The organism is Vibrio minamisatsumaniensis, assembly GCF_050337445.1.
GTDB classification, from domain to species: Bacteria; Pseudomonadota; Gammaproteobacteria; order Enterobacterales; family Vibrionaceae; genus Vibrio; species Vibrio artabrorum.
In genome coordinates, this window is sequence record NZ_JAKJSY010000012.1 from 1 (window position 1) to 115343 (window position 115343).

The following is a 115343-nucleotide window of genomic DNA, read 5'->3' on the forward strand; positions in this document are numbered from 1 at the left end:
AAAGACTACCGAGATTTAATCGCAGCTCATAATCTAAAACAAAGCATGAGTAGGAAGGGGAATTGTTGGGATAACGCCTGTGTTGAAAGCTTTTTCCACTCAATGAAAGTAGAAGCCGTCCAATACGAGCCGATAATGACCCGAGAAGAGATGCGCCAAGCGCTTTTTGAATACATTGAAGTTGATTATAATCGAACAAGAAGGCACAGTGCTCTTGGGTATCTAAGCCCAGTTAACTTTGAAAAACAATATGTAGCTTAATGCGGTGTCCAGTTTAACTGGAGCAGATCATGTTACGTTACGTTCGCAAATTGCACATCTCAACAATCCTTCTTTGAAGAATAATGAGATCATTCTTCAAACAGATAACCACCAGCCTTTATCGAGAATACCCACTTTGGTTGGAACACAACAGACAACTCCTTTGATGCGTCAATACCAATTAGGGAGTCATCAGTTAAGTTTTCCAGTGGTGTTAGATGGGGTTAAAACACCAGGAACGGCGATTCAAGCGTCAGATTTTACGATTGCGTATGGTAGCGATATAGGAATAGGAACGATTGCGCATGTTTCAGGTGGTAACGGTTCGTTTACTTACGCTTTGAAATCAGGGGGATCCCCGGTGGTTTCAATTCACTCTAACCATATCCATGCTGATAGTGTGGGTACGGAAGTTATTACTATTACTAGCCCTGCGACAGCTACGCATTCAGCTGTAACGAAAGACATAACAGTGACAATCAAACCAGGCGGTGCGAGTACACCAGGCTTTACGGCGTTGACGATTGGTCATGACGTATCGAAGCCTTATGGTTCGGCTGCATTTACACAAGCAGCGTCCGCCGGTAATGGTGGCACCGTGACTTACCAATCAGGTAATCTGAAAGTGGCGACGGTTAATTCCACAACGGGTCTCGTGACGATAGTCGGYGTMGGCACAACCGTGATTACGGCGAATGAAGCSGCCCAYGGGAACTATGCGGGGCAATCGGCTCATTACCAATTAACCGTAACAGCGGGTGGTTCGAGTTCACCAGGCTTTACGGCGTTGACGATTGGTCATGACGTATCGAAGCCTTATGGTTCGGCTGCATTTACACAAGCAGCGTCCGCCGGTAATGGTGGCACCGTGACTTACCAATCAGGTAATCTGAAAGTGGCGACGGTTAATTCCACAACGGGTCTCGTGACGATAGTCGGCGTAGGCACAACCGTGATTACGGCGAATGAAGCGGCCCAYGGGAACTATGCGGGGCAATCGGCTGATTACCAATTAACCGTGACAGCTCTCCCTACACCAGCCACGATTGGAGGTGTGCACAATGGTGTAGTCATTGAAGATCATAGTCTTACTTCAAATAATCATCTTGAAGCTTCTGGCGTGTTAACTATCGTCGATCCAAATCCAGGGGAAGCAGCATTTAAAACGTCGGTTATTTCGTCTGCTAGTAATTTAGGTACGCTAACTATTACAAGTAACGGATCTTGGTTATATAGTGTTGATAACAGTATTCCTGGGGTTCAAAATTTAGCAACAGGTGCAGCTCACAACGATACATTTACTGTTGAATCGATTGATGGAACAACACAGGTTATTGATATTGAGATTCAAGGGGATAATGATAAACCTGAGTTTTGGCGTGCATTAGGATATGGTCAATTACACGTATATAACACTGCGGTCGCAGGTACTAAAGGCCCAGAAGATAGTTTCTATCTACAACGTGATGTTCATGATAAAGATGGTGATCAACTCACTTGGAGTGTTACTAATCGACAAAATATCGCACATGGTACTCTTACTGTAACTCAAGGCAAAATCTCTTTTAAATTGGATGATCAAGACCCTGTAGTCATCGCTTTAACACAAAGTGGTGGGACTATATCTGCTGGACAATTTACTATTGAAGTTAGTGATGGTCATGGCGGAACAGCAACAAAAGTCATTCCAATTTATATTCATGGCGCTTAATCAGTAAATGTCTTAATAAAAACCGGCTAATTTAGTCGGTTTTTTGGTTCTGGAATGAATAGTTTGAAGATGGGCTCGGTTGCAAATAAGGTATGGTTGATAAATCTAATGACATTTCTATATACGGCTATCCATCAGGAACGTCTTTAAGCATCATCAGTTCAAGTGCGACATCATCATTTTTTGGGGGCGCACATATAGTGAAAGACGCGGTAGACCCCGCCATAATTATCAATGGATCAATAACCGTAGAACCATTCCCCTTTAACTTCGATGTTGGTCTCATCCACCCGCCACGAGCTTGATACTATCATCCTCTTACCTAGAAGGTTATGCTCTAAAATGGAGGAAAATTTAACAACCCAACGATTAATGGTTGCATGATCAACGTCTACTCCACACTCGTGTTGTATCGCTTCAAGCTAGCGATAACTGAGTTTGCAAACGAAATACTAACGAACGGTTTCGAGAATAACTTCAGAGAGAAAGTGGCAGCCTTTAAACATTAAAATTCATCGTTTTTAGCAGGGATTGTGTGAATCTTTACCTATGCTGTCAAACTTTGTGACAATGCCAAATTTTGGGACTTCTTTGATAGATACAATAACGCAAAGCAAGATAAATCTTAGATCAGAGATTCGAAAAATGACTTAGAGTGAAGCATCGCTTGTGAATAACGATAAGCGCGTAACGAAGTAATGTGTATAACGAGAGTGAGAATGTATCAGGAATATTCTAAAGGGAAATGAAAAATTGAAGCAAGAGATCGAGGTTAAAGTAGAAGGTGAAGCAAGAAAGTGACGCAAGTTGCTGTTGCAACTTGCGCCGACTTAAAATCTTATAGAGCTACAACATTTGCAGCTTGAAGACCTTTTTGGCCTTGCTCTACTTCGAAAGACACTTGTTGGCCTTCTTTAAGAGTCTTGAAACCTTCAGAAGCGATAGCACGGAAGTGAACGAATACGTCAGCGCCGCCGTTGTCTTGAGTTAGGAAACCGAAACCTTTCTCTTCGTTAAACCATTTTACTACGCCGTTTGTTTTGTTAGACATGATGTGTCCCTTATATAAAAATAAAAAATTAATCGCCAAAAGTGCGATGCGCTGAAAGCTTGAATTATTTAATGTATCTATGAAGCCAAGGGAAACACTGAGAATAACAATGAAGCAATACTGAGGGTTTTACTTTACAACTGGATGTTTCATTTAATAACTCTGAAAACAGAGCGAGGTCATTGTTGGTGATCTAAGTAGCATTGTAAAGCGTTATTTGAAGAATGATGAATATTTATCGTGCCAGTGGTTACGAAAGAAACCTAGCATTCAAACTAGGTTTCTTTTTATACAGGCTTGACTAATCCGCGTTACTCATCAGGCTGATTCGTCCTATTATCGACATATGGCCAATAATAGTGCCCCACTCGAATCAGCAGTGTGGCAGCCGCTAAGATGAATGCAGCCGCAGACAGCCAAACGATCAGTACCGCATCCAACTCTTTCATACCCAAGGTGATATAACGAGCAATCGCCATCATCGCGATATAAATAGGGTATCGCACTGGGATCTTGCCGTTCATCACGAACTGCTGAACCATCGCCAGCACTTCCAAGTAAATGAACATCAAAAGAATATCGGTGAGTTGGACTCGACGTTCAGAAAACACGTGCATGAACTCTTCCGTCATGGCAAACAGCGTCGCCAGTGTTATGGCCACGAGCAATACCGCTTCCATAATGTGGAATACTTTTAAAAACGGCTTACTAAAAGATTTAGGTAAGTGAGAAGGCATAGTCACTCTTCAAGAAATAATTAATCCAGTCTCTACAATAGCATGCATCGATATCAGTCGCGTACTGCCAAAACATCGACGTTAAAGTTTCGCTATCCATCGCGATGAGCGAAACCTTCGAGACATGTCCCCCAAGCAACTTACCTAAAAAGTACGTATCAACGCTCATGACTTCGGTGCCAAGAATAGCAACAAAACCATTTACTCATAAATAACGATCAAGCCAGTTGTTCTCAATCATCTAAATATGCTACTCTTCGCCTCCATTTTTCTGACCTAATTTCCACCCGTTGCCTCTTTGTTAGACGTAACCATCGGAACAAAAATTGGAGTCAGTGCTATCTTTTATAGTGTCGGTTTTATCGCCGTCACTCAATCCAACCAACAGTGGAAATATACAGATGGGCAAAGGTACTCTTTACATCGTATCTGCACCTAGTGGCGCAGGTAAGTCGAGCTTGATCTCAGCAATGCTAGAAACCAATCCAACCTACGCAATGAAGGTATCTGTTTCGCACACCACTCGCGGTATGCGCCCTGGTGAAGAAAATGGTGTTCACTACCACTTCGTAGAGAAGCATCATTTTGAAGACCTTATTAATAAAGGTGAGTTCCTAGAGTACGCTGAAGTGTTCGGCAACTACTACGGTACTTCACGCGTTTGGATTGAAGAAAACCTAAACCGCGGTATCGATGTATTCCTAGATATCGACTGGCAAGGTGCTCGTCAGATCCGTGAACAAATGCCTCAAGCGAAGAGTGTCTTCATTCTTCCACCATCAAATGGTGAACTAGAGCGCCGTTTGAATGTTCGCGGTCAAGATAGCGACGAAGTTATTGCGAAACGCATGAGCGAAGCAAAGTCAGAGATTTCTCACTATGCAGAATATGATTATGTGATCGTGAATGATGACTTTGATGCAGCCCTAATGGACTTCAGAGCTATTATTCGTGCGGAGCGCTTAAAAGAAGATAAGCAAGCAGCGAAATACAGCGGCATGCTTACGGCTTTATTAGCGGAATAATCTAGATCCCCTAGATTTTCCATTGAGATAAGTATACGGTGATCTAGAAAGTCTCTAGTTAAACTTGTATACTTTCTCGTCATCAAAAATTTATTAGTTAATTACTATTTGGAGTCCTCATGGCACGCGTAACTGTTCAAGACGCTGTTGAAAAAGTTGGCAACCGTTTCGACCTAGTTCTTATTGCGGCTCGCCGCGCACGTCAAATGCAAACTGGCGGTAAAGATTCACTAGTGCCTGAAGAAAACGATAAGCCAACGGTTATCGCTCTTCGCGAAATCGAAGACGGTCTTATCACTAAAGACGTACTAGATGCTCGTGAGCGTCAAGAGCAACAAGAGCAAGAAGCGGCTGAACTAGCAGCAGTAAGCAGCATCGCTCGCAATCGTTAGATCACAGCCGCTAATAGCGTCGTTCGAACTAATTAACCTTCCGGGCCTTTAATTTGTATCTATTCGATAGCCTCAAAGACGTTGCCCAAGAATACCTAACAGAGCCTCAAATTGAGGCTCTGCGTCAATCTTATGTGGTAGCGAGAAACGCCCATGAAGGGCAAACCCGTTCAACGGGTGAACCATACATTATCCACCCTGTTGCTGTTTCAAGAATCCTGGCAGAAATGCGCTTGGATATCGAAACCCTGCAAGCAGCTCTACTTCATGATGTCATCGAAGACTGTGATGTCACGAAAGAAGATCTAGAGGAAAAGTTTGGCATTACCGTTGCTGAATTGGTTGATGGTGTATCTAAGCTGGATAAGCTTAAATTTCGTGATCGCAAAGAAGCGCAAGCAGAGAACTTTCGTAAGATGGTTCTCGCCATGGTGCAAGACATCCGCGTTATCTTGATCAAATTAGCTGACCGTACTCACAACATGCGCACGCTTGGGGCACTTCGTCCAGACAAAAAGCGTCGTATTGCTCGTGAAACCCTCGAAATTTATTCTCCGCTCGCTCACCGTCTTGGTATTCATAACATCAAGACCGAACTCGAAGAGCTGGGGTTCGAAGCCCTTTATCCTAACCGTTATCGCGTACTGAAAAACGTAGTGAAAGCTGCACGTGGTAACCGTAAAGAGATGATCCAACGCATCCATAGCGAAATCGAAGGCCGCCTTGAAGAAGTCGGGTTACCTGCTCGCGTACTTGGCCGTGAAAAGAACCTGTTCTCCATCTACAACAAGATGAAAACCAAAGAGCAGCGCTTCCACACCATTATGGACATCTACGCTTTCCGCGTCGTAGTGGATACCCCTGATACTTGCTATCGCGTACTTGGCCAGGCTCACAGTCTGTACAAGCCTCGTCCTGGCCGCATGAAAGATTATATTGCGGTGCCAAAGGCCAATGGCTACCAATCTCTGCACACGTCTATGATCGGCCCGCACGGAGTGCCTGTTGAGGTCCAGATCCGTACCGAAGACATGGAGCAAATGGCCGATAAAGGTGTCGCGGCGCACTGGTCTTATAAAGGTAATGGCTCGCGCAGTAGTAATGGGACAACCGCACAGGTCAAAGCGCAACGTTGGATGCAAAGCTTACTTGAGCTGCAACAAAGCGCAGGTAACTCATTCGAATTCATTGAAAATGTAAAGTCTGATCTGTTCCCAGATGAGATCTTCGTGTTCACGCCGAAGGGGCGCATTGTCGAACTTCCCGCTGGCGCAACAGCGGTCGATTTTGCTTACGCGGTCCATACCGACGTCGGTAACATGTGTGTCGGCGCTCGTGTAGACATGAATCCTTACCCACTCAGCAAATCGCTGAAGAATGGCCAAACCATTGAGATCATCAGTGCGCCGGGCGCACGTCCAAATGCGGCATGGCTCAATTACGTGGTGACATCACGTGCACGTACTAAGATTCGTCAAGTTCTGAAAACGATGCGTCGTGAGGAGTCGATCACGCTCGGTCGTCGCCTACTGAACCACGCACTTGGCGAGCACTCTATTGCCGATATCGGTCAAGAGAATATCGATCACGTACTGTCTGATCTTCGCCTAGCCAACCTCGAAGACTTGCTCGCATCAATTGGGCTTGGTGAGTTGATGAGTATCGTTATAGCTCGTCGTCTACTGGGTGATGCTGACGAACTGACTGAAGTTGAAAATAACAGCGGCATACCAAAGAAAAAGCTTCCTATTCGAGGGGCTGAAGGTTTATTGCTGACGTTCGCTAAGTGTTGTCACCCAATTCCAGGTGATCACATTATTGCCCATGTATCCCCAGGTCGTGGCCTTGTGGTTCACCGCGAAACGTGTCCAAACGTTCGTGGCTACCAAAAAGAGCCAGACAAATACATGGCGGTGGAATGGTCTGACGATTACAGCCAAGAATTTACCGCAGAACTTCAAGTTGATCTTCAGAACCATCACGGGGCCTTAGCTGAGTTAACGAACGTCATCTCAAAAACAGGTTCTAACATTCACAGCATCTCAACCGAAGAACGTGATGGACGCTTGTATACTGTGACTATCTTGCTGACCACCAAAGATCGTGTTCACCTTGCCAGCATTATGAAGAAGCTACGTGTAATGCCACACGCACTGAAAGTTAGACGTCGTAAGAATTAACGTTCGAACTTGTTAGCAACTTTGATCGCTATTTAAATCCCCTTAATGCTTCACCACTTAAGGGGATTTTTTATGGCAGTCATCCTAGAATTTCCCTCGCTTCATTCCATTCCTGTACAAAAATCCAGTAAAATGCTTGAATAGATTATCTCTCTTACGTTTATGAGCCCGGTTATGTCACAGCTTTTATCTGCTATCCCTCTCAACTCTTTATCTGGAGTCGGCGCAAAAGTCGCAGAGAAATTGGAAAAGGTTGGGCTTAACAATGTACAAGATCTGCTGTTTCATCTGCCGTTACGCTATGAAGATCGAACGCGTATTTATCCAATCGTAAAACTGCACGCTGGCCTTTGGGCTGCTGTACAAGGCAAAGTCATGCACGTCGAAACCATTTTTGGTAAACGTAAGATGCTCGCAGTAAAGATCAGCGATGGAAACGGCACTATCACGCTGCGCTTTTTTAACTTTACCGCAGGAATGAAAAATAACTTTGCCGAAGGCAAACAAGTGCATGCCTACGGTGAGATCAAGCGCGGTAATATGGGACTGGAAATCGTCCACCCTGACTACAAGTTCTTTGCCCCAAGGCAGCAACCGGATGTGGAAGCGAACCTAACTCCGGTGTACCCAACCACCGAAGGGCTAAGACAAGTCACACTGCGCAACCTCACAGACCAAGCGCTCGAGCTGATAGATAAGGCGGCGGTTAACGAGCTGCTTCCATCCGGTTTATACAACCAACAAATGCCTCTCGCACAAGCGCTGCATACCATTCACAGACCACCTCCAGGTATTGACCTAGAGCAGTTTGATGAAGGAAAACACCCTGCTCAATTGCGCCTGATTATGGAAGAGCTACTGGCTCAAAACCTATCGATGTTGTCCGTTCGTAGTAAAGGGCAACAAGATAAAGCAATGTCATTTCCTCCAGTAAATACGCTGAAAGATAAGTTGTTGGCTCAACTGCCATTTTCGCCGACCCATGCTCAAGCACGAGTGACTAAAGAGATCGAAGCGGACTTGGAAAAGCCGCACCCTATGATGCGTTTAGTGCAGGGAGATGTGGGCTCAGGTAAAACCTTAGTCGCTGCGCTGGCGGCTGTTCGCGCACTCGAACATGGTCAGCAAGTCGCACTGATGGCACCAACGGAACTACTCGCAGAGCAACACGCGATTAATTTTGCTAACTGGTTTGAAACAATGGGTATTCAAGTTGGCTGGCTGGCTGGCAAACTCAAAGGCAAAGCTCGTGAAACGGAATTGGCGCGTATTGCCAGTGGTGAAGCGCAAATGGTGGTCGGTACTCATGCTCTGTTCCAAGAGCATGTCGAGTTCAAAAACCTTGGCTTCGTCATCATTGATGAGCAGCACCGATTTGGCGTCCACCAGCGACTAGAGCTGCGTGAAAAAGGCGCTAAGCAGGGCTACTACCCCCATCAGTTGGTGATGACCGCAACCCCAATTCCACGAACACTCGCCATGACCGCCTATGCCGATCTCGAAACCTCAATCATTGATGAGCTACCACCGGGTCGAACGCCGATTCAAACCGTAGCAATTCCTGATACTAAACGTGACGACATTGTCGAGCGCGTGCGTAATGCCTGTCTCAATGAGGGAAAACAAGCGTACTGGGTGTGCACACTGATTGATGAATCTGAAGTATTGGAAGCGCAAGCTGCAGCTGACACCGCAGAAGAGCTGCAACGAAAACTGCCAGACGTAAAAATTGGCTTAGTGCATGGTCGAATGAAACCTGCCGAGAAACAATCGGTAATGCAAGAGTTCAAAGAGAACAAACTGCACCTATTGGTTGCCACAACCGTTATCGAGGTGGGTGTAGATGTACCGAATTCGAGCTTAATGATCATCGAGAACCCAGAGCGCCTCGGCCTCGCACAACTGCACCAACTGCGTGGCCGTGTTGGCCGTGGTTCAGTCGCAAGCCATTGTGTACTGCTGTATCACTCACCGCTGTCTAAGACCGCTCAGAAGCGCTTAGGCGTACTACGTGAAAGTAACGATGGTTTTGTCATTGCACAGCGTGACTTAGAGATCCGTGGCCCCGGAGAGCTGCTTGGGACTAAGCAGACGGGCTTAGCGGATTTCAAGATCGCCGACCTCGTTCGTGACCAACGTTTGATCCCAGAAGTGCAGCGTATCGCGCGTCATATTCATGATAGCTACCCAGACAATGCCAAAGCGATCATCAACCGTTGGTTGGGCGAGCGCGATGTTTATTCGAAGGCGTAATTAGCCCTCATATTCCGGCTTAAAACGCAAAAAGGCTTCCATCAGGAAGCCTTTTTCATACGCGTTACTTTCATCAATCAAGAACGAGATTCCCTACTCGTTCGCTCCTTACGATAGGGAATAACGATCAAAGTAAACTTCCATCATCAAGGTCCATGGTTAGCAATTCGTCATCCCCGAGAGGGAAGCATGACTGAGTCGGGGAACTCTTAACCGCTTCCCGAACCACACTCATCGTCGTCACACGGACCGATAACAACTAGGGCTTAACCGGGAAACTGATCTGCGCCTTCAAACCACCCTCACTTCGGTTATTAACCACCACGGCTCCTTGGTGCTGACTAACAATGCGTTTAACGATCGCCAAGCCTAAGCCGGTCCCTTCACTGCCACGAGCCGTGTCACCACGCGTAAAGGGTTCAAACAACTTACCGATCTGGTCTTGTGGGATACCCGGGCCATTATCTTCCACAGTCACCCAAGCGAGCTTATTATCGGCCGTCATACCGGTCGACACCTTAACCCAACCATTGCCGTAACGCAGCGCATTCACCACCAAGTTACTCACCGCACGTTTCATCGCGATTGGGTTACCTAGCGCAGGCTTCATTGACTGTGGAATATCGGTTTCAATCTGCACCTCGTAACCCCCTTCAGAACTGGACACCTCACGAGCAATATCATCGACAAACACGGCTTGGAATGATGATCGATCGACAGGTTTAAGGTAATCCATAAACTGACTGATGATTTCATTACACTCTTCAGTGTCACTGATGATCCCATCCGCTAAATAGCTGTCTTCTGGTGACATCATCTCCGTCGCCAAACGAATACGAGTCAATGGTGTACGTAGATCGTGACTGATCCCCGCCATCAATAACGCTCGGTCTTCTTCCAGTTCTTGGATGCCTTTCGACATCTGATTAAAAGCTCGAGTGACTGAACGAATTTCTTGTGCACCTTGCACTGGCAGCGGCGGGGGTATTTCACCGCGCCCAACACCTTGCGCCGCTTTTTCCAATGTAATTAACGGGCGATTTTGCAGTCGAATAAACAACCACCCCCCCACTACAATCAACAGCGCCATGACTAAACTATTACGAAAGAGAGGAGCGAAATCTTCTTCTTGTAACTCTGACAGCGGAATACGAATCAAGGAATTCGGTAACTTTGCAATATCCATCCATAGCACATAGCTGTCTTTGCCCGAAATCAGACGCACTTCCGTTTCTGAGCCCAGCTCTTTGGTCATCTCCTCGCTCATCAGGTCAATCGAGACAGCATGATAATACTCATCCGCCGCTTGGCTATCTTTAGCATGAACGGTGACACCTAACTGCTCAAGCACGCGCTGACGCAATGGCACATCAATATCTAAATCGATTTCATCTCCTTGGTTCAATACGATATTTAGCTCATGGGCTAAGATCTTATTAAACTGCTGTAAACTCGGCATCAGTGCATAATTGAACACCGCATAATAAGAAAAAATTTGGCTGGCAACCAATAGGGTTAAGAAGAGCACTATCGACTGAGTAAAGGAGCTACGTATGCGCATAGGAGACCTAAATTGGAAGTTAGAGAAACAAAGATATAATCGAAACTATAACTCTAACTCATTGTGTTAAATACAAAAAGGGCCATCACATATCAATGAGATGACCCGTAAATAAACCATTCTGCTCACAAAACCGATGAAACCGGTAGATAACCGATTAACCGGTCTTAAACCGCTTTGCCATCAGGAACAAATACATACCCCAAACCCCATACCGTTTGGATATAACGAGGTTTACTTGGATCTTCTTCAACAAGACGACGCAGGCGTGAAATCTGAACATCGATAGAACGCTCCATTGCTGAATACTCACGGCCACGAGCCATGTTCATCAATTTATCACGAGACATAGGCTCACGAGCATTCATCACGAGCGACTTGAGCACCGCAAACTCACCAGAAGTCAGCGGCATAGGTTCTTCACCACGAAACATCTCTCGAGTGCCTAGGTTTAAGCGAAACTCACCAAACTCAACCACAGACTCTTCCGAGCTTGGCGCCCCCGGCGCTTCAATCACTTGGCGACGCATCACCGCTTTAATACGCGCTAATAGCTCACGCGGGTTAAATGGTTTGGGTAGGTAATCATCTGCTCCGACTTCCAAACCCACGATACGATCCACTTCATCGCCCTTTGCCGTCAACATTAAGATAGGAAGAGAGTTATTGGCATTTCGTAGACGGCGACAGATCGATAGACCATCTTCACCCGGCAACATTAAATCCAATACCATCAAGTGAAAGTTTTCACGAGTTAACAGGCGGTCCATCTGCTCACTGTTTGCCACGCTACGCACTTGAAAGCCCTGCTCTGACAAATAGCGCTCTAACAATGCACGTAATCGAGCGTCGTCATCGACCACTAAAATTTTATAGTTTTCTTGCATGTAATGGTTCCACCTATTAAAACTCAAACCTAAGGCTAAGCATCCTTGGTAAATTGTGTATGGGTATAAGACATTAAAAATGTAACATTTTTTGAGAAAAAGTCGCCTAAAGAATTGTTAACGTGTGTTGCCTTTCTATATATTCTATTTTAGAACATCATTTCATTAAGCCAGATTTATGAAAACAAACCTAATTACTCGCGAAGGTTATGAAAGACTTACCGCTGAGCTCAATTTTTTGTGGCGAGAAGACCGTCCCGAGGTCACCAAAAAAGTAACTTGGGCTGCTAGCCTTGGTGATCGCAGTGAAAACGCAGACTATCAATACAACAAAAAACGCCTTCGAGAGATCGATCGACGGGTTCGTTATCTAAGAAAACGGCTTGATCAGGTTAAAGTCGTGGATTACTCACCACAGCAAGAAGGCAAAGTGTTTTTCGGAGCTTGGGTCGAGATTGAGAATGATGCTGGTGATATCAAAACATTCCGTATTGTTGGCCCCGATGAGATCTATGGCGGCGTGAAAAATTACGTGTCTATCGATTCACCGATGGCGCGCGCTCTGCTCAAAAAAGAAGTGGATGATGAGTTTACGGTAAACACACCGGAAGGCGACAAAGAGTGGTTCATCAATGCCATTCACTACACAGAGAATTAACCGCTGCTCAACCACACGATCTAAAATCACAAACGCCAGACAAAAGAAAACCCCGCTAGGCTTGCGCCTGCGGGGTTAAGTCTCTATCGCAGCAATCCGGCTACTGTTTATCTCTTCGAGATAAGGTGCTCCCTGCATCTTTCCTTGATCGAGGCTAAATCCTTTAACCGATTTCCTTTTTGTTCATCGCCATCCTAGCGGTGTCCATACTAGCCTGTCATCCTGACGGGCGAATCTCATCCAGAGATCATCACTTCCTTGCTGATCACTCATCCTAAGTCATCAAATCTTCATCCTGAAGATACCTAGTCCATTAGGCTTTTTCCTGTTCCTGCCAACTCCCTGTCGACAAGATAACTATACGGTAATTGAACGAGTTTCCTAGATAGGCCGAAAAAATTTTTATTGTGGTTAATAGGGCTAAAACCCAACAAGGTATTACAAATCAATGTATTACATAAAAATTAAGACAATTACATAGGTTTAAAGTGACTTAGTCGCACATCACTTGTAAGAGATCTCGCACACAGTCAGCGTCACAAAAGGAAATTCGGTTTCTGACAGGATAATTACACAACCAAAGCTAGAAAAAGCGTACGCTCACCCCCATGTATTGGTCACGATATTAAATAAGAGATTCATCGGATGAGCCAAGCTATCTGTCGACTGATTGCTGAAGAACTGAATGTTCGTTCAGAACAAGTCACCGCCGCAGTAAACCTAATTGATGACGGTAACACTGTTCCCTTTATTGCCCGCTACCGTAAAGAAGTCACAGGTGGCTTAGACGATACCCAACTGCGTAACCTCGATAGTCGTCTATCTTACCTTCGCGAACTCGACGATCGTCGTCAAACGATTCTAAAATCAATTCAAGACCAAGATAAACTCACGCCAGAATTAGAGCGAGAGATCACGCAAGCCGACAGCAAGACTCGCCTAGAAGACTTATACCTACCATACAAGCCAAAGCGTCGTACCAAAGGTCAGATCGCGATTGAAGCGGGCCTAGAACCCCTGGCCGATATGCTATGGAACGAGCCACAGCACGATCCTGAAACCGAAGCGGCTCACTTCATCAGCAGCGACAAAGGCATTGCTGACACCAAAGCAGCACTCGATGGCGCACGCGCGATCATCATGGAACGCATTGCAGAAAACGCGAATCTGCTTGAGAAGATTCGCCAACACCTAAACCGCAATGCTGAGCTAGTCGCTCGTGTCGTCGCAGGCAAAGAGCATGAAGGCGAGAAGTTTAAAGACTACTTCGAACACAACGAAACGCTAAACAAAGTGCCTTCGCACCGAGCGCTTGCCATGCTACGAGGCCGTAATGAAGGCTTTCTAACGTTAGCAATGAACGCCGATCCAGAGCAAGAAGAAGGTGTACGTGGTTCCTACTGTGAGAGCATCATCTCAGATCACTACAGCATTACCTTAAGCAGCGCGCCTGCCGATGCATGGCGTAAGCAAGTGATTAGTTGGGCATGGCGTATCAAGGTGTCTATGCACATGGAAACCGAATTGATGGGCGCGATGAAAGAACGTGCTGAAATCGAAGCGATTGAAGTGTTTGCCACCAACTTAAAAGATCTTTTAATGGCAGCGCCGGCAGGTCCTCGCGCCACGTTGGGCTTGGATCCCGGTTTACGTACCGGTTCAAAAATCGCGGTCGTGGATTCAACCGGTAAGGTTCTGGCGACAGAAACCATTTACCCTCACCCACCACAAAAGCAATACGACAAATCAGCACACGTGGTTGAGCAACTGGTTCGTCAATTTAATGTTGATCTGATTGCCATTGGTAACGGTACCGCTTCACGCGAAACCGACAGCTTTGTGGCTGACGTAATTAAACGCGGCAATCTAAAAGCGCAAAAGATCATTGTCAGCGAAGCCGGCGCATCGGTGTATTCTGCGTCTGAGTTAGCAGCAAAAGAGTTCCCGAACATGGACGTGTCGATCCGTGGTGCGGTATCTATCGCTCGCCGCCTACAAGATCCACTGGCAGAATTGGTCAAGATTGACCCTAAATCGATCGGTGTGGGCCAATACCAACACGACGTTAGCCAGACCATGCTGGCTAAGCGCCTAGATGCGATTGTCGAAGACTGTGTAAACGCGGTTGGCGTGGACGTGAATACCGCTTCTGCTGCACTGCTGACTCGTGTCGCTGGCCTTTCGAGCACCATCGCTCAGAACATCGTGGACTTCCGTGATGAAAACGGTCGCTTTGAAGCACGTACTACCTTGAAAAAGGTTGCACGTTTGGGGCCAAAAGCCTTTGAACAGTGTGCTGGTTTCCTCCGTATTATGGATGGTAAGAACCCACTGGATGCATCCTCGGTTCACCCAGAAGCTTACCCTGTCGTCAAAACCATTGCCGAGAAAAACCAAAAAGACATCAAGTCTCTGGTGGGTAACACCGCGTTCTTACGTGGTTTACACGCCGTAGATTACACCAACGACAATTTTGGTGTACCGACCGTAACTGATATCATCAAAGAGCTCGATAAGCCGGGTCGTGACCCTCGCCCAGAATTCAAGACGGCCACCTTCGCCGATGGCGTCAACAGCATGTCTGATCTAGAACCGGGCATGATCTTAGAAGGTGTGGTTTCGAACGTAGCGAACTTTGGTGCCTTCGTTGATATTGGGGTTCACCAAGACGGCTTAGTGCATATTTCAGCGTTAACTGACCGCTTTGTCTCTGATCCACGTGAAGTGGTGAAAGCGGGAGATATCGTCAAAGTGAAAGTCATGGAAGTGGATGTTCAGCGTAAACGTATTGCGCTCAGCATGCGCATGAAAGATGAACCAGGACAAGACAACCGTGCACAACGCTCAACTGCACCTCGCGCACAAAACCGCCCGAACCAAAACTCACAAGGTGGACAACGTCGCCGTGAGGAGCCGCAACAAAACGCGGCGATGGGGGGCGCTTTTGCCGCTGCCTTTGCTAAAGCGAAGAAATAACCCTTGTGATAGCGAAACAATGATTAAAGCGTCGGTTTAACTTTCATCAAAACTGAATCGCCTAAAACAGAAAACCTGCATCCCTTAGGGTATGCAGGTTTTTATTATGTGTTCAAAAAAGACACGAATGGCCGGCTGTGTCGTTTTGTGATCCGTTCACAACACAACTGGTTGATAAAACAACTCGTTTATAAAACAACCAGCATTCCTGATGAAGCATGAGGCGCAACAGCATGACCATAATGATATTTTATGACCTTACGTCGTTTCTCCATCTGTCCCTCTTGAATCGCCGCATCTAAAACATGCTTTGGCAGGCGGAAACGCATGGTATAGCCCTTTCCTTGGTCAGCACTGTATGTTCTCAATGCCAATAAGTTGAACAACCGCTCAAAAGGATCTTGTGGCTCTTCTAGGCTAATCGAATTGGCCTCTGACTCGTTCTCCATTTCATAACCAGGATGGTCTGAAGGATCCCAAGCCGACTGCTGCCTTCGCTTATCGTCCGATTTCACCTTTCGCTCTGCATTGGTTTTCGCCAATGCTACGGCGGGAGCAACGGGTTCTCGAACTTTATTATCACGCGCAACTTGCTCTGTTTGCACATTAACAGATGGGGCGATTAATGGCACACTCACTGCTGTTGCAGGTGACACAATCATCGCGAACTCTCCTCAAAAATCGCCCATCGCTATTGCCATAACGCTATTGCACTGAGTCAGTACAACAGGCATAGCCCAACTTGTCACAATCAACTCAGGAGAGAGTGAGGTCTGAGTATCATGTAACGCCTTGGTTGATCATATATCGACCACACCGACGATAAATTTAGCGATTATTTTTGCGCGAAGCTGACCAGTTCACTGCAAAAGGCATCGGCTTCAGTCATGAATGGCGCATGAGAAGACTGAGTAAAAATATATTGCTCGGTATGAGGCAGTGCATTACCTAGATCTTTGGCAACCTTGATGGGTACCAGCCCGTCTAATCGACCATACAAACGCAGCATTGGTACTGAAATCTCAGGCAGTTGTTCGCGCAGGTCGACATCCGACAGCATCTTTAGTCCTGCCAACAATGAGTCAGGGTTTGGCAACGGGCGCGACAGTATCGCTTGCTTGAGCTGTTTTACATCTTGCCTTGCTGAAGGACTGCCCATCGCTTGCAGTGCCATAAAGCGTTCAATAGTCGTCTGAAAGTCTTCCACTAACTGCTCAGTGAAAGCCGTTAATACATTGGGTTGAATGCCTCGCCATAACACTGGCTCTTTTGCAGCGGCGAATTTGGGAGAACTGGCTACCGTCACCAGTTTACTCACATAATCGGAATGATGAAGTGCCATGTGTGTCGCAACCAAACCACCCAGTGACCAACCCACCCAAATAGCGTGTTTAGGTGCTTCAGCCAACAGTTGTTGAGCAATCTCTTCAAGATCTTTAGCGTGACAGTGCGCGCTGTGTCCATAGCCCGGAAGGTCGACAACATGCACTCGAAAGTTAGCGTGCAATGCCTCAACGGTTTGTTGCCATACCGCACCGTTCATTCCCCAGCCATGAACCAGCACTAAATCAGGCCCTTGCCCAGAAACATGCCAATATAACCCATCACTCATTCTCAATATTCCCTACTTTTTCCATCAGCGATAATCCGCGCTTTTTAGTATGGTTAGTCCAAAGAACACCATCACCCAAAAGCATTGCGAGCTATGTTATCCGATTGGCTACAAAAACACACACCACGTCTGGTCACGCCTCAGTGCCATCTGTGCAAGCTCGATAAACTCCCTAGCGATACACATCCTCGATGGTGTGATTGCTGCCTTAACCTATTTGAACCTACCCCACGCTGTGAGCGATGTGGCTTAACAACGCTAGTCACTGTCGCTCAATGTGGTGAATGCTTATCAAAACCTCCACCTTGGCATCGTCTCTATTGCGTCGGTGACTACACCTTCCCAACGGCACGTTATATCCAACAAATGAAGTACGCCGATAAGTTTTGGTTGGCACGCGATCTGGCAAAATTATTAGCATCACGTGTCGAACATCCTGCTCCGCTGATCACCAGTGTACCGTTGTATTGGCGTCGATACATTCATCGTGGCTTTAATCAGAGTCAGCTGCTAGCGAATTACACCGCTCAAGAGCTTGGCGTTAAAGATGAGGTGCTATTTCGTCGAATTCGTTCAACCGCTACTCAACAAGGGCTGTCCAAATCTGCACGATTACACAATCTAAACAACGCCTTTGCACTGCGAAAACAAGATGTTGAAGAAACAATCCCCTCTCACGTCGCGATAATTGATGATGTTGTAACCACCGGCAGTACTGTGTATCAATTATGCCAATTACTGCTTGAAGTGGGCGTTAAAAGGATTGATATTTACTGTATCTGCCGTACTCCTGAGCCCTCGGGATAAAAGCTGTCAATCACAACTTGTACAGCAATCCAACAAAAAAAGGGCTGAATTACAAATCTGACAGGGGTAGAATGGCGCTAATAACCTACAAATCTACTCAGGTATTCGTCGTGTCAAATATTACTATTACAGAAACAGCTCAAACTCACTTTGCCAATCTGCTGTCACAGCAGCCTGAAGGGACAAACATTCGTGTGTTCGTGGTAAACCCAGGCACACAAAACGCTGAGTGTGGTGTTTCTTACTGTCCAACAGATGCTATCGAAGCGTCTGATACCAAGCTTTCTTTCGAAGCATTCTCTGCATACGTAGATGAGCTAAGCCTACCATTCTTAGATGAAGCTGAGATTGACTTCGTGACGGATAAAATGGGCTCTCAACTCACACTGAAAGCACCAAATGCTAAAATGCGTAAAGTCTCTGATGATGCGCCACTTGTAGAACGCGTTGAATACGCCATTCAAACACAAGTTAACCCACAGCTTGCTGGTCACGGTGGTCACGTAAGCTTGGTGGAAATCACTGAAGACGGTGCGGCTATCGTTGCATTTGGTGGCGGCTGTAACGGTTGTTCTATGGTTGATGTAACGCTAAAAGAAGGCATCGAAAAAGAGCTTCTTCAACAGTTCGAAGGTGAACTAACGGCTGTTCGTGATGCCACTGAGCACGATCGTGGTGAGCACTCTTACTACTAAACACTTATGCTGTCTTAGCGATACCAAGTAAGGTATTCAATCAAAAGGTTGATGCGTAAGCATCAACCTTTTTTGTATTTGAAACAGCAGAAACACTTCCGAGCCGTGATGTCTCGTTCAACACCGCTCGTTACCATTTGCAGTAAGGTATTCAAGTGATCGCAATCGGTTCTTGCTCTAATAATTCTAGGATATAAAAACTCGGATCTAGGAACTCAACGTCATTTCCCCTATATTAGAATGACTTTATAAGAAAGAACCTCAATGAGTTAAGGAGCGAGCGCAATGACAAAAAGGACCAAGCCCGAAATTTTGGCTCAGCAAACTGTCGCTCAATCAAAACTGTTCTCTATCGAATCTCTTGATTTGCGCTTTTCAAACGGCGAACAGCGAACTTACGAACGCATGAAACCGAGTGGGCGCCATGCTGTGATGATGGTTCCGATTACTGAACAAGGCGATATTTTATTAGTCCGTGAATACGCCGCGGGCACAGAACGCTATGAACTGGGCTTTCCAAAAGGCCTCATTGACTCAGGTGAACAACCGAATGAAGCCGCCGTTCGTGAGCTAAAAGAAGAGATTGGTTTTGGTGCCAACAAGCTCACCCCACTAAAGGAAGTGATCCTTGCGCCCTCTTACTTCTCTAGCAAAATGACACTGTTTATCGCACAAGAACTCTACCCAGAGGAACTAGAAGGTGATGAACCCGAACCACTGGATATTGTACGTTGGCCCCTTGCTCAAGCCGAAGAGTTATTAACGCATCTCGACTTCTGTGAGGCTCGTAGTATTACCGCACTACTATTAACCCTTCGAACCTTAAACAACAATTAGAACGAACAGGCTCACTCGAAGCGTAAGAGAACATTTATGCCTATAAAAAAAGATTTATCTCATCTCCTCCCTTCAGTCATTGAGATTGCTCGTTCTGCTGGGCAGCTCATCTTAGAGATCTACGAGAAAAAAGATTACGAAGCGTTCACTAAAAGTGATGACACGCCGGTCACCACGGCTGACTTTGCAGCGCATAAGTTGATCTCGAAAAGGCTCAGTGAACTGACCCCTGATATTCCCGTGTTGTCTGAAGAAGCGGCTGACATCGGCCTAGAGCAACGAGCTCAATGGGATCGATACTGGTTGGTTGACCCACTAGATGGCACCCAGGAGTTCATCGCACGAAGTGGTGACTTCGCAACAATTATCGCTCTAATTGAACATAACAAGCCAGTTATGGGGGTCGTCTACGCACCGACTTCCGGAGTGAGCTATTACGCCTACCGTGGTAAAGGCGCTTGGAAAATCCCGGACCTCAATGACAGCGTGAAAATCAAAACGCATCGCCATGAGCAGCCAAACCAATCGATCGCGATGGCGATCAGCCGCCGCCAAGACATCAATCACATCACTAGCCGTATGAGCTCAGCCTGGAACTATGATTTGGTCCCTTTAGGCTCAGCAGCACTTAAGGCCTGTTTAGTGGCAGAAGGTGCTGTGGATTGTTACCTAAGACTTGGTCCAACGGGTGAGTGGGATACCGCCGCAACCCAGTGCATTGTTGAAGAGGCGGGCGGCCGCATCTTGAGCACCCAGCTAGAACCACTCTCATACAATGAAAGAGAGACGCTTGAGAACCCCAATTTCATTGTTCTTGGTGATGCGGACCTACCATGGGCAGAGATCTTACAAGGTAAAGACTAGCCGAGTTTGCTCGCTGTCATTCTAACGATTCAAACAAAACGGGCACCTCAATGAGGCGCCCGTTTTTTATATTTCATAATTGAGTGACCCTTAGCTGTTTAGCTAAAAGCGACCTTGATAAGTAAACTGGTACTTACCTTGGCTATCAGGATTCCCCAACCATTTAAGTTGATTCTGCATCGTTGGTGGAAATTCAGCGCTCGGCTTAAACCACGCTGCCGACGTATAGCGTTGATTTGGCGTTACGCTCGCCGAAAACTCACTGTTTACCTGTTGGCTCTTCTGAGTACCTTTCGCCATAATGGTGCTGTCTTTACAAGTGATGTCCGCAATCACAGGCCCCAAATCTAACGACCCCACTGGGGAAGCCACCGCCGCACTAGACCAAGCCAGCGAACCTTCGCCTGATTGGCACCAAGGCTGCGCATAAACAGCAGATTTGATCATCAGTTCAACTTGTCCACTAATCGAAACCGGTACTGGAATAGCAGGAGCATACTTCATCACATTCTTAGCTGGCATTGATGCCACCAAGTTTTCCACATAAGCCCCACTCATGCTGTACCCGACATACCCTTTACCTGATAAATTCATATCGCTGCTACGCCCAAAGCGAACGGCGAGTTCCGCTTTAGCTTGGAATAGCTTAGAAAACTGGAAGTCCCACTGCACAGAGCCATAATTAACACGCTGCCACACGATGTTGTTTGCGCTGCCTTGCCAAACCGTACCCTCCACGCCTTCGATACTGAAACCGCGCACCACCGGGGCGAGCTTAAGAGCAAAAGAAGCCGGTAAGTGCAGCAGTAGACTGACGGAGAAAAAGACGACAAAGATGCCACTAAAGAGCAAGCCATATTTAAAAGATAAACCGCGTTTCACATTAACCTCGTTTAAACTGTAGTCGGTTGACCTCAATAACCCCAGGGGTATCAGAGCGATCAATATCCATAAACTCAACCTCTACACCCTGCTTCTCTTTCAGGTATGTCAGCCAATCGACGAACTGATTAAATGGCACAGGTTTCACCCACACTTGTAGCATCTCATCACGTGGTTGCACTCGAATCAATTCAATCTTGAAACGACGCATTGAAGCAGGCACCGATTGATTCAGAGGTTGACTCGCACTGATGCCACCGCTGCCTCGTAGCTCAACCACTTCATTGGCTTTATGGGTTACCCAAGCCAGCAGTTGCTTCTCACTTTGAATGCGGCTCTGGGCAAGTTCAGCTCGCTGACTGAGTGGCTGAATTAATCCCCAATAAACAATACCGACCACCAATAAAACGGAGCAACCAATGACTAATCGTTGCTCTCTTTGACTGATTGAAGTCCACCACGCTTGGAGTGGCTCAATTATATTTCTCATCACAGATCGCCTTACGCTGGTTATTGATGGGGTTTAAGAGTAAAGCTGCCAAATACGGCATCACCATTTCGGTTTAGTGGCCCTTGTTCTACGGTGAACTTCTCTTCGAGCTTCACCCTCACAGTCTCAAAATGTTGAAAATCAGAACTTTTAGCCTGCAGCCGAATCTCAGAACGATTCCCATCATAACGAATGTTTTCGACTTCTATCGCCCCGACCTTTCCTAAGGTTTCAGGCAGCAGTGCTAACCAGGCCAATAAAGAGTCGCCATCGCCTGAGCCGCCATATTTCTTGGCTTCATCGTTCATCTGACGTTTCAGATAACTGACTGTCGGAATGCGTTGTTTATCAGGAAGAACGGCTCTAAAGATACGCTCACTCTCCATGCGGTAAACTTGTGCTTGCGCTTCGTATTGCTGAACTTTCAACACTTGTTGAGTGACAATCACAGCCACCAGCAAACAAGCAGCAATCACCACCTTCTGCCAAACGCGCCAATATTTACTGAATGAAGATTTGGTTTTAAAGGTGCCCGTCAGTAAATTGACACTGCTTGAGATCGCTTGTTGACTCAATAAAGCCATCACTAATTCAGCAGGCTTGGCTTGCCACTCCAAACCACTTTGTCGCTGAACGTCGTCGTTTGGCATTGAGGTATAGCAGAAAATCGTCGTCGCTTGATCTTCCTCACCAGAGACAACCCAATCACTTTGCAAGAACATCGGCAACCATGCTTCGCTAACCGATACCGCTTGATAATGACTTTGACACAGCAACCAATGCTGCTCGATTTGCAGAGCACTGATTCCTTGCTCTTGCAAAGGAATCGCTAACGTATCTGGCAACACCTTACGGAAGGTGATATTGGCTTCGCGAAACAGGTCTAAAGCTTGCTTTAACCATTTGCGATCGACACCACACACTGTGGCGTGCGTTGCGTCTTTATCTAAAATCGTCAGGTGTAACTCTTCGATATCTTGTGCGACTTCGTCTTCTAATAAAAACGGCAACATAGAATCGAACTGACGAGCAGCACCTTTCGGGATCTCCACACGCTTAATTAAGCACTCATTTCCCGGCAATAAAGCGATACAACTGCGCTTTTCCGCGTAAGGTGTTAACTCGTTAAGCTGTTCCCAGCTAGACAGTTCACCACTGGCTATCACTTCCTGTTGGCTTGTCGACCAAACTAACCACTGCACTGGGTGGTGTGGTTCGCTACTCAGTCGAACGGTCAGAAACTCGCTCACGGATTCCTCCAAAACGACGGCGTACTACCGTCACAGTTTCTCGATTGCTACTATAGAAAAGCGTCCGTATACGTACACGTGACTGCTCAACCAATACCTCTGCATCTAGCTCAAAATAGGCGCTATCTACAGTTAAATATGCTTTCGCTTTTTTCTTGATTTCGGCACTCACACCAACCATGGCGGGCTCGGCCATAAATGCATCGACCGTATCCCAACCATCAAATGGGCGTTTATCTATCAGTTGTTTGGCATCTGACTCACTTAAACCTGGCGCAAACATCGCTTCTAACAGAGGGGCTTGTTTTTCCGAAACTGTGTTCACGTTCAATCGAAAGTCATCGGTAGGCAGTGCACAAACCAATGGGCGAACCTTATTCATCACCTCACCCGTCACCTGATACACTGCGCGCAGCTCCGATTCGTCAGCCATTAAGCCATTTGCCGCAAGATAAGATGGCTTCATCGCCTCATAGGTGCTGTCTTCAACACCAACGGAAGAGGTGCTACGAGTATCACTGTCAACAAACTCCCATGTTGAATTCGCAATCACCTCCGCCTGATAAGGCTCAACATCTTGATTTTCCAATAAGGTTTGCCAAACCGTCAGTAAATAGGGGGACTGATTATTGGACGTGACCGTAACCCCAGCCAAGGCATTGAGATTAAAACACGCTTGCGCATCCACGATTCGCCCTTTCACTTGCCCATAATCCAACGGGTATACCTGCTCCTCAAGCGCCCAAGGTTGGCTTAAGTTTACGGTATCACTGTCTTTGTAGCTTTGCCTAATACCATCTTGAACGAGCGCTTCAACACCGATGCTGTACCAGTAAGCCTGTTGGTAATTCAACTGATTACCCACACGTTTAAATTGCGTAAACAAACGTTCTGACATACTCCCAGCAATGGTTATCATGATCGCCAGCAGCATCAAAATAATGATCAGTGCAACACCACGCTGTTTCCGCCCCAACGTTGGCCGGGTCACGACAAGAGAGTTAGTTCGATGAATCATTATTCCCCTCATTAGTGACTGAAGCGCCACTGTTTGAAGTGTCATCGACCTGATCTAGGGTGCCACTTGCGATGAGATAGACACGCTCTATCTCACCATAATCTTTCAAAGTCAGTTTTAGTCTTATTGCTTTAGGCAGAGACTTATCCGTTTGCCACTCTTTCTCCCAACGGCTCCCGTCATAAAACTCAAAGGCCAAATTTTCGACATCATCAAGCAGAGGCGTAATCACACCTTGTTGTCCTGCTGGTGTATCGGGGTAGCGCCACCACACACGCTCAAGCGTCTCTTCTTTTATGCGATAACCGACTTTCGTCACCTCACCTCGTGGAAACTGCTGTTGTGGGTTGTGCCACCCAAGGCGAGTAAATAGGATACCAACACCGTCGGAATCCAATAAATACTCCTTCATTAAGATCAGCTTAGATGATGCTTCTTCACCATTGGTGCGAAATTGTCGAACCGCCATCTGACGAAAGTCATTATCTAAAATGACTAAACTACGTTGCAGTTGATTCAAGCGCGCACTGCGTTCAATTGAGATATCATTGCTCCGCTGCACCTGATTTACAACTTGATAGGCCGCCATACTTAAAGCGGCAAAGATAGCAATCGAGACCAAAACCTCAATTAAGGTAAAGCCTCTCCCTTTTGCAAGTAGGCGCGGTTTGCGTGACAAACACTTAGATGAAGCCTGCGTAGACGACCTACTTTTACTGAGCGAACGATTTTTAATTCGCGACATAACTGCGCACCGTGACCACTGGAGAAGCTTGTTTACTGGTTGCTGCACTCACATCAAACGCCTTTAATAGATTATCACTGGTATCGATGGGGGTGACCTGCCAGAACCATTCTCTTCCTGCTAATTCTTGTGTGCCCTGCGCTTTTTTTAGCTTCTCAGGATGGAGCATCACTAAGGCCATTTGGTTATCTACGACCATCGCTGCAAAGGTTTTATCTTCTAGATAACTGAGTGTATTGATATGTTGAGTTACGGCACGAATCACACTGATCGCCGCGGTTGCAAAAATCGCGAGCGCGACCAAGACCTCAAGTAGCGTCATACCACGAGCACGATGAGAATAGAGGTTATTTCTCTTCATCTTCTTCTCCCGGCTCTAACAATCGAATGACACCATTATCCAACACTTGAATACGCCAACCGTCTTGCACCGTATCCCCTGTATTTGGGTAAAAAGAAAGAACGAACGGTGTCATTTCCGCACTCGATAAGATGTATATCTGCGGTGGCTTAGGCTTTTTTTCCTCTTCAAGATCGGCAAACATATCTTCATCAAACAAGCTTCCTGGATTGAATAACCGATCATCGTCTTCCCATGCGCCACCCCCTAATGTCAGTGACAACGCCAGTTCTTTCGGTAATTCCGTTAAAGAGGGGATTTTCTCGAATTCAACGTCCTGCCAACCTTCTGATTTCAGCGCCATCAATACATAGGTCGATCTCTTTTCATCAACACGAATACCAAAGTCCAAACCACTCAAAATCGCTTCTTCGTTGAGCAACTGAACTCGTTGATAAAAGCTTTGAGCATATTTTTTAGCAACGTCTTTACTATTGATCGGGATGGTCGCGATCACTGCGACCGCTGTTAATGACAGCAGAACCAACACTAAAAGAATCTCAATCAAAGTGAAACCTGGCTGTGTTTGCGTCGTCTTCACCGTCTAGACTCCATGGGTTTACGTCCTGCTCTCAAAATGTGTCACGCGCAATAACTTATCAAGAAGCAATCCACCGCCGCTTATTGAAAGTCTTGCATGTTCCAGTTGCCGATATCCGCAGCAATGCCTTCACCGCCTTCTTGGCCATCTGCACCAAGAGTGAAAATATCGATAGTGCCATTATCACCTGGGCTTAGGAATTGGTACTCGTTACCCCATGGGTCATTAGGTAGACGCTTGATGTAGCCACCATCGCGGTAGTTACGAGGCTCTGGACTGCTTGGCTTAGAAACCAATGCATCAAGACCTTGATCCGTTGTTGGGTAAACGCTGTTATCCAGTTTGTACATATCGAGCGCGTTCTCTAGCGCCACAATATCAGTAATGGCTTTTTGTTGGTCAGCCTTCTCTTTATTACCTAAGAGGTTAGGCACAACAAAGCTGGCTAAAATGCCAAGAATAACCACAACAACCATCACTTCTAATAGGGTAAAGCCTGACTGTTTTTTCATTTTGTGTTTCATTATTTTCTCCAAATTACAGATGACGAGTTGAGACAGCAATGCCTTCATCTCGACAATCCAAAAACTCATGTTCTATAAGCTACTGTTAAATCAGCCACTCATTAGATTGTTCATTTCAAGCATTGGCATCAAGGTCGCCATCACAATAAACAGCACTAAACCTGCCATCAAAGCGATAAGCGCTGGGGTGAAAATACCTAACGCAATATTCACCGTCGATTCAAAGCTTTGGTCTTGGTTATCCGCGGCTCTTGTTAACATTTGTTCCAACTGACCACTCTGCTCACCACTGGCGATCATATGCAGCATCATCGGTGGAAAAAGTTTGGTTTGGGCGAGCGCTTTACGCAGGCTTGCACCTTCTCTAACACTGTCTGAAGCCTGCAATACTTGTTGCTTCACATAATGATTCGACATCACATCCACGGCAACTTTCATCCCTTCAAGGATGGGAATCGTACTTGAGGTACAGATCGACAATGTTCGAGCGAACCGAGATGTATTGATGCCCTTCGCTATCTTGCCAATCAGCGGGAGACTTAATAATTTGCGATCCCAACTCATGCGGACACTCGGCTTTTTCAACGCGGTCTTGACAACAAAAATCACACCCATGACCAATAGCAGTAATTGGATACCCCAATTCTGAATAAATTCACTCGATGCTAATAAAAACTGTGTCGACTGAGGCAGCTCTTGTCCCATTTGAATAATTGGCTCAACAATCTTAGGGACTACCGTGGCGAGTAGGAAAGAGACGATCGCGACCGCAAAGACCACCAACACGATAGGGTAGATCATCGCTTGCAGTAATGTTGAACGCATCTTTTGACGATTTTCGGCGTAATCAGCCAAGCGTTCAAGCACCGCATCCAAATGTCCTGACTTCTCACCAGCGGCAACCATCGATCTGAACAGCTCATCGAAGATATGTGGGAAATCAGACAAACTGTCCGCCAGCGAATAACCTTCGGTAACTTTAGATCGCACCGCAAGTAACATGGTACGAATGCGAGGTTTTTCCGACTGTTCGGCCACCGCTTTCAAACACTCTTCTAAAGGCATGCCAGATTGAACCAGTGTTGAGATTTGACGGGTAATCAACGCCAGATCTGGCGTACTGATACCACGTTTAAAGCTGGTCGATGGTTGAACACCTTTCGAGGGCTTGGCTTTGGCCTCGGCCATCTCAACCGGAATTAAACCAAGCTCTTTGATTCTTTGACGAGCCTGACGGGCATTATCGGCCTCGATTGACCCTTTTTTACTCTTGCCAGTGTTATCCAACGCTTTGTATTCAAATGCTGCCATTCTAGACTTCCTTGGTCACACGCATCACTTCTTCTAGGGACGTTACGCCTTTTCGAACTTTGCTTAAACCATCGTCACGAATACTGGGCGTTGTGCCACGAATGACCTTCTCAATGGCCTGCTCTCCAGACTCACTATGGATTAGCTCTTGTACCGAGTCATCAATCATCAATAGTTCATGAATGCCCGTACGGCCTTTGTATCCTTTATGACCACACAACTCACAACCTTTCGCTCGGTATAGCGTCAGGCTTTCATTTTTCATCAATCCGAACAGTTTTTTCTGCTCGCTATCGGCTTGATAAGGCTCTTTGCAGCCATGGCATAGGGTACGCACTAAACGCTGCGCTAGAACTCCCAGTAATGAAGACGAAATCAAGAAAGGTTCAATACCCATATCCCGCAAACGCGTGATCGCACCGATGGCAGTATTGGTGTGCAGAGTCGACATCACTAAATGGCCGGTCAAAGAGGCTTGTACTGCAATCTCTGCGGTTTCTAAATCTCGGATTTCACCGATCATCACCACATCAGGATCTTGACGAAGAATGGCACGCAAACCTCGTGCAAAGGTCATATCAACCTTAGGGTTCACTTGTGTTTGACCTATGCCGTCAATATCGAATTCGATTGGGTCTTCAACAGTTAAAATATTTCGCTCGTTACTGTTGAGCTCTTGCAGACCGGCGTACAAGGTTGTTGATTTACCTGAGCCCGTCGGGCCCGTAACCAAAATAATACCGTGTGGACGCTGAATCAGCTTACGGAAATTTTCGTGGTTCTCGGCCGTCATGCCTAAACTGTGTAAATCTAGACGAGTGGCGTTCTTATCCAACAGACGCATGACCACACGCTCACCATGTGAGGAAGGCATAGTGGAGACGCGCACATCCACCGCTCGGCCACCGATGCGCAAAGAAATACGGCCATCTTGTGGCACGCGTTTTTCGGCAATATCCAACTTCGCCATGACCTTTACACGAGAGACGAGCAAAGGGGCAAGCTTACGGCTCGGGGCTAACACGTCACGCAGTACACCATCAACTCGGAAACGAATAGAGAGTGATTTCTCAAACGTCTCAATATGAATATCCGAAGCGCCTTCTTTAATCGCCTCACCTAACATGGCATTGATTAACTTGATGATAGGGGCATCGTCTTCCGATTCAAGCAGGTCTTCATCTTGTGGTAACTCTTCGGCTAATGAGAAAAAATCGTCGCTGTCTGCCCCAATATCTTCCATCAACTGGCGCGCTTCCGATGAATCTCGCTGATAAGCATCAGTCAGTTTTTTATCAAACTCATCCACGGTAATTGCTTGAGGTATAAAGCCACGCTTCACCACTCGGCTCACTTCAATGATCGCCGCTGATTTCAATGGTTCAACGTAATAAAGTACTGGCTCACGCTCAGGATGCTGATACTCAAGCACCATTTTGTAGCGATTCGCAAAGCTAAACGGCAAGCGCTGGTAAGTACGCGCCGAACCGATCAATTCAGTCATTATTCTTTTTCCATTTGATCAAGGAAAGCTTGGATTTCTGCTGGGTGATCCATATTGTCACCAAACTTAGGTAAAACCGGAATGTTATCGTCAGCCATCAATTTCAACCCTTGCTCAGCTTTATATAGTTGCTCAGCTCGAATGAAGTTGTATTTACGCTGAGTGATACCATCAGCCGTCATCCCATCACGAATAATGGTTGGCTTGATGAAAACCATTAAGTTCTTTTTCTCGACCTGAGTACTGGTTGATTTAAACAAGTATCCCAAAATAGGAATATCACCTAAAAATGGGACTTTAGATTCACTCTCCAATGCACGCTCATCAATCAGACCGCCTAGCACGAGCATTTGACCATCTTGAACTATCACCGAGGTATTGAGCTGGCGCTTAGCAAAACGAACATCAACAGCCCCGTTTGCACCTAATACATTCGAGACTTCTTGTTCTATTTTCAGCTGAACAGAGTCACCTTCATTAATTTGTGGCACCACTTTAAGTTTGATGCCGACTTCTTTACGTTCAACCGTCTGGAATGGATTGTCGTTGCTTGAACCTGCCCTCGAGCCCGTAAGAACCGGCACTTCTTCACCAACAATGAACGAAGCTTCACCATTATCCATAACCGTAATACTTGGTGAAGAGAGAATATTTGAGTTTGAATCGGTCGCCACAGCACTGATCAGCGCTGTCCAATCGCCCATGGCCAAGCTCACAGCCGCACCATTAACACCAGAGAGAGCGGAAGCTAACGTTGAATAGTCACCCTTTTCAGTCGTCGTTTCATTGCGCTGGAATTTACCATTTTCATCGTAAACCGCGGTGGTCTTTTCCGTATCTTTCGCTTCTTCTAAACCGACCATGACATTGCCAATAGACGCTCCGGTGTTGCCGTACTGGACCACAGCCCCGGTTTCAAGGTTGCCCCACTGGACACCAAGGTTAACGCCATCACCTTCTGACATCTCAACAATCAAGGCTTCAATCAATACTTGAGCACGACGAATATCGAGTTGTGCAATGACATCTTTCAGTGCACTCATGATCTCTGGCTGGGCAGAAATAACCAGAGAATTGGTATCACTGTGCGCCGAAATCATCACTTGGTTTCGTTGCGATGGACTGCCTTTGGTTGACGTTTGCTTCTCTGACTGCAAGTTATCAGACACACCTTTCAACACATCGACAAGATCTTCTGCTTTCGCGTATTTAAGGTAGACAACTTGGTTATTGCCTCTCGTTGCCATTTCAACATCAAGCTGTTTAATCAGCTTTTTTAAACGACTGCGTACCTTAGGATCACCAGAAATAAGAATCGAATTGGTGCGCTCGTCTGCCACCAGTTTAGGTTGCAAAAATTCGGGGGTGTTTTTTGCGTCTGTGGTTTTACTCAGAGCATCAACAATACGTACCATCTCGGCTGCTGAAGCATTTTTCAGCTCAACGATTTCAATCTCTTTATCACCCGCTTGGTCAACACGCTTAATGATTTCAGCTAAACGATTGACCACCGCTGCTCGGCCAGTAATCAAGATGATATTGGCAGGGTCATAGTGCACCACGTTACCCGCGCCCGCATTGTCATTCAATTGACGAAGCAGAGGAGACAATTCACGCACCGAGACATTGCGAACCCTTACGACACGAGTAACAACGCTGTCGCCTTTAACTGAATCACCCTCTCCCACAACCGGGATCGCAGAGGTTTTTGCGTCTTTGGCTTTGATGATTTTAAGAACACCCGAATCCATTTCAACAACCGCATAACCATAGACTTCTAATACATTGAGAAAGAAACGGTAATATTGTTCTTCATTGAGTACGTCATAACTGCGCACATCAATTTTTCCACGTACGGATGGGTCAACGATGATCGTCTTCTCTAGGTTACGGCCAACAATATTAATAAACTCTTGAATGTCCGTGCCCTTAAAGCTGGCACTAAAATCACTAGCGATGGCGGCAGGCGTGCAGATTAAGCTTCCAGCCAACAACCATGCACTTTTCTTAAACCAATGCTTCACGTATTTCTCCTACACTTTCGTCGCTCTTTGGACGCAAAGTTTTAAAATTCAATAAACACTTCATGTTGTTGTCCATTCCTCTCGACGGTAAGGTTGAGCTCTGTCAGTTCTGAAATGGTACGGAATATATTGCCCATAGCGGCTGGGTCTGTCAGGTCTTGCCCGTTTAACTGAGTCGCAATATCTCCGCTTTGGAGGCCAACTGAGTTAAAAAGTTCTGAATCTTTGCCAGGGCTCACACGATAACCCATCACTTTATCGTCACGCTTCACCTGAGACAGTCGAACATATTGAAAGATTTGTTGCGGATCTTGTAATATTTTTGCTTTGATTTGATCCAGCTTCTGTTCGGCAGAAGCCGGGTTGTTACCACGAACAGAAGAAGAAGCTCTCGGGGGCGCCGGTGCGGATACCGCTAAACGCTTATACTCAATACCTTCGAGCATCAGTGTTTCGTCTCGCCCTGAATTATTGATGATCACGCGATCAACGAATACCGCTTTTAATTTAGCTCGTGTACCGTCAATTTCTTCATTAATCCCGTAAGTCGCTTGCGTACCGCGATTGGCTATCACAGCTAAGCTTAATTTAGGATTCGAGCTGGCAACGGCACCAACCAAAATCAAATTCAATCGTGTCTTAGGGGCATCTTGGATAACTTGCTGTTCAACCACCGTCGGTGTCGTTGGATTATAGGCACCAAAAAGATTGCTCTGCTGTAAAGAAGAGATATCGAGCATTGCCTGAGGAGAGGAAGACGAGGAAGCCGCAGCCTGCCAAGGCACTAAAGTTTGCTCGACCGGTTCAATAAACCATGCAAGCTGCCCTAAAATCCAGGCTGAAGCGGCAATTAACACGCAACAAGTGGCTAAGCTTAGTTTCTTCTGAATTTCCCATCCGTTAGCAAATAAGTGGCTCAATATAGGTGAATTTCCCATGCGATTTTTGAGCTCTAAAACGTTCACTTCCTTTGTCCCTTTTCATGACAACAAATGCTGCAAATCATTAAGCTTTCAGCTTTTTTATTCATTCGTTTGATACCAAGCTTATTTAAAGCATAAGGTCTTAAACTATATCATAGCCAATCTATAAATCGTCATTAGATGGCTATTTTGTAATATGACTTGAAAAAAATGCTAACCGCCTCCACTTTAAGCTTCAACTCAGAGTGATAAACATCATCAAAAATAGCTGGCGCGCTGTTTATTACCGTTAAACCGCACTCATTTCTCACTGAAAAGGCACAGCCCTATGAAAACACCAAATGAAGCTGTCAGACTCGATAAATGGTTGTGGGCCGCTCGTTTTTACAAAACCCGGTCTATTGCACGCAACATGGTCGATGGTGGCAAAGTCCACTATAATGGTCAGCGCAGCAAACCAAGTAAAATTGTTGAACTTGGCGCTATCATTACATTGCGCCAAGGTAATGAAGAAAAAACGGTGACTATCGAGAAAATCTCGGCCCATCGTGGTGGAGCACCTATCGCTCAAACGCTCTATGAAGAAACGACCGAGAGCGTGGCAAAACGAGAAGCATTTGCCAGCCAACGTAAACTGAATGTTCACAGCCCAGCACCCGAACGTCGCCCAGATAAAAAGCAACGTCGTGACATCATCAAGTTCAAGAATCAATAAGCTAGAAGGAATAGCCAAATGGCAAACAATGTTTTAAATCGCTACCTATTTGAAGACCTATCAGTACGTGGTGAATTGGTCCAAATAGACGAAGCGTACCAACAGATTATTTCTAGCAAGGAATACCCAGCACCCGTTCAAAAATTACTGGGTGAACTATTGGTTTCAACGACGCTATTAACGGCGACCTTAAAGTTTGAAGGCTCTATCACGATGCAACTGCAAGGTGATGGCCCAGTCTCCCTTGTTGTTATCAATGGTGACCACGATCAGAAAATCCGTGGCGTAGCGCGTTTTGACGGAGATATTGCTGATGATGCCGGCCTACACGATCTAATGGGTAAAGGCCACCTAGTGATCACGATCGATCCTAAAAAAGGTGAGCGTTACCAAGGTATCGTTGGTCTTGAAGGTGACACATTGGCCGATGTTCTTGAAGGCTACTTCGCTAACTCTGAACAGCTTAAAACGCGTCTATGGCTGCGCACAGGTGAGCATGAAGGCAAAGCACATGCTGCTGGTATGTTGCTACAAGTGATGCCTGATGGCACAGGGACGCCAAACGACTTCGAACATCTAGAACAGCTTACTGACACTGTGAAAAACGAAGAGCTGTTCACTCTAGAAGCGAATGAACTGCTTTACCGTTTATACAACCAAGAGAAAGTACAGCTATTTACACCACAACCGGTTGAATTCTTCTGCGGCTGTTCACGCGATCGAAGCGCAGCAGCAATCATTACCGTTGCTCAAGAAGAGATCTACGACATCCTAAGTACGGAAGGAAGCGTTGGTCTACACTGCGATTACTGTGGCACAAACTACTCGTTCGACAAGAGCGATGTTGATGCACTGTACGCCGAAGCAGCTGATAAAGGCGACAACACGGTTCATTAATTTACGACAGCTCAAAAACACGTAATTTACCCCAAAAAGGTCAGCACTTAGCTGGCCTTTTTTGTGATCAAAATAGCGCAAAAACCGCAACATCTCGTAATAAAATCACCACTTAATTTTAATCAATTAATAATATTGCCGCCCCTAGCGCAAAGGTTTGCGTACAGGATAGACTAGTTGGGCCAATATGTGACGATACGCTTAAAAGCACTAGTATTATATGGGTACTTTTTGAGCTACATCCCTGTTTCCCTAGAACCTCGTTGCTAGCATGGTCAGCAGATAACAATAAAAAATTAATACAAAATCCCTACAAAATATCCTATAAGGAGCACCTATGACCGTTATGGAACATACTAAGGTTGCACAACTTGATCTAACTAAGCACGGACTGACTGGCGTTACCGACGTTATTCGTAATCCTAGCTACGAACAGCTATTCGTTGAAGAAACACGGCTAGGCCTAAAAGGCTACGAAAAAGGCGTCGTCACGGAACTCGGCGCTGTTGCGGTTGATACTGGTATCTTTACTGGTCGCTCACCAAAAGATAAGTACATTGTTAAAGATGACACAACACGCGATACCCTGTGGTGGTCAGATCAAGGCAAAAATGATAACAAACCGATTACAACGGAAGTATGGCACGAGCTGAAAGCGCTGGTGACAACCCAGTTATCAGGCAAGCGGTTGTTTGTCATTGACGGTTATTGTGGTGCTAACCCAGATACACGTTTAAGTGTCCGTATTATCACTGAAGTCGCATGGCAGGCGCACTTCGTTAAGAACATGTTCATTCGTCCAACCGACGAAGAGCTCGCAACATTCGAGCCTGATTTTGTGGTTATGAACGGGGCGAAAACAACCAATCCTAACTGGGAAAAACAAGGGCTAAACTCTGAGAATTTCATTGCTTTCAACCTAACTGAACGTGTTCAAATCATTGGCGGTACTTGGTACGGCGGCGAAATGAAAAAAGGCATGTTCGCCATGATGAACTACCTACTGCCTTTACAAGGTATCGCTTCAATGCACTGTAGTGCTAATGTGGGCGAAAACGAGGATGTCGCTATTTTCTTCGGTCTATCCGGTACAGGTAAAACAACGCTGTCAACCGATCCTAAGCGCAAGCTAATTGGTGATGATGAGCATGGTTGGGATGACGATGGCATCTTCAACTTTGAAGGCGGCTGTTATGCGAAGACCATTCGCTTATCTAAAGAAGCAGAACCTGAAATCTACAACGCCATCCGACGTGATGCACTGCTAGAAAATGTCACGGTTCGTGGTGATGGTTCTATTGATTTTGATGACGGTTCAAAAACAGAAAACACTCGTGTTTCTTACCCGATTGACCACATCGATAACATCGTTAAGCCAGTATCAAAAGCCGGCCATGCTAAAAAAGTCATCTTCCTGACAGCTGATGCATTTGGTGTGCTCCCTCCTGTAGCTAAACTGACTCCAGAGCAAACGAAGTACCACTTCTTATCAGGTTTTACCGCGAAGCTAGCAGGCACAGAGCGTGGGATTACGGAACCTACACCTACGTTCTCAGCGGCATTTGGAGCTGCTTTCCTAACCCTTCACCCAACTCAGTACGCTGAAGTACTGGTGAAGCGTATGGAAGCCGCTGGCGCTGAAGCTTACCTCGTGAACACAGGCTGGAACGGCACTGGCAAACGCATCTCTATTCAAGATACTCGCGGCATCATCGACGCTATTCTAGATGGCTCAATTGACAATGCAGAGACTAAGGTTATCCCGATGTTTAACCTAGAAGTTCCGCTAACGCTGCCCGATGTAGACCCTACGATTCTTGACCCACGAGATACGTACACCGACCCTCTACAATGGGAAAGCAAAGCAAAAGATCTTGCAGAACGCTTCATCAATAACTTTGATAAATACACTGACAATGCTGAAGGGAAATCATTGGTTGCGGCAGGTCCTCAACTGGACTAACCCAATCCTCTGCTCGGGCCTAGCCAAAAGCGAACGCCCAATTTAAAGTGATATTTTTGTAGCAAGCCCCTCTTTTGAGGGGCTTTTTTATTGCTGCTTGCCCCTTTTTGCTCCACTCTGTTTTAAGACTAGTGAAATTTAAGGTTTTCAGGGAATGAAAAAGGTATTCATGGTATTCGGCATAATGTTGGCTATCGCCGTTGCAGCTCTTGCAGCGTTGCTATTAAGCCTGCAGACCCAATACCGTGCGGATGTGGCTAATTTTTTTATCAAACATGCGATGGAACAACCTCTGCTCATTGAAGACGTTGAGTATCAGGCGCCTTATCATGTCACCTTAATGGGCATGACCCTGCCTCAAGTCCAACCGGAAAAGCAGCGCCCCCTGTACATCGACAAGGTCGATATCTGGCTCAATCCTCACTCTATCATTGAAGCCAAATGGGTGTTCGATTCTGTGCTTATCAATGGCCTACAACTGGATGCCAGTGGATTAAAGGCACTTGCCTCCTTACTTATAAAGCAAGACATCCAACTCCAGCAACTCGCGATAAACAACCTCGATTTTTCAACACCCAACTTTCATGCACGAGGTATCGACCTGCAAGTCTCCGACCCTATCTGGAACAACAACGCATTGTTGCCCTATGGTAAAATCCAACTCTCAACCACGCAGTTGTATTGGCAAGGCGAAGCCTTCGATAACCTATTGATCGACCTAGACCTAAAGCCGAGTGACAGCACCCTTTATGGCGCTTCATTCGACTGGCGTGGTGCTAAGGTTTCAGGGCAAGCCGAGCAATATTTACGCAGTTGGTCATTGATTAACGTGACCATTGATGGCTTGCGACTCAATCAAAAACAGACCCAAAGCCTATTGAACAAAGAGTGGGAGGTAGCAGGTATTCAGATAAACCACATCAACAGCTTAGATATTATCCATAGCGACATAGAGTGGAAAAATGGGCACTTATCGGCCTTTGATGCCTCACTAGAAAACATCTCACTGCCTTTTGAACACTGGAAACAACAGAAAGCGATTTTCTCTCTGCAAGCTGAAGGTATCGCCTTAGACGATACTCAACTCATTGAACCAAGCGTTAAACTGAATCTAGAGTCCAACCAGATTCTAATTGAAGATTTCTATACTCAATACCTACAGGGCACGGTTCAGTTTAACGGCAAGATCACCCCGAGTACCATTGATTTAGCACAACTTGATATTCAAGGCATCAAGTGGATACATGAAAGCCAAGACAACCATCGTTCAACCTCTCGTCTACAGCCCTGGTTGACACAACTCCAGGACGTCAAAATTGACCGATTAAACATTGAACGCAGTCAACTTATCCAGCTCGCCAAGAAGCCTTATTGGCAGGTATCAGGGTTACATGTCGAAGGGTATCAGGTTCAACTGCTGCAAGAGAGAAAGTTAGGACTGTGGCAAGGTAAACTGATGATGAGCGCCAATGATGCAAGCTATCAAAATGTTCTCAGCGTTCAACCTGTCATTGAAATGAACAGTGACCAAGGACAATGGACGTTAACACGCCTGTTTATGCCATTAAAGCACGGTTATATAGAAGCAGAGGCCACACTCGACTTCAATCACATCAGTAAACCATGGCGTATAGACATGTCGGTTGATGGATTACCGATAGCCCCCTTATTGCAACCGCTTAAATTACCACTCGATGCAACCGGTTATGGCGAATTCGAGCTTCAAGCTACCGGTTTATATGGCGATTCGTTGATGCTCGGTTACTCGACCACAGGTCAACTCACAGGCAGCGTTCGCCAAGGTGTCATGACCTTCAACGATACGCTTTCTGATACCTCAACCAATAACGCGTTTGAAGTCCCGAAGCTGAATGCGAGCTTTGACCGTGGGCGCTTCACGCTTGAACCGATGCACATTATTGGTGCGTCGGCAAAAGAGAAAGGTTCACAAAGAGTTCAAATACTCAAAGGTGAGGTTTCTGGAACCCTCGATTTACTCAACACCGAGCAACACAGCCTCTCTATTACTCTATCCGACCCATGCCATAAAATCTCAGGAAAACTCACTCAAGCGGAATATTCAGAGAGACATGACTGCCAACCAAAAAACGCTACGCCTCAGGAGTAGCGCTTTCCGTCAATATCGGCAGCATTAGCAATATGACCTATTTACTCACATTAGTATCTGTCGAGATGACCTTTTTGTAGTCTGGGATCAGCATATAGGTACCGGTAAATTCTACCGCTTCAACATCACCACTATGAATGGTCACGTGAATGATAATACGTGCCTTTCTGCCTGACGCGAGGCGATCCAAATCGCCACTGATCCCATCCAATGAAGTAGAGGCAACCGGGTTTTGCTCTACCGGGTGACGATAACGAATATTACTGTCCGCCAGCACGATATCACCGGTCAACCCACGCTCTTTCATCAATAACCAAGTCATCCCCCAACCGGTTAAGGTTGCCAAGGTAAAAGCGGAGCCTGCAAACATCGTATTGTGAGGATTAAGGTTAGGGTTGAGCTGCGCGCTACACTCAAATTGGTAACCTGTGTATTGGTTAATCTTAATGCCCATTTTGTCACTGATCGGGATCTGATGTTCCCAGCGTTGCTGAAGCTCATGACACCACTCAGGCTTGCGCAATACGTCAGCCATGGGGTCGAGATGTTTAACCATCTGCTGATGACGAACAGGGCCCCGTTGGTCGTTGATCTCACCGCGACGTTCAAATGCATTCTTCTCATAGAATGAAATCGCATCTTCCCGAGCATTACATACCAAACGTTTCGCCCCCTCCTGGCGCGCCAATGACTCTAACGCCACTAAAATCAAAGAACCCATGCCTTTGCTGCGGCGAGAGTTCTTCACTGCCATATAGCGGATCTGACCTTCTAAGTCTGGCGTGATATAGAGACGACCAATCGCCATCGGACGACCTCGACCATCCACAATCATGCGATGATGACTCATGGCATCATATTCATCACGCTCTGAACCTACCGGCATACGCCATGGCTCACGCAGCATCTGCCAACGAAAATGGTAATACTTATTCAGTTGATTTTCGGTGGTCGGTGTTATGAGTTTAAACATGCTTATTCCTTTAAGCCTAAACCTGCAGCCAGAATGTCACTGGGCCATCATTAACCAAAGACACTTTCATGTCGGCTGCAAATCGGCCACGTCCCGTTGGTAACACAGATTCGCATTGGTCAGAAAAATAGTTGTAAAGACGCTCAGCATCTTCTGGATGAGCACCACGAGAAAACCCAGCTCGGGTGCCTTTTTTGGTATCGGCTGGCAGAGTAAACTGAGACACCACCAATACCTTCCCTTCTACCTGTTTCACGTTGAGATTCATTTTATCGTCCTCATCGCTAAAGACTCGATAAGTGGTCACTCGTTCCATCAAACGCTTGGCTTTGGCTTCATCGTCACCTTTTTCTACGCCTAACAGAACTAATAAGCCTTGTTCAATCTCACCCACTACTTGGCCATCAACACGTACGGCGGCTTCACTTACTCTTTGAATCAGGGCTATCACTGTTGTTTCCTTGTTCTGTTATTTTATCGTTATCGGTTGAGTGTATCATTTCTTGTGAACCACTCCACTGTTCGTGCTCTCCAAGCGCGGCTGTCACTTCAGCACCCACTAACACGATTAACCAACATAAATACACCCAAACAAAAAGAATCGGAATCGCTGCCAACGCACCGTAAATCAATTGGTAAGATGGAAATTGAGTAATGTAGGCCGCAAAACCTTTCTTACTCAATTCAAACAGCAGAGCTGCAACCAAAGAACCGGCAACGGCATGAGAAAAGTGTACCTTCTTGTTGGGAACCAACAAATACAAACCAAAAAACGCAAAGAAAGAGAGAATCAGAGGCAGTTTGCGAATAACGGTATTGAATGCACTCGATACCACTTCACTCTGTAGTAAGTTCAACGACGTCACGTAAGAGGTCGCCGCAATACTGGCACCGACTAAAATCGGCCCGAGAGTAAGCACCATCCAGTACATTGAGAAAGACAACACAGGACGCCGTTTTTTCTTTACTCGCCAAATGTAGTTTAGATTCTTATCAATATTAGAGATCAACATCAGTGCTGCTACAAACAGAAATACACTACCGACCGCTGTCACTTTCCCGGTATTAGCAACAAACTCTAACAACGCACCATGTACGGCATCCCCTGATGCAGGAACAAAGTTGGTTATGATAAAGTTTTGAATCACCAGACCAACATCTGCAAAGATTGAGAACGACGATAAGATCGAGAGCAAAACCGTCAACATCGGTACAATAGAGAGCAGAGTAATGTACGCCAAGTAACCCGCATTCACGTTGACCCTATCATGAGCCATCCGTGTGAGAAGATAGCGGGCAAACAGGATACTGCCCGTGACGGCTTTTTTTATCTTCAACTTGTAACTCCCTAGTAACTCGTTCATAGTCCTAATTCATTGATCGCTACTTAACTATAGCAAGCTAGAATGCCTTATTTAGCGATTATAGTCCCCTCTATTTTTAATCTTACTGGATGCTCGTCAGCTTAATTATTTAGCCATGGTCATATAGGGAGCCATAAGCATAAGATGATGTGTCGATCAAGTAAGCGGTAGTAGAGGGTCGAATGAATATCGAGCCGAACCAAGACAACTTAAGTACCCACTCATTATGAAACCTATCATTATTACTGGTGGCCCCGGAGCCGGAAAGACAACACTCATTGACGCCTTGGGTGATATCGGTTTTCCAATCTTCGCAGAATCTTCTCGCCAATTAATCGAACAGCAGAGCCAACTTGAGAACGGTATCTTACCTTGGTTAGACCTTCCAGGCTTTGCTCGCCTATGTTTAACCGTCATGAGCGAACAAAAAGACCAAGCCAATCAGCATCCAATTGCCTTTCTCGATCGCGCCATTCCCGATATCTGTGGTTATTTGTCTCAGGCTCGCCATGAGATTGACGAAGCCTACCGGGAAGCGAGCCAAGGCTATCACCGACAAGTCTTGTTCTGTCGTCCTGAAGCTTCAATCTATGTGCAAGATGATGTGAGACCTTATCCGTTTGAGGAGGCGCTAGAGATTCACCACGCGTTAGTAACCGTCTACCAAGAGCTGGGGTATCAGACAGTCGAAGTACCTTTTATGTCGGTGAAAGAGCGAGTTCAATTCGTTGAGCAGTACTTAGGTATCAAAAGCTAGATCCCCAACTCGGTCGTTCCTCCCTCTTGAGGATGACGAATACTTGAATGCTCTTCACATCTCTTTTCCCCCTATCTACTCCAATAGCACATAAAACAAAAGCCCCGAGCAGCTAGGCTACTCGGGGCTTTCTTACTTATTCTAAAACGTATTGCTTATGGCTAGAAGCGAGTCAGCGGGCAATTAAGCCTTAGCTGGACGTGCTGCACGTTTACGTTCGTTTTCAGTAAGCAGTTTCTTACGGATACGTACGTTTAGTGGCGTTACTTCTACTAGTTCATCTTCGTCGATAAACTCAAGAGCTTGCTCTAGAGTGTGGCGGATAGGTGGCGAAAGAACTTGTGCTTCATCAGTACCCGATGCACGAACGTTCGTTAGTTGCTTACCTTTCAGACAGTTAACTGTCAGGTCGTTTGAACGGTTATGAATACCGATTACTTGACCTTCATAAACTTCATCCGCGTGTTCTGTGAATAGACGACCACGAGCTTGAAGGAAGAACAATGCGTAAGTCAGAGCTTTACCTGTTGCGTTCGAGATTAGAACACCGTTGTTACGCTGACCAATGATACCGCCTTTGTGTGGACCGTAGTGATCGAACGAGTGGTAAATAAGACCAGAACCAGACGTCATTGTAAGGAATTCAGTTTGGAAACCGATAAGACCACGAGAAGGCATCATGAAGTCCATGCGAACACGGCCTTTACCATCTGGTGCCATATCTGTTAGCTCACCCTTACGTAGACCGATGCTTTCCATGATCGCACCTTGGTGCTCTTCAACGACATCGATAGTAACCGTTTCGAACGGTTCCATTTTCTGACCATCTTCTTCTTTGATGATTACTTCTGGACGAGATACTGCTAGCTCAAAACCTTCACGACGCATGTTTTCGATCAGGATAGAAAGATGAAGCTCACCACGGCCTGATACGCGGAAACGGTCTGGACTGTCAGTTTCTTCAACACGCAGTGCAACGTTATGAACCAATTCTTTTTCAAGACGCTCAAGGATGTTACGTGAAGTAACAAACTTACCTTCTTTACCCGCGAACGGAGAAGTGTTTACTTGGAACGTCATTGTTACTGTTGGTTCATCAACAGACAGTGGTTCCATTGCTTCAACATTGTTTACGTCACAGATAGTGTCTGAAATTTTCAGTTCACCAAGACCGGTAATTGCAATGATGTCGCCAGCGTTAGCTTGTTCTACTTCGTGACGCTCAAGGCCTAGGTAACCAAGTACAGTACCGACTTTACCGTTACGTTTTTTGCCTTCAGCATTGACGATAGTGACTTGTTGGTTTGGCTTAACCGAACCACGAGTAACACGAGCAACACCGATAACACCGACGTAAGAGCTGTAATCAAGTTGCGAAATTTGCATTTGTAGTGGACCGTCAAGGTCAACAGCAGGTGCTTCTACGGTATCAACAACAGCTTGGAACAATGGTTCCATGTTCTCGCCAGTTTCGCCTTCAGTCATTGTTGCCCAACCGTTTAGAGCTGAAGCGTAAACAACGGTGAAGTCTAGTTGCTCATCAGTCGCACCAAGGTTATCGAAAAGGTCGAATACTTGGTCCATAACCCAATCAGGACGAGCACCTGGGCGGTCAATCTTGTTGATTACAACGATTGGCTTAAGACCGTGTGCGAATGCTTTTTGCGTTACGAAACGAGTTTGAGGCATTGGGCCATCAACTGCGTCAACGATAAGCAGAACAGAGTCAACCATAGACATGATACGCTCAACTTCACCACCGAAGTCCGCGTGTCCCGGAGTATCTACGATGTTGATGCGGTAATCATTCCAGTTGATTGCTGTGTTCTTAGCAAGAATGGTAATGCCACGCTCTTTTTCGATGTCATTCGAATCCATGACACGCTCTTCAGCTTCACCACGAGACTCAAGAGTGCCTGACTGTTGTAGTAGTTTATCAACCAAAGTCGTTTTACCGTGGTCAACGTGCGCGATGATCGCGATATTTCTTAACTTATCAATCTGTGGAGTAGACATGGATTCTCGATTCACTCATAAAAGTAGCCGTCACTTATCTCAAAAGTTTGGATAATAACCGCTAGCTTGATTTAAAAAACGGTCAATAATATACCAGATTCTAGACAAAAACCCAGAAATATGTGATCTGAACCAAAGCTTTTTTCTTTGACTAGCAATGCCTATCCGCTTAACTTTGATTAGGCACCGTGTTGAGCAGACAAATTCGTCGGACTCTAAAAACCGCATCCCCCGCGAGTAACGAAGCAAAACTCCCGCAAAATGACAAAAGTGGATTGACAACTTAGGCAATTCATTGCTGAATGGTGTTCGCTTATGTCTCACATTGGTGCACAGACAAGCGCCTGCACCAACAAGGTGCAACTAGAGATCATTTTGGTGCAAAAACCAGATTAGGTCCAATCAAAAAATAAGTAAATCATTGAAGTTAATGGAATAATTTTTTTGGCACGTTTTTGGCTATAGGTAAATCAGCATCGATTAATGCACTTATAGACATTAATCAATGCTAGTTTCAACCGAATCGAGCTAATACAAAATTAATAACACTGGAGGTTATCCAAGATGTCAGTAGAAAATGTACTATCCCTGATCCAAGAGAACGAAGTTAAATTTATCGACTTACGTTTTACTGATACAAAAGGTAAAGAGCAGCATATCTCTATTCCTTCTCACCAAGTTGATGCAGACTTCTTCGAAGAAGGCAAAATGTTTGACGGCTCTTCAGTAGCTGGTTGGAAAGGTATTAACGAATCTGACATGGTAATGATGCCAGACGCAGCATCTGCTGTACTGGACCCATTCACAGAAGACGCAACGCTAAACATCCGTTGTGACATCCTAGAGCCTGCAACAATGCAAGGCTACGACCGTGACCCACGTTCTATCGCTAAACGTTCTGAAGAGTACCTACGTTCTACAGGTATCGCAGACACAGTTCTAGTTGGTCCAGAGCCAGAATTCTTCCTATTTGATGATGTTAAATTCTCAAATGACATGTCTGGTGCTTTCTTCAAGATTGATGACGTTGAAGCCGCTTGGAACACAGGTTCTGACATCGAAGGCGGTAACAAAGGTCACCGTCCTGGCGTTAAAGGCGGTTACTTCCCAGTCGCTCCTGTCGATTCATCTCAAGACATCCGCAGCGCAATGTGTCTAGTAATGGAAGAAATGGGCCTAGTTGTTGAAGCTCACCACCATGAAGTAGCAACTGCGGGTCAAAACGAAATCGCAACTCGCTTCAACACGCTAACAGCAAAAGCGGATGAGACTCAAATCTACAAGTACGTTGTACACAACGTTGCTCACGCATTTGGTAAGACAGCGACATTCATGCCTAAGCCACTCGTTGGTGATAACGGTTCTGGTATGCACGTTCACCAATCTCTAGCAAAAGACGGCGTTAACCTGTTTGCTGGTGACAAGTACGGCGGCCTATCTGAACTGGCACTTTACTACATCGGTGGTGTAATCAAGCACGCTCGTGCAATCAACGCGTTTGCTAACCCATCAACGAACTCGTACAAGCGTCTTGTACCTGGTTTCGAAGCACCGGTAATGCTGGCTTACTCAGCACGTAACCGTTCTGCTTCTATCCGTATCCCAGTAGTACCAAGCCCGAAAGCGCGTCGTATCGAACTACGTTTTGGCGACCCAGCAGCTAACCCATACCTATGCTACTCAGCAATGCTGATGGCTGGCCTTGACGGTATCAAGAACAAGATTCACCCAGGCGAAGCGATGGATAAAGATCTATACGACCTTCCTGCAGAAGAAGCAGCTGAAATCCCAACCGTTGCAGAATCTCTACAAGAAGCGCTAGCAGCGCTTAACGAAGACCGTGAGTTCCTAACAGCTGGCGGCGTATTCTCTGACGATTTCATCGATTCTTACATCACTCTGAAATCTGACGACGTACAACGTGTGAACATGGCGACACACCCACTTGAGTTTGAACTGTACTACTCAGTTTAATCTTCAGGAGAGATAAGCTAGTTCTTACTGCAACCTTGTAAGAATCGCTGACTAAATATTAGGCTCGCCTCGCAGGCGGGCCTTTTTTATATTCTTCCAACCTTCACTTCCTCGTAACATACCTTAAACAAAAGCCCTCAAAGGCTATCGCGCTACACACAATAAAATCAATAAAAAAATCAACGCCAAACGTGGAATCACCTAACGGTGAAAAGAGGCTAAAGATATGAAAAATATACTGTTCCTTATTGGGTTAACAGTCGCCCTTTCATGCTCTGCTCAAACGGTGTATACCTGGGTAGATCAAGATGGCGTGCTCCACTTCAGTGATAACCCTAGCGCTCAAGATGCCGAGGCTCTTCGCCTGCCAGATGTGCAAGCTTCAGCACCTGCTCCTAAATTTGAGGCCTCGACTCCGGTTGACGCCGCAGGTTCCTCTACAACTAAACTGCCAGCTAAAACCCAGCCAGAAACAGAAGCCACAGAGCGTGAGGTTCCCACTCAATTAGCCCTCACCATGTTGACTCCCGTTCATGAACAAACCATTCGTAGCAACCGCGGCTTAATCCCGATTCAGGTAGAGCTCAACCGAAAACTTGGTATAGGTGAACAATTACAATTGATGTTTGATGGCCGTCGCTATGGCGCCCCACAGACCCTACCGTATTGGGAATTAAAAGGCATCGATCGAGGCACTCACACCATTGCAATTCAAGCTCATCGAAGCGGCAAGCTTATTGCATCTACTAGTCCAGTCACCGTGTATTTACATCGGGCGACGCTCAAGTAGGCCAATGTGTCAAAAGAGACTGAATGACTTCTACTTTTCATCTAACCGAAGCCGCTTTCAGTGACTCTAATGAATTATCTTTAGCTTCGAATGGATATGCGCCATACTTGAACTTAGCTTCGCACCAGTTTGGTGCAGTGAGAAAACCCCCGTTCAAGGACGAAATTGTGAATCGATCAGCCAAAAGTGACAGCATAGAGACAGAGCATCTTTCCAGCGCCATTCTCGATAATATGGTGACTTCGACGTTGATGCTCGATGAACAACTGTATGTCCGATACGCCAATCCGGCAGCTGAACAGCTCTTTTCACAGAGCGCACGACGCATCGTTGATCATCCACTAAGCCAACTTATCCAACACGCCTCATTGGATTTGGCGCTTCTAACGCAGCCTCTCCAAAGTGGCCAGAGCATTACCGACAGTGACGTGACCTTCGTTGTTGATCACCGCCCACTGATGCTTGAAGTTACGGTTAGCCCAATATCTTGGCAGCGAGAGACACTGCTATTGGTTGAGATGCGCAAGATAGATCAGCAAAGACGCCTCAGCCAAGAGCTCAACCAACACGCTCAGCAACAAGCGGCTAAGCTGTTGGTGCGCGGGTTAGCACATGAGATAAAAAATCCGCTCGGGGGCCTAAGAGGTGCAGCGCAGTTGCTTGGAAAAATGCTGCCCGATCAGTCTCTCAATGAGTATACCCAGATAATCATTGAACAAGCCGATCGTTTAAGAGCCTTAGTCGACCGCTTGCTTGGCCCACAAAAACCAGGAACCAAGTCAGAAGAGAACCTTCACCAAATACTTGAAAAAGTCAGGCAGCTTGTCGAGCTCGAATCGGAGTCTACACTCGTTATTGAACGAGATTACGATCCTAGCCTCCCCGTAATTTTGATGGATTCTGCACAGGTAGAGCAAGCCATGCTCAATATTGTGAGTAATGCCGCGCAGATTCTGAAAGCTCAAGATTCAGGAAAAATCACCATTCGCACCAGAACGGTGCATCAAGCTAACATTCATGGGCAGCGACATAAGCTCGCCGCGCGAATTGAGATCAGCGATAACGGCCCGGGCATCCCCGATGAATTAAAAGATACGCTGTTTTATCCAATGGTCAGCGGACGAGAAGGTGGCACTGGATTAGGGTTATCGATATCTCAAAACCTGATCGATCAACACAATGGAAAAATTGACGTTGAGAGTTGGCCCGGTAACACCACATTCACGATTTATTTACCAATATAACTGAAGCTACATTTCCTAATTGAAAAGCGAGCCTGATAAGCCAAAACGACGACCGAAAAATAAAAACAACAATGATGATCACCATAGATTTAGCTGCAAAGGAATAAAATTATGAGTAAGGGATACGTTTGGGTCGTCGATGACGACAGCTCTATTCGCTGGGTAGTAGAAAAAACACTTTCATCTGCGGATATCAAGTGCGAAACATTTGCGGACGCAGAGAGCGTGTTACTTGCTCTTGAGCGTGAAACCCCTGATGTACTGGTTTCTGACATTAGAATGCCCGGTATTGACGGAATTGAACTGCTTCACCAGGTTCATCAACGATCCCCCGAGCTACCCGTGATCATTATGACCGCGCACTCTGATCTCGATGCGGCAGTGAATGCTTATCAAAAAGGCGCCTTTGAATACCTACCAAAGCCATTCGATATCGATGAAACATTGACCTTAGTCGAGCGAGCGATTGCGCATAGTCATGAGCAGAAACGCGAACAAGCCAGCGAAGTCGCCGAAGACAGCAACGCCCCAGAAATTATTGGTGAAGCTCCAGCGATGCAGGAAGTGTTCCGAGCCATTGGCCGTTTGTCTCGCTCATCCATTTCCGTTCTCATTAACGGTGAATCAGGTACCGGTAAAGAGTTAGTGGCGCACGCTCTGCACCGTCATAGCCCAAGAGCGAAAAAGCCCTTCATTGCCCTTAATATGGCCGCGATTCCCAAAGACCTTATCGAATCTGAACTGTTTGGTCATGAAAAAGGCGCCTTTACTGGCGCTAACAGCGTTCGCCAAGGGCGCTTTGAGCAGGCCAATGGCGGCACGCTCTTTCTTGATGAAATAGGCGATATGCCACTCGATATTCAGACACGCCTTCTGCGTGTGCTTTCCGACGGTCAGTTTTATCGTGTCGGTGGTCATTCTGCGGTTAAGGTCGATGTTCGCATTGTCGCAGCAACCCACCAAGATCTCGAACGATTAGTCCAGGAAGGTAGCTTCCGTGAAGACCTTTTCCACCGACTCAATGTCATTCGAATTCATATTCCGGCACTGCGTGAACGTAAACAAGATATCGAAAAGCTGACTCATCACTTTCTCGCCTCTGCCGCTGAAGAACTCGGTGTGGAAATGAAAACACTGCATCCCGATACCATTCTAAAACTGAATCAACTAAATTGGCCAGGCAACGTGCGTCAGCTCGAGAATATCTGCCGCTGGCTGACCGTTATGGCCAGTGGCAGTGAAATACTGCCTTCGGATCTACCACCAGAGCTATTAGAAGAGAAAGTCGTGCCCGCTTCAGGTTCGGGAGAGACCTGGCAACAACAGCTTGCAAATTGGGCAAAGTGTGAGCTTGATTCTGGAGAGAAAGAGCTGCTGACTTATGCTCTACCTGAGTTTGAACGCATACTGCTCGAGGCTGCGCTCGACTATACCAATGGACACAAACAAGATGCCGCTAAAGTCTTAGGATGGGGAAGAAATACCCTAACTCGCAAGCTTAAAGAACTGTACTAGACCTTATATGATTCTCAATGCATCTGATTTTTAAGAAAAAAAGGTTCGCTTGGCTAGCATAGTGTCGGTACAATTGCAGTACAGTATCTGGCCAAATTGTAACTAAAGATGTCCTTGAGAACACAAATCACACTGAGAACCGCCGTGGTTCTGCCCTTCGTGATGATTTTTCTAATCACTATGGGTGTAATGGTTTTCACTCAAAAACAAAGTTACAAAGAAATGGTGAGTGATATTAGCGCACGCCGGTTAATATCACTCACAAACAACGTAAATCAAAGCCTCTCTGAGTTTTTAGAAAAACCGTTTGAAGCCAATCTCTCGCTCAGCCAAAACATAGGCTACCATCACCTTTATCAAGCGGGAAACCTCAGCAAAGTCCAAGACTATATTCTTTATAAGTTCTCCAAGCACTTTCAGACTACTTCTCAAGTGGATGTGATTGGCTTTGGTTCAGAAGATGGTAACTACGTCGGTTTCCGTAAAGAAGCCAACAAAGGCTACACCTTGATGGTGCAAGACGAACGCACCAATGATCAGTTGGTCATTTACCGTGGCAGCAAAATTAGTGAAGACATTCGGTCGGTGATTTCAGATTACGATCCAAGAGTTCGTCCGTGGTACACCCCTGTTGTCGCAGAAAAAAAAGCATCATGGTCACCGATTTACGCCAATGCAGATGAACGTCAAGAGATCACCCTATCAGCGCTCGCTCCTGTCTATGACAACAACGAGTTTAAAGCCGTGATTGTCTGTGACATCAAGATCAATACCTTTAATGCATTCTTAAGAAACCTAAAAAGTAAAACTGATGCCTCTGTCTATATTATTGACCAACAACAACGTTTAATCGCACATTCTAGAGGCGGCAGTGTTGTCTCTTGGGGGACAGGTAGAACCAATAAAGGGCAACGTTTATTAGCGATAGAGAGTGCTAATCCAATAATACAAAAGAGCGCCAGCTACGTAGATAGAAACTCTTTACTTGAAAACATGGAAATACAACATTTCAACTTTACTCTGGATGGTGAACACTATTTCAATCAGATCACCCCTTATAAAGATAAATACGGTCTCACTTGGTTTATTGGGATGTCGATCCCTGAAAGCAACCTACTCGGTGAATTACCAGATAAGCAAAGAAATAGCTGGTTACTTGGATTATTACTGAGTTGTATTGGGATCGTCGCAGGGTTAATTGCCTTTAATCGTATTATCCAGCCCATCACTTCCACAGCCGACGCAGCGAAACGCCTCGCTAAGGGAGATTGGGACGGCAACATGCCAAAGCCAAGCAATATCTACGAAACCAGTATGTTAGTCGAAGCTTTCAATGAGATGGCCAAAAACTTAAAAGCATCGTTCCAACAGTTACAATCTCAACTTACCTATGACTCGTTAACCAAGCTATACAGTCGTGAAGGCTTTATTGATGCCGCAAAGAAAAAAGCCAAAATCGAAAAAGGTACCCTGTATTTAGTGGGTATTAATCGTTTTCGCGATATTAATGACAGCCTAGGCCACCAAAATGGCGACCAACTGCTGATCATCGCTGCGGCACGCTTGAGAGGAACACTACCTTCAGAGTACCTCTTGGCCCGCACTGGCGGTGATGAGTTCGCCATCTACGCACCGAACATCATCCAAGAGGCTGACGTGCAGATACTCGCCAACCGATTAGTTCAGACGTTTTCCTCTCCATTTGCTATGGAGTCTGAGAGTGTTGTCATCAAGATTTCTATTGGAGTGGTTAACGTCTCTAGCGACCAAGAGATCACATTATGTCTGCGAAATAGCAGCATTGCGTTAAGCAACGCAAAACAAGATAAAGCTAGCATCTGCATCTATGACCCAGAAATGAGAAAAGCCTCTAAGCACCGAACCAAAATGCTTGCTCGTATAAATAACGCTATCGAGCTGCAACAATTCGAACCCTTTTATCAGCCGATTATTGACCTTGAATCAGGCTCAACCATAGGGGCTGAAGCATTAGCTCGCTGGATAACAGACAAAGGGGTGATCTCACCGATCGAATTTATTTCTCTCGCGGAAGAGAGCGGGCTCATCTACGATATTGGTCAGCAGATTCTGCATAAGTCTTGTCGCGATACCGCAATCGCGATTGAGTCAGGAAAATGGAGTGAAGACTTCTCGATTCACGTTAATCTTTCCGTCGACCAACTCACAGAGAGCGGCTTCGTTGAGCTTGTCAAAAGCACATTGAATGAGACCAAGTTACCCGCTAAAAATCTCACATTGGAAATCACCGAGTCACGCATCATCGATAATGATCCAATGATCATCGACAACATGCTGGCTCTAAAATCGCTGGGGATCTCGATTGCAATTGATGATTTTGGCACCGGATATTCCTCGTTGGCTTATTTGCAGAAACTGCCATTTGATTGTCTTAAAATTGATCGCAGCTTTGTCAGCAAGCTGGATAAAGAGGGGATAGACCGCTCTATCGTTGCGGCAATCGCCAACATAACTAAGGGCTTTAAGGTCAATCTAGTTGCAGAAGGGGTTGAAACTCAACAGCAGGCTGAATTGCTAAAGCAGCTACAATGTCCACAAGCACAAGGCTTCTTATACAGTCGACCAGTTCCATTTGAACAATGGCCAGCCAATCTAACAAATATCCAAAAAAACACCTAAAAAGCACAGTCGAACTCAAGAAAATAATGGGATTCACTAAGCCCAGAAACAAAAATGCCAGCGGAATGCTGGCATTTTTATGTCTCGATTTTCGCTCAAACCATTAGATCACACGAGAGAATTGTTGCTGGCGCGCTTTGGCTCGTAGGTATTTATCAAAACACATACAGATATTACGAATCAACAAACGGCCACGCAAAGTCACGCGAATGGCTTTGTCATCGACTTCAACCAACTCATCGTTAATGAAGGTTTGCAGTAGTGCCAAATCCTCTTTGAAGTAATCATTAAAGCTCACCGAAAATTCAGACTCAATCATGGTTTTATCAAGCTTAAAGTTACAGATAAGCTGTTTAATCACTTCTCTACGTAATAGATCATCACCATCAAGAGAAACCCCTCTCCAAAGTGCATGTCGTAGGTCATTCACCTGAGCATAATACTTCTTCAACTCTTTTTGGTTTTGCGCGTAAGCATCCCCCACCATAGAGATAGCCGAAACACCGAAACCAATGAGGTCCGCTTCCCCTTGGGTGGTATAGCCTTGGAAGTTCCGATGCAGAATGCCTTCACGCTGTGCAACCGCTAGCTCATCTTCAGGTAGTGCGAAATGATCCATGCCGATGAACTGGTAGCCCGCACCGGTTAACGTCTCAATAGTATCTTGTAAGATCGCCATCTTCTCTTTCGCTTCTGGCAGATCTTCATCTTTGATTTTGCGTTGAGCTGCAAACAACTGTGGCATATGTGCGTAGTTAAAGACCGATAAGCGACCCGGTTTCATTTCAAGTACTTGCTTCAATGTTTCAGCAAACAGTGCTTGAGTTTGTTTGGGCAATCCGTAGATCAAATCTAGGTTCGTCGAACGGAACCCTAGCTCTTTCGCACGTTGAACCATGGCAATAATAAACGCTTCATCTTGCTCACGGTTAACCAGCTTTTGTACTTCTTTATTGAAATCTTGAACACCAATGCTGAGACGGTTAAAGCCTTCGCTGCGCAAGTGGTCCAATACGTCTAACTCTATCTCGCGAGGGTCCACTTCAATACTGATTTCAGCATCAGCTGTAAAATTAAATTCATCACGCAGAATCATCATCAAGCGAGTAATTTGCGCTTTGGTTAAAAATGTCGGAGTACCACCACCAAAATGCAGCTGCGTCACCTCACGACCATTCAACAAAAAAGCTCGCTGACGAATTTCGTGCTCAATCACATCTAAGTATTCGTCCGCTTTATGCGAGTGACGAGTAATCACTTTGTTACAGCCACAGTAGTAACAAAGTTTATGACAGAACGGAATATGCACATAAAGAGAGAGTGGACGCTCAGGGTATTGCGCACACGCCATGTCGTAATCCGCGACGGTAAACGCTTCATGAAACTCCAACGCCGTTGGGTATGAGGTGTAGCGAGGTCCCGAATAGTTGTACTTATTTAAGATCTCTTGATCCCAAACGATTTGCTGATTCGTTGTTAATGGCTTGCTCGACATAGCGGTACTTCCAATTAAGATCCGCGAGAACCTAAGGTCTCTCAAATCATTTTACATACATTAAAATATAGACGGGTTATTTTGCCACACGACCGATTAGGCCGTTTCAAGACAAAATCTTTTTTTCAGATAAAAGCTCAGAACTGCTAGCTTGATCACTAACAATGCACCGAAATAAAAAGGCGCAAAAGGTAAGAAGGCTCATTTAACCCTATCCACAAGGGTAAGGTGTATTAAACAAGCCTCTAAATTTAAAAGTCTCAGCGACTAGATCATCTGAATGTTGATTTGGTTGTTGAGAGGTTTAACCTTCTCCTGCAACCTTTTCAAATCCTCGATAACCGCATCATTCAAGCGAGTCTCTGCCTTATGGCGAGTGAGATTCTGCTGCATGCGTGCTTTCTTCGTCAGTGCCTGTCTTGCCTCTCCGCGAGCCATATCTTTTACGATATGGTACAGCTCAGAAAGAGCAGGATACTCAGAATCAAAGTCAACACGCTCATCACCCTGAACATTATCCATAATGATACACACTCGGATACTGATCTCAGGTAAGTCACATTGCCCTTGAATGCCCGCTAAGCACAAAGTATTTACGTTTTCGTAAATCTTCGCGTTACGTTTTTCAATAGCAAGTGCTTGATGCTGCTTTTGCAACTCCGTCTGCTTCTTCACTTGAAGTAGAAGGTAACCTGCGTAAGAGCCCAAGCCGAGAATGATAATTCCACCAGCAATTGCTAATAAGGTTACGTTCATTGGCTATTAACCTTTAAAGCTGTCTAAGTCGAAATCTTCAAATTGAGATAGCAAGTCTTCGTCAGAGCTTGCTTTCTTCTTCGAGGCAACCGGTGCTTCTTCGAACATCTCTTCTTCATCGTCTTCTGGCTCTAGCAGACCTAAACGGCCCATTAGATGTTCGATGCGATCAAGTTTCTCATCAACAAACTTCTGCAGACCGGCACCTAGGTTTTCACCATTTTCGATACGATCGAGTAGTATGTTCAGTTGAGCATCATTCTCAAGCATCTCTAACTCTTGTTCGTTAGATAGCTTGCGCTCTTGTTTCGTCGGCTTCTTCGCCGGTTCAACGATAAGCGGGATTTTTTTCTTGCTGCCTAAACGAGGGTCACGAGCTTGTGCAGCTTTACGCTGTTTTGCTTCGCTACCATCTGAGTGACGGCTGCCAGACTTCAAGCCTTTACGCTTTTTAACCCGCTTACGTTCACGACCTTCAACATCAGATTCACTACGGTTACGAGTAACCATAGGTTCCGGAGCGCCAAGTGCTCCCGGCTTTCTTGATTTCTTACTACGACCCATTACTGCACTTTCCTCAGTAAAATTACATCATTTCCAAAAAATTCTAGTTCGAGCTTATCCCGCTCTGCCAAAAACTGGAATGTTTGACGACTAAAGAAGACGACATGTGTCGGGTCATTCTTGTAGTGCCAACCAGCAAACGCGTCTACGTCTATTACTAGCTTAGTCATAAGACCAATCCAGCCCTTGGGTTTAACTAAATTCAACCATTGCTGCCACACTTTGTCTGGGTGATAAAGATGCTCTATCACCTCCGTGGCAGTCATAAAGTCATACGTTTTTTCCAACACAGAGGGTTCTGGCTGGTAATAGATATCGTACAACTCCATGGTGTGTCCGGCTTCTTCTAACATAATAGATAGCGTAGGGCCTGGGCCACAACCAAAATCCAACCCGTGTGAGTTAGATGAAATTTTGTTTGTTAGTGGATCCGCGATGCGAGATAGAAAACGGCGATAACCTGCATCACTAGGATCGTTCTCATGGAGATCATAGTGTGCTTTTTCTTCTTTTGCTTCTAACCTTTGTTCAGGTTTAACAAATACCAGTTCACATTGCTGACACTGCAGATAGGCTCTGCGTTTGTCTTCAAAATAGTGATTCACGCCTTGGTGGTGGCATAAGGGACAAGTATACATAGCACATCCTTAAACAGGGATGCGAAACATACCAGAAACTGAGTTTATAGTGGAGAGGTATTGAGTGTTTTTTCATCAAATCAATAAAAAAAGCGATGGGAAAACCTATCGCTCTCTAAATCTGCCTATATCGGCCAAAATTTGCATACTCAACTTGGTACACAAATCTCCATTTGTTATTGGTGCTTTCCATGCCAAATTTGTTTGTTGTTCATCGTCCTGATGAGTTTTGGCTATCCTTTTCTAACACCTTGTTGCTGGGCTATCCTAGCCTGATCCGTTTCTGTCTATACCGTTAGACTAGATGACCATCCGTATCTAAGTCAGCTCCTAGCTGATGGCCGTTACTTTACCCGGTTACAAAAAGACGACAAGAGCGCAACTTCACACTTTCGACAACAATCGCTGGTACATTGGTGGATGAAGTACAAAAACAGAATGCATGCGTAATAATACAAATGAAAACGCCCCGACCATGACTGATCGGGGCGTCTCTTCAATCTTGCTCCAACGTACATGCCTTAACTCAGGCTAAGAGCAAGAGGCCGACAAATTAGTGTAAACCACCAACATACTTCGATAAGGTGTCAATATCTGCATCCGTTAACTTTTTAGCAACATCACGCATCATCGCATTCATGTCGTTATTACGGTTACCATCGCGGAATTTCTCAAGTTGAGCCTTGATGTAATCAGCGTGTTGGCCTGAAATTTTAGGAAAACCAGAAAGTTCGGTACCATTACCACGTGGGCCGTGACAAGCAATACACGCCGTTAAGCCGCGTTCTGCGTCACCTGCTGTGTAAAGAACCTTGCCTTCATTGACAACATTTTCAGGTGTAGAGTTACTCGAAATCGGTAGAGAAGCATAGTATGCCGCTAGGTCTGCCATATCTTCTTCAGACAAAGGCATCGCCATTGCACTCATGACGGGATCATAACGACCTTGCTTACCACCACTCGTCATACCGAGCTTAAGCTCTTTTAATTGCTTATCTAGATACCTCTCATGTTGACCTGCCAGCTTAGGATACTGAGTGATCAGACTGTTGCCGTCAGCAGCGTGGCAGGCAACACAGGTTTGTGATTTGGCTTTACCAGCTTCAATACTACCTTGAGCCCATACAGAGCAGCTGGCTAAAATACTCAAAATTAGCGCTAATTTCTTCATGACATTCCATTATAATTATCAAGCTTCCAATACCACTCTATGTTGCCACTCATGGTACAATAGGCGGCCTTATGCCGAGCACAGTTATTTTACACAAATTCACAAAAAAGTAATCAATCGACTACACAAAGTCGAGATGGAGTTAACAGTGAGCGTAAAAATTCATTATCAAAACACGCATTTCATTACCAGTGCACCTGATATTCGTCATTTACCAGAAGACGAAGGGATCGAAATTGCGTTTGCAGGACGCTCCAATGCTGGTAAATCAAGCGCGCTAAACCGCGTGACAAACCAAAAAAGTTTGGCGAAAACCAGTAAAACCCCAGGTCGAACTCAGCTAATTAACCTATTTAAGGTTACCGATGGCTGTCATATCGTCGATTTACCTGGGTATGGTTTCGCTCAAGTACCGCTTGAGATGAAGAAAAAATGGCAGAAGTCTCTAGGCGAATACCTACAAAGACGTGAAAGCCTAAAAGGTTTAGTGGTGTTGATGGATATCCGTCATCCTATGAAGGACCTTGACCAACAAATGATCTACTGGGCTATCGATAGCCGCATTCCAGTACAGGTGTTGTTAACAAAAGCGGATAAACTGAAGAGTGGCGCCCGTAAAGCACAGCTCCTAAAGGTCCGTAACGATGCAAAATCTTTCGGTGGTGATGTTGCGGTGGATGTCTTCTCTTCAATGAAGGGCATCGGCGTAGACCAACTGCGTGCCAAGATGGATGAGTGGTTTGCCCCAGCACTTGCTGATCAAATCATTGATGAGTTAGCGGACGAAGAGCACAACGACTCAGAGTAATTCCTCTACTTATCGCTATAGGTTAGAGCACTGACAACACGTGATTTAGCCTTATCAATGCCCCTCCTTATATAGGTGGGGTATTTTTTTGCCCAAAAATTAGTGAGTTAAGCCTAAGTTTTTAGTGTTAAAGATCGGATTTAGCCACTAAAACCAATAGAAGTGAACCATACTAAAAGACACATCTAAATAATCAGAACAATGAGAAAGGAATACTCATGTGGAAAACACCATTGGCCATCATTGCACTTATGCTGGTCTCACTGACAGGATTTGCCTCTGAAGCAGAACAAGAACAAGCCCCACTGATCAATGTCGATATGACCTTAGACTTAGATGGCATGGAAAAGTACGCCCAAGATGCGAGTGAGTCTCTTGAGGTGATATCGCAATCTTTACAAGCGATAGTCAACAACCCCAACCTAAGTGGCGACCAACAACAAGCCCTCAATCAAACCATTGAAAGCATCAACAAGTTTGCGACCTCTACCAAGACATCACTCCATCAACTACCACAAGCCATAGACCAATCTCGACGCGCCTTCAAACAAACCAGTCAAGTTCTGTTGGATGATATCCAGACCAAAATCATCATTGCATTGGCCGCCGTCATCGCTGTCATTATTATCGCTTTAACCGCCATCTATCTACTTATCCTGAAACCCATGCAGCAAACCTTAGTGAAAGCGACCAACAATATCTCTTCGATGGCACAATCCATCCAGATCACCGCCGAAGCTCTGAAATACAGCACCGAGAAGCAACAACAAATAATGGATCACATTGAGCATTCACCGACTCAATATACAAATAAAGAAAACGCTGTTGATCAATGATTGATGATGCACTTGTAACATAAAAGTTATTTCACAATTCAAAGCAACCAGTCTGAATGTGGATTTAAATTACTAATTCCTGATCGAATTCCAGAATTAGGATAAATTGAGTGTGAATTGAGGTGTTGAAAAAGAACAAGCAAAGGCATTAAAAAGGCAGAATAATGGGGAGGAAACGAATAGCTTGGACATTTTTCTTTCGCACAAGAAAAAACGCCCCAGCCAAATGCTGGCTGGGGCGGCTGAATCAGCCTAATCCAATAACGTGAAACAAAAGGTCTGAAAGATAGAACATCTTACCTCTGTACCCTACGAGATTTAATGTACAACAACTGCTCAGAAATGAAAACAATTTTTGTAGTTTTTTTTCATGAATGTTTTATTAAAACACCTAAATTCTTATTTTGGCCCAACTTTATTTTAGACAAAAAAAGCCAGTGTTTGTGCACTGGCTCATACTAATTTAGGTAATAAGGTCAAAAATTGATTAGTGGGCTTGATCCCAATTGTCACCGTGACCCGCTTCCGCAACTAACGGTACGGCTAGATCCGCGGCTGACTCCATCAATTCTTGTACTTTACTTTCAATTTCGGCTAAAGAAGATTCTTGAACTTCAAAGACCAATTCATCGTGTACTTGCATCAGTAGTTTCACACGACCATCACCTTCCGCTTGAATCCACTCATCCACCAACAACATTGCTTTCTTGATGATGTCTGCCGCTGTACCTTGCATTGGCGCGTTGATTGCCGCACGTTCAGCCGCCTTACGACGCATGCCATTACGAGATTGAATTTCAGGAAGATGCAGGCGACGACCATAAATGGTTTCTACAAAGCCTTGTTCTGACGCTGCACTGCGTGTGTCTTCCATATACTGCATTACACCAGGGTAACGCTCGAAGTAAGTATCCATGTAGTGCTGTGCTTCGCCACGAGGAATACCCAGTTGCTTAGCCAAGCCAAAGGCACTCATGCCATAGATAAGACCGAAGTTAACGGCTTTAGCACGACGACGCTGCTCCGTCGTGACCTGCTCAATATCAACACCAATGATCTCAGCCGCCGTCGCTGCGTGGATATCTTTACCTTGTTGGAATGCCTCCAGAAGCGCTTTATCACCCGAAAGGTGCGCCATGATACGCAATTCAATTTGAGAGTAATCGACCGCTAGAATCTTCCAACCATGTTGTGCAACGAATGCTTGGCGGATACGACGACCTTCTTCATTACGAATTGGGATGTTCTGTAGGTTTGGATCGGTCGAAGACAAACGACCCGTTGCTGTCACCGCTTGGTGATAAGACGTATGAACACGACCCGTTTCAGCGTTGATCATCTTCGGTAGTTTATCTGTGTAGGTAGACTTGAGTTTCGCAAGACCACGATACTCAATGATCAGCTTAGGTAGCGGGTAATCAAGAGCCAGCTCTTGCAGCACTTCTTCGTTGGTTGAAGGGGCACCTGATGGCGTTTTCTTGATAACAGGCAGACCCATTTTCTCAAATAGGATCGCTTGCAGCTGTTTTGGCGAGTTCATGTTGAACTCTTGCTCTGCAATCTCGTAGGCTTTCTGTTCTAGCTCATCCAGACGAACCGCAATCTCTTGCGATTGAGCACCTAGCAACATGTCATCAATGAATACGCCAGTACGTTCAATGCGAGACATAACAGGGATCAGCGGCACTTCAATGTCTTCATAGATGGCTTTTAGCTTTTCATCTTGTTCAATGTTTTCCATCAAACGGTTATGAAGACGTAGTGTCACGTCCGCATCTTCTGCCGCGTATGGCGACGCTTCACCCAGCTCAATCTGGTTGAAAGTCAGCTGTTTCTTACCTTTACCTGCGATTTGCTCAAATGAAATGCAGCTGTGCTGTAGGAAACGCAGCGCTAGGCTGTCCATATCATGCTTACCACCTACGCTATTGAAAACGTAAGACGCTAACATGGTATCGTGTTTGATGCCTTTCATCTCGATACCGTAGCGTGCTAGCACGCTCATATCGTACTTCAGGTTCTGACCGACTTTCGCTTGTGCATCATCTTCAAGAATCGGCTTAAGCTGTTCTAGTACCCAATCGCGATCCAGCTGCTGTGGTGCATCTAGGTAATCATGGGCAACCGGTACGTAAGCGGCAACGCCTTCTTCGGTCGCGAATGACAGACCAACGAGGTTCGCCACCATGTAATCTAGGCTGTCTGTCTCAGTATCAAAAGCAAACACTTCAGCCACTTTCAGTTTCTCTAGCCAAACATTGAATGACGCTTCATCGAGAATCGTTTCGTAGTTACTGCGATCAATGGTCACAGCAGACGTATTCATCTCTGCTGTAGACGTTGTTGCAGAAGCATTGCTGCGCACCGCACCAGTCCTTTCATCCGCTTCAACCACACCGCTGCCGCCTTCAAGCAGCTCGTTTAGCCAAGATTTGAAGACCAGTTGACCGTATAGCTTAATTAGCTCATCGGTGTTTGGTTGAGTTTTTACGAGTGACTCAGGCGTCTCTTCAAGCTCAACATCCAGTTTGATTGTTGCAAGCTCATAAGACATCTCAGCGTTGGCTTTATTATCAATCAGCTTCTTAGCCATGGTTTTCGAACCACGGAAGCCAAGAGCGGCAATATCATCAAGATTTTGATACAACTTTTCGATACTACCAATGCCTTGCAGCAGAGCCGTCGCAGTCTTGTCACCGACACCCGGAACACCTGGGATGTTATCGACTTTATCGCCCATCAGCGCAAGGTAGTCGATAATCAGCTCTGGCGGGATGCCAAACTTCTCAATCACGCCTTCACGATCCATTACTACGTTGGTCATGGTGTTGATCAGAGTAACGTTGTCATCGACAAGCTGCGCCATATCTTTATCGCCGGTACTAATCAGCACAGGCATACCCATCGCAGAAGCTTGAGAAGCCAGCGTACCGATCACATCATCCGCTTCAACGCCGGGAATAGAGATAAGTGGCAAACCCATTGCGCGAATCACATTGTGCAAAGGCTCAATCTGACAACGAAGATCATCTGGCATCGGTGGACGATTTGCCTTGTACTCTGGGTACATGTCATCACGGAACGTCTTTCCTTTCGCATCAAAAATCACCGCAATACGATCAGAAGCAAATTGACGCATCATGCTGCGCAGCATGTTAACGACACCGTAGACAGCGTTGGTTGGGATCTCACCATTGCTCATGGTACCAGGGTAAGCATGGAACGCGCGATATAGGTAAGAAGAGCCATCGATCAGAATCAATGGATTATCAGGAATACGAGCCATAATGTTTGTGTATCCAGTCAGTACAGAAATTATCTGTTAAGAATGCCACGTCTGTTGGTTGGATTCTACGTTGTCGATCCGCATCCGTTGACTCGGTTGTGTTGGATATCATCGATTTATTGTTATTTTTTGTTCTTAGACATAAGCGTTCTGTGGATAACTCTGTTTATATTATTTACCCACCTTGTTGAAAACTAGGCATAACAAACAACAAAACGCCACTAAACCACTGAAAATAAATAATAAATTTATAGATCGAACAGGTGATCAACGATCTTTTTACGATCTTGGATTGTGGAAAAGAAAACTGATGACGTTTTATTCATAAAAATATGTGCTACTAAATATGCATCTTGTTGAAATTGAGACATAAAAAAGCGACACCCGGAGATGTCGCCTAGCAAAAAATGGTAAAGCCCTTCAAATTGAATACCGCAGCTTGACCTAAAAGCTATAAATTACACTGGAAGCAATGTGAGCAATGTCGTGTCAAAAAGAACTGAGTACAAGTTCGCGAGAATTCTGTTAAGTCACCAAGTCGAGACCTAACTACTTAACATCCTTGTGAACATCCCTTCACTCCCTAAGACAAGGTTAATAATAATGATTCTCACTTAATAATCAACAGTTAAATAATAATGAATATCATTTAACTCATGTGCCGTTAACGACAGCGCTCAAATTTGCTTCAAAAAATGGATTCTATGGTCATTAATATCTTCTTTTTCTTCAAGTTTTTCGATTCGGTAACCGTTTCTCAATAACAGACGCAACATCGCGGGGAACTGGTTATGAGATTTAACTTTTAACTGCTGGTAACCCTGTTGTTGTGCCCACTGTTCCTGAGCATCTAATTGTGCCTGTCAACGCCTTTTTTCCTCGCGAGCGGTGACACGCCACCCAACCAGCTGTAAAAAGCATCTTGATCCAATTCATAGCCGATCTTAAAACCAAGCAGCACGCCAGCTTCTTCAGCAACGAGGATCAAACTTTTTTTACCCGCTAAGCGCTCAGATAAAGACGTTACACTCTCTTTTTTGGCAAACTCGGGGATCTTTTCAACAACAGAAACAACCTCTTCTAATGAGCCTTCACGTACGACAACTGACATCTTATCCATCCTCATAAACGAAAGGGCTGGCACAATGGCCAACCCTTTTACTGATCACTTAAGTGAGATCTACACGGTTACTTTTCTTTTAAGTGCTCTGCGGCTTGTGCATGGTCTTCTGCAAGCCACTCAGCCACATCTTTAGCAAAGTAAGTGAGAATGCCATCCGCACCAGCGCGCTTAAAGCACAGCAGTGACTCCATGACGGTTTCACGCTCTTTAAGCCAACCGTTTTGAATCGCCGCTTTGTGCATCGCGTACTCACCAGACACTTGGTATGCAAATGTCGGCGCTTGCAGTTCATGCTTCACACGGCGCACGATATCTAGGTAAGGCATGCCAGGCTTAACCATCACCATGTCCGCACCCTCATTAAGATCCATCGCAACTTCGTGAATCGCTTCATCGCTGTTCGCAGGATCCATTTGGTAGTTCTTCTTGTTACCCCCTTTCAGGTTCGAACTACTGCCGACTGCGTCGCGGAATGGGCCGTAGTAGCACGATGCGTATTTCGCAGAGTACGCCATAATCTGAGTATGAATATGACCCGCTTCTTCTAACGCTTCACGGATCTTACCAATACGACCGTCCATCATATCTGACGGAGCAACCACATCCGCACCGGCTTCAGCGTGTGATAATGCTTGCTTGATCAAGACTTCCGTCGTCTCATCATTCATCACGTAGCCATTTTCATCAATGATGCCGTCTTGGCCATGTGTCGTAAACGGGTCTAGCGCGACGTCTGTAATCACACCCATGTTTGGCACATGCTCTTTTAATGACCGTACGGCACGTTGTACCAAACCTTCAGAGTTATGGGCTTCAGCCGCACACAAGCTTTTAGCATCTTGATTCACAACGGGAAATAGAGCGATCGCAGGAACACCCAGCTTAGAAAGGTAATCTGCCTCCTCAAGCATAAGGTCGATCGACAGGCGTTCAACCCCCGGCATGGACTCTACAGACTCGCGACGGTCTTTACCCATTAGGATAAACATTGGGTAGATCAGATCATCCACAGACAATTGATTTTCTGCCATTAGGCGACGGCTAAAGTCGTGCTTACGCATGCGGCGCATACGGCGACCTGGAAATTGACCTTGAATTGAAACAGACACTAGATTCTCCTTGCCTAGTCTAAGTACCGAAATACTTAGATATGAAAAGTGCTAAATACAGGCAAAAGCATATCACTGATGGCTCAGGACGCTAGCAGTAAAATATGAAACCCACTCAAAAACAGCGATAAATAGCAAAAAATGACCTTATACTCACACTGCCGTATACTCATGGCAACTCAGTAAAGACCGCTTTCAGGATAAAACAATGATCGACACCCATGCTCATATTTACGCGAGTGAATTTGATGAAGACCGCGAACAAGTGGTGCAGCGCGCACTGGCTCAAGGGATTGATACCATTTTATTGCCGAACATCGATTTAGAATCTATCGAACCCATGTTAGCGACGGAAGCTCAGTTTCCTGACGTGTGCCGTTCAATGGTGGGCTTACACCCTTGTTATGTGGATGCGAATATCGAGCAAACTCTGAAAACCATTCGCGCTTGGTTCGATAAACATGACTTTATCGCGGTGGGTGAGATTGGTATCGACTTGTACTGGGATAAAACCTACAAGGCTGAACAAGAGATGGCGTTTGTGACTCAACTGCAGTGGGCAAAAGAGCTCGATCTACCCGTGGTGATCCACACTCGTGATTCCATTGAAGAGACACTGGCCCTACTTCGTAAACAACAAGATGGCAGTTTACGCGGCGTGTTCCATTGTTTTGGCAGCCGCTTAGAGGACGCTCAAGCGATCAACGAGCTAGGCTTTCATTTAGGTTTAGGCGGCGTATCGACTTTTAAGAACTCGGGGATGGATAAGGTAATCCCACACCTAGATATGAATTACGTCATCCTAGAGACAGATTGCCCTTACTTAGCACCAACACCCAATCGCGGCAAACGCAATGAGCCAGCCTACACAGAATTGGTGGCAAAACGCATCGCCGAATTACGTGGAATGTCTCTTGAAGAAGTCGAAAACATAACTACCGCAAACGCTAAGCGATTATTTAAATTGTGAACATTCACTAATCAGTAAGTGTTTTGAATTCATTTGAGAAAGCTAAGTGATGTGGATGTGTCACCATTCACAACACTGACAACGTCGATAATGAAGAAAAGTAAAAAAGCGACCCGAATCCTAGGTCGCTTTTTTATTGGGTGATTGTTGCTAAAGAGCACTAACGACGATGCTCTCACTGTAGAATTACGATTCCGCTTCTTCTTCATCAGCATCTGATTTGCGTACATAAAAACGCGCGAAGAACAGACCAATCTCGAACAGAATACACATTGGAACAGCCAACAGTGTTTGCGAGATCATGTCAGGTGGCGTGAGCATCATACCAACAATAAACGCCCCGACCACAATGTATGGACGCTTCTCAGCCAATGCTTTTGGTGTCGTCGCCCCAGTCCAACACAACAAGATAATCGCGACAGGCACTTCAAAAGCGATACCAAAGGCAAAGAATAACGCGAGTACAAAATCAAGATAACTTGATATATCTGTTGCGAACTCGACGCCACCCAATGATATAGCAGTAAAAAAGCTAAATATTAACGGGAATACAATGAAGTAAGCGAACGCGACACCACAGTAAAACAGCAATGAACTTGAAGCCAATAATGGCATGATCAAGCGCTTTTCATGTTTGTATAAACCCGGCGCAACAAAGGCCCACACCTGATACAAAATAAACGGAACCGTGAGAAAAATAGCCGCGATTAAGGTCAATTTTAAAGGTGTAAAAAATGGTGACGCAACATCGGTTGCGATCATCGTCGCACCTTCAGGTAATCGATCGACCAAAGGGGCTGAGACGAACTCATAAATATCATTAGCAAAATAAATTAGCCCAACAAAGACAACCAGAACCGCGACAATCGATCGCAATAAGCGATTACGCAGTTCCAAAAGATGGCTAATTAAAGGCTGTGTCTGCTCAGTCGAAGACATGTCAAACCTCTTAAACAGGAAGATCGAAAAGGAGCCACCGGTATACTCATCAACACAAGTATCTGGTGACTCTTGATAGCGAAACTATTCGGCTTTCTTATCTGACGGTGCTGAGGCTTCGCTGTTGACCTGAATAACTTCAGGCTCCGCAGTTTCGGTGATACTAGATTCAGTTTCACTTAGCTTATCAGACTCGGGCTTAGCATACGGACGTTGAACCTCAGCAGCTGCCTGCTTGAGTTCATCCACCGATGCCTTTAGGTCTGGAGATAAATCTTCCATTCCCATTTTTTCCGCCTTACGTAGGTTTTCTTGCAGCTCTTGTACCTTAAGCTCGTGAGAAAGTTCATCTTTCACACTGTTTGCCATGCTTTTCGCTTGCCCAATAAATTTGGAGACACTACGAATCGCAACCGGCAAACGCTCAGGCCCTAAAACCACTAACCCAACGACAGATATTAATACCAGTTCCCAAAAACCGATATCAAACACGACTTATGCCTGCTCTTTGTCTTTCTTTGTTTCAGCACCTGTCTCAGCGTTCGCGGCTGTTTTCTGCTGTTCAATGTTCTTAGGTTCAAAGTCTGCATCTTTCTTATCTGCAGGCTTGTCGTCTTCGCTCATCGCTTTTTTGAAGCCTTTCACTGCTGAGCCTAAGTCACCACCCATACCACGTAGTTTCTTAGTACCGAATAGCAAAATTACAATTACAGCAATGATTAGAAGTTGCCAAATACTGATACCACCCATTGTCATTGTCCTCGGGTCTGTCTACACATAAAAAATATTAGGAGAGTCTACGGTCTATCGACGGTAAGCTCGCCAACTTAGCAGCCAAAATGCGACACCTGCGATGCCACCGCCCATAGATAGCTGCTCATAAGGGCTTGAAATTAATATTGCGGAGCATACGACTAAAGTGGCTCCAACACCAAATAAAAACTTTCCAGTCGCTTGTTGGCGTTTGTTATCTTGGTAACCTTGATATAGCTGATCCATTCTTTGGTTCATCGCTTTACCCTGGCGCAAACTGTCATAAAGTAACTCTGGCAGCTCGGGCAATTTTTCTGCCCAAAATGGTGCACGCTCTTTAACTGCGTTGATCACAGCTTGCGGCCCCACCTGATTCATCATCCAAGTTTCAAGGAAAGGCTTAGCCGTTGCCCACAAATCCAGCTGTGGATACAACTGACGACCAAGGCCTTCCACATACAACAACGTTTTCTGCAGAAGCACCAACTGAGGTTGAACTTCCATGTTAAAACGTCTTGCTGTATTAAATAAGTTTAGCAACACATGGCCAAATGAGATCTCACCAAGTGGTTTTGCAAAAATCGGCTCACACACCATACGAATCGCGAATTCGAAATCGTTGACATTAGTGTCGTGTGGCACCCAACCCGAATCGACGTGAAGCTCAGCCACTTTGCGATAATCTCGATTAAAGAACGCCAACAGGTTCTCAGCTAAGTAACGCTTATCTTCGCTGTTGAGTGTGCCAACAATGCCACAATCCAAACCAATCCACTGAGGGTTTTCTGGGTTTTCTGGGTTAACGAATACGTTACCTGGATGCATGTCTGCGTGAAAAAAGCTGTCGCGAAACACCTGAGTGAAAAATACCGTCACACCGCGCTCAGCCAGTAATTTCATGTTGGTGCCGTTGGCATTTAGCGTTTCAATATCAGAGACTTGAATACCGTAGATTCGTTCCGACACCATCAGGGTTTCACTGCTTAAATCAGGGATAACCTCTGGAACATACAACTCTTCACTGCCTTCAAAATTACGTCGCAATTGAATCGCGTTTGCTGCCTCTCGGCGTAGGTCTAATTCATCAAGTAACGTTTTTTCGTACTCATGAACGACTTCAACGGGTTTCAAACGACGTGCTTCAGGAAGAGATTTAGCGACTATACGCGCCATTCGGTGCATCAGTTTTAGATCTGCATCAATCACAGGACGAATATCAGGGCGAATGACCTTAAGGACAATTTCACGACCGCTCTCTTTCAGTTTCGCAGTATGCACCTGAGCAATAGAAGCCGAAGCCAGGGGTTCAATAGCAAAGTCGGTAAACCAATTATCGAGGCTACCACCGAGGGCTTTTTCCATATCTCGCTTAGCCAATTGACCATAAAATGGTGCCACTTGGTCTTGCAATAACGCCAGTTGATCGGCAATGTGAGGAGGAAACAGATCCCGACGCGTTGACATCATCTGACCAAACTTGACCCACACAGGCCCTAACTCTTGTAAAGCAAGACGCAAACGCTGACCTAACGCCTTATCTTGATGCTTATTCTTCAGCCAAAACAGAGACTTTCTCGCCAACAAAGGGGCTTTAGTCAACTGGTGTTCCGGCATCAATTCATCAAGGCCGTATTCCAACTGCACTTTGATAATATGATAAAGACGTTTCAGTTCTGTTGGGGTCATGCTTTCTCCAACAACGTGTTCAATTTGGCTTCAAGGCGAGCAGCAGAGCTTTTTACGTCATCAACTTGATCGCAAAAATGTGCTACTTCCAATGGTGCTGGTGCCATTTTCCACTCTTCGGTTAATACCTGAGCAAGGTGGTGTTGATGCTTCGTTACTTGCTGAGACACAAAACCACCGACGTTTTTAACGCCTTGTACCAAAGTATGAGCAATTACATCACCCGTCACACGCGATAGCCACTCTTCCAAGTCAGGCTTGCAGTCTGTCATCAATTGTGCAAATTTCTGAGCCAACTGAATATCACCGTCTAAAATCAGTTTATCTTGCTTGATCAGTTTAGTGATGTTCGATTGTTCACGCAGTTCCGGCAGTACTGATAGATTCAAAGATAGGTAACAATCCGGTTGCCCTCCGTATTCCGACAACACATCAATTTGTTGACTGAAAACGAAAGTGAGGGTTTTGTTCAACTCTTTCAAATGAACTTGAATGATCTGCCCCTTTAAACGAGACAAACGACGAACCAAGGCTGGATCATCGTTCACGAAAGTATTTAAAGAGGTTTCAATAACCGCGGTGACCAATGGATCAAATGGCATGACTGTCCTTACCTTTGAAAACGGATAAGCCTTAACCTATCCGTTCTGTCTTTATTTTTAACGTTTAGCACACTCAACGAGCCTGCTGCCAAGTTCAACTAGAACTTGTAACCTCGGTGCAGCGCAACAATGCCGCCCGTTAGGTTGAAATATTTCGTACTCTCAAAACCCGCTTCTTGCATCATGCCTTCCAAGGTATCTTGGTCTGGGTGCATACGAATAGATTCAGCAAGGTAACGATAGCTGTCTGCATCGTTAGCAATCAACTCACCCATTTTTGGCAATAGATGGAAAGAGTAGGCATCGTAAACCTTTGATAGTGGTTCAAGCACCGGCTTAGAAAATTCAAGTACCAGCAGACGACCACCCGGCTTAAGCACACGGTACATTGAACGCAGCGCTTGATCTTTATCGGTTACGTTACGCAGACAAAAACTGATCGTAATGCAATCAAAGTAGTTATCTGGAAATGGCAGCTCTTCAGCGTTCGCTTGCACGTAATGCACATTGCCGACAATACCACTATCACGCAGTTTATCGCGGCCAACGTTCAGCATTGAATTATTGATATCAGCGAGAACCACATGGCCTTTTTCGCCGACGATACGCGAGAACTTCGCCGTAAGATCGCCAGTGCCACCACCTAAGTCTAAGATACGTTGACCCGGGCGAACGCCACTGCAATCAATCGTGAATCGCTTCCACAAACGGTGAACACCACCCGACATTAAGTCATTCATGATGTCGTATTTAGCGGCTACAGAGTGAAATACCTCTGCTACTTTCGCGACTTTTTCGTCTTTTGCGACGGTTTCGAAACCAAAGTGTGTGGTTTCTGACTCTACTGCTGAATTTGTCTGCACGCTTGTGTCCATAATGCTGTTATCTACCATGGTAAGTTCTTATCGACAGTCCACTGTTTATTAGAGTGTGCTGCGGCCGATCAGTTTACTTTATCCTCAGCGGGTTGTCTTTCTACTAAGGAGGCATTTTCTGAAAAAGCCTCATTTTGAGCCATCTCGGTAACTCCAAGAGAGATCGATTTTTTAACTTCAACACCAAGCTGTTTGAAGCTTTCTGCCTGACGAATCACATTGCCTCGTCCCGTCACTAGTTTATTCATCGCGCCTTGGTAGCTTTGGTTGGCTCTATCCAATGCGCTGCCGAGGCCCTCCATGTCATCAATAAATAGACGCAGCTTGTCATAAAGCTTACTTGCGCGTTCTGCGATGACCTGAGCGTTCTGGTTCTGCCTTTCATTGCGCCATAGGTTATCAATCGTACGCAGTGCCACCAGCAAGGTGGTTGGGCTGACCAAGATAATATTTTGCTCCATCGCGTCTTTGACTAAGCTAGGATCCGCTTGAATCGCGACTTGAAACGCAGGTTCAACCGGAATAAACATCAACACATAATCCAGACTTTGAATGCCTTTGAGTTGGTGATAATCCTTTTGGCTTAAACCCTTAATATGTGCGCGCAGTGACACCAAGTGATCACGCAGTGCAGTATCACGTTGTTGATCCGTTTCAGCATTGAAGTAACGCTCAAACGCGACCAAAGCCATTTTAGAGTCCACCACCACTTGCTTATCTTGTGGCAAATGCACGATTACATCCGGTTGATAACGCTTGCCCGCATCGTTTTGCAGGTTCACTTGTGTTTGGTATTCATGGCCTTCGCGCAGCCCTGATTCCGCAAGCACGCGGGCCAGTACCACTTCGCCCCAGTTACCTTGTTGTTTGTTATCGCCCTTTAGTGCTTGAGTCAGGTTAACGGCCTCACGCGTCATGCTTTCATTGAGACGTTGCAGATTTTTCAGCTCATGTACTAAGGTGTGACGCTCTTTGGCCTCTTGACTGAAGCTGTCATTCACTTGCTTCTTGAAACCTTCCAACTGCTCTCTTAGTGGTGACAACAAGCCTTCTAGGCTCTGCTTATTCTGCTGATCGACCTTAGCAGTTTTGGTTTCAAACAATTGGTTCGCTAACAGCTCAAACTGCTGCTTAAGTCGAGACTCCGCTTGCTCTAACAATTGCAATTTTTCACTGTTGGCGAGGTTTTCTTGGTCATGCCTCGCCTCTTGCTCTCGAAGCTCCGCCTCTAACTCAGACTTATGATCTTTAAGCACATTGATCTCATCAGCGTACTGCTGTCGCTCTTGCTTGACCGCCTCAAAATAGCGAAGCTTTTCCATCGCAGCCATCACCTTGCCATGCGCTTGCTTAAGTTCAAATGCCGCTTTGTCTCGCTCATCATCCAGTTCATTGAGTTCTTGTTGCGCCTCTGCGAGTGATGATTTGAGTTGTGACTGTTGTGATTCATGCAGCAAACGGTCAGACTCGATCTGCTGTTCAAGAAGTTGCTGCTGAAAAGAGCACTTCTGTTTGACCCACCAACCCACCACACCGCCGCTGAAGAGCGCGCCAGCCATTGCGGCAATAAGCGTTGCCTGATGTTCGATAATCCATTGCATGGTCATGATTTGCCTAATTGGAAATAACTCATTAAATGGTATTTTGATACTGGATAAATGTCCAGTTTGCCGTGTTGAAATTCGACAGATAGACTAGGCGCTCCGAATTCTGTCCCATCAAATTAGAAATGAGTTGTCATGAACGAACGTCGCGCCTTAGGCTTTGGCCTTTCCGCTGTACTGCTGTGGTCAACGGTCGCTACTGCTTTTAAGCTGACCCTTGCTGAGTTTTCACCGATTCAAATGCTGACCATCGCCAGCATAGTGTCGTCGATTGCGCTAATCGCCGTTTGCGCGTTTCAAGGCAAGCTCTCTCAACTGAGTACTACGTTTCTTTCAAATCCTTGGTATTACCTACTACTCGGTTTAATTAACCCACTGGCCTACTACCTGATTCTATTCAAGGCCTACGACCTGCTGCCCGCTTCTCAAGCGCAAGCCATCAATTACAGTTGGGCGATCACGCTGACTCTAATGGCGGCGGTTTTTCTAGGGCAAAAAATTCGTAAACAAGATTGGGTAGCTTGTACCTTCAGTTATATCGGTGTGGTCGTCATTGCCACTAAAGGTAATGTATTCGGGATGCAATTTGATAGCCCACTCGGTGTGACTTTAGCTCTGCTTTCAACGCTACTTTGGGCGGGGTACTGGATCCTTAATACCAAAAATAAAGCAGACCCTGTGGTGGGGGTATTGCTTGGTTTCTTGGTGGCATTACCATTCGCCATCGGTTTGACCCTATACGAAGGTGGAAGCTTCAGCCAAATAACCGCGAAGGGCTGGATGGCCGTGACTTACGTAGGCCTATTCGAAATGGGAATTACCTTTGTCTTGTGGCTCTCAGCACTAAAACTGACCAACAACACGGCACGTATCAGTAACCTGATTTTCGCATCACCGTTTATCTCGTTGATGCTACTTTCAACCATCATTGGTGAAGAGATTCACCCTACGACATTGTTTGGCTTGATGCTGATCATCGCTGGCTTAGTGATTCAACAGCTCAAGTTTTCAAAAAACAAAGCTGCGTAAATAAGCGCTAAAAGATTCGATTGAGCACGAAAAGCTATCGATAAAGTCGAACCTAGAGCCAGAACACAATGTTAGATACAAAAATGGCGAGTCGTATGACTCGCCATTTTTATGTCATTTAAAATCTAATGGATAAGCTAAAAGCTTAAACCCACTGACCCGCTGCGAAGCCAGAGCTCCAACACCATTGGAAGTTATAGCCACCAAGCCAGCCCGTTACGTCCATCACTTCACCAACGAAATAGAGGCCAGAAACGCTCTTACATTCCATGGTTTTTGAAGAGAGATGGTTTGTATCCACACCGCCAAGCGTTACTTCGGCAGTACGGTAACCTTCGGTGCCGTTGGGGGCGATTTTCCAATTTTCTAGGTGATCTACGATGCCATTCAATTGTTTTTCATTAAACTGCTTGAGTGGCTTATCTTCCAACTCTTTACGGTCAATCAGCACCTCAACAAAACGCTTTGGTAGCGCTTTCGCCAAGGTGTTTTTCAGGCTCTGATTTGGGTGTTTCTCACGAGAGTTAGCCAACAGTTCAGCCACATCCACCTCTGGTACAAGATTGATCGACACAGACTGTCCCGCTTTCCAAAACGACGATATTTGCAGTACCGAAGGGCCAGATAAACCGCGGTGAGTAAACAACAGTGCCTCTTTAAACAAGGTGCCGTCTTGCGCGGTGATTTCGGCAGGGATCGCGATACCAGAAAGCTCAGCGAAATCTTCTTTGTCTTCTTTATGTAAGGTGAATGGCACCAAACCCGCCGTAGTCGGTATCACAGACAAACCAAACTGCTCAGCAATCTTGTAGCCAAACGGCGTTGCACCGAGCTTAGGCATCGATAGGCCGCCGGTCGCGACAACCAATGAATCACACTCAACTTCGTCGGTATTGAGGTGCATCTTGAAGCCAGTGTTCGTCTTTTCGATGGCGTGAACATCACAGCGGTAACGTTGATCCACTTTTGCTTGCTTACACTCTTCAAGCAACATGCTCACGATGTCTTTTGCGGTGTGGTCATTGACACAGAATAACTGGCCATGATCGCGCTCTTCAAACTCAATGCCGTACTTGCTCACCATCGAGATGAAGTCCCAGTTGGTGTATTGAGATAAGGCTGACTTAACAAAGTGAGGGTTGCTACACAGAAAGTTATTGGCTGAAACATCATAGTTGGTAAAGTTACAGCGACCACCTCCTGAGATTAAAATTTTTCTGCCTGGCTTTTTCGCATGATCGACCACCAGTACTCGTCGGCCACGTTTTCCCGCTTCCGCAGCACACATTAAGCCCGCGGCGCCCGCACCAATTACGATTACATCAAACTTTTCACTCATTGTGACTCTGCTTTCTTCACTTTTGCATCTCGAGTACACCCTGTTCTCGAAATACCATCAATAAAAAAGGATGCGCATAAACAGCACACCCTTACTAATCGCTCGCTATTCTAACGGCAATTTTCAACTTTGCAATTGATGCTCAATTGTCCAAATTGAAGACAACAGCAGTCACACCTTACGGCTTACAAACCCACAACGGTTACTTTCTATCACTTACCAATCGGTTACACGATGAAAGAAGACAGAAGCGTTACACCTAACAAAGCGACAGAAAGTATGAACAACTGTCTCACTCGATCACACTTCGAAGTGAATATTTCGTCGTGATGATGATGGTACTCTTTACTTTTGATGTAACTAAACAAGCGAACCTGTTTGGTCATATTGCCATGAGTGGTGAAGAAACCACCGCCATCTACTTGTTGATAAAGTAGAGGATGTGCTTCACGCATGATGTAAATAAGTGTTCTTAGCGCAGTGAGATAACGCGCCCAGTTCACACAAGTCACAACCATTAATGCAAATAGAATAGTGTCGCCGCTGATCATCCTTTCCTCCCTACATCTTCATAGGAAAACTCAAAAGAAAAAGATTATCAGTGTCTTTTTCAAACTACCTAAACGGCAGGAGCTTCCATAACTGAAGATGAACCATCTTTTGCCAATTGCGCTAAGTCTTTATCAATAAAGAACAGTGCTTTACCGTCTTCACCAACAAGCTCTAGCTTATCCAATACGCCTTTAAACAGCTTCTCTTCTTCATGCTGCTCCGCAACATACCACTGAAGAAAATTAAAGGTTGAGTAATCTTGTGTGCTGAAAGCAACGTGAGCCAGTTTGTTGATCTTTTCAGTGATCATCTGCTCATGTTCATAGGTTTCACGAAACACTGCGCCAAGGCTTTCAAATTCATGTTTTGGTGCTTCAATCGCACCCAGAATTGGCATTGCTCCGGTTTCACTTACATAAGTAAAAAGACGTTGCATGTGTTCCATTTCTTCTACTGCATGAACACGCAGAAACTGTGCTGCACCTTCAAATCCTTTATCTTCACACCAAGCACTCATTTGTAAGTATAGATTGGATGAGAAAAATTCTAGATTAATTTGATCATTCAGTTGCTCTACCATAGTTTTTGACAGCATTTAAGACTCCTAATTACATCCCTAATTTTCTTTACTATACCACTATTTAATGGATATCTCGCAGGCCATTAGTTAACCAATATGTCGGACAGGCAGTACGCAAGACCGTGGATATGAGATCACTTCAGCAAAAAAAGACCTCACATGGTGCTAATCTTTAATCAGGCAATGATTAAGGAGATAGCAATATGAGTTACAAACATATTTTGGTCGCAGTCGATTTATCAGATGACAGCAAATTACTTGTGGATAAAGCAGTAGCCTTGGCTAAGCCATTGGAAGCCCAAGTCTCTTTTATCCATATCGATATTAACTACGCAGAGCTCTACACTGGCCTGATTGATATCAACATGGCCGAAACCCAGCACAACGCAATGGAAGCCTCTCGTATTCAGCTGCAAAATTTTGCGGAGCACGCTCAATACCCGATCACTCATACTCTCGTGGGCAGTGGTGATTTAAGTCATGAACTGTGTGACACCATCAATGAGTTCAATGTGGATTTGGTCGTCTGCGGTCACCATCAAGATTTTTGGAGCAAACTGCTCTCTTCAACACGACAACTGATCAACGCGTCTCCGGTTGATATGTTGGTCGTACCTCTAAGAGATTCAGAAGACTAATGATTTAAGGTTAGGTAACATACCGCTCATATCTTATTAACGAAGTGTTACTATGAGCTATTTAGCTGGTGTTACCCTCCTATGGGCCTTCTCCTTTAGCCTGATCGGCGTTTACCTTGCGGGTCAGGTTGATTCTTGGTTCTCTGTATTAATGCGTGTTGCCCTTGCTGGCGTCGTATTTCTTCCTTTCCTAAAATTCCGAGGCATATCTCGTAAGCTGATCGCTAAACTGATGGCAATTGGTGGTATCCAGCTTGGCCTGATGTACTGCTTCTACTATCAATCTTTCTTGCTGCTATCCGTTCCTGAAGTTCTACTCTTTACCGTTTTCACGCCGATTTATGTCACGCTGATTTATGACTTTCTCAAAGGGCAATTCTCTCCGTGGTACTTAGTCACTGCGGCTATTGCGGTTTTGGGCGCGGTATTCATTAAGTTTGCCGGCATCAACGATAACTTTTTAGTCGGCTTCCTCGTTGTACAGGGGGCAAACCTGTGCTTTGCTATCGGTCAGGTGGGCTATAAAGTGGTGATGGAAAAAGAGTCGACAGAGTTGCCGCAACGAACGGTATTTGGTTACTTCTACTTAGGGGCGCTCTGTGTCGCTTCGGTTGCTTTTATGCTGCTCGGCAATCCAGAGAAACTCCCCACCACCACGCTTCAATGGGGAATCCTGATCTACCTTGGCTTGATAGCCTCGGGGCTGGGTTACTTTATGTGGAATAAAGGCGCATGCATGGTGAATGCCGGCGCACTGGCCGTAATGAACAACGCCTTAGTTCCCGCAGGCCTTGTGGTGAATATCCTGATTTGGAATAGAGATGTCGACTTGGTTCGTCTCGCCATTGGGGGGAGTGTTATTTTGCTGTCCTTATTCGTCAATGAGACGTGGGTGAAAAAGCGTGTTGCAAAGGCCGCTAACCGAGCCTAATTGATTAAGATGTCGATGATCTTAAAGTCTAAAAAAGCAAAAGAGCGACCGTAGGTCGCTCTTTTTTTTACACTGAACGCCACTCATCATGATTAATGAAGATGGTTCACGACTTGGGATTGGGGTTCGATATATAGAGCGCTCGCGAGCTGTACGTTGAGGTGTTCAAGCTCACTTTCCAATTCCTGGCTTTTCTTAAACAGCTTTTGCTGTTTCTTAATCATCTTCGCGAGCTTTTTATTGTACTTCTCTTGTTTCTTAACGGCTTTCTTCGCTCGTTTAAGTTCCGCTTTCTCATCGCTATTCACATCAATCACAGGCGTATCTAACGGAGTATTTTTCAGCGATAGCTTATTGATCTTTAGCGCTTCGCTAAGAGTCTTTTCAGAAACGGACAAGGTTTCAGAAAATGGTCCGCACGCGAGTTGTTCTTCGTCGGGTTTCACCTGACCATCAAGAGGAGGAATTGCGATGGGCTTGCATAGATTGACTTCATTTGCCGATGAACGAGCACAAGATTGGCACACAAACTTAGGTTGGGTAACCAAACGGTGGATCTCTCCTAGGTGTTCGGTGATATCTCGACGATTTAACTTACACAAGCGTTTAGCCATGCTACAACTCCAGATAAGAATAGTAATAATTCTTAGTTAGATATACATCCGTAACGTAACTATCGCAAGTATAAATGACAATTTATCGTACTCATGACGGGATATTTTTTGATATTGTTAAGTCATCGATGCTTTGACATAAACATCAAAACGGTTCTTTTTAGTTTCAATCGCCATGCTCGGTTGTCGCTCATTTAACCACGCCGCGTAGTCGGGTCTTTTCACTACAACTCGTTTTGATGCGAGCGTAAGAGCGGGCTGTAACAGCGCATCGGCATCCAGGTCAGCACCAACCAAAGATTGAAATACGCGCATCTCTTTTTTAACCAAAGCCGATTTTTTTTTGTTCTCAGGATGTGGGTACATTGGATCTAAGTACACAACGTCTGGCTGTTCGAAGTTCGGGTCGTTACTGAGCTTGTCTAATGCATCATGGCTGGAAGCGTGAATCAACGTCATACGTTCACTTACCCAACCACCGATATCAGGGTCTTGTTGCGCTCGCTGTAAGCCATCATCTAGCAGTGCAGCCACAACTGGATGACGCTCGACCATTTGCACCTTACACCCTAAAGAAGCCAACACAAACGCGTCACGACCTAAGCCGGCGGTGCCATCAAGAATAGTTGGTATTGCGCCTTTGTTTAAGCCTGCCGCTTTGGCAATCGCTTGACCTTTGCCCCCACCAAACTTACGCCGATGACCAACCGCGCCTCCTACTAAATCAACAAAGATAGCGCCAAGCTTAGGTTCATCAACTTTACGCAACTCAAGTCGCTCGTTTGTCAGTACTAAGGCAAACTCGCTGCTTTCATCATGGGATAAATTCCAACGGGTCGCTAAGTCATTTAAATGATCGATTTGGGTAGCATCTTCGCAAATCAGTTGTAGTTGCAAGGTCGTCTCCAACAGACAGTAATATTCAAAACAAAGGAGGCAATCAGTTTACCTGATTGCCTCAACAATACATATTAACGGAGAAAAGTATTCACAAGAAAGCAAAACGCTCAACCATTGATAGAGCGAACCATCACATGGGCCAAATCATTGACCATAATATCACGCACAAACCGAGCTTCTCTCTTCACGAGGTCAGTTGGGCGTTTCTTTGAGCAAACAAGCGATACTGTAAGTCTTCGTCATCTTGATGATGGAGGTAATAACGATTGCGCCCCTCCTTTTTGGCAGTATGGCAAGCAGTATCGGCCTGAGCATGAACCATCTGAGGTGAAGCGGCTGTATGATCAATCAATCGAATACCAATAGAACAGGTCAGGTTGAGGCAAAGGTCCCCCCACAAAAATGAATGTTCACTCATACTAGAGAGAATATTGCAGCAAACATTGATCGCATCTTGCTCGGAACAATCCCTAATTAACACCGCAAACTCATCGCCCCCCATACGCGCCAATACGGTATTGCCCGGCAGCACATCCTCTAACAGTTTTGCACTAAACAAAATCGCTGCATCACCCGCTTCATGGCCGGCACTATCGTTCAACACCTTAAATTTGTCTAAATCCAAAAACAACATCGCGTGCGTGCGCATATGGCTTTCGACTTCTTTCAATGCCTTTTTCAGCTCTTGTTCAAAGTGGTTGCGGTTAAAGGTATCGGTCAATGAGTCGTGACGTGCTTGGTGCTCTAATTGTTCAGAAAGCTCATAGGCCTCAGTGATATCTTCCCCCACAATCAACAACTGGTCAGACTCAATCAATGGACGAATGTTTTCACGAATCCAAATGGTACTGCCATCAGCATGACGATACTCGATATCACGACGCCACACACCACGAATCTTATGCTGTGGTTGCAACAAGAGATAACGTGGAAGCATCGCATTTTCATCAGCATAGAATTCTCTAGGGCGATGACCCAACAGCTTCTCTAACGGGTAACCCAAAAGCTCTTCAGCAAACTGATTCACTTGCTGAATGCGACTATTGCCATCGAGTGTAATCATCATTACTGGCTGTTTTTCGTAATACAGTTTGAGGTTTGCTTCGCGTTGGAACAACTTATTCTCGGCGAGCTTACGCGAGGTCACATCACGTGCTTCAAATAGAAACTGAATGTCTTCTTCACTGCCCGGCATCGGCTTCAATGAAATATCTAGCACCATTGCACCACAATCACGAGACCACACCTCAGCTTCAAATCGTAAAGCTGAGTGAGCACTTTTTACGATGAAATATTCGGTGAGTATGTCGCGCGCAGAATCTTCCCAGTGTTGATGTTGTTGGAGAGGTGTACCTAATTTGTAGCCCTGATTATAAAGCAGTTCATGCAATTTCCGGTTACTCGACAACAACACCCCCTCCTTGTCGAGGATGCCGATAAATTGCAAACTCTGATCGAATATCGATTCAAGAAGCCGTTGACTCTGACGACTGGCTTTTTCACTTTTCTGAAGACGATTCAAATAGTAAACCAAGGCAGCGATAACACATAACATTGTGACAAACAGCAAGCCTATGGTTCGTATTTCATCATGATAACGCATCATGAATGGCTGTGGCTTATTGAGGAAAGTGACGGAGGCTTCATTATCTTCCCCCAGATCCCAGCGCAAAATTTGTTGGTAATCAAGCGTAACCCTTGAGGTTCCCGAGGTGACAGAGGGAAGTACTCCTGTCGGATTATCCAGCACCTTTAGCAACATTCGCCCAGCATCTCGACCTTGGCTTTCACCACTTTGAATCACACCACCAATCGCACCAAACCCAAGCCCCAAATCATGAACGATATACAATGGCATTTGCGCTTTGATGTTCAATTGACGCCAGTCTTCATCAGTACTCGCGCGACCATGAGCATCGCGGTAATACGCACAAAACAATAAGCTTTCCCCAGGCTCTGCATGCTGAGAAAATGCGATTAACTCTTGATAGGAATCAGGAACGTAATGCTCGACAAGACCGGAAAAGCTCGGATGGGTTTGAATAAATCGATCAATTTGGGCGCGAATCGTCTGTCCCGTTAGCGAATGGTCGGTCACCACATACACTTTTTTCACCGTCGATTGAAGGCGCTTAATAAGATCGACATTACCCGCCAAATCAATGTCTTCAGTAATACCGGTCGCGTTTAGGCCTTCTATCATCTCTGATGAATAATTGTTTATACCACCAAAAATAACTGGCGTGCCTTTCAGTTCTGGCGCGAGGCGCTTCATTAGATTCAGCGCGTTGTTATCACTGACCACTATGGCAGAAAACGATTCATGGGCCAGCTTAGTGCGGTAAAGTTGATAAAGACGTTCTAGGTACTCTGCACTTTGAAAGCGTTTACTATCAAGGTAAACAACCCGATAAGACAAACCAGCACCATCGAGTTCTGCTGATAATCCTTTATGGAAATCATGCGTCCAAAAAAAACTTTGATGGTAAGAGTGAACAACCAACACATCTTTTGTCTGTGCGGAAGCAAAAAGGCTCCAACACATCAAAATTAATAACAACGAAAATCGCACGAAAATCACCCTAACACTATAGTTGCTGCTAATATTATCACCCTTGGCTATCATGTGTACTCTAACCGGTATAATTTCGTTCTATCTAAAGGATCCTGCATGTCCACACCCCCAGCTCGCCTCGATGACCTAGACCGCGCTATTTTAAAAACCTTAATGGCAGACGCACGTACGCCCTATGCTGAAATGGCTAAGCAATTCGACGTGAGCCCCGCGACGATTCATGTTCGAATTGAGAAAATGAGATCGGCAGACATTATTGAGCGCACTGAAGTCGTCGTAAACACCAAGAAATTAGGTTATGACGTATGCTGCTTTATTGGCATCAACCTCAATGCAGCCAAAGATTACCACTCAGCGATCGCTAAACTGAATGCGTTAGATGAAGTAGTAGAGGCGTATTACACCACTGGTGCTTACAATATCTTTGTAAAGCTGATGTGTAAGTCGATAGAAGAGCTGCAATTTGTATTGATCGATAAACTGCAAGCGATCGATGAAGTTCAGTCGACAGAAACCCTGATTTCACTGCAGAACCCGATCAACCGCAATGTGAATCCATAACATTGATTCGCCTTGCTTGGCATAACATAACGCACAGACAAAAAAAGAGCCTCTAACCAGAGGCTCTTTTCGCAATTATCTCGCAATTATCTCGCAATAAACGAGATAGTTACCGTGATTATGCGTTGATTCCCGCGTGGCGCAGCATTGCGTCGATTTGTGGCTCACGACCACGGAAGCGTTTGAACAGCTCCATTGGCTCTTCACTGCCACCCATTTCAAGGATGTTATTCAAGAAACGATTACCGGTTTCAGTGTTGAAGATACCCTCTTCTTCAAATGCTGAGAACGCATCTGCCGATAGCACTTCTGCCCACAGGTAGCTGTAGTAGCCGGCGCTGTAGCCACCAGCAAAGATGTGACCAAAGCTGTGTGAGAAACGGTTCCAATCTAGGCTTGGCAATACCGATACCTTAGACTTAACATCCGCTAGCGTTTCTAATACGCGAGCACCGACTTCTGGATCGTACTCTGTGTGTAGTGTGAAATCGAACAAACCAAGCTCTAGTTGACGCAGGATAAACATCGCAGATTGGAAGTTCTTCGCCGCCAGCATCTTCTCTAGCATCTCTTTGGGTAACGCTTCACCCGTTTCGAAGTGACCAGAGATGAACGACAGCGCTTCTTCTTCCCAACACCAGTTCTCTAGGAACTGACTTGGCAATTCAACCGCATCCCAAGGCACGCCATTAATACCCGCAACTGCGCCCGCTTCTACTTGCGTCAGCATGTGGTGGATACCGTGGCCGAATTCGTGGAATAAGGTCACCACTTCATCGTGAGTAAACAGTGCAGGCTTATCACCAATAGGCTTATTGAAGTTACACGTTAGATAAGCAACTGGCGTTTGTAGCTCGCCAGATTGTGTAATGCGACGACCACGACAGTCATCCATCCAAGCGCCACCACGTTTGTGTTCACGTGCGTATAGATCTAGGTAGAAGCTACCTCGCAGTGTTCCAGTCGCATCAAAGATATCAAAGAAGCGCACTGACTCATGCCAAGTGTCTACACCTTCACGCTCAGTTACCGACATACCAAACACGCGGTTCAGCACCTCAAACAGACCTGAAACCACATTAGATTCAGGGAAGTAAGGGCGAAGCTCTTCATCAGAGATCTCGAACAGCTTCTGTTTTTGTTTCTCGCTGTAGTAAGCGATGTCCCAAAGATTCAATTCAGAAACACCAAACTCTTTCTCAGCAAACTGACGTAGCTCTTCTACTTCGCGCTCACCTTGCGGTTTGGCTTTTACTGCTAGGTCGTTAAGGAAACCAAGTACTTGGTCTGGCGTTTCTGCCATCTTAGTCGACAAAGATTTTTCGCTGTAAGTGCTAAAGCCAAGCATGCGTGCGATCTCGTGGCGCAGCTTAAGTTGCTCGGTGATGATCTCAGTGTTGTCCCACTTACCTGCGTTTGGACCGCGATCAGAAGCACGCGTTACGTACGCTTCGTACAGCTCTTTACGTAGCTCTTGGTTATCACAGTAAGTCATCACAGGTAGGTATGATGGGATATCCAGAGTCAATAGGTAACCTTGTTGCTCTTTAGACTCAGCCGCCGCTTGTGCTGCCGCCAGTGCGGATTCAGGCATACCTGCCAGTTCAGCGACATCTGTGATCTGCTTGCTCCAACCCATGGTTGCATCAAGCACGTTATTTGAGAATTGAGAACCTAGCTCCGACTGACGCTTGCTGATCTCGCCGTAGCGGTGCTGTTCGTCTGCAGGTAAGCCAATCCCCGACAATTCGAAGTCACGCAAAGCGTCAGTGATGGTTTTTTGTTGAGCTCGGTTCAGTGCAGAAAATGCTTCACTCGCCTTGATCGCTTTATACGCTTCGAACAAGCCTTTGTGTTGACCCACCCAAGTGCCGTATTCAGATAGCACAGGCAGGCAGCTCTCATATGCTTCACGCAGTTCGTCACTGTTCACGACAGAGTTCATATGGCTTACCGGTGACCAAATACGACTTAAACGATCATCCACTTCTTCAATTGGAGCCACCAGGTTGCCCCAACTTGGTGAAGTATTACCTTCAAGTACTTGTTCTATCTTGTTGCGACACGCTTCAATCACTTGCTCAACTGCTGGCTTTACGTGCTCTGGCTTGATCTGTGAAAACGGAGGTAAGTCCGTGAAGGTTAATAGCGGATTAGACATATAAACATTCCTTTGGCTTTAGAGACTTTCGTCTTTTTTGTAATGAGGTCGTCTTACAGTCATCAGGCTAAAGTTCGCCCTAAAAAATCACCTGCGAATAGTTATTAAATAGTGCCCAACAAGGCAAATTTCAATAGTAGAACCAATAACTAACTGCATATTGCTAGCGACTGTTCCTGAATTGTTCGAGAATTTATGGTCCATTGAGGGTTATAATAGTTAGATTAACCCCACCTACACTAACCACACTCTAATTCGAGAGTGTTACGAGAGTTTAATTTGTTAAGTTATCGCCACAGCTTCCACGCAGGTAACCATGCCGACGTAGTAAAGCATATCGTACAGAGCCTTATTCTTAATTCTTTGAAACAGAAAGATAAGCCTTTTGTTTATCATGACACTCACTCTGGTGTAGGTCGTTACGACTTAACGCATGAATGGTCTGAAAAAACTGGCGAATACAAACAAGGTATTGCACGCGTCTGGGCACAAACAGAACTTCCTGAAGACATTCAAAGCTACCTTGAGTCTATTTCCATTCTAAATAATGGCGAGAAACTGCGTTACTACCCGGGTTCTCCACGTGTTGCACGTGCACACCTACGTGACCAAGACCGCATGGTACTGACTGAGCTTCACCCAGCCGATCACCCGCTGCTTGAACAAGAGTTCCACCGTGATCGTCAGGTATCTATCTACAAAGAAGATGGTTTTAAGCGCTTAAAGGGCAGCCTGCCACCAAAAGAACGTCGTGGTTTAGTACTGATCGACCCACCTTACGAGTTGGCAAAAGAGTATCGTGATGTGGTGACTGCAATCGCTCAAAGCCACAAGCGCTGGGCAACCGGTATCTACGCAATTTGGTACCCGGTAGTCAATCGCTGTGATATCGAAGATATGATCGAAGGTCTCGAAGGCTTAGGCATCAACAAGATTCTACAAATCGAACTTGGCGTATCACCAGACACCAACGAGCGTGGTATGACAGCATCAGGCATGATCGTGATTAACCCGCCCTGGAAGCTAGAAAGCCAAATGAAAGAGATTCTTCCATTCTTGAAGGAAGCAATTGCGCCGGCGACCGGTCACTTCAAAGTAGAGTGGATCGTACCCGAGTAATCTCGAGCTTAACGTCATGCTCTGACGAATATTCAGCAGATTGTGACCTACACGAATAAATTTTAAACAGGGAGATTGAGTTCAACCGATCTGCCCTCAATATAATAATTAGACAATTTAAGAATCTATAGGACGTAGGTGTTCAGTGCGCTCACTGTACCCACAGCCTTCAATAAATGGAGAAAGTAATGGCGACTCATTTTGATTACATCTGTATCGGCGGCGGCAGCGGCGGCATCGCATCAGCAAACCGCGCAGCAATGCACGGTGCAAAGGTTGCGCTTATCGAAGCTCAAGACCTTGGTGGTACTTGTGTAAACGTTGGTTGTGTTCCTAAAAAGGTAATGTGGCACGGCGCTCAAGTTGCTGAAGCGATCAACCTATACTCTGAAGATTACGGCTTCGACGTTGAGGTAAAAGGCTTCAACTGGAGCAAACTGGTTGAAAATCGCCAAGCGTACATTGGCCGTATCCACCAATCTTACGATCGCGTTTTGGGTAACAACAAAGTAAACGTAATCAAAGGCTTTGCTAAGTTTGTCGATGAGAAGACTGTTGAAGTTAACGGTGAGCACTACACTGCGAATCACATTCTGATCGCTGTGGGTGGTCGTCCAACCATTCCAAACATCCCAGGCGCAGAGCACGGTATCGACTCAAACGGTTTCTTCGACCTGATGGAACAACCTAAACGTGTTGCTGTTATCGGCGCAGGCTACATCGCAGTTGAGATCGCAGGCGTGCTAAGCGCACTTGGCACAGAAACACACCTGTTCTGTCGTAAAGAGTCACCACTACGTAGCTTCGACCCAATGATCATCGAGACATTGGTTGAAGTAATGGAAGCGGAAGGTCCAACACTGCACACGCACTCTGTTCCTAAAGAAGTAGTGAAAGAAGCAGACGGCACACTGACTCTACACCTAGAGAACGGCAACACTCAAAATGTTGATCACCTAATTTGGGCGATTGGTCGCCACCCAGCCACGGACGCGATTAACCTAGCCTCCACTGGCGTTGCAACGAACGACCGTGGCTACATCAAAGTAGACGAATTCCAAGCAACCAACGTTCCTGGCATCTACTGTGTTGGCGACATCATGGAAGGCGGTATCGAGCTAACGCCTGTTGCTGTTAAAGCAGGTCGTCAGCTTTCTGAGCGTCTATTCAACGGTAAAACCAACGCGAAAATGGACTATAAGCTAGTACCTACTGTTGTATTCAGCCACCCACCTATTGGCACAATTGGTCTAACGACTCAAGAAGCTGAAGAGCAATACGGCAAAGACAACATCAAGGTATACACGTCGGGTTTCACGGCTATGTACACAGCAGTAACCAAGCATCGTCAACCTTGTAAGATGAAGCTAGTATGTGCTGGCGAAGAAGAGACAGTCGTTGGTCTACACGGCATCGGTTTCACTGTTGATGAAATGATTCAAGGCTTCGGCGTTGCAATGAAGATGGGCGCAACCAAAGCAGATTTCGACTCTGTTGTGGCGATTCACCCAACAGGCAGCGAAGAGTTTGTTACTATGACGGGTTAGTGTAGGAAAAGCATCTTACACACATAAATAAATCTGGAAAATAATCATTCACTGACTATGCTGTATGTATATTCAGTGATTTTCTAGGTGAATTTATGTACCTCACACAATCAAACAATGTCTATAAACAGACAGAACTATCAATCAGTGGCAACAGCTGCCAATGCTCTCCTCTTAAGGGGAATATTGGCCCTCTCCCAACTCTGTTCAATGGTGATGGTTCATTCAACCATGAAGCCAATAGCTACCTCTTTTACCAAAAAGCCGTTAAGAATGCTAAAGACCTTAATCCCTGCTCCCAAGCCCTTTACGCCTATTATCAATTCCTTGAAGATGAGAACTTAGCATGGGATACATTCCCTCCCGTCAAAAGGCTAAAACCAACTTATCTATTTCGCTCTCACCTACTAAAGCAGATTAAAAAGGGTGACTTGGCGCATAGCACTGCCAGCGTTCGCATGAACCAAATCGTCAATTACTATAAGTGGTTGATGCATGACGGTTATCTAAAGATAAAGAACGAGAAAGAAGCGCCATTCAAAATGGAATTTGTTTCTGTTCAGAGTGTGGGAATGTTGGCTCACGTTTCACCCACTTTTACCGTAGAAACAAGTGACCTACGCATTAAAGTCCCTAAAGATGCCGACAGTAGCAATATCCGGCCTCTCACTCCGTTGAGCCAAGAGTTACTGAGTATTCTCACTCAATATCTACCCAATGCTTCAGAGGAGCTGCGCTTACAGGTGCTTATTTCTCTTGATACGGGTATGCGTATCCAAGAGATAGCCACGTTATCCACTAAAGCTATCGAGACAGCGACGCCGGTAGCTGAAAGTAAGCACCGCTTTGAGTTGTCGCTATCACCTCAAGCAACAGGTGTGATGACCAAATACCTCAAATCTCGCCAAGTAGAAATCTCTGCCGAGTTATTATCGACATTGAATGAATATCGCGTTTCAGAACGAAGAATCAAACGGGTAAACAAGCTTGACCAAAAACTTGAGGCACTACCAGAAACGGCTAACACGCTAAAGAAAGAGGCGCTTGAGCGATTGGAGCTATCTGAGCGTCACGAACCTTTGTTCGTCAGTGAGCAAGGCAACCCCGTAACCGCTAAGTCGATAGAGGCTCGCTGGACAGAGCTAAGAACCGAGATAAAACAGACCCACCCTACATTCACACATCGCTTTCATGATTTGCGCTCGACTTATGGCACTTATCGACTCAATGACATGCTTGAAGCAGGGCTATCTTCATCAGAAAGTTTGGGACTACTGATGGGATGGATGGGGCACCGAAACGAATCCACCACTTGGAAATACTTGCGCTACCTGAAGCGCAAAGAGGCTTTCAAAGTTAAATTCGGCATTCTAGACGGCATCATGCATGAAGCGTTAGGCGGTGATAATGAGTAATATCGCTTATTTGCACGGCTGGAAGCCAGAGCTTTGTATTCAATTAAACGACAGAGGTTTGGCTGACTTTAATCGCTTCATGATCAGGGGATTTCCCTCGACAACCGCATTGCAGCAAGGAGGTTGCTTTGAAGATGCAAATAGGGAAGGCTTCATCCTTCAAATTAAGTCTCGCTTTGATGATTTCATGAGCGAAGGTAAAAGCCACGATTCTCTGTACGTCACCTATTTGCAATGCTCTCAATATCTTCGTTGGTGCGATAAACATAATGAAAAAGCGTTCACAAAACAAGCAACGGAAGCTTACTTTGAGTCTCTTTATAACAAAATATTGATAGGTAAAATTAAGCGTAGTACCTACAAACTTAAACGCTCTGGAATGCTGCGTTTATTTTGCGATTACTTAGACCTATCAAGTGCGTACTTCGACAGCGTCATCATCACGGATAGCAGCGATGCAGAACCCTTTGAAGCATATACTCGCAGTGACCTAAATCAATTACTGCCTTTTTTACGCAGTCTCTTTAAGCAAACTGCCAAACAGTTTATTGAGACCCCCGAAAAGCACATAAATGCATACAAGAGCACCCCAACCATGACGTTTAACTGGAAGGGAGAACAATACAAACTATGTGGTGGCATCAGCAAAATGATGTGCGCAGGCACGTACCTACTGGCCTACTACACCTACGCCAATACCAGCGACTTATTCCAACTAAAGCAACCAGATAACGCCTCTAAGTCAGTCGATGAAATTTGGTACACAATGCCCGCTTTTAAGCGTCGAGCATTTAAAACCATCCAAGTTGAAATGGGTGGTCATGAGTTGGAGATCCCTAAATACGCAATGAACTTCTTTGATATGCTGCTCGAGGCATCACGCCTTATCTCCACAGACTCCAACGCTACATTATTGCAAACAATCGCCTCAAAAAAATACGCTCCGCTCAAGAACAGAACCTTGCAGGATTTCTTAAGTCAATGGGTCGAAAAGCACTTTAGGTTTACCGACCAAACAGGTCGTCGTTTGCGCCCTATCATCAGTCGCTTTCGAGAAACTGGCGCACAAATTACAACTTATCATCAAGGTGAGTTAGTGAACGACATTATGCTTAACAACACCTCTAACACGAGAAAGAAAAGCTACAGCACGGGCAACCAAACTGCCAATAATGGAATGATGCAAGATGCGATATCCTTGCGAGAGCAAGAGATTAAACAAGGTGAAAGCACGGAAGAAGCTCAAAAAAGCTTAGGCATTGATGTGTTGGTCATCGAGGCAGAAAACAAAATCAACCTCCCGAAGTTAAGTCGAACTCCGAACGGAGGAAGTTGCTCTGAACCATTTGGTGAAAAGTCAAAAAAATACACAAGAAAAGCTCTCAAGCATGGGTTGATAAAAGATGGTGAGAGATTGGCGTGTGCCGACTTACTTGGTTGTTTCGGCTGTCCAGACCAGGTCATAGTTCAATCTCTCTCAGACATTTGGTGCCTATTAAGCTTCAAAAGCTGTATTGAAGAATCCCTATATCGCCACCTTGATGCTCATCACTTCAAGAAAAACTTTGAAGACATCATTGTATTTATTGATACAAAGATTCTGCCAAACATTAAGCTCTCTCAGCTCAAAGCGGCAGAAAACAAATTGGACGATGATGGCTTACACCCGAATTGGGATGACGCCGAGTCAGTGCTTAACCTCATTCCATCACAGGAGACATCCAAATGAGCAGCGATAAGTTCAATACTAACCATTTATATCTTGCTGATTTTCCCGTTGAGCATAAAGTCCAGCCTGCCGATATTGTCACCTTGTACCATGAGAAGCGATTCGACGAATTGGATGCTGTAGTGGTTTGTCGTGATAAGGACGGAAACATCACTGCCACCTTCGACCAAAGCGATTGGAATTGCTTTGCTTTTTCACGTAAAAAAGAAAAGAACAACCTTAATTTTTCAGAATTAGATGCCCATCCAGAATTACAACGAGAGTTGAAATTGTTCACTTACGGCTGGCTATTTAATCTCTCTCCACAAACTAGAAAGGCACCAAAATTTTCAACCATTCTCAGTCGACTTGTCAAAGCTTTGACAACTTACCGATTTCTAGCTCAAGAAAGAGTGCACTCTCTCTCTGCACTATCAGCTACCAATTTTCGTCAGAAGCTCGATGAATACCTTATCAAAAGTGAGTATAGCTCTAGCACGCTTGAGAACATATTTGTAGCCCTTAACAAAGCCATTGAGTACACCCCTTGGCATAAGATAGCTCTGGGTTTTGCTCATATCAAATCAAAGAAAGAAGCTGAGCGCTTAAGTGCTATAGAAAAGCAACAAACACTGGTTATTCCTGAGCGACTTTGTCATGCCATCTATGGCAAGGCAATGGCTCTAATTGAAGAAGCGCTTCCTCATGCCACGCTCATTACCGAGACAGAACGTGACCTCCAAAATAACTATATGCAAGGTAAGCAAATCTTGGAGGATAAGATGAAAACCGGTAGTGTCTTCACCTTCATGAATTCCGATGGAAGCATTGATAATAAGAAGTTTATTGTCGCCATTGCAGATCGTCAGCCCAAGCAACCAAATGACCTGATTGCGCCACTGGCAAGAAAGCTGCCCAATATCCCTTTAAAGCATGGTTCAGATTTTCAGCGATACTTAGGCCAGCTAATCACGGCGAGTTACATTGTGTGTGGCGGTTTTAGTGGTATGCGTGTTAGTGAACTAGATAAGCTCACTCCGAACAGTTATTACCAAGACTCACTGAGTGGCCGAGAGCTTCACCTTCTTCAATCTCATACGTTTAAATTGGGTGAAAAACGAGAGACGTGGGTAACGGCGGCCGTATCAAAAACAGCGGTTGATTTGATGTCCATCCTCACAAAAAGATGGCGAGAAAAAGCGCAATACCCTGATGAGAAATACGCAAATTCGCTTTGGGTCAATCAAACACTCCGCTCTCATGCGCCGAAATTAATTTCGGACTGGAATCAACGGCTAAAACGATTCTGTAGACAGCTTGATTTTGTTGTGACTGATGACGATTACCAAGAGTGTGTGGAATCGAACCCTCGCTCACAGGTTAAAATTGAAAAGCAGGTTGTAGTTGGTCAACCTTGGCCTATGAGTACTCACCAATTTAGACGCAGCCTAGCGTTCTACTGCATTAAAAACCGATTAAGCTCGCTGGTTGCGCTTAAGCAGCAATTCAAGCACTTGTATCTTGCGATGACAGAGTGGTACACGAATGGGGGGCAATTAGCCAGCCTTCGTGATTTAACAGTCGACCCAAAAATCCAACAAACGCTTGATGAGATTAATGCTGAATCCACTACCGACAAAATCTTCAAACTGTGGCATTCGGATGCAACACTATCGGGCGCACATGGCAAAGTCATCATGAAAATGCGAGGTGATGTCCCAACGATCTACAGCTCTTGGGACACCATTTATAACGCGGTAAAAGGCGGAAAACTCACACTTCATGGCTCAATGCACAGCTATTGCAAGTCTGGTTATGACTGCGATATGGATGGAGTGGTCACTCCCCAATTCTGTGTGGACTGTGGCTCTGGTAGTAGCATCATTGACGAGCAACATGCCAAATGGTGGCAGAAAAAACACCGTAGCTTAACCACTTATATGGCTTCTGGAGAGGACGTATCGGTTAGTGAGCTTAGTCATTACATCACGCAAGTTCGAGCTGCTGAGAAGGTCATGGCTGACTTTGATATGCCCTTTACCCCTTTTGAACCAGATTTGAAGGTAGCTAATTTATGAGTAAGAGCGAAAATACACGACTAGCATTAGAGGCTGCCCTAGAACGCATTAAACAAGGCAAGCCCAAGCGCATTCCTACTCACCGTAAACTCAGCGTAAGAGCTGTCGAGGAAGAGGCAAATTTAGGTAATGGCAGTGGCTATTACTACCCTGATTTTGTTGAAAAAGTGAAGCAAACTAAAGCAGAGATTGCGGCAGGGAAAGGTGAAATCATCCAGCCAGAGATACAGACAATACGCACTAAGCTCAAAGAGCAGAAACGTATCAAGGAAAACTTTAAGGCTAAGTATGAGGCTGAGAGAGATAAACTAGCCCTGTTCGCTGCTTCACAGCACCACCTTAACGATAAGCTAGTTCAAGCGTTGGCTCATATAGAAGATTTGGAGTTTGAAAATTCCCAATTACGTGAAGAGTTAGCTCAACTAAAGCGAAGTAAGGTTGTTTCGATTAAGTAATCGTTGAGTTGAGGAATAATAAAGCTTACTCCATACCTTCAAGCTTTTTCTTAATGTGGTCGATAAGGTTTTTCTTGTCGGCCTCATTCAACTTATCTATCAAGCAGACAAGCTCTGCAGAATCAACATCCTCACAAAAAAAGTAGCTCAATGGCACTCCAAGCTCATCAGCAATTAACTTCAAGGTTTGAGCATCCGGTGTATGCTTCCCTTTCTCATACTGATTCATTCTTGGACTAGCAGAACTTTCATCCATACCTATACGGACTCCCAAAGCCTTCTGAGAGAGGTTTGCTTTTTTACGCGCTTCTTTGAGGCGTATTGGTAACGGATTATTGAACGACACTGATGCTTCATATCTCTAAGCTCTATATAACTAAGATTTTCTTAGTTTTACTGATTTCTGTATACTAAGCAATCCTTAGTATTTGAGTGATATAAGCAATACATGAAACGTTCTACGAAAATCAGTGCAGAAATGCACAAGTTGTTGATTGAAAAAAGAATGGATGGTTTTTCTGTTGTGGAAGCGAGGGATGCTTCATTAAATATTGAAAAAGGTACACAAAACCTGGATGAAGCTCGGAAGAAGATTTATCGCCAAATATGGCAATATCAACAAAAGGGGTGGTTGCGAAGTGAAGGTGAAGGAAGAAACAAAAAGTACTTTCAAACCGAACAATTTAGAGATCTCCAGGTAGCGCCTCGAAAAAAAGCCACACGTACCGTTTCTATAAAAGAGTGTGCAACGGATTATTCCGTGTTATTTCGAGAGAGTAATGAATACAAAGGTGAATTGGAGATCGTGCTTGGTGAAATTGAAGAATACCAGTCATTAAGGTCTCGCTTCCCTGAGCTTGAGTGCAAGTTAACCCCACTGTTACAGCAAGCAAAAGAGCGTTCAGCACACCTACTTGGAAAGGTGAATGGGTTGACGAATGTTCTTAAAACCCTCTCAGAAGATTGCCAACCGTGTTAAGACATTGGCAACTAGAGTGCTCGGAGAAAGCATTACAAACATATAGAAAAAACCAAAAACACTTTTTCTGCCAAGCAACCCCTGGGGCTGGAAAAACCGTACTTGCCGCCACTATCGCATCAAAGTTGCTAAAAGACGGTTTGGTCAATCTTGTATTATGTTTCTCTCCATCATTAACGGTTTCTGATGGTATAAAAAAAACCTTTTCACAGACTCTTAATTGCACCTTTAATGGTGGGCTAGGCTCGATCGGACAATCACTCACATACCAATCAATTCAGTTTCTCAATGATGAATTTTGGAAGACACTTCGTAATCACCGAGTGTTCGTCGTCTTTGATGAGATACACCATTGCTCAGGCTCAGAGATTGAAAATGCGAATGTTTGGGGCCAACAAGTCCTAACAAAAGTTCAAGAGTTAGCTACCTTTACTCTGGCGATGTCAGGCACCCCTTGGCGTTCAGACTCTTTACCTATCGTGACGGCCGAATATAACAGCCCTGACGGGCAGTTGTTGGTTGACTACCAATACACATTAAAGCAGGCAATAGCTGATAATGTCTGTAGAAACCCGAGAATCGTATTGGTTGATAATGAACATTTGTCAGTAACTAGCGATGAGAAAGTTGAATCATTCTCTTCGATACTTGAGATGCTTAAGCAAACTAAAACCTCGTACCAAAGTGTCATTCATAATAGAGAGGCAATGGAATACTTGCTTGACCTTGGTTGCAAAAAGCTCGCGGAGATACGCCACCACTCCCCTAATGCCGGTGGGTTAGTTGTTGCTTCGTCTGTTTACCACGCTCAAACCATTAAAAAGATACTCTGTGAAAAGTACTCACAAACCGTCTCAATCGTGACTTATCGGCATGAAGAACCTTTAGATGAAATTGAACGTTACCGTCGAGACAATACTCAATGGATTGTTAGTGTAGGAATGATCAGTGAAGGTACTGATATTCCTCGCCTTCAAGTTTGTTGCCACATGAGTTCGGTTAAAACAGAGTTGTACTTTCGGCAAGTACTCGGACGGATTCTTCGAGTAAATGGCTCTATGAATCAGCAAGCGTGGTTATTCACTTTTGCAGAGCAAAGCCTAATTGAGTTTGCAGAGCGAATAGAACAGGACATACCTGAGTCTTGTATGTTTGCAGAAATGATGGAACACATTAAATTGGAATCAGATTACTTAGGTCATACTTCGAATAAAGAAAGTATACTGAACGAACAAGAGGAGCTAAGTACAAAAATATTATGGGGCAACAAAACTAGGAGTAGTGCCGATCTTGCTTGCTCACTCAGCACTTTCGATGAGGTATTACTTGGAGCTTTTAAACAACGTGTTATTTCAGCTTTTTTGACAAATAACTAACAAGACCAAGGTTTTAAAGCATCTGCTAGCACTAGCTATAGCTAACGGTTAAAGTGCTGGCAGATACAAAGCCGAGAGGAACACAACCCCAAATATCTAAATACCATGATTATAACCACAGTGAGAACACTTTCGGTTGTATCCCCACATAGCCTGTGAGTTTTTAATCAAGTGAGCTTTGCTCGTTCTAGATTCGAACGCATCCTCGATCCAGCGCCCCAATTGCTCTGCAGATTTAGGAGCCCAGTGATATTGGGCATAGCATTCGCCATCACTGCTAAAATTAGCTGAAAACCTTTCTGGTACGTATGGAGCTTCTTTGACATTTGGTAAAACAATCCCGATTAGGCCATTGGGTATATAAGCCCCTTGCCTTAAAGAAGATTTGATTTCCCAATCTATGTATCGACGGCTATGAGTACAGGTTCCCATCAAGACAATCGTAACGGTTGAATCACTCAAGTAATCTTGACGAATTCGAGACATAACATAGTCACCATCGTTGCTGTCAATGAAATCGGCATCATCATAAACACCAAGCTCTTTCGCTATGAATACCTCACTCCATTTATCTATAAAACTCCGTACAGCATCCCTATCAACGCCATAATGTGAGATAAATACTTTTCTTCTGACACCACTATAAGCCATAACTAACCACCTCAAACCTTCCGCTCAACCAAAAGAAAGCCTATGCCACTGATGGCATTTATAATGTACGATACTGGCTTAAAAGTAAAAAATCTAGGACATTCGTGTGAACAATATATCAATCCAATACCCTGCTTTATTTGATTCAGCAGACAAAGCCTCCATTACTTCCCAAAAAAGCTTCCTACGACTAACCATTCTTCACGCTCTCGTACTGTTGGTTGGTACGTTGCTATCAATTAATGTTATACCAACAAAAGAATATAGTATGGTTGTCGCTATATTCTATATCCTGGCTTTAGTTTTTACTTATAAGCTTGGGAGAAATCGCTATGAAAAAAACTGGTACAACGGACGTGCGATAGCTGAATCAATAAAAACATCTACGTGGAAGTACTGTATGAGAGCTGCTCCATACGCTGACGATATTTCTATGCAAGTACCAAACGCCAACTTCCGCAATATGCTAACCCAAATTATTAAGAGTAATAACGAGTTAGGAGAAATTGTCCAAGCTCACCAGAGCACAGGTGAACAGATAACTGCAACAATGCAAGACATCAGATCGATGAATCTTGAAGATCGAAAATCTTACTATTTGGAACATCGAATAGATGAACAAAGACAATGGTACGCAACTAAAGCATCAATCAATAATAAGATGCACAATCGATGGTTTATCGGGCTAATGCTTGCGCAGGGCTTTGCATTACTTTGTGTATTGTTAAGAATTGCCTACCCTGAATGGCAATACTGGCCTACTGATGTGTTCGCATTAGGTGCGGCATTTATTTTGGGTTGGATGCAGATCAAGAAACACAATGAACTGTCATCATCATATTCTCTGACCGCTCAAGAGATTGGAATCATTCGAGGCGGCATTGAAGGTGTACTAACTGAAGAGCAGTTTTCAGAGTATGTTAGTTCCACCGAAATGGCTTTCTCTAGAGAGCACACTCAATGGGTAGCACGACAAAATCAATAAGTGAACAAATCGTGGCTAACATACATATTAGCCACTAAAATATTTGTTTAAGCTCTAGAATAATCTCGAATAGCTGAAACAATACTTTCTGTATTCCATCTCACATCGACCCTAGATCTGCTAGTAACTGTCGTAGAGCTGCGTACCTGTCCTCTTGGAATCACACCGATGACAGGTACTCCATTGGATAACGCGGTATCAAGTTCCCATTCCATCCAATGACTATGGCTTGCATAAACTCCAGCCAAGCCAATAACGATATCCGAATTTAGAATCTTCTCTTTCAAGCGAGCCTTAACATAGCTTGCATTTGCAGAGTTTATTGGCTCAAACCTCGAGACTTCTTTAAATTCAATATTAAAGTAGCCTCGATCATTGAGTAAATTTCTTAAGCCTTGTAGGTCAGCAGAGTGATCCCATGAGTGGCTAATGAATACACGATGGTTTTTTGCCATTTATTAGTCTCCTTTATACACATAAAGTTGTATATTGGGGCAAATGTTAAATGTTCAAGCAGTAGACCTTAATTATCAACTCTACAAGTAGGGTTACTACCAAATCAGGAGTCATCATGTATTCAGGTCAAAAAATATGTTTTGTAATTATGGGGTTTGGAAGAAAAACTGACTATTCGACAGGAAAAACATTCGACCTAGATAAAACATATAAAAACATTATCCAACCAGCAGTAGAAAGCACTGGGTATCAATGTGTTAGAGCTGATGAAATCCAAGATCCAGGACTTATTGACAAGAGTATGTATGCACTCCTAATGCACGCAGATCTTGTTGTAGCAGATATTTCGACTTTTAATCCTAATGCGATATATGAGTTAGGTATACGACATGCTGTGAAACCAAGTACCACAATCATACTCAAAGAAGAAGGTGGGAAAATCAACTTCGACTTGGATCACACAAGAATATTTCAATACAAACACTTAGGTGAAGATATAGGTGTAGATGAAGCAATAAGATGCCAATCAGCTCTAGCTGCCCTGATTCAAAATGCTACCAAAAATGCGTTTATTGATAGTCCTTTATACGATTTCATTAACGATATCCACCCCCCAAAATTACCGCCAGCAGAATACTCTAGGATCATTGGGGATTTGGCACAAAAAGATAATCACATCTTTGCAGTTACTGAAAAAGCACGCTCTTTAATGAGTGAAGGTGAGTTTGTAGAGGCAGCAAAATTATGGAAAAGAGCATCAGAAATAGCCCCAACTGAAGATTATTTTGTACAACAGCAAACTCTAGCGACATACAAATCCAAGCAGCCATCTGAAGCAACAGCTTTATCAGACGCTCTTCGTATCATTGAAAAGCTAAGCAATAACGGAGAGTCAAACGACCCAGAAACCTTGGGGTTAGTTGGGGCAATCTATAAACGTATGTGGCTCCTCAACAGTGATAGGGAGTGTCTACGCCGAGCTAAAAACTTCTATGAGAAAGGCTTTCAAATTAGCTCAGATTATTATACTGGGGAGAACTTTGCGTTATGTTTAGATTTACTCTCTTCTACAGAAACCGATGACGATGAAAAAACATACTTCAAGATTGCAGCAAAGAAAACCAGAAAGCGAATTATAGAAATCTTACAGGATCTAGCGATGGAAGAGCCCAATAGCAAGTACAAATGGGCTTATGCGACTTTATCAAATTGTCATTATGCACTAGGACTAGGAAGCGAAGGTAATAGATATGAAAAGCTCTTTAAGAGTATTACTGATGTACAGTGGGAGCTAGAGACATTCGAAGAAGGTAAAAAAAGAATGTTAGAACTTACAAGCTAGTACCTCGTAACAAAGAGTAATATCAAGGAGTGGTAGAGTCTAACCACTCCCCATACTTTGGTCGTATAATTAGAGGCTCACTACAGCTTTTACTATGTCTAAGTGAGAAACACTAACATTTATATGTTGCATTCACCTTGAACGTAACTAAAAAGTTAACGAGTTGCCTGACGATAGGTTTTCCCCATAAACATTGGAAGCCTTCGCAATAGAAAAAATGTGCGCAAGCATTTTTTCTTTATCCTCACTATTTGAGGATTTACAATAGTCCTTCGCTAATGTAAACATAAGCTTTAGATGCCAAGTTTCCGCAGTAAGTAAAAGGTATTTATCCAAGCTACTATCTTTCACGTATGAGCTAGAGTCACCGAAGAAATAAATCTCATATTCCATTACAGCCATATTAAGAAGTGCTCTTACCGGCGTGTCTAAATACTCCTGTAATTCATTGTTATTGAAATAACTTTTTAATCCAGATGGTAATACCGGCCTGTATTCAAAATTGCTCCAGTTATAACTTCCCAACTTCTCCTGTTCCTCTCCGATTTTAGATAAACATTCCTCAACAGAAAGGCCTAATGGAAAACCTGATTGCTCATGAAGATGGATGGAAAATGCTGAAGTTAACCTTCTTACAAAACCATAAGCAGCAGCTTCTGCTATCGCTAAAGTTGCCAAGCTGCGCTCCTCAGAAAGCAGCTTACTTAATTTAGGTTCATTACGTAATAGCTTAAGTATTGGTGAGTTAAACTCGAAATCGTCCCCTTCCAATTTAGATAATGAAGAAACAAGGTAATTCTCTAAGTCTCTATACTTTAGTGGGCTGTATTCATGGATGTGAAATCCATGAATATCGAAAACTGACTTGTTATTGTCATTTGCCTCTCGAATCAGAATGGTCGGCTTGTTACTAAGGCTTAGCCTTACTCCCAGTTCGTACATTACATTTGGGTTTGGGGTTTCGCCTGATAGATCACATATCACGATATCTGAAGAGTAAAGGTCCAAAATTATTTGCGAGGTAATATCAAATGCATCATCTGAACGGCTAACTACATAGTCGCACTGTACAGTCGTGTCATTTTCGATTCTTTCTTTTAGATTTATATTGAAGAACTCTGTCAATGAATCACGGTTTCTCATTGGTGTTTCACTAAAAGGCATTACTACAAAAATTTTTTTCTTCACTTTAGACATTGGCATTCTCTGTTTTTGCTTCACTTATGTTTGAATATACTAACATGTCCTTATTCACCAAATCAGATACTGCACTAAGGTCGCATACATAAACCTTTGCCAATCACCAAGTGTGTTGCACGGGTTCTTCTACCTTACTTTCAAGCTGACGTTTCCCTAAAATCCTCTTCTTTTGAATAGTATAGAGTTCTGGAAAATGGTAAGTTACCTATTCTAATGTTAGGAAAAAGACGCTTAGTTTTAATACTTTTCTGGAAAGACTCAGACGCCTTTTTCTAATTACCTTTCCAGATTTATTTCAGAAACCACCTGTGTTGGTAGTATGTGACCATGAGATAATCAACGTCTTAGTTGAACTCTCTTTAGAAGCAGGCCTTGTGCCTGCTTTTTTATGGCCGCTCTGAACCTTAGCTATCGATTCGACGTAACACAAATATCTACCTATCTAGAACAAAAATGGAGTTTGTGATGAATCTACTCATTGAATCATTTGAAGGCGGGATCTACTTGGCTTATCAAGTTATTGGCGAGCAAAAGCAATTAATCAAAGATGACCACCAGCACCCTATGAAGTTTTTGAGTGTTAACCAAGCACGCGATCACTTTAGCGACCAAGGTGTAGCATCAGCTATGCTGGTTCATAACAGTGCTTACGACGAGATGTGCGGTGAACACTGTGGTAGCACACAACCTTTCGAGATTGATTTGAAGTGGAGTTAAATCAACCTCAAATCAATCGCGATAAAAATGGAAAGGCTTGCATCAATGCAAGCCTTTCTTATGGGATTCACTTTCCCTTTTAATCGCTTAGATCAGCGCGATGTCCGTTTCAGTCTTCGTTTAATGTTTTGTTCTTTCACTACAAAGTCGAATAGCGGAGCGAACAGGTTGGCGAACAAGATAGCCAGCATAATGCCCTCTGGGTAGGCTGGATTAAGCACTCGAATACCGACGGTCATCACGCCGATCAAAATCCCATAGGCCCATTTACTCTGATTAGTAAACGCGGCAGATACTGGGTCTGTTGCCATGAAGAAGGTACCAAACGCGACACCACCCAACACAAAGTGCCAGTAGAAGGGCATCGAAAACATCGAGTTGGTTTCTGACCCTATCCAGTTCATCAAGCTAGAAGTGACAACGAGACCAATAATCACACCAGCCACAATACGCCAAGAAGCTATCTTCATCGCTATCAAAATCACACCGGTCAGCATAATCAGTAGTGAAGACACTTCGCCCATCGAGCCCGGTATGTTACCTACAAAAGCATCCATCCAAGTGATCGCCTCGCCAGTCATATTATTCATAAGCGAAGTGCTGCCCCCCTCATACCATTGACTCAGTGGTGTCGCGCCTGAATAGCCGTCAGCGGCAACCCACACAAGCCCGCCCGACATGTTGGCAGGATAAGCAAAGTAGAGAAACGCGCGGCCTGCGAGAGCTGGATTAAGGAAATTGCGTCCGGTACCTCCAAACAACTCTTTCGCGACTACGATACCAAAGGTAATACCCAATGCAGCTTGCCATAGCGGGATGGTAGGTGGGAGGATTAGCGCAAACAGCACCGAGCTAACAAAGAAGCCCTCGTTCACTTCATGCTTGCGAACGACAGCAAATAAGACTTCCCAGAAGCCCCCCACCACAAACACCGTCGCATAGACGGGTAGGAAATAGAGCGCTCCGAGTAATAACTGACTTCCCCAGCCGCTTTCCACTACGGACTGCACGTCACCAAATGCCCATGACAAACGCCAACTGTTCTCAATAATCGAGGCAATCTCGTTAAATTGATAGCTGACGGTTAGCGCCGAGACACTCTGGTGCCCGACGTTATACATCCCCCAGAACATTGCAGGGAAAGTCGCCAGCCAGACAAGAATCATGATGCGCTTGAGATCGATGCTGTCTCGAACATGAGTCAAACCTCGATTTACACTCCCTGGTGTGTAAAGTAAGGTGGCAAACGCTTCATAGACTGGGTATAACTTTTCGTATTTACCCCCAACTTCAAAACGCGGGGCTACGTCTTCTAATCGCTTCTTCAAACTCATAATCTCAATCACCTTATTGCTGAGTTATGGTTTTCTACGCACCAACGGCTCTATTTGAACAATTTTTAGTGATTTTTAATCAAATTCGTATTGAAGAGTGTGTGTCTATAGGTCGAACCGATATTGAAAAAGGAAGGTGTCTAAACCACAAAGCCCCAGCAATGGCTGAGGCTAGGTAGGTTACTATTGAAGTGATGGTCGTTACTTAACGCACATTACGTTTAGTAGTGAAGAACCTTTGAGTTGGTTTACGTTACCGTTAGTAAACAGACCTTTTTTGTCGGCTCCCCAATACGGTAGATGCATTGGCCAGTTCTGCTTTTCCATGATCTTTGAGCTCAGGATGTTCTGCCACTGCTTTTCGGTCATCAGTTTCATGTTAACCTGGTTACACACTAACTCAGCACTGCCGTAATCGAGACGGTTCCAAGGTTTCCCTTGCTCCATGTAAAACGGCTGTTGATGATCCAGAAGATAAGGGATGGCATATTGGCTGCCCGCAACATTTGCCGTCACACGAATTTCGATATCAAGCTCATTGTCTGAGCTCGCGACATCGACGGGAAGTGCTTGAACACCAGCACTGGCAACACTTACTTTTGATATTGGCTGAGTTGGGGCTTTTGCTGTTTTAGGGGCTTTAGGTTCAGCAGGTTTCGTCACGGTCGACTGTGACGAAGCCTGGGATTTATCAGCTACACGAATAAAAGACTCAGCGTAACCTGAAACCTTACGCACTTGAGCAAGATCTTTTCTCGCCTCAGAGAATGTCGAGTAAGGACCGATTAAGCAGCGATAACTTCCGCCTTCCGGCTTCATCCATACATTGGTCGATATCTTCTCATACAGAGGCTTTGCTCGGTTCAATGACAGAGGCTTATTCAGCAGACCACATTGGACCCAAAACAGGTCGTTGTCTGAATGACGTTTCGGCGCTTTACTGCCCCACACACCCTTACCGATAGGACATGACTGTTCTAGCTGTGGTAATTGATTGGTACTTGCCTGAGTGGCATCACATAAAAATGATTCCGCATGTACTTGGCTAGAAACCAAAAGAGACACCGCAATCAACCCCATACGATAATTGCTAATCACAGCACCACCTATAACATTCATTATCAATTTCATAACCACCACTTAAACCCTGACAGGCAAACTGTTATCGAGTGAGTATCGATAGAACGCAGATTCTATTTAAACGATTATTAACAGTATCAATCAATGATATTCAGTTCTAGATCTCTTAAGCCCAAAAAGAGCCGTAATGACTTACGGCTTTTAGTTTAGCGACTTTTTTTGTTAAAAATCTATCTACGCTATCATCCTTTATAAATTTTAGGATTGAATACGTCACGTAACCAGTCGCCTAATAAGTTAATCACCAAAACCAATGTTACTAAAAGCACACCAGGGAACGCTGTGATCCACCATGCACCAGAGAAAATATAGTTAAAGCCCGTGCTAATTAGCGCTCCCAGTGACGGCTGATCGACCGGAAGACCTAAGCCGAGGAAAGAAAGGGCCGCTTCTGACATGATTGCGTTAGCCACCTGTACCGTAGAGATAACCAATATTGGCGATAGACAGTTCGGTAAAATGTGACGGAACATAATACGAGGTGCTCTAAAGCCCATTACACGCGCCGCTTCGACGTATTCTTTCTTTTTTTCTGCCAAGACGGATGCGCGGATAGTTCGCGCATACTGCGGCCATTCTGCCACCCCGATGATCACGACCAACATCACAACGGCATATTGCGCATAGAAGTCACTGCCGAAACTTGCCTTAAATATAGCAGAGACAATGATCGCAACCATCATGGTTGAAAATGAAAGCTGGACATCGGCAAAACGCATCAGAAAGTTATCAATACGACCACCAAAATAACCCGCAGACAGACCAATAATAATACCTAAAGTTAGCTGAAGACCCACGGCTAAGAAACCAATCGTCAAAGAAAGGCGAGAGCCGTAAAGCATCGTAGATAGAATGTCACGACCTTGCTCATCAGTGCCCAGTAAGAAGCGCTCTTCGCCGTCTTCCATCCAAGATGGTGGCAACTCTGAGTCCATGATATCGATAGACGTCACGTCGTACGGGTCTGTTGGCGCTAAAATCGGTGCCGCCAGTGCCATCACTAAAAAAGCAGCAAAAATAGCAAAGCTGACCATTGCCACTTTATCGCGTAAAAAATAGTACAGAATGTCTGACTGCTTGAATCGCTCCCAACGGGATGGCGCGGTTGTTGTTTGTTCCATGGTTATGCTCCTTTCCCTGTAATATTCACTGTTGGGTTGATAATGCCGTACAGCAGATCAACAATCGTGTTGGTGACCACGAAAATCAGGCCAACAAAGATAACGTATGCGGTAATCAGTGGTGTATCCACTCGGTTAATCGCTTCAAGGAATAGGAAACCGGTACCCGGCCACTGGAATACCGTTTCAGTAAGAATGGTGTAAGCCACCATAGTACCAATTTGAACCCCCCCTACCGTGAGTACTGGGAGCATGGTGTTTTTCAAAGCGTGTTGGTAGTAAATCTTGTTCAGCGCTAAGCCTTTCGCTTTACCAAACTTAATGTATTCAGAACTTAAAACCTCCAGCATTTCAGAGCGTACTAGACGAATAAACAGAGGCAGCATGATAGATGCCAAAGCGATGCTCGGCAGTACTAAGTGTGCAAGACCGTCGAGCGTTAAAAAGCCAGACTCCCAGCCAAACCAGTTCGCCGTATCACCACGTCCAAACGACGGCAACCAACCAAGCTCAATAGAGAACACATACATCAGCATGATTGCGGTTAAGAAAACAGGCACAGAGATACCGATACTACTGCCCGCCATCACCAGTTTAGTGAAGAAGCTTTTGGGGTGTATTGCAGAATAAACGCCAAGTGGGATCGACAGACAAACGATGATCAGAGACGCGCCAAACACCAGTTCTAGCGTCGCGACCAGCTTATCTAAAATTACATCCACCGCTGGACGTTTAAAGAAATATGAAGTACCAAGATCGCCTTGTAGAGCTGCGCCTATAAAACGAGTGTATTTTGTAACGAAGGGATCATTTAATCCGAGCTCATCACGCAGCGCTTGACGCTCCGACTCTGAAACAGATTGACCAACTAACTCACGCAACGGGTCGCCCAGGTTATCCTGAATGGCAAACGCCACCAAACTGATCACAAACATCACTATCAGTGCCTGAAACAGGCGCTTGACCAGAAACGTAACCATTCCTTGCCCCTTATCTATCCATGACTGCCTAATCGACATCCGCGACTAGACAACAAATAATTCAGCCTTGAAAAAGGTATTTAGCCAGACTGAAGAAAGACCAAATACCGAAACTTAAATCTATATCTTAATCATATAGAGAGCCTGAACACTTCAGGCTCTCGATTCTAACAAGCGAGATTATTTTACAACGAGGTCGCCGAAGTAAGGCATCACCATTGGGTTAACGATATCGGCGGCACCGACATTCGATTTCGCGCCCCACGCTTCACTCTGCCAATGTAGCGGAACAAATACCGCATCGTTGTACAGTGTCGCTTCAACGCCTTTCAGCATTTTAGAGCGCTTAACTGGGTCCGTTTCTGTGTTAGAAGCTTCTACAATCGCATCCATTTCTGGGTTTGAGTAGCCAGAACAGTTGTATTGACCACGACCGGTCTCTTCGTTACGAGTCATGGTTAGGAACTCGTTGAAGTTCGCTGAATCTTCGGTGTCTGAGTGCCAACCGATCATCATCATGTCTGCTGAACATCGGTCAAACTCAGGCCAATACTGCGCTTTAGGCATGGTTTTAAGATCAACTTTGATACCAATCTTAGACAGCATTGCCGCCGATGCTTGAGCCACTTTTGCATCGTTCACATAACGGTTGTTTGGTGCCATCATCGTGAGTGTAAAGCCATCTTCGTAACCCGCTTCTTTCATGAGCATTTTGGCTTTTTTCAGGTCGTAACGAGGCACAAGTGCATCATCGTGACCCGCGTAGCCTGTTGGGCTTAGCTGACCAGCAGCCGTAGCAAAACCTTTCATGATTTTCTTAACAATACCTTCATTGTTAATCGCATGAACGATGGCTTGACGAACACGTACGTCTTTCAGTGCTTCGTTGCTGTTTTGATTCATTTGGAACGTAATGATACGAGTACCCGGCAGCGTCACTAAATCAATGTTCTTCGCGTTTTTAACACGCTTGTGATCGTTAGGTGCGACGGGGTGAATCATGTCTACATCGCCAGAAAGAAGTGCCGCGACACGTGTTGCGTCTTCTTTGATTGGAACCAATGTTAGCTTGTCTACGTTACCTTTCGATTCTTTGTCCCAGTAATCGTTGAACCGCTCAAACGTCACTTTAACGCCTTGCTCACGCTGCGTTACGATGAATGGCCCAGTACCTGAAACGTGAGTCGAAGCAAACGAGTTTCCGTGCTTAACTAGCTCAGATTTATCTTTGCCTTCCGCGGTTTTGCCAGAATAGAATTTACTGTCCATCGGGAAGATATAAGTTGCAGTTTGCAGCACAAGTGGGTAAGCCGCTTTTGAAATAAGCTCAACGGTGTAGTCATCCACTTTTACCATTTTTTCGTATGGCGTGAAGATAGACTTAAAGTCTGGAGAAGCTTGTAGACGCTCAAAAGTCCACACAACATCATCAGCGGTGAACTCATTCCCAGAGTGGAATTTCACACCTTTACGTAAGTTAAAGCGGAAAGTCGTTCCATCAACACGCTCCCAGCTAGTTGCTAGGCGACCTTCAAAATCCATCTCTTGAGTGAAACGTACTAGAGGGTCAAACACCATGTGAGACATTTGCAATGTGCCACCAGACAGTTGCTCATGCGGGTCAAGTGATACAGGGTCAGCGGCGTAGCCAACGGTAATATCTGCTGCTGCTGCACTAAAGCTTAGGCCAGCTGCCATCAAAGCGACTACTAATTTGCTTTTCATGGTTTTCATTGCATAACTCCTTCATGCGGGAATCCAGATCCCTAATTGTTGTATTTGCGTCTGTTTATTGTTGTTAGCAAGCCAAGTCCAACTTGCTGATTTTTATACCGCGGCTTTTGCCACTGCTTTTTCTTCTCTTAAACCCGTAAATTCAGGCATTAAAGAAATGAGATGTTTGCTGTATTCGTGCTGAGGCGATTGGAATAGCTGCTCAGTTGGCGCCACTTCCAATAGTTGACCCATTTGCATCACGCCGACACGATCACACATTTGGCGAATAACCGGTAAATCGTGACTGATGAACAGCATGGTCAGGTTGAGTTCGTCTTGTAGGTCTTTTAATAGGTTAAGGATCTGAGCCTGTACCGACACATCCAGCGCCGAGGTAGGTTCATCACAAATCAGAAGACGTGGACGAGTTGCCAAGGCGCGAGCGATAGAAATACGCTGACGTTGACCACCTGAGAATTCGTGTGGGTATTTAACTCCAGCCATCTTGCCTAAACCAACATGCTCAAGCAGATCGTGAACGATCTGCCGAGTTTCATTCTCGTTGCGCGTAAGCTTATGGAATCGAATCGGTTCAGCAATGATGTCAAAGATCTTCATTCGAGGGTTCATTGATGTGTATGGATTTTGGAACACCATCTGCATTTGGCGACGCATAGGGCGACGCTCTTTCTCTGACTTAAGTGCAGTAAGGTCAATACCTTCAAACGTTACCTTGCCTGAGTTGGGGGCGTACAAGCCTGCAATCACACGAGCAATCGTTGACTTGCCCGAACCCGATTCACCAACCAGACCAAAAGTTTCACCTTCATGTACCTCAAAGCTCACGTTGTTTGACGCCTGAACGTATTCACGGCGGCTCTCAAAGAAAGAGTCCTTGGTGGTAAAGCGTAAGTGCACGTTTTCAACATTCAATAATGGGCCAGTGTAATCGCGGTGATCTTGGCTTTGACCTAACCAGTGATTTTTCACATCCAGAGGTTCCATCTCGTGCGCTTCTTCGATGTAACTCACCAAAGGGAAACGATCGAGCTTACGATCTGAACGCGGAACTGCGGAGATAAGACTGTGCGTATAGGGGTGTTCTGGGGTACCAAGAACTTTCGCCGTCGGACCAAACTCAACCAAATCACCACGATACATCACCGCAACGCGATCAGTCACATTAGAGACCACACCCATATCGTGCGTGACCAACATACAGCCGACGTTTTTCTGGATACAGAGGTCGCGAATTAACCCCAAAATTTGGTCTTGGATAGACACATCCAAGGCGGTTGTTGGTTCATCTGCGATGATTAAGTCAGGTTCACCCGCCAATGCGATCGCGATAACCACACGCTGACGCATACCGCCAGAGAATTGATGTGGGTACTGCTTTAAACGGTTTTCTGGTTGTGGGATACCAACTTGGTTCATCAAGTCTAATGAGCGCTGGTAGGCTTCTTGATCCGAAACCTTCATGTTGGCATGAATTGTCTCTTTTAACTGATGCTCTACGGTGAATAGAGGGTTAAGAGAAGTCATTGGATCTTGGAAGATAAAACCAATCTTTGAGCCGCGAACAGAACGCATCTGTTCAGGAGATAAACCGGAGACTTTTTCGCCGTCCAGAAATACCTCGCCGCTAGCGATGCGGCCAGGAGGGCTCAGTAAATCGATCACAGCATTACCTACTGTTGATTTTCCGGCACCAGACTCGCCGACGACACCAACAATCTCACCACGTTCAATGTTGAACGACAGCGACTTTACAGCAGCGTGTACACCATGACGAGATGGGTATTCGATGCGCAGGTTTTTTACTTCTAAAAGTGACATTATCAGACCTCTACTGCTTTGGCAGCTTTCTGCCCTGTCTGTAAAATTGAATCCATTCTTACCAAAATATTATTCTGATATTTTATACGGTTGCCAATTTGGCAAATAATTCACAAAAAAGCAACAAAATCAGGATAAAAAATCGACATCAAACGTTTAACAAGCAAAACAAGCACATAACAATTCATAATGACAATATATAATAGAAAGAAAGCATACTATTTTGTTATTAGACTTTCCCCCGAAAACCCCAACAAAACTAGACTGCAGTGTTTCTCCCCCAATAAGAAGAATTCACCACCAAACAACTCAACTAGTTAATCATGCCAATAAAAAAACCACTTTCAATTCTTTATGCTAATGATATAAACACGGAAAATACAAACAATCCGTTCATTGGCTCATAAGCACTCTTTAGTTGTTTATGTAACAGAAATGTTAAGCACAAACCGTAACAATCACATTGAAAATAGATTTTATTTTTCGAAGTCATCCTCCGACAAAGCCTATTATCTTGCCGGAGGAGCTTTCTAGAATTTGGGATAATCTTACTTATTTTATAGAATAGGCACTGTTATAAACCAACCATTGTCAGAGTCATGGTGTGCTTATCTTATATGAAGGGAGATCGTCGATGTAATAACAGATAGGTTGTTGAATGGGTAGGTTTAACGTTTCAAGTCTATGGGATAAGGCTCAAATGACAGATGTAAAAAAGCCCCGTCATTTCTGACGGGGCTTTCTTGTGTGGTCGGTGAAGAGGGATTCGAACCCCCGACCCTCTGGTCCCAAACCAGATGCGCTACCAAGCTGCGCTATTCACCGAGATATTTTGTTTGATGACTCAAACCGGAAGCTTCAAAGAAGTACCAAAATTAATGGGGTGGCTAACGAGATTCGAACTCGCGACCACCGGAATCACAATCCAGGGCTCTACCAACTGAGCTATAGCCACCACTAACTTTTTATATAACCGCTATGATGCGATTATTGAAATAGTGGTCGGTGAAGAGGGATTCGAACCCCCGACCCTCTGGTCCCAAACCAGATGCGCTACCAAGCTGCGCTATTCACCGACTAGTTTTGTATCGACTCTTGGGAATAATGAATCAATACTGGAAGCCGAAGCTACCGATATTTTTAAAGAAAGAATGGGGTGGCTAACGAGATTCGAACTCGCGACCACCGGAATCACAATCCAGGGCTCTACCAACTGAGCTATAGCCACCATTGTTTCTTTTTGCCAATGCTACTCACCTAAGCAAGACCGGATGGCGCGCCTGAAAGGATTCGAACCTTCGGCCTTTGGCTCCGGAGGCCAACGCTCTATCCAGCTGAGCTACAGGCGCATGCCCTGTCGGCGGAGTGGAATAATACGTAGATCACTTAAGGTCGTCTAGTACTTTTTTAACTTTTTTTTCTGTTTGGTCTCTTTTTCGACAGTTAATATGTGATAAACCCCTTATTTGAGTACAACWACTGGCCGCAGCTTATAAGTTGTTGTTTATTGCAACAACTTATAAGGATATAATTACCCATTATTTACATTGATTTAACAGTTGCTCTTTGCTGTCCAAATCAAAATACCCTTCCAACACTATAAATCGGTAAGCACGCACTTACCTTGGGAATGTAAAGTGAGTTTAATGGATATTTCTCATCGAATTTTAAGCGTGGCCATCGCAGCTTTAACCTTTTCAACGGGTGCTATGGCTGCAGGCCTAAGCGAAGCAGAGCACGATGCAATTGCTGAACGCATCAAACCCGTTGGACAAGTGTACCTTGTCGGCAGTGAACCAGCAGCCGCAGAACCAACAGGCCCTCGTGATGGCGCAACAGTTTACGGTACCTTTTGTATCGCTTGTCACGCATCTGGTGTAAGTGGCGCACCTAAAACTGGGGATGCTGGTGACTGGGCTCCTCGTATTGCGAAAGGTCGCGATATCCTAGCGGACCATGCCATCAACGGCTTCAATGCCATGCCAGAGAAAGGCTCATGTATGGACTGTTCAGACGACGAAATCAAAGATGCTATCGAACACATGATTGCTGGTCTGTAATTTATCGATCTGTAATTAAAAATGCCAGATTCAAAAAAGGTGACTGCATGGTCACCTTTTTTATTAGCGTCTATATCGTACGATTAAAGTAGATCATTACTTCTTGTTGAACATCGCGCGAATATTGGCAATATGCGCCTGCCCTTTTTCCATTCTTTCTTCAGCGGATTGAGGCTTCTTAGCGCTTTCCCACTCCACATCATCATGCGGCAGTTCGTCAAGGAAGCGACTTTGTGTTGGCTTTATCAACTCACCATACTGACGGCGTTCACGACACTTAGTAAAAGTGAGTTCTTTCTGCGCTCGCGTAATCCCGACGTACATAAGACGACGCTCTTCTTCTACGTTACCTTCATCAACACTGGTTTGGTGCGGCAAAATGCCCTCTTCTGCACCCATCAGGAATACATACGGGAACTCTAGGCCTTTCGATGCATGCAATGTCATTAATTGGACTTGGTCTGCATCGTCATCATCTTCACCACGTTCCATCATGTCGCGCAGCGTTAAACGTTGAACCACCTCACGTAGGGTTTTCTCTTCTTTGTCGTAGTTATCACCCTCAAGATCGGCCACAATCCAACTATACAGATCAGAGACGTTCTTCATTCGCATTTCAGCCGCTTTCGGGCTTGCCGATGTTTCGTACAACCAATCTTCATAGTTAATGTCGCGCACCAAAGAGCGCACGGCCTCAACCGTATTACCACGCTCAGCATTATCTGAAATTCGAACAATCCAATCGCCAAAACGACGCAGGTTTTCTAAACCGCGTCCCGTCAATGTTTGCTCCAAGCCCATCTCAAAACTGGCTTCAAACAGGCTCTTGCCACGCATATTGGCGTAGCTACCTAATTTTTCGAGCGTTACCGGACCAATCTCACGACGCGGCGTGTTTACGATACGTAAAAAGGCGTTGTCATCATCGGGGTTCACTAACACACGCAGGTAAGCCATGATGTCTTTAATTTCAGCTCTCGCGAAGAAAGACGTACCGCCAGAGATCTTGTAAGGCACACGGTTTTGCATCAAGGCTTTTTCAATCAAGCGAGATTGGTGGTTACCACGGTAAAGTACTGCGTAATCTTTGTATTCTGTGCGATTCAAAAACTTGTGGGCGATGATCTCACCAGTAATGCGCTCAGCTTCATGCTCTTCATTCTTGGCATTCAGCACCTTGATCTTTTCACCGTCCGGGATCTCGGAGAACAGTGACTTCTCATAAACATGGGGGTTATTCGCGATCAAGATGTTCGCCGCACGCAAAATTCGACTGGTTGAACGATAGTTCTGTTCGAGTTTGATCAGGCGCAGATTCGGGTAATCTTCACCAAGCAGCACCAAGTTTTGTGGTTTTGCACCGCGCCATGAATAGATCGATTGGTCATCGTCGCCTACGACCGTCAAACGACCACGCTCTCCCACCAGCAAGCGAACCAATTCGTACTGACTGGTATTGGTATCTTGGTATTCATCGACCAGTAAATAGCGAATGCGAGACTGCCAGCGCTCACGCACTTCTTGATTGGTTTTCAGTAACAATACCGGCATTGCGATCAGATCATCAAAATCAAGTGCGTTGTAGGCTTTCATCTGTTTCTGATACATCTCAAAACAGAAAGCAAACAGCTGTTCTTGTTCGCCTTGAGCACGTGCTTTTGCCTGATCTGGCGTCAGCATGTCATTCTTCCAATTCGAAATGGTGCTCATCAATGAACGCAGCAAATCCTTATCGCCATCGATCTGCCTCTCTGTTAGCTCTTTTAATAAGGCTAGCTGATCTTGGTCATCAAACAGAGAGAAACCCGCTTTCAAACCCAGCGCTTTGTATTCACGGCGAATAATCGTCAAGCCCATAGTATGGAAGGTCGAGACAATTAACCCTTTCGATTCACTTTTACCTAAGGTTTGCCCAACGCGCTCTTTCATCTCACGTGCCGCTTTATTGGTAAAGGTTACTGCTGCAATATTACGCGCCTTGTAGCCACACTCTTGAACCAAATACGCGATTTTATTGGTAATAACACGTGTTTTTCCTGATCCAGCGCCGGCTAATACTAAGCAAGGGCCAGAAACATACTTCACGGCTTCATCTTGTCTTGGGTTCAGTTTCATTTGAGTCTCAATTTGGTCTAGAGGAGCGAATTCAATTGCGCGCCTATAATAATGCTGCACTAGCACGAATGCTACGTTCTCTTATACAAGATTTTTACACGGTTTGTGCAAGATTTAATTGCACATATGTACTGTTATCGGTCTATAATGAATGAACGTTCATTCACTGGCGATTGAAAAATGACAACTCATATACCTCAGGATAAACGCCAACAAATACTTTCTGCCGCTGAAAAGCTCATTGCAGAGGTCGGCTTCCAAGGTCTTTCAATGCAGAAATTAGCGAAAGAAGCAGGAGTAGCAGCAGGCACGATCTACCGCTACTTCGATGATAAGGATCACTTGATCGAAGATGTTCGAGTGTTGGTCACTCAACAAGTAGCCGACGCCGTTCAAGAGGGGGTTAATAATTCAGATCCAATCAAGCAGCGCTACCGTACTATGTGGTTAAACATATGGAACTTAGCGGGAACAAACTTAGCTGCGATAAAAAATAGGATTCAGTATGACTCTTTACCCATTAGAAATGGCACGAACTTCAGGGAACTAGAACGTAAAATGTTTGCCCAAGTTGAGCGGTTATTTGATGAGGGTAAAGAACAAGGGTTGTTTAAACCACTTGATAATGAAGTATTAGGTGGCTTGAGCTTAGTGGCTAGTGTTTCTCTAGCGCGAAAGCATTCTTTAGGATATTACCAACTTGATGAGGCAGCACTAGAAGCTGCAATCGAAGCCAGTTGGGATGCAATAATTAAACACTAGAATGGGGTTTTGACCATAATGAAAAAGTGGACTTTCTTCATGTTACTCATCGCAGTACTGCTTTTCGGCAGCGTTATTGGGTTTAACATGTTCAAACAACAAAAAATTGCTGAGTATATGGCCAACCGCCCTGAACCAGAATTTCCAGTCACGGTAACGGAAGTTCAGCCTATCGATTGGGTACCAGTGATTGAAGTAATCGGCTTCATCGAACCCAACCAAGGTGTCACTCTGGCAAACGAAACGAGTGGCGTGATTGACCAAATCTCTTTTGAATCTGGTACCGACGTTAAGAGTGGACAACAATTAGTACGTCTTGATTCTGACGTAGAAAAAGCGAACATAAAGAGTACTCAAGCCCGACTACCGGCTGCGAAAGCGAAATATCAACGTTACCAAGGCTTGTTCAAGAAAGGCTCAATCTCTAAAGAAGCGTATGATGAAGCTGAAGCGAACTACTTCTCTCTCTCTGCTGATATTGAAAGCCTAAAAGCGTCGATTGAGCGTCGCGAAATTCGCGCGCCATTTGATGGTACTGTTGGTATCCGAAATGTATACCTAGGTCAATATCTACAATCAGGTACCGATATCGTTCGTTTAGAAGATACCAGCGTCATGCGCCTGCGCTTCACCGTTTCTCAAAATGACATATCTCGTATTAATGTTGGGCAAGCTATCGACATTTTTGTTGATGCTTACCCAGAAACTCCGTTTGAAGGCTCTATCAGTGCCATTGAACCCGCTGTCAGCATCCAAAGTGGTCTTATTCAAGTTCAAGCAGACATTCCGAACAGTGATGGAAAACTTCGTAGCGGCATGTTCGCTCGTGCTAACATCATTTTGCCGAAACTAGAGAACCAAGTAACTCTGCCTCAAACAGCAATTACTTTCACTCTATACGGTGACAATGTTTATATCCTGACTGAAGAAGACGGCGTTCAACGAGTGACTCAACATGTTGTCAAAGTCGGTGAACGTACCGCTGATATTGCACATATCCTTGAAGGCGTGAAAGCTGGCGATATGGTGGTAACTTCTGGCCAAGTACGCCTAAGTAACGGTGCCAAAGTTAAGATTGTTGAAAGTGATGCAATCACTCCACCGTCTAAAACACCTAAGCTGTAACTGGAGGCACAATGCGCTTTACTGATGTTTTTATTAAACGTCCAGTTCTAGCGGTATCCATCAGCTTTTTGATTGCGCTGCTTGGCTTACAAGCAATCTTCAAAATGCAGGTGCGTGAATACCCTGAAATGACGAATACCGTGGTGACAGTCTCAACTGGTTATTACGGTGCAAGTGCCGATCTTATCCAAGGTTTTATCACGCAGCCCCTCGAACAGGCTGTCGCTCAAGCGGATAACATCGACTATATGACGTCTTCTTCTGTATTAGGTAAATCTACGATTACCGTAAACATGAAGTTGAACACCGACCCAAATGCGGCGCTGTCTGACATACTGGCCAAGACAAACTCGGTACGTTCTCAGCTACCTAAAGAAGCTGAAGATCCAACCGTAACCATGTCTACCGGTTCAACGACGGCGGTTCTTTATATCGGTTTCACTAGTGATGAGCTAGTTTCGAGCCAAATTACCGATTATCTAGAGCGTGTTATCAACCCACAACTCTTTACGGTAAATGGTGTATCTAAAGTTGACCTTTATGGTGGTATGAAATACGCATTACGCGTGTGGTTAGATCCGTCAAAAATGGCGGCGGTTAACCTGACAGCTACCGATGTAATGTCGGTATTGAATGCCAATAACTACCAATCTGCAACAGGTCAAGCGACGGGTGAGTTTGTTCTTTATAACGGCAGTGCCGATACGCAAGTATCAAATACTGAAGAGCTAGAGAACCTCGTCGTTAGAAGTGGTGAAGGTGAGATTATTCGCCTTTCTGACATCGCTAAAGTCTCTTTAGAGAAAAGTCATGATGTTTACCGAGCGAGTGCCAACGGCAAGGAAGCGGTGGTTGCTGCTATCAATGCGGCACCAAGTGCGAATCCAATTAACATTGCAGCCGATGTCCTTGAACTTCTTCCTCAATTAGAGAAGAACCTCCCAAGTAACATCTCAATGAACGTAATGTATGATTCGACCATAGCGATTAATGAGTCTATTCATGAGGTTATCAAAACCATCCTTGAAGCCGCTTTGATCGTACTGATCGTAATTACCTTGTTCTTAGGTTCATTCCGAGCGGTACTGATCCCTATCGTTACTATCCCTCTATCTTTGATTGGTGTGGCTATGGTAATGCAAGCAATGGGCTTCTCTTGGAACCTGATGACATTACTGGCAATGGTACTCGCCATTGGCCTGGTAGTTGATGATGCGATCGTTGTACTTGAGAACGTTGACCGGCATATCAAGCTCGGGAAATCCCCTTTCCGTGCCGCGATTATCGGTACCCGAGAAATTGCAGTGCCGGTTATCGCCATGACACTCACACTCGGTGCGGTATACGCTCCGATTGCGATGATGGGGGGGATTACAGGTTCACTATTTAAAGAGTTTGCGTTAACCCTAGCCGGTTCGGTTTTCGTATCGGGCATCGTTGCACTGACACTATCGCCAATGATGTGCTCAAAAATGCTGAAAGCTCACGCTGAGCCAAGCAAGTTTGAACAGAAAGTTCATAGCGTGCTGAATGGCATGACTAACCGTTACGAACGTATGCTTGGTGCAGTAATGCAACATCGTCCTGTATTTATTGGTTTTGCTATCATCGTATTTGCAAGTTTGCCGTTGTTGTTCAAGTTCATCCCAAGTGAATTAGCGCCTTCAGAAGATAAAGGTGTGATCATGCTGATGGGTACTGCGCCATCGAATGCGAACTTAGACTTCATGCAAAATACCATGAATGACGTAAACAAAATTCTCTCTGATCAACCAGAAGTTGCTTACGCGCAGGTATTCACTGGTGTACCTAGTGCAAACCAAGCATTTGGTATCGCATCGATGGTGCCTTGGAGTGAACGTGAAACAAGTCAATCAGAGGCAGCAAACCGAGTCGGTACTTTGGTGAAAGATATTCCCGGAATGGCGGTAACTGCATTCCAAATGCCAGAGTTACCAGGTGCGGGCTCGGGTCTTCCAATTCAGTTTGTTATTACAACACCAAACAGTTTTGAGAGTTTATTCCAAATCACGACTGACATTTTAACGGACGTAGCGACAAACCCACTGTTCGTATACTCAAACCTCGATTTGAACTACGACTCAGCAACGATGAAAGTACACATCGACAAAGATAAAGCGGGCGCATACGGCGTGACCATGCAAGATATCGGTATCACCTTGGGTACCATGATGTCAGATGGCTACGTAAACCGTATCGACTTGAATGGTCGCTCTTATGAGGTCATCCCTCAGGTTGAACGTAAATTCCGTTTAAACCCAGAGTCGATGAATAACTACTACGTACGCGCTGCTGATGGTAAAGCCGTTCCACTCGGCAGTTTGATTACCATTGATGTTGTAGCAGAGCCTCGTTCTCTTCCTCACTTCAACCAATTGAATTCAGCTACCATTGGAGCTGTACCAGCACCAGGCGTTGCAATGGGAGATGCGATTACATGGTTTGAAAACACGGCGGCAAGCAAGTTACCAAGTGGCTACAATCACGATTACATGGGTGAAGCACGTCAATACGTAACTGAAGGTAGCGCACTTTACGCGACCTTTGGCCTAGCACTGGCTATCATCTTCTTGGTTCTAGCGATTCAATTCGAATCTCTGAAAGATCCATTGGTTATCATGGTATCTGTACCACTGGCGATTTGTGGTGCCTTAATCGCTCTAGCTTGGGGGGCGGCAACGATGAACATCTACTCACAAGTAGGCTTGATCACTTTGGTCGGCCTGATTACCAAGCACGGTATCTTGATCTGTGAAGTTGCAAAAGAGGAACAGTTGCATCATCACAAAACTCGTATCGAAGCAGTAATGGAAGCCGCGAAGGTTCGTCTTCGTCCAATCCTGATGACAACAGCGGCGATGATCGCGGGTCTAATTCCACTGATGTACGCAAGC

Annotated in this window: 98 protein-coding genes, 5 tRNA genes and 2 pseudogenes (1 of these 105 running past the window's edge); 44 read left to right on the forward strand and 61 right to left on the reverse strand. The window is 45.1% G+C overall.

The genetic code is table 11. From position 1 onward, the window contains the following. A partial coding sequence (locus L4B77_RS02835; RefSeq protein WP_429748332.1) for an IS3 family transposase occupies positions 1-261 on the forward strand: 261 nt, incomplete at its 5' end. Between the two features lie 166 nt (positions 262-427). Then, complete coding sequence (locus tag L4B77_RS02840) at positions 428-1972, forward strand: VCBS domain-containing protein (protein ID WP_429748334.1); 1545 nt, start codon at positions 428-430, stop codon at positions 1970-1972. 838 nt (positions 1973-2810) lie between these two features. On the opposite strand, the gene cspE is transcribed toward L4B77_RS02840, so the two are convergent. Further along, positions 2811-3023: a transcription antiterminator/RNA stability regulator CspE gene (gene cspE / locus L4B77_RS02845; RefSeq protein WP_004735656.1), complete on the reverse strand. Its 213-nt coding sequence runs from the start codon at positions 3021-3023 to the stop codon at positions 2811-2813. Positions 3024-3334: 311 nt separating this feature from the next. Next, on the reverse strand, positions 3335-3760 hold the full coding sequence (locus tag L4B77_RS02850) for a phosphate-starvation-inducible protein PsiE (RefSeq protein WP_261838592.1): 426 nt from the start codon (positions 3758-3760) through the stop codon (positions 3335-3337). A 401-nt stretch (positions 3761-4161) separates the two neighbouring features. Here L4B77_RS02850 and gmk point away from each other — a divergent pair, with 401 nt between their 5' ends. The 4 genes from gmk (at position 4162) to recG (ending at position 9610) form a co-directional block, all read left to right on the forward strand. Continuing rightward, on the forward strand, positions 4162-4785 hold the full coding sequence (gene gmk / locus L4B77_RS02855; RefSeq protein WP_261838591.1) for a guanylate kinase: 624 nt from the start codon (positions 4162-4164) through the stop codon (positions 4783-4785). A gap of 119 nt (positions 4786-4904) precedes the next feature. Next, entirely contained in the window at positions 4905-5177 is a 273-nt protein-coding gene (gene rpoZ, locus L4B77_RS02860; protein ID WP_429748337.1) for a DNA-directed RNA polymerase subunit omega, read from the forward strand. Between the two features lie 53 nt (positions 5178-5230). Next, the gene (gene spoT / locus L4B77_RS02865; RefSeq protein ID WP_429748339.1) at positions 5231-7357 is read left to right on the forward strand and encodes a bifunctional GTP diphosphokinase/guanosine-3',5'-bis pyrophosphate 3'-pyrophosphohydrolase; all 2127 of its coding nucleotides are present in this window, start codon (positions 5231-5233) and stop codon (positions 7355-7357) included. A 174-nt stretch (positions 7358-7531) separates the two neighbouring features. After that, positions 7532-9610 (forward strand): ATP-dependent DNA helicase RecG, encoded by a 2079-nt coding sequence (gene recG / locus L4B77_RS02870; protein ID WP_429748341.1) that lies wholly within the window; start codon positions 7532-7534, stop codon positions 9608-9610. A 259-nt stretch (positions 9611-9869) separates the two neighbouring features. Here recG and envZ read toward each other — a convergent pair whose 3' ends face one another. Continuing rightward, entirely contained in the window at positions 9870-11171 is a 1302-nt protein-coding gene (gene envZ / locus L4B77_RS02875) for a two-component system sensor histidine kinase EnvZ (RefSeq protein WP_261838588.1), read from the reverse strand. Between the two features lie 167 nt (positions 11172-11338). Continuing rightward, positions 11339-12058, reverse strand: coding sequence for an osmolarity response regulator transcription factor OmpR (gene ompR / locus L4B77_RS02880; RefSeq protein ID WP_261838587.1), 720 nt, complete (start codon positions 12056-12058; stop codon positions 11339-11341). 178 nt (positions 12059-12236) lie between these two features. Between ompR and greB the strand changes: the two genes are divergently transcribed. Continuing rightward, positions 12237-12716 (forward strand): transcription elongation factor GreB, encoded by a 480-nt coding sequence (gene greB, locus L4B77_RS02885; RefSeq protein ID WP_261838586.1) that lies wholly within the window; start codon positions 12237-12239, stop codon positions 12714-12716. A 645-nt stretch (positions 12717-13361) separates the two neighbouring features. Next, entirely contained in the window at positions 13362-15692 is a 2331-nt protein-coding gene (locus L4B77_RS02890) for a Tex family protein (protein WP_429748345.1), read from the forward strand. Positions 15693-15880: 188 nt separating this feature from the next. Here L4B77_RS02890 and L4B77_RS02895 read toward each other — a convergent pair whose 3' ends face one another. Both L4B77_RS02895 and bioH read right to left on the reverse strand, forming a co-directional pair. Beyond that, positions 15881-16354, reverse strand: coding sequence for an ATP-dependent Lon protease (locus L4B77_RS02895; RefSeq protein ID WP_429748347.1), 474 nt, complete (start codon positions 16352-16354; stop codon positions 15881-15883). A gap of 173 nt (positions 16355-16527) precedes the next feature. Next, on the reverse strand, positions 16528-17304 hold the full coding sequence (gene bioH / locus L4B77_RS02900; RefSeq protein ID WP_429748349.1) for a pimeloyl-ACP methyl ester esterase BioH: 777 nt from the start codon (positions 17302-17304) through the stop codon (positions 16528-16530). A 93-nt stretch (positions 17305-17397) separates the two neighbouring features. Between bioH and L4B77_RS02905 the strand changes: the two genes are divergently transcribed. The 4 genes from L4B77_RS02905 to cysQ all read left to right on the forward strand — a co-directional run bounded on the left by L4B77_RS02905 (position 17398) and on the right by cysQ (position 20507). Continuing rightward, on the forward strand, positions 17398-18111 hold the full coding sequence (locus L4B77_RS02905; protein WP_429748351.1) for a ComF family protein: 714 nt from the start codon (positions 17398-17400) through the stop codon (positions 18109-18111). 110 nt (positions 18112-18221) lie between these two features. Then, positions 18222-18806 carry a Fe-S biogenesis protein NfuA gene (gene nfuA / locus L4B77_RS02910; RefSeq protein WP_029405734.1) on the forward strand — a complete coding sequence of 195 codons (585 nt, stop codon included), beginning with the start codon at positions 18222-18224 and terminating at the stop codon, positions 18804-18806. 285 nt (positions 18807-19091) lie between these two features. Next, a complete protein-coding gene (gene nudE / locus L4B77_RS02915; RefSeq protein ID WP_429748354.1) occupies positions 19092-19643 on the forward strand; it encodes an ADP compounds hydrolase NudE in 552 nt (183 codons plus the stop codon). A 36-nt stretch (positions 19644-19679) separates the two neighbouring features. Continuing rightward, entirely contained in the window at positions 19680-20507 is an 828-nt protein-coding gene (gene cysQ, locus L4B77_RS02920; protein WP_429748356.1) for a 3'(2'),5'-bisphosphate nucleotidase CysQ, read from the forward strand. Positions 20508-20609: 102 nt separating this feature from the next. Here the strand turns inward: cysQ and L4B77_RS02925 are convergent, their stop codons facing one another. From L4B77_RS02925 to gspC, 12 genes are all read right to left on the reverse strand, one after another. Then, positions 20610-21389 (reverse strand): type II secretion system protein N, encoded by a 780-nt coding sequence (locus L4B77_RS02925; RefSeq protein ID WP_429748357.1) that lies wholly within the window; start codon positions 21387-21389, stop codon positions 20610-20612. A 1-nt stretch (position 21390) separates the two neighbouring features. After that, positions 21391-21879 (reverse strand): type II secretion system protein M, encoded by a 489-nt coding sequence (locus L4B77_RS02930; protein ID WP_429748359.1) that lies wholly within the window; start codon positions 21877-21879, stop codon positions 21391-21393. Positions 21880-21899: 20 nt separating this feature from the next. Continuing rightward, positions 21900-23129 carry a type II secretion system protein GspL gene (gene gspL, locus L4B77_RS02935; protein WP_429748361.1) on the reverse strand — a complete coding sequence of 410 codons (1230 nt, stop codon included), beginning with the start codon at positions 23127-23129 and terminating at the stop codon, positions 21900-21902. Further along, the gene (gene gspK, locus L4B77_RS02940) at positions 23098-24147 is read right to left on the reverse strand and encodes a type II secretion system minor pseudopilin GspK (protein ID WP_429748363.1); all 1050 of its coding nucleotides are present in this window, start codon (positions 24145-24147) and stop codon (positions 23098-23100) included. Before gspK ends, gspL begins: the two co-directional genes overlap by 32 nt. Beyond that, entirely contained in the window at positions 24131-24892 is a 762-nt protein-coding gene (gspJ, locus tag L4B77_RS02945; protein WP_372039436.1) for a type II secretion system minor pseudopilin GspJ, read from the reverse strand. The genes gspK and gspJ overlap by 17 nt, the downstream gene beginning before the upstream one ends. Continuing rightward, on the reverse strand, positions 24879-25253 hold the full coding sequence (gene gspI, locus L4B77_RS02950) for a type II secretion system minor pseudopilin GspI (protein WP_429748365.1): 375 nt from the start codon (positions 25251-25253) through the stop codon (positions 24879-24881). The genes gspJ and gspI overlap by 14 nt, the downstream gene beginning before the upstream one ends. After that, positions 25240-25833, reverse strand: a complete 594-nt coding sequence (gene gspH / locus L4B77_RS02955; RefSeq protein ID WP_261838573.1) for a type II secretion system minor pseudopilin GspH — start codon at positions 25831-25833, stop codon at positions 25240-25242. The genes gspI and gspH overlap by 14 nt, the downstream gene beginning before the upstream one ends. An 80-nt stretch (positions 25834-25913) precedes the next feature. Further along, positions 25914-26357, reverse strand: coding sequence for a type II secretion system major pseudopilin GspG (gene gspG / locus L4B77_RS02960; RefSeq protein ID WP_261838572.1), 444 nt, complete (start codon positions 26355-26357; stop codon positions 25914-25916). Between the two features lie 90 nt (positions 26358-26447). After that, on the reverse strand, positions 26448-27668 hold the full coding sequence (gene gspF, locus L4B77_RS02965) for a type II secretion system inner membrane protein GspF (protein ID WP_429748368.1): 1221 nt from the start codon (positions 27666-27668) through the stop codon (positions 26448-26450). A gap of 1 nt (position 27669) precedes the next feature. After that, a complete protein-coding gene (gene gspE, locus L4B77_RS02970) occupies positions 27670-29172 on the reverse strand; it encodes a type II secretion system ATPase GspE (RefSeq protein ID WP_372091667.1) in 1503 nt (500 codons plus the stop codon). Next, a complete protein-coding gene (gene gspD / locus L4B77_RS02975) occupies positions 29172-31196 on the reverse strand; it encodes a type II secretion system secretin GspD (RefSeq protein ID WP_429748371.1) in 2025 nt (674 codons plus the stop codon). Before gspD ends, gspE begins: the two co-directional genes overlap by 1 nt. 41 nt (positions 31197-31237) lie before the next feature. Next, positions 31238-32134, reverse strand: a complete 897-nt coding sequence (gene gspC / locus L4B77_RS02980; protein WP_429748471.1) for a type II secretion system protein GspC — start codon at positions 32132-32134, stop codon at positions 31238-31240. A gap of 313 nt (positions 32135-32447) precedes the next feature. Between gspC and hslR the strand changes: the two genes are divergently transcribed. From hslR to L4B77_RS03000, 4 genes are all read left to right on the forward strand, one after another. Beyond that, positions 32448-32834, forward strand: coding sequence for a ribosome-associated heat shock protein Hsp15 (gene hslR, locus L4B77_RS02985; protein ID WP_429748373.1), 387 nt, complete (start codon positions 32448-32450; stop codon positions 32832-32834). An 18-nt stretch (positions 32835-32852) separates the two neighbouring features. Continuing rightward, positions 32853-33731 (forward strand): Hsp33 family molecular chaperone HslO, encoded by an 879-nt coding sequence (gene hslO, locus L4B77_RS02990; RefSeq protein WP_429748375.1) that lies wholly within the window; start codon positions 32853-32855, stop codon positions 33729-33731. 337 nt (positions 33732-34068) lie between these two features. Beyond that, positions 34069-35694: a phosphoenolpyruvate carboxykinase (ATP) gene (gene pckA, locus L4B77_RS02995; protein ID WP_261838566.1), complete on the forward strand. Its 1626-nt coding sequence runs from the start codon at positions 34069-34071 to the stop codon at positions 35692-35694. A gap of 154 nt (positions 35695-35848) precedes the next feature. Further along, on the forward strand, positions 35849-37822 hold the full coding sequence (locus L4B77_RS03000; RefSeq protein WP_429748378.1) for an AsmA family protein: 1974 nt from the start codon (positions 35849-35851) through the stop codon (positions 37820-37822). 37 nt (positions 37823-37859) lie between these two features. Here L4B77_RS03000 and L4B77_RS03005 read toward each other — a convergent pair whose 3' ends face one another. From L4B77_RS03005 to L4B77_RS03015, 3 genes are read right to left on the reverse strand one after another with little or no spacing between them, the layout of a single operon-like run. After that, positions 37860-38795, reverse strand: coding sequence for a bifunctional GNAT family N-acetyltransferase/hotdog fold thioesterase (locus L4B77_RS03005; protein ID WP_429748380.1), 936 nt, complete (start codon positions 38793-38795; stop codon positions 37860-37862). Between the two features lie 16 nt (positions 38796-38811). After that, positions 38812-39246 carry a D-aminoacyl-tRNA deacylase gene (dtd, locus tag L4B77_RS03010; protein ID WP_429748382.1) on the reverse strand — a complete coding sequence of 145 codons (435 nt, stop codon included), beginning with the start codon at positions 39244-39246 and terminating at the stop codon, positions 38812-38814. Continuing rightward, positions 39218-40159, reverse strand: coding sequence for a virulence factor BrkB family protein (locus tag L4B77_RS03015; RefSeq protein ID WP_429748384.1), 942 nt, complete (start codon positions 40157-40159; stop codon positions 39218-39220). Before L4B77_RS03015 ends, dtd begins: the two co-directional genes overlap by 29 nt. Positions 40160-40385: 226 nt before the next feature. On the opposite strand from L4B77_RS03015, the gene L4B77_RS03020 reads away from it, so the two are divergent. Further along, a complete protein-coding gene (locus L4B77_RS03020) occupies positions 40386-40916 on the forward strand; it encodes an AAA family ATPase (RefSeq protein WP_429748386.1) in 531 nt (176 codons plus the stop codon). A 183-nt stretch (positions 40917-41099) separates the two neighbouring features. Here the strand turns inward: L4B77_RS03020 and typA are convergent, their stop codons facing one another. Next, positions 41100-42932: a translational GTPase TypA gene (typA, locus tag L4B77_RS03025; protein WP_429748388.1), complete on the reverse strand. Its 1833-nt coding sequence runs from the start codon at positions 42930-42932 to the stop codon at positions 41100-41102. Between the two features lie 564 nt (positions 42933-43496). Here typA and glnA point away from each other — a divergent pair. From glnA to gepA, 5 genes are all read left to right on the forward strand, one after another. Further along, positions 43497-44906 (forward strand): glutamate--ammonia ligase, encoded by a 1410-nt coding sequence (gene glnA / locus L4B77_RS03030; RefSeq protein WP_429748390.1) that lies wholly within the window; start codon positions 43497-43499, stop codon positions 44904-44906. 226 nt (positions 44907-45132) lie between these two features. Next, positions 45133-45696 (forward strand): DUF4124 domain-containing protein, encoded by a 564-nt coding sequence (locus L4B77_RS03035; protein WP_429748392.1) that lies wholly within the window; start codon positions 45133-45135, stop codon positions 45694-45696. Positions 45697-45863: 167 nt separating this feature from the next. Further along, positions 45864-46940: a nitrogen regulation protein NR(II) gene (glnL, locus tag L4B77_RS03040; RefSeq protein WP_261839662.1), complete on the forward strand. Its 1077-nt coding sequence runs from the start codon at positions 45864-45866 to the stop codon at positions 46938-46940. Between the two features lie 111 nt (positions 46941-47051). Beyond that, positions 47052-48455, forward strand: coding sequence for a nitrogen regulation protein NR(I) (glnG, locus tag L4B77_RS03045; protein WP_429748394.1), 1404 nt, complete (start codon positions 47052-47054; stop codon positions 48453-48455). 108 nt (positions 48456-48563) lie between these two features. Further along, the gene (gene gepA / locus L4B77_RS03050; RefSeq protein WP_429748396.1) at positions 48564-51113 is read left to right on the forward strand and encodes a phosphodiesterase GepA; all 2550 of its coding nucleotides are present in this window, start codon (positions 48564-48566) and stop codon (positions 51111-51113) included. A gap of 103 nt (positions 51114-51216) precedes the next feature. Here the strand turns inward: gepA and hemN are convergent, their stop codons facing one another. The 5 genes from hemN to L4B77_RS03075 form a co-directional block, all read right to left on the reverse strand. After that, on the reverse strand, positions 51217-52608 hold the full coding sequence (gene hemN / locus L4B77_RS03055) for an oxygen-independent coproporphyrinogen III oxidase (RefSeq protein WP_261838556.1): 1392 nt from the start codon (positions 52606-52608) through the stop codon (positions 51217-51219). Between the two features lie 267 nt (positions 52609-52875). Continuing rightward, positions 52876-53364, reverse strand: a complete 489-nt coding sequence (locus tag L4B77_RS03060; RefSeq protein WP_261838555.1) for a DUF2489 domain-containing protein — start codon at positions 53362-53364, stop codon at positions 52876-52878. Positions 53365-53370: 6 nt separating this feature from the next. Next, positions 53371-53928 carry a Der GTPase-activating protein YihI gene (gene yihI / locus L4B77_RS03065; protein ID WP_261838554.1) on the reverse strand — a complete coding sequence of 186 codons (558 nt, stop codon included), beginning with the start codon at positions 53926-53928 and terminating at the stop codon, positions 53371-53373. Continuing rightward, a complete protein-coding gene (locus L4B77_RS03070) occupies positions 53928-54566 on the reverse strand; it encodes a class I SAM-dependent methyltransferase (RefSeq protein WP_261838553.1) in 639 nt (212 codons plus the stop codon). The genes yihI and L4B77_RS03070 overlap by 1 nt, the downstream gene beginning before the upstream one ends. A 553-nt stretch (positions 54567-55119) precedes the next feature. Then, on the reverse strand, positions 55120-55737 hold the full coding sequence (locus L4B77_RS03075) for a c-type cytochrome (protein ID WP_429748400.1): 618 nt from the start codon (positions 55735-55737) through the stop codon (positions 55120-55122). 148 nt (positions 55738-55885) lie between these two features. Here L4B77_RS03075 and yihA point away from each other — a divergent pair, with 148 nt between their 5' ends. Beyond that, the gene (gene yihA, locus L4B77_RS03080; RefSeq protein ID WP_261838551.1) at positions 55886-56545 is read left to right on the forward strand and encodes a ribosome biogenesis GTP-binding protein YihA/YsxC; all 660 of its coding nucleotides are present in this window, start codon (positions 55886-55888) and stop codon (positions 56543-56545) included. A gap of 218 nt (positions 56546-56763) precedes the next feature. After that, entirely contained in the window at positions 56764-57381 is a 618-nt protein-coding gene (locus L4B77_RS03085; protein ID WP_429748403.1) for a GTP-binding protein, read from the forward strand. A 247-nt stretch (positions 57382-57628) separates the two neighbouring features. Here L4B77_RS03085 and spfP read toward each other — a convergent pair whose 3' ends face one another. The 4 genes and pseudogenes from spfP to hemB all read right to left on the reverse strand — a co-directional run bounded on the left by spfP (position 57629) and on the right by hemB (position 62899). After that, positions 57629-57676, reverse strand: coding sequence for a small protein SpfP (gene spfP, locus L4B77_RS20255; RefSeq protein ID WP_438356636.1), 48 nt, complete (start codon positions 57674-57676; stop codon positions 57629-57631). 192 nt (positions 57677-57868) lie between these two features. Next, the gene (polA, locus tag L4B77_RS03090) at positions 57869-60667 is read right to left on the reverse strand and encodes a DNA polymerase I (RefSeq protein WP_372039443.1); all 2799 of its coding nucleotides are present in this window, start codon (positions 60665-60667) and stop codon (positions 57869-57871) included. Positions 60668-61344: 677 nt separating this feature from the next. Then, positions 61345-61778: pseudogene (locus L4B77_RS03095) on the reverse strand (GNAT family N-acetyltransferase). A 77-nt stretch (positions 61779-61855) separates the two neighbouring features. Continuing rightward, a complete protein-coding gene (gene hemB / locus L4B77_RS03100) occupies positions 61856-62899 on the reverse strand; it encodes a porphobilinogen synthase (RefSeq protein ID WP_261838547.1) in 1044 nt (347 codons plus the stop codon). A gap of 208 nt (positions 62900-63107) precedes the next feature. Between hemB and L4B77_RS03105 the strand changes: the two genes are divergently transcribed. Further along, positions 63108-63869: a TatD family hydrolase gene (locus tag L4B77_RS03105; protein WP_429748406.1), complete on the forward strand. Its 762-nt coding sequence runs from the start codon at positions 63108-63110 to the stop codon at positions 63867-63869. 186 nt (positions 63870-64055) lie between these two features. Here L4B77_RS03105 and tatC read toward each other — a convergent pair whose 3' ends face one another. The 7 genes from tatC to rmuC form a co-directional block, all read right to left on the reverse strand. Continuing rightward, positions 64056-64808: a twin-arginine translocase subunit TatC gene (gene tatC, locus L4B77_RS03110; RefSeq protein WP_261838545.1), complete on the reverse strand. Its 753-nt coding sequence runs from the start codon at positions 64806-64808 to the stop codon at positions 64056-64058. An 84-nt stretch (positions 64809-64892) separates the two neighbouring features. After that, positions 64893-65300: a Sec-independent protein translocase protein TatB gene (gene tatB, locus L4B77_RS03115; protein ID WP_261838544.1), complete on the reverse strand. Its 408-nt coding sequence runs from the start codon at positions 65298-65300 to the stop codon at positions 64893-64895. A 3-nt stretch (positions 65301-65303) separates the two neighbouring features. Further along, positions 65304-65558: a Sec-independent protein translocase subunit TatA gene (gene tatA / locus L4B77_RS03120; RefSeq protein ID WP_429748409.1), complete on the reverse strand. Its 255-nt coding sequence runs from the start codon at positions 65556-65558 to the stop codon at positions 65304-65306. 54 nt (positions 65559-65612) lie between these two features. After that, complete coding sequence (ubiB, locus tag L4B77_RS03125; RefSeq protein WP_429748411.1) at positions 65613-67247, reverse strand: ubiquinone biosynthesis regulatory protein kinase UbiB; 1635 nt, start codon at positions 67245-67247, stop codon at positions 65613-65615. Further along, on the reverse strand, positions 67244-67849 hold the full coding sequence (locus tag L4B77_RS03130) for a ubiquinone biosynthesis accessory factor UbiJ (protein ID WP_429748413.1): 606 nt from the start codon (positions 67847-67849) through the stop codon (positions 67244-67246). The genes ubiB and L4B77_RS03130 overlap by 4 nt, the downstream gene beginning before the upstream one ends. Before the next feature lie 98 nt (positions 67850-67947). Next, positions 67948-68727, reverse strand: coding sequence for a bifunctional demethylmenaquinone methyltransferase/2-methoxy-6-polyprenyl-1,4-benzoquinol methylase UbiE (gene ubiE, locus L4B77_RS03135; RefSeq protein ID WP_261839661.1), 780 nt, complete (start codon positions 68725-68727; stop codon positions 67948-67950). A 65-nt stretch (positions 68728-68792) separates the two neighbouring features. Continuing rightward, a complete protein-coding gene (gene rmuC / locus L4B77_RS03140; protein ID WP_429748474.1) occupies positions 68793-70325 on the reverse strand; it encodes a DNA recombination protein RmuC in 1533 nt (510 codons plus the stop codon). Positions 70326-70463: 138 nt separating this feature from the next. Between rmuC and L4B77_RS03145 the strand changes: the two genes are divergently transcribed. Next, positions 70464-71357 (forward strand): DMT family transporter, encoded by an 894-nt coding sequence (locus L4B77_RS03145; protein WP_429748415.1) that lies wholly within the window; start codon positions 70464-70466, stop codon positions 71355-71357. Between the two features lie 145 nt (positions 71358-71502). Here L4B77_RS03145 and L4B77_RS03150 read toward each other — a convergent pair whose 3' ends face one another. From L4B77_RS03150 to ftnA, 3 genes are all read right to left on the reverse strand, one after another. Beyond that, the gene (locus L4B77_RS03150; protein WP_429748417.1) at positions 71503-72696 is read right to left on the reverse strand and encodes a BaiN/RdsA family NAD(P)/FAD-dependent oxidoreductase; all 1194 of its coding nucleotides are present in this window, start codon (positions 72694-72696) and stop codon (positions 71503-71505) included. A gap of 227 nt (positions 72697-72923) precedes the next feature. Next, positions 72924-73247 (reverse strand): universal stress protein UspB, encoded by a 324-nt coding sequence (gene uspB / locus L4B77_RS03155; protein WP_261838538.1) that lies wholly within the window; start codon positions 73245-73247, stop codon positions 72924-72926. A 68-nt stretch (positions 73248-73315) separates the two neighbouring features. Then, the gene (gene ftnA / locus L4B77_RS03160) at positions 73316-73843 is read right to left on the reverse strand and encodes a non-heme ferritin (protein ID WP_261838537.1); all 528 of its coding nucleotides are present in this window, start codon (positions 73841-73843) and stop codon (positions 73316-73318) included. A 188-nt stretch (positions 73844-74031) separates the two neighbouring features. On the opposite strand from ftnA, the gene uspA reads away from it, so the two are divergent. Both uspA and L4B77_RS03170 read left to right on the forward strand, forming a co-directional pair. Then, the gene (uspA, locus tag L4B77_RS03165) at positions 74032-74466 is read left to right on the forward strand and encodes a universal stress protein UspA (RefSeq protein ID WP_429748420.1); all 435 of its coding nucleotides are present in this window, start codon (positions 74032-74034) and stop codon (positions 74464-74466) included. 52 nt (positions 74467-74518) lie between these two features. Continuing rightward, positions 74519-75397, forward strand: a complete 879-nt coding sequence (locus tag L4B77_RS03170) for a carboxylate/amino acid/amine transporter (protein WP_429748422.1) — start codon at positions 74519-74521, stop codon at positions 75395-75397. Positions 75398-75489: 92 nt separating this feature from the next. Here L4B77_RS03170 and L4B77_RS03175 read toward each other — a convergent pair whose 3' ends face one another. The 3 genes and pseudogenes from L4B77_RS03175 to L4B77_RS03185 all read right to left on the reverse strand — a co-directional run. Further along, positions 75490-76011: a hypothetical protein gene (locus L4B77_RS03175; protein WP_429748424.1), complete on the reverse strand. Its 522-nt coding sequence runs from the start codon at positions 76009-76011 to the stop codon at positions 75490-75492. A 117-nt stretch (positions 76012-76128) separates the two neighbouring features. Next, entirely contained in the window at positions 76129-76908 is a 780-nt protein-coding gene (locus tag L4B77_RS03180) for a class I SAM-dependent methyltransferase (protein WP_261838533.1), read from the reverse strand. A 223-nt stretch (positions 76909-77131) separates the two neighbouring features. Beyond that, a pseudogene (locus L4B77_RS03185) lies at positions 77132-79456 on the reverse strand (diguanylate cyclase); the annotation flags it as partial. A gap of 126 nt (positions 79457-79582) precedes the next feature. Here L4B77_RS03185 and asnC point away from each other — a divergent pair. Further along, positions 79583-80047, forward strand: a complete 465-nt coding sequence (gene asnC / locus L4B77_RS03190) for a transcriptional regulator AsnC (RefSeq protein ID WP_261838532.1) — start codon at positions 79583-79585, stop codon at positions 80045-80047. A 118-nt stretch (positions 80048-80165) separates the two neighbouring features. Here the strand turns inward: asnC and prlC are convergent, their stop codons facing one another. Then, positions 80166-82208, reverse strand: a complete 2043-nt coding sequence (gene prlC, locus L4B77_RS03195; protein WP_429748427.1) for an oligopeptidase A — start codon at positions 82206-82208, stop codon at positions 80166-80168. Positions 82209-82487: 279 nt separating this feature from the next. Between prlC and L4B77_RS03200 the strand changes: the two genes are divergently transcribed. The 6 genes from L4B77_RS03200 (at position 82488) to L4B77_RS03225 (ending at position 90530) form a co-directional block, all read left to right on the forward strand. Beyond that, positions 82488-83327 (forward strand): 23S rRNA (adenine(2030)-N(6))-methyltransferase RlmJ, encoded by an 840-nt coding sequence (locus L4B77_RS03200; protein ID WP_261838530.1) that lies wholly within the window; start codon positions 82488-82490, stop codon positions 83325-83327. A gap of 188 nt (positions 83328-83515) precedes the next feature. Beyond that, the gene (gene gorA / locus L4B77_RS03205; RefSeq protein WP_429748429.1) at positions 83516-84874 is read left to right on the forward strand and encodes a glutathione-disulfide reductase; all 1359 of its coding nucleotides are present in this window, start codon (positions 83516-83518) and stop codon (positions 84872-84874) included. 95 nt (positions 84875-84969) lie between these two features. Continuing rightward, positions 84970-86289, forward strand: a complete 1320-nt coding sequence (locus tag L4B77_RS03210) for a tyrosine-type recombinase/integrase (protein ID WP_429748431.1) — start codon at positions 84970-84972, stop codon at positions 86287-86289. Continuing rightward, a complete protein-coding gene (locus tag L4B77_RS03215; protein WP_429748433.1) occupies positions 86282-88018 on the forward strand; it encodes a hypothetical protein in 1737 nt (578 codons plus the stop codon). Before L4B77_RS03210 ends, L4B77_RS03215 begins: the two co-directional genes overlap by 8 nt. Beyond that, on the forward strand, positions 88015-90075 hold the full coding sequence (locus L4B77_RS03220) for a hypothetical protein (RefSeq protein WP_429748435.1): 2061 nt from the start codon (positions 88015-88017) through the stop codon (positions 90073-90075). The genes L4B77_RS03215 and L4B77_RS03220 overlap by 4 nt, the downstream gene beginning before the upstream one ends. Beyond that, the gene (locus tag L4B77_RS03225; protein ID WP_429748437.1) at positions 90072-90530 is read left to right on the forward strand and encodes a hypothetical protein; all 459 of its coding nucleotides are present in this window, start codon (positions 90072-90074) and stop codon (positions 90528-90530) included. Before L4B77_RS03220 ends, L4B77_RS03225 begins: the two co-directional genes overlap by 4 nt. A gap of 25 nt (positions 90531-90555) precedes the next feature. Here L4B77_RS03225 and L4B77_RS03230 read toward each other — a convergent pair whose 3' ends face one another. Continuing rightward, entirely contained in the window at positions 90556-90876 is a 321-nt protein-coding gene (locus L4B77_RS03230; protein ID WP_429748439.1) for a helix-turn-helix domain-containing protein, read from the reverse strand. A 102-nt stretch (positions 90877-90978) separates the two neighbouring features. Here L4B77_RS03230 and L4B77_RS03235 point away from each other — a divergent pair, with 102 nt between their 5' ends. Together L4B77_RS03235 and L4B77_RS03240 are read left to right on the forward strand one after the other, a co-directional pair. Continuing rightward, positions 90979-91509, forward strand: a complete 531-nt coding sequence (locus L4B77_RS03235) for a hypothetical protein (protein WP_429748441.1) — start codon at positions 90979-90981, stop codon at positions 91507-91509. Continuing rightward, complete coding sequence (locus L4B77_RS03240) at positions 91503-92885, forward strand: DEAD/DEAH box helicase (protein WP_429748443.1); 1383 nt, start codon at positions 91503-91505, stop codon at positions 92883-92885. Before L4B77_RS03235 ends, L4B77_RS03240 begins: the two co-directional genes overlap by 7 nt. Before the next feature lie 96 nt (positions 92886-92981). On the opposite strand, the gene L4B77_RS03245 is transcribed toward L4B77_RS03240, so the two are convergent. Beyond that, positions 92982-93536 carry a TIR domain-containing protein gene (locus L4B77_RS03245; protein ID WP_429748445.1) on the reverse strand — a complete coding sequence of 185 codons (555 nt, stop codon included), beginning with the start codon at positions 93534-93536 and terminating at the stop codon, positions 92982-92984. A 106-nt stretch (positions 93537-93642) separates the two neighbouring features. Here L4B77_RS03245 and L4B77_RS03250 point away from each other — a divergent pair, with 106 nt between their 5' ends. Then, positions 93643-94521 (forward strand): DUF4231 domain-containing protein, encoded by an 879-nt coding sequence (locus L4B77_RS03250; RefSeq protein WP_429748447.1) that lies wholly within the window; start codon positions 93643-93645, stop codon positions 94519-94521. Positions 94522-94568: 47 nt separating this feature from the next. On the opposite strand, the gene L4B77_RS03255 is transcribed toward L4B77_RS03250, so the two are convergent. Further along, on the reverse strand, positions 94569-94976 hold the full coding sequence (locus tag L4B77_RS03255) for a TIR domain-containing protein (RefSeq protein ID WP_429748449.1): 408 nt from the start codon (positions 94974-94976) through the stop codon (positions 94569-94571). 116 nt (positions 94977-95092) lie between these two features. Between L4B77_RS03255 and L4B77_RS03260 the strand changes: the two genes are divergently transcribed. Beyond that, a complete protein-coding gene (locus L4B77_RS03260) occupies positions 95093-96319 on the forward strand; it encodes a TRAFs-binding domain-containing protein (protein ID WP_429748451.1) in 1227 nt (408 codons plus the stop codon). Positions 96320-96466: 147 nt separating this feature from the next. Here the strand turns inward: L4B77_RS03260 and L4B77_RS03265 are convergent, their stop codons facing one another. Further along, complete coding sequence (locus L4B77_RS03265) at positions 96467-97516, reverse strand: hypothetical protein (protein ID WP_429748453.1); 1050 nt, start codon at positions 97514-97516, stop codon at positions 96467-96469. Positions 97517-97984: 468 nt separating this feature from the next. On the opposite strand from L4B77_RS03265, the gene L4B77_RS03270 reads away from it, so the two are divergent. Further along, on the forward strand, positions 97985-98236 hold the full coding sequence (locus L4B77_RS03270) for a DUF6482 family protein (protein ID WP_017067233.1): 252 nt from the start codon (positions 97985-97987) through the stop codon (positions 98234-98236). 92 nt (positions 98237-98328) lie between these two features. Here L4B77_RS03270 and L4B77_RS03275 read toward each other — a convergent pair whose 3' ends face one another. The 11 genes from L4B77_RS03275 to L4B77_RS03325 form a co-directional block, all read right to left on the reverse strand. Beyond that, the gene (locus L4B77_RS03275) at positions 98329-99570 is read right to left on the reverse strand and encodes an NADH:ubiquinone reductase (Na(+)-transporting) subunit B (protein WP_429748456.1); all 1242 of its coding nucleotides are present in this window, start codon (positions 99568-99570) and stop codon (positions 98329-98331) included. Positions 99571-99771: 201 nt separating this feature from the next. After that, a complete protein-coding gene (locus tag L4B77_RS03280) occupies positions 99772-100701 on the reverse strand; it encodes an SPOR domain-containing protein (RefSeq protein ID WP_429748458.1) in 930 nt (309 codons plus the stop codon). Between the two features lie 191 nt (positions 100702-100892). Then, entirely contained in the window at positions 100893-101831 is a 939-nt protein-coding gene (locus L4B77_RS03285; protein ID WP_372064841.1) for an ABC transporter permease, read from the reverse strand. 2 nt (positions 101832-101833) lie between these two features. Continuing rightward, on the reverse strand, positions 101834-102811 hold the full coding sequence (locus L4B77_RS03290; protein ID WP_261838523.1) for an ABC transporter permease: 978 nt from the start codon (positions 102809-102811) through the stop codon (positions 101834-101836). A 180-nt stretch (positions 102812-102991) separates the two neighbouring features. Continuing rightward, positions 102992-104545, reverse strand: coding sequence for an ABC transporter substrate-binding protein (locus tag L4B77_RS03295; protein WP_429748461.1), 1554 nt, complete (start codon positions 104543-104545; stop codon positions 102992-102994). 93 nt (positions 104546-104638) lie between these two features. Beyond that, a complete protein-coding gene (locus tag L4B77_RS03300) occupies positions 104639-106366 on the reverse strand; it encodes a dipeptide ABC transporter ATP-binding protein (protein WP_372039452.1) in 1728 nt (575 codons plus the stop codon). Between the two features lie 748 nt (positions 106367-107114). Further along, positions 107115-107191: transfer RNA gene (locus L4B77_RS03305), tRNA-Pro, on the reverse strand. A gap of 54 nt (positions 107192-107245) precedes the next feature. After that, positions 107246-107321: transfer RNA gene (locus L4B77_RS03310), tRNA-His, on the reverse strand. 44 nt (positions 107322-107365) lie between these two features. Further along, positions 107366-107442: transfer RNA gene (locus tag L4B77_RS03315), tRNA-Pro, on the reverse strand. A 76-nt stretch (positions 107443-107518) separates the two neighbouring features. Beyond that, positions 107519-107594 (reverse strand) — tRNA-His (locus L4B77_RS03320). A gap of 44 nt (positions 107595-107638) precedes the next feature. Then, positions 107639-107715: transfer RNA gene (locus L4B77_RS03325), tRNA-Arg, on the reverse strand. A 297-nt stretch (positions 107716-108012) separates the two neighbouring features. Between L4B77_RS03325 and L4B77_RS03330 the strand changes: the two genes are divergently transcribed. Then, positions 108013-108426, forward strand: a complete 414-nt coding sequence (locus L4B77_RS03330; protein ID WP_429748464.1) for a c-type cytochrome — start codon at positions 108013-108015, stop codon at positions 108424-108426. A 96-nt stretch (positions 108427-108522) separates the two neighbouring features. On the opposite strand, the gene rep is transcribed toward L4B77_RS03330, so the two are convergent. Next, entirely contained in the window at positions 108523-110541 is a 2019-nt protein-coding gene (rep, locus tag L4B77_RS03335; protein ID WP_372039454.1) for a DNA helicase Rep, read from the reverse strand. Between the two features lie 180 nt (positions 110542-110721). Here rep and L4B77_RS03340 point away from each other — a divergent pair, with 180 nt between their 5' ends. The 3 genes in view from L4B77_RS03340 to L4B77_RS03350 are tightly spaced (at most 18 nt apart) and all read left to right on the forward strand, a layout consistent with a single transcriptional unit that may run on beyond the window. Continuing rightward, positions 110722-111303: a TetR/AcrR family transcriptional regulator gene (locus L4B77_RS03340; protein ID WP_261838518.1), complete on the forward strand. Its 582-nt coding sequence runs from the start codon at positions 110722-110724 to the stop codon at positions 111301-111303. A gap of 18 nt (positions 111304-111321) precedes the next feature. Further along, positions 111322-112428 carry an efflux RND transporter periplasmic adaptor subunit gene (locus L4B77_RS03345; RefSeq protein WP_261838517.1) on the forward strand — a complete coding sequence of 369 codons (1107 nt, stop codon included), beginning with the start codon at positions 111322-111324 and terminating at the stop codon, positions 112426-112428. Between the two features lie 11 nt (positions 112429-112439). Beyond that, positions 112440-115343, forward strand: the 5' portion of a protein-coding gene (locus tag L4B77_RS03350) for a multidrug efflux RND transporter permease subunit (RefSeq protein ID WP_429748468.1). 219 nt of this gene lie beyond the right edge of the window; 2904 of the gene's 3123 nt are visible here — the first part of the coding sequence; it begins with the start codon at positions 112440-112442; the stop codon falls past the right edge of the window.

Excerpts from the sequence above, each read along its gene's own strand:
- gorA (WP_429748429.1), top strand. The coding sequence starts at position 83,516 with ATGGCGACTCATTTTGATTACATCTGTATCGGCGGCGGCAGCGGCGGC.
- L4B77_RS03290 (WP_261838523.1), bottom strand. The coding sequence starts at position 102,811 with ATGGTTACGTTTCTGGTCAAGCGCCTGTTTCAGGCACTGATAGTGATG.
- L4B77_RS03285 (WP_372064841.1), bottom strand. The coding sequence starts at position 101,831 with ATGGAACAAACAACAACCGCGCCATCCCGTTGGGAGCGATTCAAGCAG.
- L4B77_RS03345 (WP_261838517.1), top strand. The coding sequence starts at position 111,322 with ATGAAAAAGTGGACTTTCTTCATGTTACTCATCGCAGTACTGCTTTTC.
- L4B77_RS03175 (WP_429748424.1), bottom strand. The coding sequence starts at position 76,011 with ATGGCTAAACGCTTGTGTAAGTTAAATCGTCGAGATATCACCGAACAC.
- polA (WP_372039443.1), bottom strand. The coding sequence starts at position 60,667 with ATGGCTCGTATTCCTGATAATCCATTGATTCTGATCGATGGCTCTTCT.
- glnG (WP_429748394.1), top strand. The coding sequence starts at position 47,052 with ATGAGTAAGGGATACGTTTGGGTCGTCGATGACGACAGCTCTATTCGC.
- gspC (WP_429748471.1), bottom strand. The coding sequence starts at position 32,134 with ATGGGAAATTCACCTATATTGAGCCACTTATTTGCTAACGGATGGGAA.
- cysQ (WP_429748356.1), top strand. The coding sequence starts at position 19,680 with ATGCCTATAAAAAAAGATTTATCTCATCTCCTCCCTTCAGTCATTGAG.
- L4B77_RS03280 (WP_429748458.1), bottom strand. The coding sequence starts at position 100,701 with ATGAAATTGATAATGAATGTTATAGGTGGTGCTGTGATTAGCAATTAT.
- L4B77_RS03275 (WP_429748456.1), bottom strand. The coding sequence starts at position 99,570 with ATGAGTTTGAAGAAGCGATTAGAAGACGTAGCCCCGCGTTTTGAAGTT.
- L4B77_RS03060 (WP_261838555.1), bottom strand. The coding sequence starts at position 53,364 with ATGAACGTAACCTTATTAGCAATTGCTGGTGGAATTATCATTCTCGGC.
- L4B77_RS03035 (WP_429748392.1), top strand. The coding sequence starts at position 45,133 with ATGAAAAATATACTGTTCCTTATTGGGTTAACAGTCGCCCTTTCATGC.
- L4B77_RS03150 (WP_429748417.1), bottom strand. The coding sequence starts at position 72,696 with ATGAGTGAAAAGTTTGATGTAATCGTAATTGGTGCGGGCGCCGCGGGC.
- L4B77_RS03215 (WP_429748433.1), top strand. The coding sequence starts at position 86,282 with ATGAGTAATATCGCTTATTTGCACGGCTGGAAGCCAGAGCTTTGTATT.
- tatA (WP_429748409.1), bottom strand. The coding sequence starts at position 65,558 with ATGGGTGGTATCAGTATTTGGCAACTTCTAATCATTGCTGTAATTGTA.
- hemN (WP_261838556.1), bottom strand. The coding sequence starts at position 52,608 with ATGTCGAGCAAGCCATTAACAACGAATCAGCAAATCGTTTGGGATCAA.
- hslO (WP_429748375.1), top strand. The coding sequence starts at position 32,853 with ATGGCAAACAATGTTTTAAATCGCTACCTATTTGAAGACCTATCAGTA.
- L4B77_RS03340 (WP_261838518.1), top strand. The coding sequence starts at position 110,722 with ATGACAACTCATATACCTCAGGATAAACGCCAACAAATACTTTCTGCC.
- gspJ (WP_372039436.1), bottom strand. The coding sequence starts at position 24,892 with ATGTCGCGAATTAAAAATCGTTCGCTCAGTAAAAGTAGGTCGTCTACG.
- L4B77_RS03295 (WP_429748461.1), bottom strand. The coding sequence starts at position 104,545 with ATGAAAACCATGAAAAGCAAATTAGTAGTCGCTTTGATGGCAGCTGGC.
- L4B77_RS03085 (WP_429748403.1), top strand. The coding sequence starts at position 56,764 with ATGTGGAAAACACCATTGGCCATCATTGCACTTATGCTGGTCTCACTG.
- prlC (WP_429748427.1), bottom strand. The coding sequence starts at position 82,208 with ATGTCTAATCCGCTATTAACCTTCACGGACTTACCTCCGTTTTCACAG.
- rpoZ (WP_429748337.1), top strand. The coding sequence starts at position 4,905 with ATGGCACGCGTAACTGTTCAAGACGCTGTTGAAAAAGTTGGCAACCGT.
- L4B77_RS03260 (WP_429748451.1), top strand. The coding sequence starts at position 95,093 with ATGTATTCAGGTCAAAAAATATGTTTTGTAATTATGGGGTTTGGAAGA.
- recG (WP_429748341.1), top strand. The coding sequence starts at position 7,532 with ATGTCACAGCTTTTATCTGCTATCCCTCTCAACTCTTTATCTGGAGTC.
- L4B77_RS03145 (WP_429748415.1), top strand. The coding sequence starts at position 70,464 with ATGAACGAACGTCGCGCCTTAGGCTTTGGCCTTTCCGCTGTACTGCTG.
- L4B77_RS02930 (WP_429748359.1), bottom strand. The coding sequence starts at position 21,879 with ATGAGAAATATAATTGAGCCACTCCAAGCGTGGTGGACTTCAATCAGT.
- gepA (WP_429748396.1), top strand. The coding sequence starts at position 48,564 with ATGTCCTTGAGAACACAAATCACACTGAGAACCGCCGTGGTTCTGCCC.
- L4B77_RS03020 (WP_429748386.1), top strand. The coding sequence starts at position 40,386 with ATGAAACCTATCATTATTACTGGTGGCCCCGGAGCCGGAAAGACAACA.
- ubiB (WP_429748411.1), bottom strand. The coding sequence starts at position 67,247 with ATGACCCCAACAGAACTGAAACGTCTTTATCATATTATCAAAGTGCAG.
- L4B77_RS03105 (WP_429748406.1), top strand. The coding sequence starts at position 63,108 with ATGATCGACACCCATGCTCATATTTACGCGAGTGAATTTGATGAAGAC.
- L4B77_RS03225 (WP_429748437.1), top strand. The coding sequence starts at position 90,072 with ATGAGTAAGAGCGAAAATACACGACTAGCATTAGAGGCTGCCCTAGAA.
- L4B77_RS03075 (WP_429748400.1), bottom strand. The coding sequence starts at position 55,737 with ATGAAGAAATTAGCGCTAATTTTGAGTATTTTAGCCAGCTGCTCTGTA.
- L4B77_RS03300 (WP_372039452.1), bottom strand. The coding sequence starts at position 106,366 with ATGTCACTTTTAGAAGTAAAAAACCTGCGCATCGAATACCCATCTCGT.
- rep (WP_372039454.1), bottom strand. The coding sequence starts at position 110,541 with ATGAAACTGAACCCAAGACAAGATGAAGCCGTGAAGTATGTTTCTGGC.
- hslR (WP_429748373.1), top strand. The coding sequence starts at position 32,448 with ATGAAAACACCAAATGAAGCTGTCAGACTCGATAAATGGTTGTGGGCC.
- L4B77_RS03245 (WP_429748445.1), bottom strand. The coding sequence starts at position 93,536 with ATGGCTTATAGTGGTGTCAGAAGAAAAGTATTTATCTCACATTATGGC.
- uspA (WP_429748420.1), top strand. The coding sequence starts at position 74,032 with ATGAGTTACAAACATATTTTGGTCGCAGTCGATTTATCAGATGACAGC.
- L4B77_RS03210 (WP_429748431.1), top strand. The coding sequence starts at position 84,970 with ATGTACCTCACACAATCAAACAATGTCTATAAACAGACAGAACTATCA.
- pckA (WP_261838566.1), top strand. The coding sequence starts at position 34,069 with ATGACCGTTATGGAACATACTAAGGTTGCACAACTTGATCTAACTAAG.
- L4B77_RS03270 (WP_017067233.1), top strand. The coding sequence starts at position 97,985 with ATGAATCTACTCATTGAATCATTTGAAGGCGGGATCTACTTGGCTTAT.
- L4B77_RS03255 (WP_429748449.1), bottom strand. The coding sequence starts at position 94,976 with ATGGCAAAAAACCATCGTGTATTCATTAGCCACTCATGGGATCACTCT.
- gspK (WP_429748363.1), bottom strand. The coding sequence starts at position 24,147 with ATGATTCATCGAACTAACTCTCTTGTCGTGACCCGGCCAACGTTGGGG.
- L4B77_RS02895 (WP_429748347.1), bottom strand. The coding sequence starts at position 16,354 with ATGATTGTGTCACCTGCAACAGCAGTGAGTGTGCCATTAATCGCCCCA.
- L4B77_RS03005 (WP_429748380.1), bottom strand. The coding sequence starts at position 38,795 with ATGTTTAAACTCATAACACCGACCACCGAAAATCAACTGAATAAGTAT.
- ompR (WP_261838587.1), bottom strand. The coding sequence starts at position 12,058 with ATGCAAGAAAACTATAAAATTTTAGTGGTCGATGACGACGCTCGATTA.
- L4B77_RS03170 (WP_429748422.1), top strand. The coding sequence starts at position 74,519 with ATGAGCTATTTAGCTGGTGTTACCCTCCTATGGGCCTTCTCCTTTAGC.
- gspE (WP_372091667.1), bottom strand. The coding sequence starts at position 29,172 with ATGACTGAATTGATCGGTTCGGCGCGTACTTACCAGCGCTTGCCGTTT.
- L4B77_RS02905 (WP_429748351.1), top strand. The coding sequence starts at position 17,398 with ATGTTATCCGATTGGCTACAAAAACACACACCACGTCTGGTCACGCCT.
- L4B77_RS03070 (WP_261838553.1), bottom strand. The coding sequence starts at position 54,566 with ATGTATACTTGTCCCTTATGCCACCACCAAGGCGTGAATCACTATTTT.
- L4B77_RS03015 (WP_429748384.1), bottom strand. The coding sequence starts at position 40,159 with ATGAACGAGTTACTAGGGAGTTACAAGTTGAAGATAAAAAAAGCCGTC.
- yihI (WP_261838554.1), bottom strand. The coding sequence starts at position 53,928 with ATGGGTCGTAGTAAGAAATCAAGAAAGCCGGGAGCACTTGGCGCTCCG.
- uspB (WP_261838538.1), bottom strand. The coding sequence starts at position 73,247 with ATGATCAGCGGCGACACTATTCTATTTGCATTAATGGTTGTGACTTGT.
- typA (WP_429748388.1), bottom strand. The coding sequence starts at position 42,932 with ATGTCTACTCCACAGATTGATAAGTTAAGAAATATCGCGATCATCGCG.
- L4B77_RS03000 (WP_429748378.1), top strand. The coding sequence starts at position 35,849 with ATGAAAAAGGTATTCATGGTATTCGGCATAATGTTGGCTATCGCCGTT.
- L4B77_RS03235 (WP_429748441.1), top strand. The coding sequence starts at position 90,979 with ATGAAACGTTCTACGAAAATCAGTGCAGAAATGCACAAGTTGTTGATT.
- greB (WP_261838586.1), top strand. The coding sequence starts at position 12,237 with ATGAAAACAAACCTAATTACTCGCGAAGGTTATGAAAGACTTACCGCT.
- gspF (WP_429748368.1), bottom strand. The coding sequence starts at position 27,668 with ATGGCAGCATTTGAATACAAAGCGTTGGATAACACTGGCAAGAGTAAA.
- gspG (WP_261838572.1), bottom strand. The coding sequence starts at position 26,357 with ATGAAACACAAAATGAAAAAACAGTCAGGCTTTACCCTATTAGAAGTG.
- glnA (WP_429748390.1), top strand. The coding sequence starts at position 43,497 with ATGTCAGTAGAAAATGTACTATCCCTGATCCAAGAGAACGAAGTTAAA.
- L4B77_RS03130 (WP_429748413.1), bottom strand. The coding sequence starts at position 67,849 with ATGCCATTTGATCCATTGGTCACCGCGGTTATTGAAACCTCTTTAAAT.
- bioH (WP_429748349.1), bottom strand. The coding sequence starts at position 17,304 with ATGAGTGATGGGTTATATTGGCATGTTTCTGGGCAAGGGCCTGATTTA.
- gspI (WP_429748365.1), bottom strand. The coding sequence starts at position 25,253 with ATGAAGAGAAATAACCTCTATTCTCATCGTGCTCGTGGTATGACGCTA.
- cspE (WP_004735656.1), bottom strand. The coding sequence starts at position 3,023 with ATGTCTAACAAAACAAACGGCGTAGTAAAATGGTTTAACGAAGAGAAA.
- L4B77_RS03265 (WP_429748453.1), bottom strand. The coding sequence starts at position 97,516 with ATGTCTAAAGTGAAGAAAAAAATTTTTGTAGTAATGCCTTTTAGTGAA.
- gmk (WP_261838591.1), top strand. The coding sequence starts at position 4,162 with ATGGGCAAAGGTACTCTTTACATCGTATCTGCACCTAGTGGCGCAGGT.
- L4B77_RS03330 (WP_429748464.1), top strand. The coding sequence starts at position 108,013 with ATGGATATTTCTCATCGAATTTTAAGCGTGGCCATCGCAGCTTTAACC.
- tatC (WP_261838545.1), bottom strand. The coding sequence starts at position 64,808 with ATGTCTTCGACTGAGCAGACACAGCCTTTAATTAGCCATCTTTTGGAA.
- L4B77_RS03220 (WP_429748435.1), top strand. The coding sequence starts at position 88,015 with ATGAGCAGCGATAAGTTCAATACTAACCATTTATATCTTGCTGATTTT.
- rmuC (WP_429748474.1), bottom strand. The coding sequence starts at position 70,325 with ATGCAATGGATTATCGAACATCAGGCAACGCTTATTGCCGCAATGGCT.
- envZ (WP_261838588.1), bottom strand. The coding sequence starts at position 11,171 with ATGCGCATACGTAGCTCCTTTACTCAGTCGATAGTGCTCTTCTTAACC.
- ftnA (WP_261838537.1), bottom strand. The coding sequence starts at position 73,843 with ATGCTGTCAAAAACTATGGTAGAGCAACTGAATGATCAAATTAATCTA.
- nudE (WP_429748354.1), top strand. The coding sequence starts at position 19,092 with ATGACAAAAAGGACCAAGCCCGAAATTTTGGCTCAGCAAACTGTCGCT.
- L4B77_RS02850 (WP_261838592.1), bottom strand. The coding sequence starts at position 3,760 with ATGCCTTCTCACTTACCTAAATCTTTTAGTAAGCCGTTTTTAAAAGTA.
- asnC (WP_261838532.1), top strand. The coding sequence starts at position 79,583 with ATGTCCACACCCCCAGCTCGCCTCGATGACCTAGACCGCGCTATTTTA.
- L4B77_RS02890 (WP_429748345.1), top strand. The coding sequence starts at position 13,362 with ATGAGCCAAGCTATCTGTCGACTGATTGCTGAAGAACTGAATGTTCGT.